The organism is Janthinobacterium sp. LPB2021202312-11-4 (assembly GCF_037049705.1).
Classification (GTDB): domain Bacteria; phylum Pseudomonadota; class Gammaproteobacteria; order Pseudomonadales; family Pseudomonadaceae; genus Aquipseudomonas.
In genome coordinates this window covers 170,275-254,493 of sequence record NZ_JBAGKV010000006.1, presented here as the reverse complement: position 1 = coordinate 254,493, position 84,219 = coordinate 170,275, and the positions used below count along the sequence as shown (strand labels likewise).

Here is an 84,219-nt window from a genome sequence, read left to right as displayed (position 1 = left end):
CAAGGGGCTGGGCTTCCTGCTCGATCTGGGCGATGGCGGCCTGGGTGCTTTGTACCTGGCTGGCGGCGTAGGCCTGATCGAAAGTCGGGCCGTCCTTCACTTCAGGAATCATGCCCTTGGACTTATCGATCACTTCTTCGCGAGGGGCCACCGGCAAGTCGAGCTTCTTGGCGATTTTCGCCAGGTGCTGGTTGGCGGTGGTCAGGTCATTGATCACCACGACGGTGTAATCCTTGACCTCTTTGGACTCGGTTTTCTGATGCGCGAGGCGACTGGCCTCGATGTCGGCCATGCCTTTGGCGGAGGCATCGTTGATGAATTCGGCAGACGACTGGGCATAGGCACTGTTGGCAAACAGGCCCAGTAACGTGGCAAGACTGGCATAACGTAAACGGGTGGCCATCCGGCTCATGGTCGCGCCCTCCTTCTGAAAAAATTCAAACGGGGGCTTTCGCCCCCGTCGCTCAATCAAAACAACCTTCACCACTACCGAGATTTCTGACCACCTTTGCGGCCCATGTCGGTTTTCGCAGGGTCTTTCTCGACAGTCGTGGTGGTGGTTTTGCCACCCTTGCGACCGGCTTCAGACGCCTTCGTTCGATCGTTGGCGAAGTTTCCCGAGTTCGAGTTTCTTGAAGTAGGCATGATTCTCTTCCTCTTGGTGATGATTGCGGCCAGCAGATGCCCGCATAGGATGAGAATTCCAATCAGGCTAAAGGTTTAGAAAAACTACGGGATCTTGCGACGAACGGTGGCGAATTTTCAGACACCTAACGGCCGGTGCCCGAGCCGTTTGACCGCGTACATGGCCTCATCGGCGTGGCGGAATAACTGCTTTTCTTCGGTGCCATGCTCGGGATAGAGCGCCACGCCGATGCTGGTTTGCATGTTCAGGCTGTGACCGTCCAGACGCAGGGGTTGGGCCAGTACCTGACGGATTTTTCCGGCAACACATTCAGCATCTTCCGACGCATGGATGCTGTGCAACAACACCACGAATTCATCCCCGCCGATCCGCGCCACCGTGTCGGTATCGCGGACACAGCCCTTGAGCCGATTGGCCACCGCTTGCAACAGCATGTCGCCGACCGCGTGGCCGTGGGTGTCGTTGACCTGTTTGAAACGGTCGAGATCGACATACAGCAACGCCATGTGTCCGCCCTCCGCACGGGCTTGGGCCAGGGAAGCCTTGAGCCGGTCACGGAGCAACTCGCGGTTGGGCAACTGGGTCAGTTGATCGTATTGGGCCATGCGTTGCAGCCGCGCGTGCAATTGCTTGCGCTCGATGGCCGTCGCCACTTGGGCGCAGACAAATTGCAGCAGTTCTTTGTCCTGCTCGGTATAGCGCTCGCCGCCGGCCACGCTTTTGACGATCAGCGCGCCGATGGTGCCGTTTTGCGAGTTCAGCGGCACGCCGAGCCAACACGGCGATTCCTGCCCCGCCACCAGCCCTTCGAAGCCTTCGGGCAGGTCATCCTGGCCCGGGGTCAGCAGTATCGGCAGACCGCTGCGAATCACCTCGGCGCACAACCGCCCGGTGACCGTGCCGGGGAGTTCTGGCGAGTGCTCATGGTCATTGACGTGATAGGGGAAATTCAGCTGCGCGCAGTGTTCGTCGTACAGCGCGACGGAGAAATTCAGCGCCGGCAGCCATTCGCCGATGATCGTGTGGATGCGTTTGAACAGCGCCAGCAAGTCCTCCGCCGCATGGGCCGCTTCGGAGATCGCATACAACGCCGCTTGTCGCGACTCGGCCTGTTTGCGCTCGGTGATATCCCGGGCCACGGCGATGCGCAGTTGATCGACTTCCGACCAGCGCGCCGACCAGAGGATATGCACCACCCGCCCGTCCTTGCGCAGGTAGCGGTTTTCGAAGTTGAGCTTGGGGTCGCCGCCCATGATTTCCCGCGCCGCATCAAGGGTTCGCTGACGGTCGGCGGGGTGCACCAGATCGATCATCGGCTGACCGATCAATTCATCCGGGGTGTAGCCGAAAATGCGCTCGCAGGCCGCGCTGACAAATACAAAGCGACCTTGTTTATCCACCGCACAAACGGCGTCCAGCAGCAGGTCGATGTAGCTCGCCAAAGGCGCGGAATTTCTGGTGTGCATGGTGCAGGGAGCGTGTCCGACAATGCAGCGATAAGAAAACATCCCTGAGCGATGATGGTGCGACTGCCCCCTCCCTGTGGTCAGCCTCAAGCCTTGTTCGTCACCAGCCCCGGCAGTGCGTGGGCCAGGGCATTAATGGCAAAACCGATAAACATCACCCCGCACAACCGGGTGATCAACAATTCATGGCGTTGATACAAGGTGCGCACCTGCCGCGCACCGACAATGCCAATGAGAATAGCGTATGCCAGTAATCCGCCAATAAAGCTCAGGGCGATCAGCCATGGCAGCATCGACCAATGGAGCAATTCGGCGCGGCTCGACAGCAGCGCGGTGAACGTCGCGACCGCCACCGGGTAGGCTTTCGGATTGGTCAGGCCAAACAGAATGCCGTGCCAGAACGGCTGCCGAGCCGGGCCTTGCGGCACTTCGGCACTGCTGCGGCGAGCACGAACGGCGCGCAAGCCGAGCCAGAACAGGTACAAGCCGCTGAGCACGCCCAACACATCGAACGCCGTGCTGCCGATTTCCCGGGCGCCGACAATCGCGATCAACGCGGTGCTGCACCAGACCACATCGCCGAGCAAATGCCCGCACAGGAACCCCGCCCCCGCCCGTCGCCCCCGCGCCGCGCCAATCCCGAACACCGCCAGCACACCGGGGCCGGGCGTGATGCCGTAGATAAAACCGGACGCGAGCACGGCCATTAGCAGCGATGGGGTCATGGGAAATCCTGTGGAAGCAGTGGGGCGAATGGTCGCCAGTCTATCTCAGGTTTTCGGCCATCGGCCTACTGATCATCGAAGAACTTCATCCCGGCATACGGCCGCTCGCGACAGGCTTTCAAACGCGACGCCAGATCACCGACATGGGCTTCGAGCTGGTGGCCGTCGGGGTCGAGGAAGTAGAACGACGCGCCTTCGCTGCGGTTGTCGCGCCATTCCTGCACATTGGCCGATCGCAGGCGCTCGACGAACAAAGGGAAATCCGCCGCGCTGACGGTGAAGGCGTAATGGGTGTAGTCGGCGGCAGGTTCCGGGTTGCGCAGCGAGTCGAAGGACAGGCACAACCACAGGCCCGGCAGCGAGAGATAGGCGCCGGTGTCCCAGGTCGCGTCGAGGCGCAGTTGCAGCAGGTTTTGGTAGAACGCCACGCTGCGGTTCAGGTCGGTGACGGCGAGGGTCAGGTGGTTGAGGCCGGTGAGCATAGGGTCAGTAACCTTTGAGTGCTTCAGGTATGACGTACTGCGTGCCATCGTAGCTCAGGGTGAGCTGTGTTTTTTTCAGCTCGGTGGTTTTGTCAACGCACTCTTCGCCAAATTTGAAGGACTTCGTCACGGTAACTCGGGAGGTGATGATCAAATCGGCGTACCCGTTATGAGTCGATTTGCCGATATCGACGGTTCTGCGTATCTCCTGGCCCTGACCTGTGCAGTTGCCCCACTCACCTGAGTTCTTTGCGACCACCAACCCCTCCAACACCGGACGCAATCTATCGCCCTCCTTGAGGTACAGCGCCAGATCGGTTTTCGAGTACGGGTTAACACTGGAGCTGTGCCCATACTCCGAACGCAAGCCAAAGGCGCGAAGATCCGGCGCCAGGTTGTAGCGGGCCGTATCAATGACCAATTCATTGAAACTCACAGCATCGGTGTTATACGCCTCTGCCTTACGGTACGTGGCCATCGTCCGGTCATTAGTGGAATCAACGACCGACAACTCCAGATCGAAGGTACCGCCATCGTCACCACCCATCGGGTCCGCCGTAAACGTGGATTTCGCGGAGATGGCCAAGTCTCGAACCGCTGGCCATGCCTTGCAGCGAGCCAGCGAATGATTATCGCGGGGCCGTTCTTCACAGGCTGCCTGCGCCTGCGTTGTCATCGCCAAAACGCTCAATCCGAAGATCGCGCCCAGCAGTCGGTTGTTCGTGGTCATGCTCGTCCCTGATCCTTTCATCTATTGAATACCCTTGAACCCGGCCGGCAAGACATAGCTTTTACCGTCATACCGAAGTGTGGTCAGCACCGGTTTGGCGGTGGTGGAGTTGGACACACAAGCGTCGCCTTCGCCCTCGCCGACTGTACTGACGGTCACCGTTTTGACGATCAAATCCGCGTAACCATTTGAACGGGTCTTGCCGATATCAACGGTCCGGGTGTTTTCATAACGACTGCCTGCGCAATTGCCATCCCACTCGCCGCCATAGGCATAGGTCACCAGGCTATCCAGCACCGGACGCAACGTGTCGCCCTCCTTCAAATAAAGCGACAGCCAGTTTTCATGCATCGGATAGAGCCGTGACGAGTTTTTGAACGTGACGCGCACGCCAAACGCTCGAAGGTCCGGCGTGAGTGTGTAGCGCGCCGTATCGAGTTGCAGGTCTTGAAACTCAATGCCATTCGATTCGAAAGCGAAAGCCTGGTGATACGTCGCCAGCGGTTTCGACTGGCCAGCCGAGACCACCGCAAGATTCAGATCATATTTACCATCAGGACCGGAATCACTCGCCGAATACCCCGACACAAACTCCGACAACGCCGTAATCGTCAGCCCCGGATACGCCGGCCAGTCCTTGCACACCGAATGACCAAAATCGCCATAAAACGTCGGCTTCTCGCAATCGGCAAACGCCTGCGCCGTCATCATCAACCCACACAACGCCGCACTTGCCATCCACCCAGACTTCACTGTCATGCCCTGCTCCCTGTGTGTTGCAAAAAATATCGGACGATTTCAGGCGTGCACTATCCCCTCCTGAATCCGCCCATTCAACCAATTCAACGCCTGATCCCCACCCCGCCGCTTATGCCACGCCAACACGAACGTAAACGACGGAATTTCAAATGGCGGCGGGACCATCCTCAGCGTTTGCTCATCGATGCCGCGCAACGCCCGTGAAGCTACCGTCAGAATCAAATCCGTCCCGCCAATAAACGCCGGCGCCACGCTCCAGTGCGGCAGGCTGATGGCCACGCGGCGGCGTTCGCGCAGCGCCGTCAGCGCCCGCTCGATTTCCGGGGTGCCGCTGCCACGCATTTCCAGCAGCACGTGGGGTCGGGACAGGTAGGTTGGCAAGTCGAGCATGCCGTCAGCCGGCAGGCTGTTGCGGTCGAGCAGGCAGGCGTAGTGCTCGTTGAACAACGGCGTGCTGCGCAACTCGTTTGGCAGTTCTGGAAAGACCCCGGCCGCGACATCGATGTCACCGTTGAGCACGCCATCGAGCATGCCTTCGCGGCTGGCGTGGCTGATTTGCAGGTCGATGCCCGGCGCTTCCCGGCGCAGGGTGCGAATCAGCCCGGGCAGGACGATGGCGGCGCCGTAGTCGGACATCGCCAGGCGAAAGGTGCGCTGGGCGGTAGCGGGATCGAAGGTGTTCGGGGCCAGCAGGGATTGCACCTGGGCCAAGGCTTCGGCCAGTGGCGCGATCAACTCCAGTGCACGCGGGGTAGGCGCAAGGCTGGCGCCCGCGCGCACCAGCAACGGATCACCGAGCAGGTCGCGCAGCCGCGCCAGCGCATGGCTGACCGCCGGTTGACTCAGGTGCAAGCGCTCGGCGGCGCGGGTCACGTGTTGCTCGCTGAGCAAGGCGTCGAGGATCACCAGCAGGTTGAGGTCGATGCGCCGCAGATCATTCATCTGATGCATGTTCCGGATAGCAAAACGGAATTTAAATCTGCGCGACGAATACCCTACAGTCCAGCAAAACCTGTTGGAGACATAAGCATGAGTACATTGCATTGGGCCGGCCTATTGCTGCTGGCGGTGATTGCCGGGGCAGTGGTGCCGTTTCAGAGCGCGATCAACGCCAACCTCGGGCGCGGGTTGGGGCATCCATTGTGGGCGACGTTCGCGTCCTTGCTGGTGAGTATCGCGGTGTTGCTGCCGGTGATGCTGGCACTGCGCTTGCCGCTGCCGTCGCTGGCGTTTATCAGCAAGGCACCGCTGTGGATGTGGGCTGGCGGGGCGTTCGGGGTGTGTTTTATTTCACTGGCGCTGATGCTGCTGCTCAAGCTTGGGGCGTCGGGGTTTATTGCCTTGGCGTTGGCGGGGCAAGTGGTGGCGTCGATGGCGCTGGATCATTTCGGGCTGTTTGGATTGGTCGAACGGCAAATGACGCTACCCAGGGTGTTAGGCGCGGTTTTGTTGATTGGCGCGGTGGTGTTGATTCAGTTCGGTGATGCGCCGGCCAAGGCAATCATTGCGTCCTCTTGAAAATCAACGGATCGCCGCACCACCGGTTTTGCCTACAGCCTCGCGAGCCATCGCCCTACACATATATCTCTTGTAACACTCAACCCTGCCGGAATCGGCCGATTCAATACCCTCTCTGCGTTCGGTAAGGTCTGGATACACAAATGGATCGCGATACCTCACAAGGAGAAACACGCTCACATGGACCAGACCTCGCCCACCAAAAACATCTTCACCAACTACCGAAAACTGATCTCACTGGCCGATCACGACTGGGAAGCCGCCGAAGCCGGGAAAGTCGCGAACCTGAATGTCGACATCAAAAGCCCCAACCATATGGTTGACCAATACGGGCGCGGGTTTTATCACTTCTGCACCACTTCTTACCTGGGCCTGGATCACCACCCCGAAGTGCTCAAAGGTGCCATGACCACGTTGTGGGAAACCGGCAGCCTGCGCATCGCCAACTCAAAAAACCGCTGCAAACTGACGATTCTGGAACAGTACGAAAACGAACTGTCCGACTTGTTCGGTGCCCACTGTCTCAGCACCTTGTCGTGCAGCGCGGCGAGCGCTGGAATCCTGCCGCTGCTGGCCAGTGGCGTGTTTACCGAAAACCGTCCGCCGCTAATGGTGTTCGATCGCATGGCGCATTACTCCATGAATCACCTCAAAGCCGCGTGTTCGGACGAGACGACAGTGGTGACGTGCCCGCACAACGACATGGATTTTCTGGAAAAGCAGTGTCAGCAAAACGCCACGGTCGCGTATGTCGCCGATGGCGCCTACAGCATGGGTGGGGTGGCGGACATGGACAGCCTCCTGTACCTGAAGGACCGTTATGGCCTGTTTCTCTACCTGGACGATTCCCACGCACTTTCCGCCGTCGGCACAGCCGGCGCCGGCATTGTGCGTCCCAGGTTGCAGGCCCTTGAAGATGACTGTCTGATCGTCGCGTCACTGGCCAAGTCGTTTGGTGCCAGCGGCGGCTTGGTGATGCTTGGCAACGAGCGGCAGAAGAAACTCATCCAGCGTTATGGCGGGCCGAGCAACTGGTCGCAAAGCTTGAACAGTGCAGCCATCGGTGCGGGCCGGGCATCGATCAAGTTGCACCGCACGCCGGAATTCGCCGCATTGCAGGAAAACCTTCAGGTTAATATCCAGCTCTTTGACAGCCTGATTCAAACCGGACAGCACGGCAGCAACATGGCGATTCGACTGATCCGTTGCGGTGAAGCCGCGCTGGCCAACCGCATCGCCATTGAATTGGCCGATCTCGGATTTTTCACCTCGGCGGTGTTTTTCCCGGTGGTCGCTCAAGGTCAGGCCGCCGTCAGAATCACTCTGCGTGCCGACATGGAACCAACAGTGATTCGTCAGTTTTGTGCGCTCATCACCGCGCTGTTGCGCCCCCATGGCCGTGACGTCAGCCACTGAAAACCACGGATGATTCCATGAAAAGCCGCACCACCCTCCTCGTCACCTGCAGCACGGTTTTTCTCGCCCAGTTGGGCATGAGCATTTACCTGCCGGCATTGCCGGAGATGGCCCGGCACTTGTCCGCCGAGGCGGCGCAGGTGTCGTGGGGGTTGGCGGTGTACCTGATCGGCATGGCGTTGCCGATGTTGTTCTGGGGCAGCCTGGGCCAGCGCATCGGGCGCAAGCCGGTGTTGCTGGCGGCGCTCGGCATTTATGGCTTGAGCAATCTGGCGCTGCCCTTGGGCCAGACGCTGGAGTCCTTCCTGTTTTTCCGACTGCTTCAGGGCATTGGCGCCAGTGGGATTTCGATGATGGCCCGGGTACTGATTCGCGACAGTTTTCGCGGTGACCTGCTGGCCAAGGCGTTGTCGTGGATTTCGATTTCCTTCGTCGTGGCGCTGGGGATTGGCCAGTACCTGGGGTCGATTATCCAGGTCGCGCTTGGCTGGCCTGCGATCTTTTATGGGCTGGGGGCGGTGAGTTTGGTGATGGCCGGGATTGTGGCGCGGGTTGCGTTCCCGGTGTTGACCGACGAGAGCAGCCCGGCATCGAGTTGGTCGAGCTACGGGCGCATTCTGCGCCATCGCGCCTTTTTGCTGCCGGCCCTCGCCGGCGGCCTCGGTTACGGGGTGATCATCGCGTTCAACACCGCCGCGCCGCTGATTCTGCAAGGTCCGTTCAACTGGTCCGCTGTGGAATACGGATTATTAGGATGGCCGATCAGCGCGGCGTATTTTCTCGGGGCGCTGGGGGTTAATCGCTTTGTACTGCGCACCGGTCAGCATTGGCTGATGACCTTGGGCGTAGGCCTGGTGTTGGCCGGCAGTGCGGTGATGTTGCTGGGGAGTGTGGCGGGGACGTCGGCGGCGCTGCTGTTCTGGCTGCCTTACTGCTTTGCGGTGTTCGGCCAGTCGCTGAATTACCCGATCAGCCTGTCGCTGGCCAACGACGGTTCACCGGTCGGCGGTGCTTACGCGATGGCGCTGAGCGGTTTTATTCATCAGTTGATGGCCGCCGTGATTGGCGGCATCGCCAGCCTGATCGCCAGTCAGCAGGCCTGGCCTTTGTCGTTGTTGTGCACCTTGCTGGCCCTCGGCGCGATGCTCTGCGTGAGGCTCGCGCCGGGCCGCAAAACCGCTTAGAACGCGCTGCGGAAAATCTCCTCGATCTGCCGCTGATCCGCCGCCCGTGGATTGGTCAAACCACACGCATCTTTCAGGGCATTGGTGGCAAGGATCGGAATATCGTTGAGCTTGGCGCCGAGGTCACGCAGGCCGCCGGGAATGTCCACGTCCTTAGCCAGGCTGCGAATGGCGGCGATGGCCGCTTGTGCGCCTTCTTCCGGGCTGAGGCCGCGAACGTCGCCGCCCATGGCGTGGGCCACGTCGCTCAGGCGATCAGCGCAGACGAGTGCATTGAAGCTCTGCACATGGGGCAGCAGTACGGCATTGCACACGCCATGGGGCAAGTCGTAGAAACCGCCCAACTGGTGGGCCATGGCGTGGACGTAACCCAGGGAGGCGTTGTTGAACGCCATGCCCGCGAGGAACTGCGCGTACGCCATGTTTTCCCGGGCCGCCATGTCGCTGCCGTCGCGCACGGCCAGGCGCAGGTTGTTGCTGATCAGGGTGATGGCTTTCAACGCGCAGGCGTCGGTGATCGGGTTGGCGGCCGTGGACACGTAGGCTTCGATGGCGTGGGTCAGTGCGTCCATGCCGGTGGCGGCGGTCAGGCTCTTGGGCATGGCAACCATCAGCGCCGGGTCGTTGACCGACAGCAGCGGCGTGACGTTGCGGTCGACGATGGCCATTTTCACGTGGCGCGATTCGTCGGTGATGATGCAGAAGCGGGTCATTTCGCTGGCGGTGCCGGCGGTGGTGTTGATGGCGATCAGCGGCAGTTGCGGCTTCTCGGATTGATCGACGCCTTCATAGTCGCGGATCTGCCCGCCGTTGGTCGCGCACAGAGCGATGCCTTTGGCGCAGTCGTGGGGCGAACCACCGCCCAACGACACCACGAAATCGCAGCGACTTTCCTTGAGCAAGCCCAAGCCACGCTCGACGTTGGCGATGCTCGGGTTCGGCTTGGCACCGTCGAAAATAACCGAGTCGATATCCTGCAGCGCCAGTTTCTCGGCAATCATCGTCGCCACGCCAGCCTTGGCCAGCCCGGCGTCGGTAACGATCAACGCCTTGCGAAAACCGTACTTGCGAATGGCGTCCATGGCTTCGTCGAGGCAACCGCTGCCCATGATGTTGACGGCGGGGATGAAAAACGTGCTGCTCATGAGCGAATCTCCTGGCGGGGGACCGAATCGACAGCTCCGATTCGGCGGACAGCCACAGGATCGACCGATCGGTCACGGCGCATCTTGATCTGGCTCAAGTCCCGGCCGTGATAAAGTCGCCGCCCATCAGACCTTTCGCTTTTTGAGACGACCAACGCAATGACCGATTTCCTGGATGTCGACGCCCAACTTGAAGACTGGAACGCCTTGCGCACCAGCGCTTCGTTCAGCGGCCTGCTGCTGGGCAACGGCGCCAGCCGCGCGGTGTGGGACGATTTCGGCTATGACTCGCTGTTCGACAATGCGCGCACCGTCGAAGAAAAGCCCCTGAGCCAGTCCGAGTTGAGCGTGTTCGACGCTCTGCAAACCCGCAGCTTCGAGCAGGTCCTGAGCGCGCTGAAAATCACCAGCCGCGTCAACAAAGCCCTGGCCGTCAGCTCCGCCGCGCCGCGCAATCGCTACTACGCGATCAAGGAAGCGCTGATCAACACCGTGCACGCGGTGCACATCCCGTGGCGGCTGGTGGTGCCGGCGACCCTGGCGACGATCAATCAGGAACTGGGCAACTACCGGACGGTGTTCAGCACCAACTATGACTTGCTGAACAACTGGGCGATCCAGCATAAACCTGACGTCCTCACCGACCTGTTCCACGGCACCGAGCCGAGCTTCGACTTGAGCGCCAGCACCACCGACAAACCCCGGTTGTTGTATCTGCACGGCGGCTTGCACCTGGTGCGCAATCAGGACGGCACGGCGCGTAAATTGATGTCGACCGAGGGCACGTTGCTCGGCAGTTTTGCCATCAACAACACGATCAAGACCCTGGACGATGTGCCACTGTTTGTTAACGAAGGCCCGGCCCAGGACAAGCTCAAGACCATTCGCAGTTCGGACTATTTGTCGTTCTGCTATGACCAGTTACTGGGGCATGGTGACGGGTTGTGCATTTTCGGGCATGCGTTGGGCGAGCAGGACAGCCACATCATCCACGCGTTGCGCCAGGCGAAGCCGAAGGTGGTGGCGGTGTCGATTTATCCGCGCAGCAAGGCGTTCATCCAGCATCAGAAGCGGCATTACGCGAAGGTGTTCGAGGGGACGGGCGTTGAGTTGCGGTTTTTTGATTCCAAGACCCATGCGTTGGGTAGCCCGAAGTTGACGGTTCCGGTCGAGGTTTAGATCAACAGCAAGATCAACAGATCGCAGCCTTTGGCAGCTCCTACGCGCCTTTGGGCGCTGCCGAGGGCTGCGATCTTTTGACTGTTAAAGCACCGGCAATGTCTTGTCCTTGATCACTTTCGTCGCACCATTCGCCTTCACACTGGCGATGCCCTTCTCCCGCGCCGCATCGGAGGCGTAAGCCTCGCTGCTGCCAATAATCTCGTGATTACCCGCCTTGAGGTTGAAGTACGGATGGCCATCCTTGGTGGTCTTTTTCTCGTAGCGTTCATCCAGCGCACTGTTGGTCTGCACCGAGGCAATACCGTTTTCGGCGGCGCTGCGGGTGGTGTAGTGCTCGCTGTTCAAAATGGTTTCGGCATTGGCCGCTTTCAACACAAACCGAAACTGCCCGATGCTGGTTTTGCTCAATTCATACCATCCAGACATGGTGCTTCTCCCCTCGATTCATCCAACCAGAGATGCCTGACAGTAAAGACCCTCCCCACGGTTTATCCACTGCTGCGCACTGGACATCACACGGCGAGAGACAAATAGCAATAATTCTCGATATCATTCCCGACTTTTCGGCACCTCGCGTTCCAAGAAGGATATCCATGTCTCGTCTCAAGCCCGACCCACTGTCGGCTGACTCTTTTCGCCGGTTCTACGGGGACATCCTGCATTACCTGCGAAAACGCACGGATAACCCCAGCGACGCGGCGGACATGACCCAGGACGTCTTCACCCAATGGCTGGACTACGGCGACCGGGCCAAAGTCGAACAGCCTCGGGCATTTCTGTTTCAGATGGCACGCAACCTGCTGCGTGATCATTGGCGTCGGCAGAAGGTGCGGCACATCGTGCAGCCCAATCAGGAGGCAGGCCTGGAGCCCGTCACCGACGACCAGCACGACCCGATGGCGGGCGCTCAACGCCTGCAACGCCTGGAACAACTCAAAGGTGTTCTCGCTGAACTCTCGCCGCGCCGTCGAGAAGCCCTTATGCTGCACCGCTTTGAAGGCCTCAGCCAGGCGCAGATTGCCGAGCGCATGGGCATTTCCCTGAGCATGGTGGAGAAACACATCGCCTTCGCCCTCTTGCATTGCAAGCGACGCCTGGACCACGAGAACGGCATGGAGCAGCCAGAATGACCCGCCATCGCGACATTGACACTGACCAGGACGACGGCATCGATGCCGAGGCCGCGAGCTGGTTTGTGCGCAATCGCCAGGATCACAACAGTGGCGAGCGCCGAGCGTTCGAACAGTGGGTGAGCGTGCCCGAGCATGCCAAGGCCTACCACGCGTTCGAACAGTTGTGGGCGGACCTGGCCGAACTCCAGCAACAGAACAAACCGGTGCCGATCACCGTGCGGCGCAAGCCCAATGCCTGGCGCCCGGCGCTGGCCATCGCGGCGGCACTGGTCTGCGCCGTACTGGCGTTTAACCTGGGCACGCCCCACGGCCTCTATCAGCGCCAGATCACCGCCCAGGCCAAAGGCGCGCGCACCTTCACCCTGCCGGACGGCAGCACGTTGACGGTCAACGCCAACACCCGGTTGCGCATCGATTTCGATGGCCAGCAGCGTCAGGTTTACCTCGATCAGGGCCAGCTCTACCTCGAAGTCGCCCCGGACAAAGAACGCCCGTTGTGGGTGCACGCGGGCGCGGGCACGGTGCGGGTGGTGGGCACCGGCTTCGATGTGCGACGCACGGAGAAACAATTGGTGGTGAGCGTCGCCCACGGCCAGGTTGCGTTCGCCCCCAACAACACGCCGCCCACCCTGCTCGGCGCGCAGCAGCAAGCCGCGCTGGACCTGGCCAGCGGCACCCTGCAACAACAAACCCTGGCGGACGGGCAAGTCGCCGAATGGCGCAGCGGGCACTTGTCGTTTCGCAATCGCGAACTGGCCAGCCTGGTGGATGAGTTGAACCTCTATCGCGCCCGACCGGTGCGGCTGGCCGATCCGAAACTGGGTCGCTTCAAAGTTTCGGGCAACCTCGACATCAATGATCCCGACGCCCTGATCAGTGCGCTCCCGGTGTTGATCCCGGTGAAAACCGTGACCCTCCCGGACGGCCAACTGCGGATCGAAGCGCGCTGAAAACCCACATGAGAATATTTTTCATTCGCATGTGAGGTTTTTTTCAGCTGCCGCGTCTTCCTCCGGTCTGCGTTGTGTACGCAGGCCTTTTTGGCCCTTTTCGCCGCCCTGGGGGATTTCATGTTTCGCGCGTCTTCGCCTTATCCGTTCACCGTTCTTCGCCCGTCCCTGCTCGCCGCATGCCTGGCGTTCAGCCTGCAGGCCCATGCCGAGTCGATCACTGTGCACCTGCCGGCGCAGCCATTGGCCACGTCACTGAGCCAGATCGCCCAACAGGCGAAGATCCAACTGTTGTTCGACGAAGCGCAGTTGCGCAACCTCAAGGCGCCGGCCCTCGACGGTGATTACAGCGCCGAAGCCGCGATTCGCCAGTTGCTCGACAAGAGTCCGTTCGGCCTGATCAAGGTCAACCAGACCTACGTGGTGCGTCCCGAAGAGCCAGTCACCCGCAGCGGCGACGGGATTCAACTCGACGCCGTGAGCGTGATCGGCAGCGGCACCGAGGTCGATTCCAGCACCGTCGGCCGCTCGACCCTGACCCAGGCCGACATCGACCGCCACCAACCGAGCAACATCCCCAGCCTGTTGGCGACCCTGCCCGGCGTGAGCATGGGCGGCTCGATGAAACCTGGCGGCCAGACCATCAATATCTGGGGCCTGGGCGACGCCGAGGACGTGCCGCTGACCGTCGACGGCGCGACCAAAAGCGGCTTCGAGCGCTACCAGCAAGGCACGATTTTCATCGAGCCGGAGCTGATCAAACGCATTGAAGTGGAGAAAGGCCCGCACTCGATGCTCACCGGCAACGGCGGTTTCGGCGGCACCGTGCACATGGAAACCAAGGACGCCCCGGACCTGTTGCAAGAGGGCCGCAACAGCGGCGCGATGGTCAAATACGGCTACGCCAGCAACGACCATCAGCAAACCTACAGCGGCGCGGTGTTCGGCCGTACCGACGACGGCCGCGCCGATGCGCTGGTGTACCTGACCAAGCGCGATGGCGACGACATGAAGCTCGCCGGCACCCCGCCCGACCCGGACAACAGCTACCCGATCAATCCCAAGCGCTTGCCCAACAGCGCCCAGGATCTGGACGGCCAACTGCTCAAATTCAACCTGCACCTCAATGATGAACACAGCGTCGGCCTGTCGTACTCGCGCTCCCAAAGCGAGCGCTGGACGCCGTTCTCGTCCGCCAGCTACCCGACACCGCCGAGCAAGGACAACATCAAGCAGTATGGCTACGAAAACGCGTTGAAGCGTTTCCTGGCCAACCGCGAAACCACCGACACCACGTGGTCGACCAAGTACCAATACCAGCCGCTGGACAATCGGCTGATCGATTTCAAACTCAGCTACTCGGAGTCCAACACCGACCAAACCGACGAGCGCGATGCCACGGCGTTTTTCCAGACCTCCACCGGCGGACGCAAGATGGACACCGCTTACAAGGACCGCATCCTTGAGGCGAGCAACATCAGCCTGTTCGACACCGGCCCTTTGGCCCACGCGGTGACCAGTGGCGTGCAAATCCGCAAGCACAGCCGCGACACCGAGATGTGGATGCCGGGCAAGACCTACGACGTACCCAAGTACAACTACGGCTATTTCCAGCCAAGCTTCATGCCCCAGGGCAAAGTCGATACCAACAGCGCTTACCTGCAAGACGCCATCACTCTGGGCGACTTTACCCTCACGCCGTCCGTGCGCTACGACCACGTGCGCAACCGTGGCGAGGCTAACGACGCGCCGTACTACAACAACCCGGACCCAAGCATTGGCCACGATTACAGCGACCGCACTTACACCGGTTGGTCGCCACGACTGTCGGCCTTCTGGCGGGTCACGCCGGATGTCGGGTTCTTTGTCGATTACAGCAAAACCTGGCGTGCGCCGGTGATCGACGAGCAGTACGAAGTCCAGGGCCTGGGCAGCCGCACCGCCACCAGCGTCGACCTCGACCCGGAACGCATCACCGGTTGGCGCGCCGGTAACATCAGCCACTTTGCCAACGTGTTCCAGGACAACGACAACGTGCAAATCCGCACCACGCTGTTCCGCAACAAGATCGACGACGAGATCTTCAAGGCCACCGGCGTCGGCTGCGAAAACCAGGCGATCAAGGGCGGCACCATTGCGTCCGACTGCAAGGGCTCAGGCCCGATGAGCAACTACCGCAACATCGGCGGGCTGACCATCAAGGGCTTCGAAGTGGAAAGTTTCTACGACTCGACGTACCTGTTCGGCTCGCTGTCGTACTCGTGGATGACCGGCAAACACGAAGGCGCCTACACCAACCCGTGGGGCCCGGATGTCTGGGTGCGGGATGTGCCGCCGCCGAAATGGATCGCGGTGCTGGGGGTGAAGATTCCGAGCTGGGACGCCCAAGTCGGCTGGCAGGGTGAGTTCGTGCGCAAGTCCGACCGGTTACCGAGCGACCACTACGGTTCGAGCAAAAATACCGTGGGGGATGTGTTTTACGACCAGTACGCCAACGACCGGTACAACGTGCAGGGGTTGTTCGCGAACTGGAAGCCGCAGCAGGCTTATCTGAAAGGGACAGAGGTGAATCTGACGGTGGATAACCTGTTCAATGAGGATTACCGGCCGGCGCTGAGTGGGGATCGGGCGTATAGCCAGGGGCGCAATGCCAAGGTGAGTGTGACGCGGTTCTTCTGATCCAGCATTTGTGGTGTCTGGCCTGGCGCCTTCGCGGGCAAGCCTCGCTCCTACAAGGTTTTGGGGTGTCCGCGAAATTTTCGAGCACCACCAAAACCTTGTAGGAGCGAGGCTTGCCCGCGAAGAGGCCCGCAAGGTCAACGAGCTATTTGGCAGCCGTGCGCACCACCGACAACTCCGGAACAACCACCCGCCGCTGCGACAAATAGCGCATGCAACTCACCCGCAGGAACGACGCAAAATTCACCACTTCCCCGCGATAGTCCATCACCTCTTCATACAACTTGGCGATCAACTGGTTGGTGGTCATGCCGTCGACTTCGGCGATTTCGCTGAGGATGTCCCAGAACTGGTTCTCCAGCCGCAGGGTGGTGACCACCCCGCAGATGCGCAGCGAGCGGGAGCGCGATTCGTAGAGAATCGGATCGGCTTTGACGTAGAGCTCGCACATGGAAACGTCCTCGTTACAGCGTGATTTTGGTGCCCAGCAAGCCAAGGAAACCGGCGAGCCAGCTCGGGTGCGCCGGCCAGGCCGGGGCAGTGGCCAGATTGCCTTGAACGTGACCTTGCGTCACCGGGATATCGATGAACGTACCACCGGCCAAACGCACTTCCGGGGCACAGGCCGGGTAGGCGCTGCACTCGCGACCTTCAAGAATCCCCGCCGCCGCGAGCAATTGCGCGCCGTGGCACACGGCGGCGATCGGCTTGCCGGCCTTGTCGAAATCCCGTACCAGCTCCAGGACTTTTTCGTTCAGGCGCAGGTACTCCGGCGCACGACCGCCCGGCACCAGCAATGCATCGTAATCGGCAGCATTCACCTTGGCGAAGTCGAAGTTCAGGGCAAACAGGTGACCGGGTTTTTCGCTGTAGGTCTGGTCGCCTTCGAAGTCATGGATCGCGGTGCGCACGGTCTGGCCGGCGGTTTTGTCCGGGCACACGGCGTGCACGGTGTGACCGACCATCAGCAGCGCCTGGAACGGCACCATCACTTCGTAGTCTTCGACGTAATCGCCGACCAGCATCAGAATTTTCTTGGCAGCCATGGGGAGGACTCCTCTGGGAATACGTGGGCGTGCAGGAGTATTCAAGGTAGTCCTTAATCGGCAGGGCAGGTAATAACCGACTACTACGGTGATCCCCGTACACGATGATCCCGGTAGGAGCTGCCGAAGGCTGCGATCTTTTGATCTTGATCTTCAGCGATTTCGGAAAAGATCAGGATCAAGATCAAAAGATCGCAGCCTTCGGCAGCTCCTACCAACTGTACGGATAACTCTGTGCCTAGCTGTAACACCGCAGGCTGTGCGGTTTATGGCTAGATGAGGTCACGTCCAATCCTTCGATTCTGGTTACCCATCATGTCCTCGCGCGAAAACACTGGCATGGCCCTCGGCCTGCTTGGCGTCGTCATTTTCAGCCTCACCCTGCCCTTCACACGGATCGTCGTGCAGGAAATCCATCCACTGCTCAACGGTCTGGGCCGTGCGTTGTTTGCGGCGGTGCCGGCGGCGATGTTGTTGCTGTGGCGTCGGGAAAAGTGGCCGACCTGGAAACAGGTCAAGGGCCTGACCCTGGTGATCGCCGGGGTCATTCTCGGCTTCCCGGTGCTCTCGGCCTGGGCGATGCAAACCTTGCCGGCGTCCCACGGTGCATTGGTCAATGGTCTGCAACCGCTGTGCGTAGCGCTGTACGCCGCGTGGCTGTCCCATGAACGTCCGTCGAAAGCCTTCTGGGCCTGCGCGGCGCTGGGCAGTGCGCTGGTGCTCGGTTATGCGCTGATCAGCGGCGCCGGCAGTATCCAGGCTGGTGATTTGCTGATGCTCGGAGCGATTGCCGTGGGTGGGCTGGGTTACGCCGAGGGTGGCCGGTTGGCCAAGGAGATGGGCGGTTGGCAAGTGATCTGCTGGGCGCTGGTGCTGTCGACGCCGTTGCTGATCGGGCCGGTGGTGTACCTGGCGCTGCAACATCAGGGCGAGATTTCCGCCAAGACCTGGTGGGCGTTTGGCTACGTCTCGCTGTTTTCGCAGTTCATCGGGTTCTTCGCCTGGTACGCCGGGTTGGCGATGGGCGGGATTGCGCGGGTCAGTCAGATCCAGTTGTTGCAGATCTTTTTCACGATTGCGTTTTCGGCGTTGTTCTTTGGTGAACACATCGAGCCGATCACCTGGTTGTTTGCTGGTGGGGTGATCGTGACGGTGATGCTGGGCCGCAAGACGGCAGTCAAACCGGCGCGTGTGGTTACGGTGTAAAGCAAGATCAAAAGATCGCAGCCTTCGGCAGCTCCTACATTGGGAGGTCGTAAACCCTGTAGGAGCTGCCGCATGCTGCGATCTTTTCTGCCTTAACCCAGATAACCGTCAGCCCGCAGCAAGGTTTCCAGGCAATGTTCGGTGATCTGGTAGAAATCCTTCAATTCCTGAATCTTCACCAACAACTGGGCCGGGTCCACCGGCTCGGCGCGTTTGACCGCCAGGATCATCTTGTTCTTGTTGGTGTGGTCCAGTGAGATGAACTCAAACACCTTGGTCTCGTAGCCGCAGGCCTCAAGGAACAACGCGCGCAGACTGTCGGTGACCATTTCCGCTTGCTGGCCCAGGTGCAGACCATATTGCAACATCGGCTTAAGCAACGCCGGGCTCTGGATTTGCAAGCGAATCTGTTTGTGGCAGCACGGCGAACACATGATGATCGACGCGCCGGAGCGGATGCCGGTGTGGATCGCGTAATCGGTGGCGATGTCGCAGGCATGCAGGGCGATCATCACGTCCAGTTCGCTCGGCGCCACGCTGCGCACGTCCCCGCACTTGAACACCAGCCCCGGGTGTTCAAGCTTCGCGGCGGCGCTGTTGCACAGGTTGACCATCTCTTCGCGCAACTCGACGCCGGTGACCTCGCCTTCAGCGTTCAAGGTGTTGCGCAGGTAGTCGTGGATCGCGAATGTCAGGTAGCCCTTGCCCGAACCGAAATCCGCCACCCGCACCGGTTTGTCCAGCGCCAGCGGCGAGGTGGTCAGGGCATGGCTGAACACTTCAATGAACTTGTTGATCTGCTTCCACTTGCGCGACATCGCCGGGATCAGTTCGTGCTTGCTGTTGGTCACGCCCAGGTCCGCGAGGAACGGCCGGCTCAGGTCGAGGAAGCGGTTCTTCTCGCGGTTATGCTCGGCGGACGGCACTTCACGCAATTGCTGAGGTTTGCTCTTGAACAGCGAAGATTTGCCCTTTTTGCTGTATTCGAGCTGGGCTTCATCGGTCAGGGACAGCAAGTGCGCATTTTTGAACGCTTCCGGCAGCAACGCGGCAATCGTCGCCACGCCTTCGTCCAGCGGGAAGTTTTTGGTGATGTCGCGGGTCCTGTAGCGGTAGACGAAGGACAGGCATGGCTGATCCTTGACCGTGAGCTGCTTGATGATCAGCCGCTGCAAATCCACTTCGCTGCCGACGTACTTGGCCAGCACCAGTTTGATGAAGGCGTTGGCGTCGAGGCTGGTTTGCAGCAGGTCGATGAACTGGGCGTGGTGATCCGGCGCGAGGCTGGCGGGAGTGGCGGTAGCGGACATGGGAAAAACGGCCTCGGGCGGGCGAATCGGGGAATGGCGGGTATTTTAGGGGGGATGGGAGTTGAGGGCACGGCTAATTTCCCGAACGGTGCAGAATCAAAAGATCGCAGCCTTCGGCAGTGCCTACGCCGAACGCATTCCCTTGTAGGCGCAGCCGAAGGCTGCGATCTCGTGATCTACCCTAAAACCACCAACCGATTCGGCAATTCGTTCCTCACCTGCGTCACCTGCACATGCACCTTGAGCAACTCGCCGCACGCCTCGATACACGTCACGAACCCTTGCAACGTCTGGCCCTGTTTCACCTGTTGGGTAAACGCCGCGACGATCGCGTCCCAGCTCTTGTTGTCCAGCCGTTTGGAGATGCCTTCGTCCACCAGGATCTCCACATAGCGCTCGGCTTCGCAGACAAAGATCAGCATCCCGGTGCTGCCCACGGTGTGGTGCAGGTTCTGCTCGAGAAACTGCCGGCGCGCCAGGTTTGAGGCACGCCAATGGCGAACCCGGCGCGGGATCAGGTGGGTGGTGACTTTGGGAATGCGCAACACCAGGCACAGCACGATAAAACTGGCCCACTGCACCAGCAACAGACTGTGCATGGTCAGCGCGCCGGTCAGGTAATGCACCAGCCCCGGCACCAACAGCGCCAGCAAACTGGCCCACAGCAACGGGATGTACGCGTAGTCATCGGCGCGGGCTGCGAGCACGGTCACCAGTTCGGCGTCGGTCTCGCGCTCGACCCGGGCAATCGCCTCGGCGACTTTGCGTTGTTCGTGTTCGGTCAGTAATGCCATGGTTACGAATGCCTGTTCGCTATTGTTATTAAACGCAGTGTGATCACCAGCCGCCCGACGAACCGCCGCCCCCGAAACTGCCCCCGCCGCCGCTGAAGCCACCGCCCCCACCACCGCCGCCAAAACCGCCACCACCGAAGCCGCCCCCCGAACCACCGGAGCCGCCGCGACCGGCCGGAAGGATACCGAGCATCTGGCAGATGAAAACAGTCAGGATGAACAGCAGCACCAGAAAGATGAACAGGCCCGGGTGTCGCGAGACGAAATCGCTCTGCTCGTCGCCGCCGGAGTCATACACCGTCGACGGCTCGTCCAGCGGACTGCCGCCCAACACCACCAGCATCGCCGCAACCCCGTCGCTGATGCCCTTGCTGAAGTTGCCGGTCTTGAACGCCGGGGTGATCACCTGGTTGATGATCACCGAACTCTGGGCATCGGTCAGGCGATCTTCCAGGCCATAACCGACTTCGATGCGCAACTTGCGCTCATCCCGCGCGACGATCAGCAGCGCACCGTTGTTCTTGTCCTTCTGGCCAATGCCCCAGGCACGACCGAGTTGGTAACCGAAATCGGCGATGTCGGTGCCCTGCAAGTCCGGCAACGTCACCACCACCAACTGCTCGCCGGTAGCGGCCTCGTGGGCCTGGAGCTGCTGGCTCAACTGCTCGCGCACCGCCGGCTCGATCAACTGCGCGTTGTCCACCACCCGCCCGGTCAGCGGCGGGAACTTCAATTCGGCCTGGGCCGTGACTGCGAACACCCAGAGCAACAGCACCAGGCCCATCTTCAACACGCGCATTGGCAACCTCATCCGTGCATAGCCATCAACACAACCCCGTAGGAGCTGCCGAAGGCTGCGATCTTTTGATCTTGAATTTTGGCGATTTCAAAAAGATCAAGATCAAAAGATCGCAGCCTTCGGCAGCTCCTACGGGGATATTCGTTCGCCGTTAAGTTGCGTCGGTCAAAACTTGACTTGCGGCGCTTTTTCGGCGTCCGGGCTGGTGGCTTCGAAGGTTTCGCGGATCGGCAAATCGCTGTACATCACGCTGTGCCACAGACGGCCGGGAAAGGTGCGGATTTCGGTGTTGTATTTCTGCACCGCGAGGATGAAGTCACGGCGGGCCACGGCTATGCGGTTCTCGGTGCCTTCAAGTTGCGATTGCAGCGCCAGGAAGTTCTGGTTGGCCTTGAGGTCCGGGTAGCGCTCGGACACCACCATCAAACGACTCAGGGCACCGGTCAACTGGTCCTGGGCCTGCTGGAATTGTTTGAGTTTTTCCGGGTTATCCAGGGTTTTTGCATCGACCTGGATCGAGGTTGCCTTGGCCCGGGCTTCGATCACGGCGGTCAGGGTGTCTTCTTCGTGCTTGGCGTAGCCCTTGACGGTTTCCACCAGGTTGGGGATCAGGTCGGCGCGGCGCTGGTACTGGTTCTGCACCTGGCCCCAGGCCGCCTTGGCCTGTTCGTCGAGGGTCGGGATGTTGTTGATGCCGCAGCCGGCCAGCAGCGTGGTCAGCAGCATCAGCGCTGCGACTTGCAGGCTCGAGCGATAGTTGAGTCTTACATTCATGTAGGTGATGCTCCCGTGCACAATCCGTTGAAAATCTGCCTGCGACCCAAGAACCGGGCTCTTGGGGCATAATCTGCCGCCACTACTGGATTGCAGCGTGGCAATGGGCTAAAAGATGCCCCAGTACAAAAACGCTTCAGAAGTGTGCTGCATTTACTTGAACAACAATAGTCGCTCCCTAAATTTTGGCTGACCGGCGCGTATTCACTGCCGTTTAGGCCTTTGAGAAAACCATTCATGAAGAAGCTGTGTTTGCTGGGCCTGTTCGTCAGCCTGGCCAGTCATAACGTACTGGCCGCCACGACCCCCGCACCTCTAGAGAACAAGGACGCCTTCGTCAGCAACTTGCTGAAGCAGATGACCCTCGATGAAAAAATCGGCCAGTTGCGCCTGATCAGCATCGGCCCGGAAATGCCCCGCGAGCTGATCCGCAAGGAAATCGCCGCCGGCAACATCGGCGGCACGTTCAACTCCATCACCCGCCCGGAAAACCGTCCGATGCAGGACGCGGCCATGCGCAGCCGGTTGAAGATCCCGATGTTCTTCGCCTATGACGTGATCCACGGCCACCGGACCATTTTCCCGATCAGCCTGGCCCTGGCGTCGAGCTGGGACATGGACGCCATCGCCCGCTCCGGGCGCATCGCCGCCCAGGAAGCCGCCGCTGACAGCCTCGACATCACCTTCGCGCCGATGGTGGATATCTCCCGCGACCCGCGCTGGGGCCGCACCTCAGAAGGCTTCGGTGAAGACACCTACCTCGTGTCGCGCATTGCCGGCGTGATGGTCAAGGCCTTCCAGGGCCAGGGCGCCAACGCGGCCGACAGCATCATGGCCAGCGTCAAGCACTTCGCCTTGTACGGCGCGGTCGAGGGCGGTCGCGACTACAACGTGGTCGACATGAGCCCGGTCAAGATGTATCAGGACTACCTGCCGCCGTACCGCGCCGCGATTGACGCCGGCGCTGGCGGGGTGATGGTTGCACTGAACTCGATCAACGGCGTGCCGGCCACCGCCAACACCTGGCTGATGAACGACCTGTTGCGCAAGGAATGGGGCTTCAAGGGCCTGGCCGTCAGCGACCACGGGGCGATTTTCGAGCTGATCAAGCACGGTGTTGCAGCGGATGGTCGTGAAGCAGCGAAGCTGGCGATCAAAGCCGGCATCGACATGAGCATGAACGACACCCTGTACGGCAAAGAACTGCCAGGGCTGTTGAAAGCAGGCGAAATCCAGCAGAGCGACATCGACAACGCCGTGCGCGAAGTGCTCGGCGCCAAGTACGACATGGGCCTGTTCAAGGACCCGTACCTGCGCATCGGCAAGGCCGAGGATGATCCGGCCGACACCTACGCCGAAAGCCGTTTGCACCGCCCGGAAGCCCGGGACGTTGCCCGTCGCAGCATGGTATTGCTGAAAAACCAGAACGAAACCCTGCCACTGAAGAAAACCGCGAAAATCGCCCTGGTCGGCCCATTGGCTAAAGCGCCGATCGACATGATGGGCAGCTGGGCCGCTGCCGGTAAGCCGGCGCAATCGGTGACCCTGTTCGACGGCATGAACGCCGCCGTGGCCGACAAAGCGACGCTGATCTACGCCCGTGGCGCCAACATCACCAGTGACAAGAAAGTCCTCGATTACCTCAACTTCCTGAACTTCGATGCCCCGGAAGTGGTGGACGACCCGCGTTCGGCCCAGGTGCTGATCGACGAAGCGGTGAAAGCCGCCAAGGACGCTGACGTGGTGGTTGCCGCCGTTGGCGAATCCCGTGGCATGTCCCACGAATCGTCGAGCCGCACCGACCTGAACATCCCGGCCAACCAGCGTGAGCTGATCAAGGCGCTGAAAGCCACCGGCAAGCCGCTGGTGCTGGTATTGATGAACGGCCGTCCGCTGTCGATTCTCGACGAGAAAGAACAGGCTGACGCGATTCTGGAAACCTGGTTCAGCGGCACCGAAGGCGGCAACGCCATCGCTGACGTGCTGTTCGGCGACTACAACCCGTCGGGCAAACTGCCGATCACCTTCCCGCGTTCGGTGGGCCAGATTCCGACCTACTACAACCACCTGAGCATTGGCCGACCGTTCACGCCGGGCAAACCGGGCAACTACACCTCGCAGTATTTCGATGACACCACGGGCCCGCTGTTCCCGTTCGGTTTCGGCTTGAGCTATACCGATTTCAGCCTGAGCGACATGGCCCTGTCATCGACCACGCTGAACAAGACCGGCACGCTCGACGCCAGTGTCACGGTGAAGAACACCGGCAAGCGTGACGGCGAAACCGTGGTGCAGTTGTACATCCAGGACGTGACCGGTTCGATGATCCGCCCGGTCAAGGAACTGAAGAACTTCCAGAAAATCATGCTCAAGGCCGGTGAACAGAAAGTCGTGCACTTCACCATTACCGAGGACGACCTGAAGTTCTACAACGCCCAGCTCAAGTACGCGGCGGAACCGGGCAAGTTCAACGTGCAGATCGGCCTGGACTCCCAGGACGTGACGCAGCAGAGCTTCGAACTGCTGTAATCCCCGAACCTCGCTTCTCCTGTAGGAGCGAGGCTTGCCCGCGAAGAGGCCTTCACATTCAACCTCTTCGTTGACTGTCACGCCGCCTTCGCGGGCAAGCCTCGCTCCTACAGGGGTGTTGGGCGTTAGTGGCTACCCCCGTCGATCCAGCAGATTCACCACCAGCCGATCCACATATCCCCAAATCCTTTGCTTGACCCGCCGCCACAGCGGTCGGCGTTGCCAGGCCTCGAGGCTGACTTCCTGGCTCAGAGAGAAGTCCTTTTCAAAACTTTCCACCACCGCCGCCGTCAATCCGGGGTCCAGCGCTTCAAGGTTGGCTTCCAGATTGAAGCGCAGGTTCCAGTGATCAAAGTTGCATGAGCCGATGCTCACCCAATCGTCCACCAGCACCATTTTCAGGTGCAGGAAACACGGCTGGTACTCGAAGATTTTCACCCCGGCCTTGAGCAATCGCGGGTAGTAGCGGTGCCCGGCGTAGCGCACGGACGGGTGATCGGTGCGCGGCCCGGTCAGCAGCAGGCGTACATCGATACCGTGGGCGGCGGCCCGGCGCAGCGAACGACGAACCTTCCAGGTTGGCAGGAAGTACGGCGTGGCCAACCAGATCCGCCGCTGCCCGCTGTTGAGCGCGCGCACCAGCGATTGCAGGATATCCCGGTGCTGGCGAGCGTCGGCATAGGCGACCCGGCCCATGCCTTCGCCCTTTGAAGGCAGGCGCGGCAAACGTGGCAGGCCAAAGTGCGAGGCAGGTTTCCAGGCACGGCGATGGCGGTTGGCGATCCATTGGCGGTCGAACAGCAATTGCCAGTCGAGCACCAGCGGGCCAGTGATTTCAACCATCACTTCGTGCCATTCGCTGGTGTCTTCGCCCGGGGTCCAGAATTCATCAGTCACGCCCGTGCCGCCGACCACTGCGAGGTGCTGGTCCACCAACAATAACTTGCGGTGATCGCGGTAGAAGTTGCCGACCCAGCGCCGCCAGCTCAGGCGATTGTAGAAACGCAGTTCCACCCCCGCCGCCGTCAGCCGTTGACGCAGGTTCAGGGTAAACGCGAGGCTGCCGTAATCATCGAACAGGCAACGCACCCGCACACCGCGTTCGGCGGCTTGCACCAACGCCTGGACCATGGCCTCGGCGCAGGCGCCCGCCTCCACCAGGTACAACTCCAGCTCGACTTGTTCTTCGGCGCGGGCAATCGCCACCAGCATGCGCGGAAAGAACTGCGGACCGTCGATCAGCAATTCGAAGCGGTTGCCTTCACGCCACGGAAATACGGCACCGGCCATGTCAGCGCGCCGTGAAAATCAGTACCGCACCCACCGGCACCGACAGACTGATCGCCGACAAACCGGCAACCTTACGCAAACTTTCCAGCCCGGGGGCCAGGTCGAAATCTTCAGCGTTGATCACCAGCGGCTCCAGGGTCACCACTTGAAAGCGCCGGTCATCGAGCCGGGTCGCCAACAGTTCGGCGTTATATTCGTGTTGTTTGCCATGCAGATTGACGGTCAGCGGCAAACGCAATTCCAGCTGTGCGCCGGGGGCTAGGTCGTTGATCGGGCGCAGGTCGATTTGCGCGGTGATCAGCGCATCGGGAAACGTCTGGATCTCGAACAGGTCCTTACGCATCCGCTCGTCACGCAGCGGGATGCCGCTGTTGACCGAATCCATCTCGACTTCCACTTGCGCCAGCCCCGAGGGATCGACCTTGCCGTGCAACACCAAAAAGCGCTGCACTTCGGAGATGTTGGCGTTTTTAGTGCTGATGAACGACAGCCGCGACGACTCGCCGTCCAGGTACCAATCGGCGCGGGCCGACAGCGCAGCACCGGCCAGCAGCAGGAAGGCGAGGGTTTGAGCGAGGGAGCGGTTGAACATAGAAACTCGAGGGGCAGATAAACCTGCACGAACCTTAACCGGGCGTGGGCGTGTTGCAAACCTTGAAGATCAAAGATCGCTTTTCGTAGGAGCAAGGCTTGCCCGCGATGACGTCCTTGAGATCGCCATCGCGGGCAAGCCTTGCTCCTACCGCTATACGCCCCGTAGGAACTGCCGAAGGCTGCGATCTTTTAAGGCACCAACCGACATCCCTGCCGTTCACCGACCCACGACGCGCTATTGCTGCGCCCCATGCCACTGACCGTCACGTGCTTGCTGGCTTCGTCATCGCTAAACCCGCTAAACGGCAACCATTGCTTCACATAACCCCGGCAATACGCCGCGTCGTTGTTCATCACATAACGGCACGAGCAATATTCCTTGGCCGTGTAGGCGCTGATGATGTCCGGGAACGCCCACAACGCCACCCGCTCCTGCCAGATCCAGCCGAGCATGGCGATCAACAGCAGCAATAACAGCGTGCTGAACGGCCGACGGCGAACAAAACGACTCATGGCTGCACCTTCCCGGCGAATGCCTTGAGCGCCCGTTTGAGCAACTCATCGTGCTGGTAGCTGCCATCGCGATCATCGGCGTAACGGACGATCACCAGATTTTCGCTGGGGATCACATACAGCGCCTGGCCCCAATGGCCCAACGCCGCGAACGTATCGGCCGGCGCCGCAGGCCACGGTTGTGCCGCGCCGTCCACCGCGCGATTGAGCCACCACTGGCCGCCGGGCACGGCGGTGTCCTGATGGGCGCGATAACCGGCGAAGGGTTCGCGGTTGAACGCGACCCAGTCCTTGGGCAGCAATTGCCGATCGCCCCAACGCCCGTCGCGGGCCATCAACAGCCCGATTCGCGCCAGATCCCGGGCGGTGAGGTAGGCATAGGACGAGGCGACGAACGTTCCGGTGGCGTCGGTTTCCCAAACCGCATGGCCAATCCCCAAGGGTTCAAACAATGCGGTCCACGGGTAGTCCGGATAACGACTCGGGCCGACGATATTTTTCAGCGCCGCCGAGAGCAAATTGCTGTCACCGCTGGAATAGCGGAACGCTTGACCCGGTGCGGCGTATTCATCGTGCCCGGCAGTGAACGCCGCCATATTCCCGTGACCCAGGGTGTAGAGCATCGCCACCACCGAGGACTTGAGCGGCGCGTACTCGTAGTCTTCCTGCCAATCCAGGCCAGACGCCCAGTGCAACAGGTCGGCCAGGGTGATCGCCGGGTGATTTTCCAGCGCCGGGTAAAACTTCACGGCGGGGTCCTGCAGTGAGAACAAGCCTTCGCCATAAGCGACGCCAAGCACCGTGGCCATCAGGCTTTTGCTGATGGACCACGTCAGGTGCGGGGTGTCGGCGCTGGTTGGGCCGGCGTAGCGTTCGTAGATGAGTTGACCGTCGCGGATCACCAGCAAGGCGTCGGTGCGGATGCCTTTTCGAGTACTGTCGTCGCGGGTCGGGAAGGCGTAGGTTTCCAAGGCTTCGAGGGCCGGGCCGGTGATTTTCGGACCTTGCGGCCACTGCTCGGCGGGCCAGGTTTCGGCGTGGGCCGAGAGGCTGAGCAGCAGTATGAAAAGCAGGGACAAGCCTTTGAACATGGGGTGGGCTCGCAAGGATCAGCACCTGCTGAGCCTAGTCGAAAATCATGACAATCTTTCGGCACACACATCCCCCGTAGGAGCTGCCGAAGGCTGCGATCTTTTGATCTTCGTTTTTTAAAATCAAGATCAAAAGATCGCAGCCTTCGGCAGCTCCTACGCTGGGCGATTTATAACTCGGCCAATGCCTTGGCCAAGCGCTTGCCGCGCGCGCCCGCTGCCAGATCCATCACCGCTTGATCGCGCTGCCACATCGTCGCCCACAATGGCGGTCCATCAGCCAAGGCCTGGTCCACCTCAGCCTTGAGCCCGTCAAACTGCGCAAACAACCCGCCCAACAACACATGCCCGGCCGGACTGCCCGGCGCCTGGCGACTGACTTCCGCACACCCGGCCAACAGCGCCAGCAAGCGCAGTTGCAGGGCTTGCGGCCAATCGCTGTCCTGTCCGACGCCATACAGCCACGCGGTCATGGCGCTGAGCACGTAGATGTCCTCCAGGGTGCGGAAGGGTTTGACGTAAGCGTCCCAGCCATCGCCGGCCAGCAATTCGCAAAAGGCATTGTCGAGAAACACCCGGCCATGGCTGATGTCCGGCATCAACGCGATGGCCGGGAGTTTTTCCAGGCGCACGCCCGGCTCGCCGGGATAGACCACCGCCAGGCTCAGGCGCGGGTCTTCGCCCAGTGCTTCGCTGCGGGCGGCGATCAGCAGCCAGTCAGCGGCGTCGCCGGCGGTGACGAAATCCTTGCGTCCGTTCAGGCGCAGGTCCTGGAGCCGGGTCTGCATGTCCGCCGGGCGCAGGCTGCGCTGCTCGGTCGCGCAGAGGGCGCCGAGGCTCGGCGGTGCACTCGGCCACAGCACGCGCAACGCCGCTTGATAACCCACCAGAAACGCCAGTCCCGGCGTCGCCATCAAACGTGCGCCGGCCACCGCCAGTTCGAACGGTGTCACCGGGCCCAACTGATGCAACAAGGTCGCGAAACCTTCAGCGAGGTCCGGATTGGCCGGCAGGCGTTCGCGGCGATTCAACAGGGTTTGCCAGGGCATAAGAGGCTCCTTGTGGGCTGTCATATAAGCATCACCAAAGCTTAACGGCGATGACACCGGGGCTACATAGCCTGACTTTGCACAACACGGCTGCATAAAGAAAGTCGATCGGCTGCAACCCACGACGGGTGCACGGCCCGTACGGAGATTCGCAATGACTCAGATCGCCCGCATCAGCGACACCGGCAATGAACGCCGCCTGCAAGCCGAACGCCTGATCGGCACCGAGGCTTTGCAAGAAGCCCAGGCCTTGCGCTTCAACGTTTTCAGTGGCGAGTTCAACGCCAAGCTGAAAGGCGCGGAGCTGGGCCTGGACATGGATGACTATGATGTTCACTGCGCCCACATCGGCGTGCGTGACTTGAACACCGGGCGTCTGGTGGCGACCACCCGTCTGCTCGACCACACGGCGGCCAGCAGCCTCGGCAAGTTCTACAGCGAAGAAGAATTCAGCCTGCACGGCCTGGTGTCGCTCAAAGGCCCGATCCTGGAAATCGGCCGCACCTGCGTCGACCCGGCCTACCGCAACGGCGGTACCATCGCCGTGCTTTGGGGTGAACTGGCCGAAGTCCTCAATCAGGGCGGCTACAGCTACTTGATGGGTTGCGCGAGCATTCCGATGCAGGATGGCGGGATTCAGGCCCACGCCATCATGCAGCGCCTGCGCGAACGCTACCTGTGCACGGAGAACCTGCGGGCCGAGCCGAAAAAGCCACTGCCTGTTTTGGATATCCCGTCCAACGTCATCGCCGAAATGCCACCGCTGCTCAAGGCCTACATGCGCCTGGGCGCGAAGATCTGCGGCGAGCCATGCTGGGACGAAGACTTCCAGGTCGCCGACGTGTTCATCCTGCTCAAGCGCGACGAACTCTGCCCGCGTTACGCCAAGCACTTCAAGGCGGCCATGTAATGAGCCGTCTTCGGGTGTACGCGCGAATTGCGCGAGTGCTGGTGGTGGTGGCGCTGGGGTTGACCATGGCCAGTGTGTTTGGCGTATTCGAGCGCGCCGGGATTGCGCATTCGATGGTTCGGCGTCAGCGCTGGTCGCGGTTTTTCATGGCGCGCCTGGGCAACGCCCTGCCCTTTAACGTCACCGTTCACGGTGAACTGCCGAAACAGCCGATGCTGTGGGTCAGCAACCACGTGTCCTGGACCGACATCCCGCTGCTGGGGATGATCACGCCGCTGTCCTTCCTGTCCAAAGCCGAAGTGCGCACCTGGCCGGTGGCCGGCTGGTTGGCGGCCAAGGCCGGCAGCCTGTTTATTCGTCGGGGTTCGGGCGACAGCCAGTTGATCCGCAAACAGATGACCCGTCACTTGGAACAGAAACATCCGCTGCTGATGTTCCCGGAAGGCACCACCACCGATGGCCGCTCATTGCGTACCTTTCATGGGCGCCTGCTGTCAGCGGCGATTGATTCCGATGTGAAGTTGCAGCCGGTGGCGATTCGTTACCTGCGCGACGGTGAAGTGGATTCGCTGGCACCGTTTATCGGCGACGATGATTTGCTGTCGCACTTGATGCGCCTGTTCGCCAATGACCGTGGGGACGTGGAGATTCATCTGCTCAAGCCGATTGCCTGCGAAGGCCGCGAGCGGGCAGCGCTGGCGTTCGAAGCGCAGCAGGCGGTGCAGAAAGCATTGTTTGGCGAAGTGGCCAAGCCTGCCGAACCACGGCGTGCCGGCGAACTCATCGCCGCGTAGTGCTTTTTGTAGGAGCGAGGCTTGCCCGCGAAGCTTTTGTCGCTCTCAGAGGCCCCTTCGCGGGCAAGCCTCGCTCCTACAGGTAATGTGTGTCAGCGACTGTTGGCGAAAGCCTGGAGCTGTGGGTAGAACAACCGGAAATCCTCGCTCAACGGCTCATACAACACCCGCAATTCCTGCATCGCCCCGGCCAGTTCCTCAGGCTTGGTCAAGCGCCGGGAAATCCCCCGCAGCACCTGCGCCAACACCTCAAAATCCTCGTAAGAACCCAACCAGTCATTGGCCACCATGTGCGGCGCGATCTTCGCCAGGCGTTCCGGTAACTGCGGCTCGCTGGACAACACCCGGTACACGTCCGAGGTGAACAGCGCCAGCGGCTGATCCGAGTAGAGCGTCCAGTCCCGGGCCAGGCAATGGTCGAAAAACACGTCGAGCACAATCCCGGCATAACGCCGACGAGTGACAGAAAACCGCGACAGCGCGATGTCGACCAAGGGATGGCGATCAGTGAATACGTCGATGCTGCGATGCAACTGGATGGCCGCTTCGATCTCCGGATCGAACTGCCCTTGCAGCCGTCCCTTGACGAAATCGCCATACAGGCTGCCGAGCCATTGACCGGGGCGCTGGCCACCGAGGTGCAGATGTGCGAGATAATTCATGCCCCGCAGCTTAGCACTGCGGCACACATATCGTTATAACTCGATATACCGATTTAGTCGGACATCAGACCGAAATCATATTGGTATATCGCGATTCAACGATTTAAAGTTCGCCCCATCGCGATATAGCGTTTTACTCATCACGAGCCCACACCATGCCTCTCGACCTCGACGAAATAATAAAAGCCCTGGCACACCCAGTACGCCGAGACATCCTGCACTGGCTTAAAGACCCGACCGTCGAATTCCCCGACCAGTCCCACAGCAACGAGCACGGCGTTTGCGCCGGGCAGATCGATCAACGTTGCGGTTTGTCGCAGTCCACGGTGTCTGCGCACCTGGCGACCCTGCAACGCGCCGGCCTGATCAGCAGCCGCAAAGTCGGCCAGTGGCATTTTTTCAAACGTAATGAGGAAACCATTCAGGAATTCCTCCGCACTTTCAGCAATACGCTCTGACCCTTTACGTCAGCCAGCCGACAAGGAATCAACAATGCCCCTCTCGCTCCTCATTCTGGCCCTGAGCGCCTTCGCCATCGGTACCACCGAGTTCGTCATCATGGGCCTGCTGCCCGATGTGGCGGCGGACCTCGGTGTGTCGATTCCCGGTGCTGGGTGGCTGGTGACCGGTTACGCCCTGGGCGTGGCCATCGGTGCGCCGTTCATGGCACTGGCCACCGCACGGCTGCCACGCAAGGCCGCCCTGGTCGCGTTGATGGGGATTTTCATCGTCGGCAACCTGCTTTGCGCCCTGGCCAGCGACTACAACGTGCTGATGTTTGCCCGGGTGGTCACTGCCCTGTGCCACGGTGCGTTCTTTGGTATCGGTTCGGTGGTGGCGGCCGGCCTGGTGCCGGCCAATAAACGCGCTTCTGCCGTAGCGTTGATGTTCACCGGTCTGACCCTGGCCAACGTTCTCGGCGTTCCGCTGGGCACCGCGCTCGGTCAGCAATACGGCTGGCGCTCGACGTTTTGGGCGGTGACGGTGATTGGCGTGATTGCGCTGATCGGTCTGATCCGTTTCCTGCCGGCCAAGCGCGATGAAGAAAAACTCGACATGCGCGCCGAACTGCGCGCCCTCAACGGCGCCGGGATCTGGCTGTCGCTGAGCATGACGGCGCTGTTCGCCGCGTCGGTCTTCACCTTGTTCACCTATGTCGCGCCGCTGCTGGGCGAAATCACCGGCATCTCGCCGCGCGGCGTGACCTGGACCTTGATGCTCATCGGCCTGGGCCTGACCGTCGGCAACATCATCGGCGGCAAGTTGGCCGACAAAGGCATGGCGGCGACGCTGATCGGCGTGTTCATCACCATGGCCGTGGTCTCCACCGTGCTGACCTGGACCAGCGTGGCCGTGATCCCGACCGAAATCACCTTGTTCCTCTGGGCCACTGCGTGCTTCGCCGCCGTTCCGGCCCTGCAAGTGAACGTCGTGACCTTCGGCAAAGCGGCACCCAACCTGGTCTCGACCCTGAACATCGGCGCCTTCAACGTTGGCAACGCCCTCGGTGCCTGGGTCGGCGGCAGCGTCATCGCCCACGGTTTCGGCCTGACCAGCGTGCCCCTCGCGGCGGCCGCACTGGCGGTACTCGCCCTGCTGGTGACCCTGATTACTTTCCGTCAGAGCGGCAATCCCGATCTGGCCCCCGCCACTACTAATTGATCTTCAAAAGAGAGCTATTTCAATGACGACTATTTTCGATCCGATCAAACTGGGCGACCTCGAGTTGGCCAACCGCATCATCATGGCGCCGCTGACCCGCTGCCGCGCCGACGAGGGCCGTGTGCCCAACGCGCTGATGGCCGAATACTACGTACAACGCGCCTCCGCCGGCCTGATCCTCAGCGAGGCCACTTCGGTCACGCCGATGGGCGTCGGCTATCCGGACACCCCGGGCATCTGGTCCAACGACCAGGTTCGCGGCTGGGCCAACGTGACCAAGGCGATCCACGGCGCGGGCGGCAAGATCTTCCTGCAACTGTGGCACGTTGGCCGGGTTTCCCACCCGTCGTACCTGAACGGCGAAGCGCCGGTCGCCCCGAGCGCCATCCAGCCTAAAGGCCACGTCAGCCTGGTTCGCCCATTGGCCGACTACCCAACACCGCGCGCCCTGGAAACCGCTGAAATCGCCGACATCATCGACGCTTACCGCACCGGCGCCGAAAACGCCAAGGCAGCCGGTTTTGACGGCGTGGAAATCCACGGCGCCAACGGTTACCTGCTCGACCAGTTCCTGCAAAGCAGCACCAACCAGCGCACCGACAACTACGGCGGCTCCCTGGAAAACCGCGCTCGCCTGCTGTTGGAAGTGACCGACGCCGCCATCGAAGTCTGGGGCGCTGGCCGTGTCGGTGTGCACCTGGCACCGCGCGCCGACTCCCATGACATGGGCGACGACAACCTGGCCGAGACCTTCACTTACGTGGCGCGCGAACTGGGCAAACGAGGCATCGCCTTCATTTGCTCCCGCGAGAAAGAAGCCGGCGACAGCCTCGGCCCACAATTGAAAGCAGCCTTCGGCGGCCCGTACATCGCCAACGAACGCTTCACCAAGGACAGCGCCAACGAATGGCTGGCCAGCGGCAAGGCGGATGCGGTCGCTTTCGGCGTGCCGTTTATTGCCAACCCGGATTTGCCAGCGCGCCTGAAAGCTGATGCTCCGCTGAATGAAGCACGTCCGGAGTTGTTCTACGGTAAAGGGCCGGTCGGTTACATCGACTACCCAACACTGTAAATAACGATTGAAATAAAAAGCCCCGACTCTCAAGAGCCGGGGCTTTTTTATTCAAAGAGAATTCCAACTCAACGCAAAACGGCAAAATATATTTTTGATAAGTTCATGATCTTGGCGATGAAGACGTCAGCATCAACTTTCAATTCAGCTTGGAAAGCAGCGTGACTTTTGGCGTTATTGGGTCGACCGAAACGGCCCGGCCCCACAACTTCTATCTACTCTCTGGGGGAGGAGACCATTCGATATATCGCCAAGTCGTACAGAAGGAGACTGACCTCCTTGGCATTTCGAATGGGAAATGACGCTGGAATAAAACCGGTTCAAGTGATTTGAACCGAGCGGCACAGTCAAGCAGGCTCAGCGCGGTTGCCTCGGGTTGCCGCGCCGAATGCCCTCATGCAGCCTCGTCAATTGTGCTCCGTCACGCCATCAACACAATTTCCCTACAAAATACGTAGCTCACTACCTATCAACCTGCTACTAGTGCGTATATAAAAGCACCCATGGCACAAGGCGAGTGGCACCGGCCAATTACGCATTTTGTTTCATTTGCGCAGGCTGGGGCTCAGGCGCAGCATGTCCAGCCCGGTATCGACCCACCGTTCGGCTTCGGTGTGCAGTTCGAAGCTGTCGGGCGCCAGCAACCACTGGTACAGGATGCCGTCGATGTAGGCATGCAGGCTGATGGCCGCGCGAGCCGTGTCGAGGTCTTCCGGCAACTGCCCCCGATTCACCGCATTACTCAGGGCCAGGGCGATACGGACGTTGCAGTCGAGGCTGGCCGTCTGGCGCTGTTGGCGCAGGTCACACATTTCATCGGTGAATTCGCACTTATGAAACAGAATCTCGTTGATGCGCCGGGTTTTCGGGTCCAGCGCAACTTGATGAAACAAATGAGTCAGCAGTTTGCGCATGCAGCCCAGCGGATCGAGTTCGTCCTCGCTCTCGCTGGCTTTGGCCATCTCGTCCAGTGGCTCATGCAAGCTATCGAGCATGGCCTGCACCAGATCCGCCTTGTTACTGAAATGCCAGTAAATGGCCCCGCGAGTGACGCCAGCCAGGGTGGCGATGTCCGCCAGCGTCGTGCGCGCAACGCCCCTTTCGTAAAAGGCTTTCTCTGCCGCTTCGAGTATTTGGCTACGGGTTTCTTGAGCTTCCTCTTTGGTGCGACGGACCATGGCAGTAAAACCTCAATCAGGATGCCTCAGCAATGTCTGAACATGTGCTGAATAAAAGTGGGGCGAACGCTCTTGGGTCTCGTCCCCGGCCTACAATTCAAACCTTTGAACGGCTTTTGTAACGATGTGGGTACGCAGCCAAGGTATTTACAAACAACCATGAACGTAAGTATATTCCTTAGCAAGCTACTTATCCACTCAGCGCACATTTTTTACCCTTCCACCTTTCGAGTGCGCAGTTTGCGCGCCTGACCCGAGGATCTTCATGCAATTCAAGCCAGCTGTTACCGCTCTGGTCACTGCCGTCGCCTTGGCATCACTGCTCAGCGGATGCAAAAAGGAAGAGGCCCCTCCTGCCCCTCCCGCCCCTCAGGTCGGCGTCGTCACCCTGCAACCTCAAGCCTTTACCCTGACGTCCGAGCTTCCGGGCCGCACGAGTGCGTACCGCATCGCGGAAGTTCGCCCACAGGTCAACGGCATCATTCTCAAGCGCCTGTTCAAGGAAGGCAGCGATGTCAAAGCCGGCCAGCAGCTCTATCAGATTGATCCGTCGGTCTACGAAGCGACGCTGAAAAGCGCCGAGGCCAGCCTGCAACAGACCAAATCGATTTCTGATCGTTACAAGCAACTGGTCAACGAGCAAGCCGTCAGCCGTCAGGAATACGACACCGCTGTGGCCAACCGCTTGCAGTCCGAAGCGACCCTGCAGACCGCCCAGATCAACGTGCGCTACACCAAGGTTTACGCACCGCTGACCGGCCGTATCGGCCGTTCCAACGTCACCGAAGGCGCGCTGGTCAGCAATGGTCAGGCCGACGCCATGGCCGTGATCCAGCAACTGGACCCGATCTACGTCGACGTCACCCAATCCTCGGTGGAGCTGCTTGAGCTGCGCCGCGAACTGGAAAGCGGTCGCCTGCAAAAGGCCGGTGACAACTCTGCGGCCGTCAAACTGACCCTGGAAGACGGCAGCGAGTACAAGCAGGACGGCAAGCTGGAGTTCTCCGAAGTGTCAGTCGACCAGACCACCGGCTCCGTCACCCTGCGAGCCGTGTTCCCGAACCCTGATCACACCTTGCTGCCCGGCATGTTCGTTCACGCCAAATTGCAGTCCGGGGTGAACGCCGCCGCCATTCTGGCACCGCAACAAGGCGTGACCCGTGACCTCAAAGGTACCCCGACCGCGCTGGTCGTCGGCCCGGACAACAAGGTCGAACTGCGTCAGCTCAAGGCCAGCCGCACCGTCGGCAGCCAGTGGCTTATCGAAGACGGCCTGAAGGCCGGTGATCGCCTGATCACCGAAGGGCTGCAATTCGTCAAACCGGGTATTGAAGTGAAACCGACCGAAGCGACCAACGTGTCTGCAAAAAACCCGGCCCCTGCGCCTGCACCATATAAAGCTGCAGGCGGCAAAGGGGAGTAAACCATGTCGAAATTTTTTATCGACCGTCCGATTTTCGCTTGGGTAATTGCCCTGGTGATCATGCTGGTCGGGGCTCTATCGATCCTCAAGCTGCCAATTAACCAATACCCGAGCATTGCGCCACCGGCCATCGCCATCTCCGTGACCTACCCGGGCGCCTCTGCACAAACCGTGCAGGACACCGTGGTGCAGGTCATCGAGCAACAGCTCAACGGTATCGACAACCTGCGTTATGTCTCGTCGGAAAGTAACTCCGACGGCAGCATGACCATTACCGCGACCTTCGAGCAGGGCACCAACTCCGATACCGCGCAGGTTCAGGTCCAGAACAAACTGAACCTGGCCACCCCGCTGCTGCCGCAAGAAGTACAGCAACAGGGTATCCGCGTGACCAAGGCAGTGAAAAACTTCCTGCTGGTAATCGGCGTGGTGTCGCAAGACGGCAGCATGTCCAAGGACGACCTGTCCAACTACATCGTGTCGAACATGCAGGACCCGATCTCGCGGACCGCCGGTGTCGGTGACTTCCAGGTCTTCGGTGCCCAGTACGCGATGCGCATCTGGCTCGACCCGGCCAAGCTGAACAACTACAACCTGACCCCGGCCGATGTCAGCGCCGCGATCTCGGCGCAGAACGTTCAAGTGTCTTCCGGCCAACTCGGTGGCTTGCCGGCGCTGCCTGGCCAGCAACTGAACGCCACGATCATCGGCAAGACCCGTCTGCAGACTGCCGAGCAGTTCAAGGCGATCCTGCTGAAGGTCAACAAGGACGGTTCGCAAGTGCGCATCGGTGATGTCGCCGATGTCGGTCTGGGCGGCGAGAACTCCAGCATCGCGGCGCAGTTCAACGGCAAACCGGCTTCCGGTCTGGCGGTGAAACTGGCCAACGGCGCCAACGCACTCGACACCGCCAAGGCCCTGCGCAAAACCATCGACGACCTCAAGCCGTTCTTCCCGCAAGGGATGGAAGTGGTGTTCCCGTACGACACCACGCCGGTGGTGACCGAATCGATCAAGGGTGTGGTTGAAACCCTGGTCGAAGCGATCGTGCTGGTGTTCCTGGTGATGTTCCTGTTCCTGCAAAACTTCCGCGCCACCGTGATCACCACGATGACCGTGCCGGTGGTACTGCTGGGTACGTTCGGGATTCTTGCGGCGTTCGGTTTCAGCATCAACACCCTGACCATGTTCGGCATGGTGCTGGCCATCGGCTTGCTGGTGGACGATGCCATCGTCGTGGTGGAAAACGTCGAACGGGTGATGAGCGAAGAAGGTCTGTCACCCAAGGAGGCCACCAAGAAATCCATGGGGCAGATCCAGGGTGCACTGGTCGGTATCGCCCTGGTGCTGTCGGCGGTATTGCTGCCGATGGCGTTCTTCAGCGGTTCCACCGGTGTGATCTACAAACAGTTCTCGATCACTATCGTCTCGGCCATGGCCCTGTCGGTACTGGTTGCCCTGATCTTCACCCCGGCCCTTTGCGCCACCATGCTCAAGGCGATTCCGAAAGGCGAGCACGGCACACCGAAACGCGGCTTCTTCGGCTGGTTCAACCGTAACTTCGACCGTGGCGTCAAAAGCTACGAGCGCGGTGTCGGCAACATGCTCACGCACAAGGCGCCGTACCTGCTGGCCTACCTGATCATCATTGTTGGCATGATCTGGCTGTTCACCCGTATCCCGACCGCGTTCCTGCCGGAAGAAGACCAGGGCGTACTGTTCGCCCAGGTGCAGACCCCGGCCGGTTCCAGCGCCGAACGTACGCAAGTGGTGATCGACGAGATGCGCTCCTACCTGCTGGAGAAAGAATCCGGCGCGGTGGCGTCGGTGTTTACCGTGAACGGCTTCAACTTCGCCGGTCGCGGGCAGAGTTCCGGTCTGGCGTTCATCATGCTCAAACCGTGGGGCGAGCGTGACGCCAGCAACAGCGTGTTTGCCCTGGCAGGCCGCGCCCAGCAGCACTTCTTCAGCTTCCGCGATGCGATGGTGTTCGCCTTCGCCCCGCCGGCCGTACTGGAATTGGGTAACGCCACCGGTTTCGACGTGTTCCTGCAGGACCGCGCCGGTATCGGTCACGACAAGCTGATGGCCGCTCGCAACCAGTTCCTCGGCATGGCCGCGCAAAGCAAAGTGCTGTATCAGGTGCGTCCGAACGGCTTGAACGATGAGCCGCAATACCAACTGGAAATCGACGACGAGAAAGCCAGCGCCCTGGGCCTGACCCTCGCCAACATCAACAGCACGCTGTCGATCTCCTTCGGTAGTAGCTACGTCAACGACTTCATCGACCGTGGTCGAGTGAAGAAGGTGTACGTGCAAGGTCAACCGGGCGCCCGCATGAGCCCTGAAGACTTGAAGAAGTGGTATGTGCGCAACAGCGCCGGGACCATGGTGCCGTTCTCCGCTTTCGCCAAGGGTGAGTGGGTGTACGGTTCGCCGAAACTGGCCCGTTACAACGGCGTGGAAGCGATGGAAATTCTCGGGGCTCCGGCGCCGGGCTACTCCACCGGTGAAGCCATGGCCGAAGTCGAAGCCATTGCCAAGAAACTGCCGGCGGGTGTCGGTATTTCCTGGACCGGTCTGTCGTATGAAGAACGTCTGTCCGGCTCGCAAGCACCCGCGTTGTACGCCCTGTCGCTGCTGATGGTGTTCCTGTGTCTGGCGGCGCTGTATGAGAGCTGGTCGATTCCGATCGCGGTCATGCTCGTGGTGCCGCTGGGGATCATTGGTGCGCTGATGGCCACCAGCCTGCGCGGCTTGTCGAACGACGTGTACTTCCAGGTGGGCTTGTTGACGACCATCGGTCTGGCCTCGAAAAACGCCATTCTGATCGTCGAATTCGCCAAGGACTTGCATGAGCAAGGACGCAGCCTGCGCGACGCGGCCATCGAGGCCTGCCGGATGCGTCTGCGGCCGATCATCATGACCTCGCTGGCCTTCGTTCTGGGTGTGGTTCCGCTGGCAATCTCCACCGGCGCCGGTTCGGGTAGCCAGCATGCGATCGGTACCGGGGTAATTGGCGGTATGATCACGGCCACGATCCTGGCGATCTTCTGGGTCCCACTGTTCTTCGTCACCGTGTCGTCCATCGGCCAGCGCAAAATCGCTGATCCGGATGACGCAACTGAAACTCCTAAAGAGGCTGGCCAATGAGCAAGTCGCTACTCTCCCTAGCTGTTGCCGCTTTCGTGCTCGGTGGCTGCTCGCTGATTCCTGATTATCAGCAGCCCGCCGCACCAGTGGCGAATCAGTTCCCGCAAGGTCCGGCGTATTCGCCGGCCCAGGCGCCGAACCAGGCCGCCGCCGAACAAGGCTGGAAGCAGTTTTTCCATGATCAGGCGCTGCAACAGATGATTCAGGTGGCCCTGGAAAACAACCGCGACCTGCGTGTCGCGGCCTTGAACATCGACGCTTACGCCGCTCAGTACCGTATCCAGCGTGCCGATCTGTACCCCGCCGTTTCGGCCAATGGCAGCGGCAGCCGCCAGCGCGTCCCGGCACGGGCCTCGCAAACCGGTGAATCGAGCATCTCCAGTTCGTACTCGGCCACGGTCGGTATCAGTGCCTATGAACTCGACCTGTTCGGTCGGGTTCGCAGCCTGAGCGAAGAAGCCCTGCAGAAGTACTTCGCCACCGAAGAAGCCCGGCGCAGTACCCAGATCAGCCTGGTGGCCAGTGTGGCCAACGCCTACCTGACCTGGCAGGCCGACAAGGAACTGCTGAAGCTGACTCAGGACACCCTCGGTGCATTCGAGGAGAGCTACAAGCTCACCTCGCGCAGCAACGAAGTCGGTGTAGCCTCGGCGCTGGACCTGGCGCAGTCGCGTACCTCGGTGGAAAACGCCCGGGCGCAACTGGCCAAGTACACCCGTCAGGTCGCCCAGGACGAAAACAGCCTGGTGCTGCTGCTCGGCACCGGCGTCCCGACCAATCTGCAAGCGGCCAAGCCGCTGTCGGATGACCTGCTGAGCGATGTTCCGCCAGGCTTGCCGTCGGACTTGTTGCAACGTCGTCCGGACATCCTTCAGGCCGAATACAACCTGAAGGCCGCCAACGCCAACATCGGCGCGGCGCGCGCGGCGTTCTTCCCGAGCATCAGCCTGACCGCCAATGCCGGGACCTTGAGCCCGGACCTGTCCGGTCTGTTCAAGGGTGGTTCGGGGACCTGGCTGTTCCAGCCGCAGATCAACCTGCCGATCTTCAACGCCGGCAGCCTGCGTGCCAGCCTGGATTACTCGAAAATCCAGAAAGACATCGGCGTGGCGAACTACGAGAAGTCCATTCAAACGGCCTTCCAGGAAGTCGCCGACGGCCTGGCCGCACGCCAGACCTACACCGAGCAGTTGCAGGCGCAGCGTGATTTCGTCACCGCGAACCAGGACTACTACCGTTTGGCCGAGCGTCGCTACCGCATTGGTGTCGACAGCAACCTGACCTTCCTCGATGCCCAGCGTCAGTTGTTCAGTGCCCAACAGGCGCTGATCACTGACCGTTTGGCGCAACTGGTCAGTGCGGTCAATCTGTACAAAGCGTTGGGCGGTGGCTGGAACGAGCAGACCGCGAAGAACGAACTGCTGAAAGAAGAAGCGCCGAAGTTGAAGTTGTTCTGATAGCGCTGTGAAGACAAGAAGCCCACCTTTTGGTGGGCTTTTTGTTGGAGCAAAAGAAAGTAAAAAACTCACAACGCCCGCAAACGCGTAGGAGCTGCCGAAGGCTGCGATCTTTTGATTTTTTGCCGTTCGATAATCGCCCAAAACCCGCGTTCCCCAATTGAATCCCCCCGCCCATCCCCCGCACCATTCGCTCCACAAAACCAATAACAACAGGTTCGACACCATGCCCCCGCGCCCCGCCCTGTCCGGCTGATCTCGCCCGATCCCCCCTCGATTTCAACTCTTGTGTCTGCACCCTCAGGTTGCGGCAACGCCCTGCTTCACCCCTAACAATTAGAGAGCCCCGAGCCCATGAAGCCTTCCTCCGCGCAGTACCTGTTTCCCAGCCTCATCGCCGCCGCCATCGCCGGCAGCGCCCTGCCTGCTGTGGCCGAAGAATCAGGGTTTGTCGAAGGGGCCAAGGTCAACTTGAACCTGCGCAACTTCTACATCAACCGCAACTTCACCAACCCGACCAAGGCCCAGGGCAAGGCCGAAGAATGGACGCAAAACTTCATCCTCGACGCCAAGTCCGGTTTCACCCAAGGCACGGTCGGCTTCGGTATGGATGTACTGGGGCTGTACTCGGTAAAACTCGATGGCGGCAAAGGCACCGGTGGAACCCAGTTGCTGCCGCTGGACCACGACGGCCGCCCGGCGGACACCTTTGGCCGCACCAACGTCGCGTTCAAGGCCAAACTGTCCCAGACCGAAGTGAAGGTCGGCGAATGGATGCCGGTGCTGCCGATCCTGCGTTCGGACGATGGCCGCTCCCTGCCGCAAACCTTCCGTGGCGGGCAGATCACCTCGAAGGAAATCGACGGCTTGACCCTGTACGGCGGGCAGTTCCGCGCCAACAGCCCACGGGACGACAGCAGCATGAGTGACATGTCGATGGTCGGCAAAGCGGCGTTCACCTCCGACCGCTTCAACTTCCAGGGCGGCGAATACACCTTCAACGACAAGCACACCCAGATCGGCCTGTGGAACGCTGAACTCAAGGACATCTACAGCCAGCAATTCGTCAACCTGATCCACACCCAGCCGCTGGGCGACTGGACCCTCGGCGCCAACCTCGGTTACTTCTACGGCAAGGACGACGGCAGCGCCCGGGCCGGCGAACTGGACAACAAGACCTGGTCCGGGCTGTTCTCGGCCAAGTACGGCGGCAGCACCTTCTACGTCGGCCTGCAAAAACTCACTGGCGACAGCGCCTGGATGCGCGTCAACGGCACCAGCGGCGGGACCCTGGCCAACGACAGTTACAACAACAGTTACGACAACGCCCAGGAACGCAGTTGGCAAGTGCGCCACGACTACAACTTCGTCGCCCTCGGCATTCCCGGCCTGACCCTGATGAACCGCTACATCAGCGGCGACAACGTGCACACCGCAACCACCCGCGACGGCAAGGAATGGGGCCGCGAATCGGAACTGGGCTACACGGTGCAGAGCGGCACGCTCAAGGATTTGAACGTCAAATGGCGTAACTCGACCATGCGTCGGGACTTCAGCAACAACGAGTTTGATGAGAATCGCTTGATCGTTAGCTATCCGATCAGTTTGTTGTAAACCCAAAGCAAAAGATCGCAGCCTTCGGCAGCTCCTACAGGTGTTTCACATTCCCCTGTAGGAGCTGCCGAAGGCTGCGATCTTTTTAAGGCCGTTACGCTATTCCCGCGACTCAACCCCCAACTCATCCCACACCGACTCCGCCAAATGGAACGTCGCGTTCGCCGCCGGAATCCCGCAATAGATCGCGCTCTGCATGATCACTTCCTTGATCTCGCCACGGGTCACGCCGTTGTTGGCGGCGGCGCGCAGGTGCAGCTTGAGTTCTTCGCTGCGGTTCATGCCGATCAGCATGGCGATGGTGATCAGGCTGCGGGTGTGGCGCTCCAGGCCCGGACGGGTCCAGATGTCGCCCCAGGCGTGGCGGGTGATCATTTCCTGGAACTCCGAGTTGAACTCGGTCAGGGCATTCAAACTGCGATCGACGTGAGCATCACCCAGTACTGCGCGGCGGACGGTCAGGCCCTCGTCGTAACGTTGTTTCTCATCCACAAACTTTTCCTCAAGGCTTCGATAAAAATGCCAGCACCCGCTCGCTGAACGCGGCGCCGGCCTGGACGTTGGACAGGTGCGCCGCGTAGAACTCGGCGTACTCGGCGCCCTGCACATGGTCCTGAATAAAGTGCCCACCGGACGGCGGCGTAACCGCGTCTTCGGTGCCGGCGATGACCAGCAGCGGCACCTTGATCGCGGCCAACTGATCACGGAAATCAGCATCGCGCACGGCAGCGCAATTGGCCGCGTAACCTTGCGGCGAGGTCGCGGCGAGCATGTCGGTGATCTGCTTCGCCGTCGCTGGATTGGCCTCGGCAAAGTCCACCGTAAACCAGCGGGCAATCGAGGCATCACGCAACGCGACCATGGCCATCGGGCCGTCACGCAGCACGGTTTCGATGCGCGGGTTCCACACCGACGGATCGCCGATTTTCGCGGCGGTGTTGCACACGATCAGTTTGTTCAACCGCTGCCCGGCATTGATCCCCAGCCACTGCCCGATCAAACCGCCCATGGACAAACCACAGAAATGCGCACGCTCAATGTTCAAAGCGTCCAGCAGCGCCAATACATCATGGCCCAATTGCTCGATGGTATAAGGCCCCGGCGTCACCAGCGACTGGCCGTGACCACGGGTATCGAAACGCAGCACCCGGAAGTGTTCAGTGAACGCCGCCATTTGTGCGTCCCACATGTGCAGGTTGGTGCCCAGCGAGTTGGACAACACCAGCACCGGCGCCTCCTCCGGGCCATAGAGTTGCGGTCCTTGAATTTGGTAGTGCAGTTCGCCCTCGGCGAGTTGTACGAATGCCACGGCAGCCTCCTTCAGGCAGTCAGCGCAAAATGTTCAGCCACGGCGCGTTCGACCCAGGTATGGGCCTGGCCGAGGTAATGGGCAGGGTCCAGCAGTCGATCCAGTTCGGCAGGTGAAAGCTCGGCAGTCACTTGCGGCTCGTCACCGAGTACCTCGCGCAGGTGACGCTGTTCGGTCACTGCGCGTTTGCAGCATTGCTCTAATAAATGATGCGCGGTATCGCGACCGACCCGTTGCGCGAGGACGATGCTGACCGCTTCGGCCAGCACCAACCCCTGGGTCAGGTCGAGGTTGCGCGCCATGCGTGTTGCGTCCACTTCCAGGCCATCGGCCAGCAGCAGCGCTTGTTGCAGGCTGCCGGACACCAGGCAGCAAATCTCCGGCAGGGTTTCCCACTCGGCATGCCACAGGCCCAAGCTACGTTCGTGTTCTTGCGGCATCGCGCTAAACAGCGTCGAGAGCAAACCCGGCACCCGCGTGGCCGCGCCGATCAACACCGCCGCGCCCACAGGGTTGCGCTTGTGCGGCATGGTCGAGGAACCGCCCTTGCCCGGCGCCGATGGTTCGAACACTTCTGCCGCTTCGGTCTGCATCAACAGGCTGATATCACGCCCGAACTTGCCAAGGCTGCCGGCGATCAAGCCAAGCACGGCGCCGAACTCCACCAGGCGATCCCGCTGGGTGTGCCAGGGTTGTTCCGGCAAGGTCAGTTGCAGCTCTTCGGCCAACGCAGTGGCAATCGGCATCGCCTGTTCGCCGAGGGCCGCGAGGGTTCCGGAAGCACCACCGAATTGCAGCACCAGCAAACGCGGCTTGAGCTCGCGCAAACGCTGGCGACTGCGGGTCACGGCCCCCAGCCAACCGGCGATCTTCATCCCGAGCGTCACCGGCGTCGCGTGCTGCAACCAGGTGCGCCCGGCCAGCGGCGTGGCCACGTAACGCCAAGCCTGGGTCGCGAGGATTTCCCCGAGTTGCGCCAAATCGCGCTCGATCAGCTCCAGTGCCTGGCGCAGTTGCAGCACGAGGCCGGAATCCATCACGTCCTGACTGGTCGCGCCCAAATGCACATAACGCTCGGCCTCGGCATCGTTGGCGGCGATCTGCTTGCCCAAGGCTTTGACCAGTGGAATCGCCGAATTGCCCGCCGTGGCAATCGCCTCACCGAGCGCGGCGAAATCGTAATGCCCGGCCTGACACGCCGCTTCAATAGCGGCGACAGCGGTCTGAGGAATCAACCCGACCCGCGCCTCGGCCCGGGCCAGCGCCGCTTCGAAGTCGAGCATGGCCTGAACCCGGCCCTGATCGCAGAACACTTCGCGCATATCGCGGGCAGTGAAATAGGCATCGAACAATTGATTGTTCGGTCGCTGGTTCATAAACAATCCTTGAGGACGTGGGCCGCTGAGGCCCACGGGTAGAGATCAAAGGTCGTGGTGCAAATACTTGGCTTGTCTGGGCAGGCGCAGGCTGAACAGGAACGCCACCGCCATCATCACCGTGACGTACCAGTAGAAGGTGTTTTCCATGCCCACGGCTTTGAGGCTCAGGGCCACGTATTCCGCCGAACCACCGAAGATCGCATTCGCCACCGCGTAAGCCAGGCCAACGCCCAAGGCGCGCACTTCCGGCGGGAACATTTCGGCTTTCACCAAGCCGCTGATCGAGGTGTAGAAACTGACGATCGCCAGCGCCACGGTAATCAGCGCAAAGGCCAGGAACGGGCTGCTGATGCTTTTCAGACTCAGCAAAATCGGCACGGTGAACAACGTCCCCAACGCACCGAACCACAGCATCGAGTTACGTCGGCCGATCTTGTCCGCGAGCATCCCGAACAGCGGCTGCATGCACATATAAAGAAACAGCGCGCCGGTCATGATGTAGCTGGCGGTCTTGGCGTTCATACCGGCGGTGTTCACCAGGTATTTCTGCATATAGGTGGTGAAGGTGTAGAAAATCAGCGAGCCACCGGCGGTGTAACCGAGCACGGTGATGAACGCGGCTTTGTGGTCGCGAAACAGCGCCATGATGCTGCCGGCGTCCTTGTTTTCGCGCATTTCCTTGCTGGTGGTTTCCTTGAGCGAACGACGCAGGAACAGCGAGATCACCGCCGCCACCGCACCAACCACAAACGGAATCCGCCAGCCGTAGGCGCGCAGATCATCTTCGGTGAGGAACTGTTGCAGGATCACCACCAGCGACACCGCCAGCAGTTGCCCGCCAATCAGCGTCACGTACTGGAACGAGGCGAAGAAACCACGCTGGCCCTTGAGCGCGACTTCGCTCATATAGGTCGCGGTGGTGCCGTACTCCCCGCCTACCGACAAACCTTGCAGCAGTCGCGCAAACAGCAGCAGAAGCGGCGCCCACACGCCGATGCTGGCGTAAGTCGGCAAACAGGCGATGAGCAATGAGCCGAAGCACATCATCAGCACCGAAATCATCATCGATGTCTTGCGGCCCTTTTTGTCCGCCAGCCGGCCGAAAATCCAGCCGCCAATCGGCCGCATCAGGAACCCGGCGGCGAACACACCGGCGGTGTTGACCAGTTGTACCGTGGGGTTATCGGAGGGGAAAAAGGCTGGTGCGAAATAGATGGCACAGAAGGCATACACGTAAAAGTCGAACCATTCGACCAGGTTGCCGGACGAGGCGCCGACAATCGCAAAAATCCGTTTGCTGCGCTCCTCACCCGTGTAGTGCTCTGTTGAAGCCGTAGTTGTTGTCATTGTTTTTCACTCAATGGGGACAGTGAGAGTCTAGACACACTTCGCAACAGTCCTGTTCCACAGTACCGAAACATCAAAAGATCGCAGCCTTCGGCAGCTCCTACATTGGTACGGCGTACACCCTGTAGGAACTGCCGAAGGCTGCGATCTTTTGATCTTGATCTCAATAATCGAAAAACACCGTCTCCGCATCGGTGCCCTGCAAAATCACATTCCACTGATAAACACCGGACGCATCAGCCTTCGCCAGCAACGTACTGCGGCGCTCAGCCGGCACGCACTCCAAGAGCGAGTCCGAAACATTCGCCGGCTCGCCATCAAAGTAAATCCTCGTCAGCAAGTGCTTCACCAATCCACGGGCAAACACCAGCACCACCAGATGCGGCGCCTGGGTCGAACCGTTCAGGCCTTCAACCGTGCCTGGCTTGATCGTGGTGAAGCGAAACCGTCCTTCGGCATCCACCGGCACCCGGCCAAAGCCTTCGAAGTGCGGGTCCAGGGGTTTGTCCTGTTCGTCTTCGGGGTGGTCGTACTTGCCGGCGGCGTTGGCCTGCCAGACTTCCAGCATCGCGTCGTTGACGAAATCACCGTTGCCATCGACGACTTGCCCGGTGATCGCCACGCGTTGGCCGAGGGTCTGTTCGACAGTCAGGTCTTCGCGGTTCAGCCAGGTCAGGCCGATGTGGTAATACGGCCCGACGGTGTGGGACGTGGTCGCGTTCAGCGTCATCTTATTTCTCCATCGGCGTGGCTTCGCGGCCGCGCAAGATGATGTCCCAACGGTAACCGAGGGCGTAGGAAGGGATGGTTTTTTCCAGGTCGAAACGGGCGATCAAGCGTTCTTTGGCGCTCGTATCCGGTACGCAGTTGTAGATCGGGTCGTAGGCCAGCAACGGGTCGCCCGGGAAATACATCTGGGTCACCAGCCGCGTCAGGATGCTCGGCCCGAACAACGAGAAATGGATGTGCGCCGGGCGCCAGGCGTTGTGATGATTGCCCCACGGGTAGGCGCCGGGCTTGATGGTCTGGAACTGATACCAGCCGTCGGCGTCGGTCACGGTGCGGCCAGTGCCGGTGAAGTTCGGGTCCAGCGGCGCGTCGTGCAAGTCGCGGGCATGGTTGTAGCGACCGGCGGCGTTGGCCTGCCAGATCTCCACCAGAATCCCCGGCACCGGCAAGCCGTCTTCATCGAGCACGCGGCCATGGATGATGATGCGCTCGCCCAATGGCTCGCCCCTGTGCTGGGCGGTCAGGTCGTTGTCCTGCGGGTTGATGCGCTCGGCGCCGATGGTCGGACCGGTGATTTCCGACAACGAATGGGGCAGAAACACCAACGGTTTGGACGGCGAGCGCTTGTTGGTGGATTGATAGGTCGGGTGCAGGTATTGCGGCTGGGTGCCTTCTTGCGGACGACGGTAACCAGGCTTGTCAGTCATTTCGCTTTCCTCTGTTCTTATTAGTCGGCGGCTGTCAGACGCGTTCGATGGCGAGTGCCAGACCCTGGCCAACGCCGACGCACATGGTCGCCAGACCTTTCTTGCCACCGGTTTTTTCCAGTTGATGCAGTGCGGTCAGCACCAGGCGTGCACCGCTCATGCCCAACGGATGGCCCAAGGCAATGGCGCCGCCGTTTGGGTTGACCTGGGCTGCATCGTCGGCGATCCCCAGTTCACGCAACACCGCCAAACCCTGGCTGGCGAACGCTTCATTGAGTTCGATCACATCGAAATCGCTGACGGCCAGGCCCAGACGCTCGGTGAGTTTGCGCACCGCCGGTACCGGGCCGATGCCCATCACTCGCGGGGCAACCCCGGCGCTCGCCATGCCCAGCACTTTGGCGCGGGCGGTCAAACCGTGTTGCTTCACCGCGTCGGCGGACGCCAGAATCAACGCCGCCGCGCCGTCGTTCACACCGGAGGCATTGCCGGCGGTCACGGTTTTGTCGGGGCCGTTGACCGGTTTGAGTTTGGCCAGGGTGTCCAGGGTGGTGTCGGCGCGCGGATGTTCGTCCTGGGTGACGACGGTCTCGCCTTTTTTGTGGGCAATTCGCACTTCCACAATTTCTTCGGCGAAAAATCCTGCAGCTTGCGCGGCGGCGGTGCGCTGCTGACTGCGCAGGGCGAAAGCGTCCTGATCCTCGCGAGAAATGTCGTAATCGTCGGCCACGTTGTCAGCGGTTTGCGGCATCGCATCGACGCCGTACCGGGCTTTCATCAACGGGTTGATAAAACGCCAGCCGATGGTGGTGTCTTCCAGCTTCATGTTGCGCGAGAACGCCGCATCAGCCTTGCCCATCACGAACGGCGCGCGGGACATCGATTCGACACCACCAGCAATCGCCAGCTCCATCTCGCCGCTGGCAATCGCCCGGAACGCGGTGCCAATGGCGTCCATGCCCGACGCGCAGAGACGATTGAGTGTGACGCCTGGAATGCTTTCCGGCAGCCCCGCCAGCAGCAGCGCCATGCGCGCCACGTTGCGGTTATCTTCGCCGGCCTGGTTGGCGCAGCCGAGAAATACCTCGTCCACCGCACTCCAGTCCACCGACGGGTTGCGTTCCATCAGTGCCTTGATCGGCACGGCGGCCAGGTCGTCGGCGCGAACGGCCGACAAGCCACCGCCGAAACGGCCGATGGGCGTGCGAATCGCATCGCAGATATAAACGTCACGCATCACGCTTCTCCGGGGGCTTGGCCATGGGCCGCAGCGGTGCGGGCTTCCAGATCCCGCAGCGCCTTGAGTTCAACCTCGGTGGGTTCGGCGGTGGTTTCAACGTGTTCGGCAAAACGAATCGCCCAACCGGTGGCCGCCGTGACTTGCTCGCGGGTCACGCCCGGATGCAGCGCGGTGACCACGAATTCATGGGTCTCGGCTTCCGGTTCCATGATGCACAGGTCGGTAATGATGCCGACCGGCCCGGCACCCGGCAGGCCCAGACGCTTGCGCGAATCGCCGCCCTCGCCATGGCCGACCGAGGTGATGAAGTCGAGTTTGTCGACAAACGAACGCGCCGACTGTTTAAGGATGATCAACACGCTCTTGGCCGAACCGGCAATCTCCGGCGCGCCCCCGGCACCCGGCAGGCGCACTTTGGGCTGGTGATAATCGCCCACGACCGTGGTGTTGATATTGCCGAAGCGGTCAACCTGCGCGGCGCCGAGAAAACCGACGTCGATGCGCCCGCCCTGCAACCAATAGCGAAAAATCTCACCGGTCGGCACGACAGTGTCAGCGGTTTCCGCCAGTTCACCGTCACCAATCGACAGCGGCAACACACTCGGCTTGGCGCCGATCGGACCCGACTCGTAGATAAGGACGACATCCGGCGAGGAAGTGAGCCGCGCCAGGTTGGCCGCTTTCGACGGTAGGCCAATGCCGACGAAGCATACCGAACCATTTTTCAAACGGCGGGCGGCGGCGACGGTCATCATTTCATTGGTGGTGTACGTCATTACTTGGCCTCCGAAGCAGCGGCCAGTTTGGCCTGGAACTCGCTAAAGTCAGCGCAGCCGTGGATGTACTCGTTGATCCACGCAGTGAAGGTGTCGCGGTCCCGGGCAATCGGGTCCCAGGCCTGGTAGAAGCGGTTATCGCGTTCGTTGTAGCCGTGGGCGTAGGACGGATGCGCGCCGCCAGGGACGTGGCAAACCGCGCTCAAGGCCCAGGTCGGCAGCACACAGGCGTTCATCGGTGCATTGAGGTCGTCGACGATTTCTTCGACGGTGACGATGCAGCGCTTGGCAGCCAGCGCAGCTTCTTTCTGCACGCCGAGGATGCCCCACAGCAGCACGTTGCCCTTGCGGTCAGCCTTTTGCGCGTGGATCACGGTGATGTCCGGGCGCACCGAAGGCACGGCGGCCAGTACTTCACCAGTGAACGGGCAGGTCACGGTTTTGATCAGCGGGTTGACCTTCGGCAGGTCGGAACCGGCGTAGGCCCGCAGCACGGCGAACGGTAGGCCGGAGGCGCCAGCGACGTAGGCATTGGCCAGGTCGGCGTGGCTGTGTTCTTCGATTTCCAGTGGGTGCGGCCACTGTTTCTCGACGGCGTCGCGCAGACGATGCAGCGAGCCAACGCCAGGGTTGCCGCCCCAGGAGAAAATCAGCTTGCGAGCACAACCGGCACCGATCAACTGGTCGTAGATCAAGTCAGGCGTCATCCGCACCAGCGTCAGATCTTTCTTGCCCTGGCGAATGATTTCATGACCCGCCGCCGTCGGAATCAGGTGAGTGAAGCCTTCGAGCGCGACGGTATCGCCGTCGTTGACGAATTGCTTCACCGCGTCGTGCAGCGAAAGGATTTCAGCCATGGGGCAGGCTCCCGTTTTGTTGTGAACCGACAGTGGAAGAAAAAGGCGCGAGGTTCAGCGCCGAAGTCACTGAAGGTTAAGCCGCTGAAAATCGCCGAACAATCCGATAATCGACTGAGTGTTCGTTTATCGAACAGATTGTTGTAGGGCTATCGATCTGTGTTGTTCCAAAAAGATCGCAGCCTTCGGCAGCTCCTACGGGCGTGCACATCCCACTGCAGGAGCTGCCGAAGGCTGCGATCTTTTCCCACAACACCGCTATCTCAACCTGGAATCAGGTCGCATCCGCATGACTGACCATGCCCTTGATCACCACCGCCGTGGTCGCCAATGCCGCCGGAATCACCAACGCTGTCAGCACCTGTTCGAAATTCCAGCCCAGGCCCAGCAACGTCGCGCCCATCCACGCACCGAGGATCGCGCCGAAACGGCCGATCCCGAGCATCCACGACACCCCGGTCGCCCGGCCCTGGGTCGGATAAAACCGCGCCGCCAGTGAAGGCATCGCCGATTGCGCACCGTTGACGCACATCCCGGCCACCAGCACCAACGTCGCCAGCAGCGTGATGTGGCCCAGGCTCTGCCCGACCGCGTAGGCAAACACCCCGGCCAGCAGGTAGAAAGTGCCGATGACCTTGTGCGGATTGAACCGGTCCATCGCCCAGCCCACACCGACCGCGCTCAATACCCCGCCGAACTGGAACAGCGCGCCGATGAAAGCGGCTTGCTCCATGCTCGCGCCGCTGTCACGCATCAGGGTCGGCAGCCAACTGGTCAGCAGGTACACGATCACCAGGCCCATGAAATAGGTCAGCCACAACAGCAAGGTGCCGGTGCTGTAGGTGCCGGAGAAGATCACCGCGAACACGTTGCGCGCCTTCACGGTTTTTTGTTCCGGGACGCTGAAGCTGGACGCCTGAGCCACCACCACCGGGTCGATCGGCGCCAGGGTTTTGCGTACTTTGTCAGTGCCGCGATTACGGACTACAAGGTAACGCGCCGATTCCGGCAGCCAGAACAGCAAAACCACGGCAAGGATCAGCGGCAGAATCCCACCGATCAGCAGCAGGCTATGCCAGCCGAACGCCGGGATCAGCTTGGCCGAGATAAACCCGCCACCGGCCATGCCAAGGTTGAAGCCGCAGAACATGCTGGTCACCAGCAAGGATTTCTTGCGCTCCGGGGTGTATTCCGACAACAGCGTGGTAGCGTTCGGCATGCCGGCGCCCAGGCCCAGGCCGGTGAGGAAACGCAGCACCAGCAATTGATCAACGTTGCTGCTGTAGGCCGAAGCCAGGCTGAAGATGCCGAACAGAAACACCGCCCCCACCAGTACGACTTTTCGCCCGAAGCGGTCAGCCAACGGGCCGGAACCCAGTGCGCCGAATACCATGCCGATCAGCGCCGCACTCATCACCGGGCCGAGGCTGGCGCGGTCGATGCCCCAGTCCTGGGACAGTGCTGGCGCGATGAAGCCCATGGCTGCGGTGTCGAGGCCATCGAGGAAAACGATCAGGAAACACAGGATCACCACTCGCCACTGATAGCGCGAAATGGGTTGGGCATTGATGAAGGACTGCACGTCGAGGCAGTTGCCAACAGCAGACTGAGGCTGATTCATTATTTTTATTCCACGCAACGAACGCGTGGCCTCTTCTCATTATTATGGGGGGTCGTCGTCCAGCGATTGACCGAGGGCCAACAGTGCCGGATGACGCTGCCGCGACATTAATGATCCGAGGGAAACAGCGTCAATTCGATAAACGCGACTCTGTGCGTTTATCGAACAGCTTAGGCGAAGACCGCTTATGCAAAGACCGCTTATGCAAAGAGTTGTGCACTGAGGTCGCGACTGGCACTCAGCAAACCGGGCAGGAAGCGTTGCTCCAGCTCGGTGCGGCTGACCCGCCCGGCGTGGGTACTGACATTGAGCGCCGCCACCACCTGGCCGGAAGCGTCGTACACCGGAACCGCAATCGAGCGCAGGCCTTGTTCCAGTTCCTGATCGACGATGCACCAGCCTTGCTGCCGCACCTCATGCAGGCATTCGAGCAAGGCCTCGGGGGTGTGCAGTGTGCGGCTGGTCTTCGCCTGGAATTCCGCATGGTCGAGGTATTCGCCGAGCGTCGTGTCATCCAGCGCCGCCAGCAGAATGCGGCCCATGGAAGTGCAATAGGCCGGCAGACGCCCGCCCACCGACAGGTCCACGGAAATAAGGCGTTGGGTGGTTGCTGAGCGGGCGATGTAGAGAATGTCGTCGCCTTCCAGGGTGGCCATGTTGCAGGCCTCATGGAGTTGCTCGCTCATGCGATCCAGGTACGGTTGCGCGGACACCGCCAGCGGCGTCGAGGACACATAGGCATGGCCCAGGGTCAGCACTTTGGGGAGCAGCGAATAGGTTCGACCGTCCGTGGTGGCGTAGCCGAGTTTGATCAGGGTATGTAGGCAACGTCGCACGGCGGCGCGGGGGATTTCCGTGCGGTGGCTGATTTGCGCGATGGTCAAGTGACGCTTGCGCTCCTGAAAGGCTTGCACCACCGCCAAGCCACGGGCCAGGGAGGTCATGAAGTCAGGGTCGCCAGTCAGCGCCTGGATTCGCTTGGCCGGCGAGGCGACGATCGGCGGCGCCACTGAGGTGAAGGAGTTGCGCAGTTGATCGTTCATATCAGGTCCTTTTCCTACACGGATCAGTGGCTATTACAAGCGGCTACCGGCCGGTGCACAAGCCACTGGCGTCAAGATTGGGCGATTATCGAACCGTCGACCGATAATCGCAATTGTCTGGCCGTTGACGGTCACGCACGTGCCGAGCCATTAAATGTTCTTACTCTTACGCGCTTGCAGACTTAAGCCGGCAATGTAATGAGTCGAACTTGTCCGACTTGTTGACGTCAGAAAGAGGGCGCTGAAATGTGAAATTCAGACACTCTAATTAGCGGTAAAAGTTGTGAGTAACAAAAACATCACACACTCCGAACCACTTTTAACTCTCTGGAGATAGTGTTCTTCGATTCGACCGCTATAATGCACCCCAGTGACCAGCCGGCTTATTACTTGCCGACTACGCCACCCGGAGCGCGATGTTCCATCGCCGCTACCCGCAGCAAGCGCCTGACGCTCATTCATATGCACCGCCAACGCGCTCGCTGAAACAGGACACTGAAGCTACGTCAGCTGTTTTTATCTGGTGCCGTGGCCGCCTGCAACATGGACCTGTTGATCACTCTGTCGTTAAAACCGATGCCTTTTTCCAGGCGTTGTCCTTTCGACGAACGTGGTCAATAAACTCGGTGCAGCGCGTTTCACCAGAATTTATCTCAACTCAATCAGGTAGCACTGTGACGAAAGACGAACTGCGCGCGGAACTTGAGCGCCAGGAACAACGTTACAAGGAAGTTTACGGCGGGGAAGTCACCACCTACGCCGCCCAGCCCGAACCGGAACGCAAACCCTGGCGTAAACGCGCTACCGTTCAGGATCAGGCCTTCACCCAGGAACTGCAGAAGATGGAAAAGGAACTCAAAGCCGAAGAGCCTTGACCGCCCCGGCCTGAATCCTTCAAGGGTCTGCGTCTGCTCCCGCTAAAAGCGCGGTGTATGGACCATGCCTTTCGCGCCCGCTACAAGCGGGCAGCGGCCGCCTCACCCACCGGATGAGGCAAATGGCGCATGTCCGACCCTCTTCTCAGATATTTCACACAAGCGTTTCAGCGCCTCATTCCCTCGAGAGAAACCCTTGTGGCCGCAGGCTTTTCAAATGAAATCAACAACTTGCAAAACCCAGTAAAAACCTGGGGCTTAGGGCTTTGCTACAAACTAATTCATTGAAGAATGTTACCGATGAGCAGCTAGTGCATCGATTTCCAGTCTTTTCTGGCATAATCGCGCCCCCTTACGACCGGGTCAGAAAACCTTCATGATCGATTTATTCAGCGGACTAGATGCTTGGGTGCTAGTGAGCCTCTTGCTCGCCCTGGCCTTTGTCCTCGCCTTCGAGTTCATCAACGGCTTTCATGACACCGCCAACGCGGTGGCCACTGTTATCTACACCAAAGCCATGCCGCCTCATCTGGCGGTGTTCTTTTCCGGTGTGTTCAACTTCCTCGGCGTGCTGCTGGGCGGTGTGGGCGTGGCCTATGCCATCGTCCATTTGCTGCCGGTAGAGCTGCTGATCAATGTGAACACCGGACACGGACTGGCCATGGTGTTCTCGTTGCTTGCCGCCGCCATCACCTGGAACCTGGGTACCTGGTACTTCGGTATCCCTGCCTCCAGTTCCCACACGCTGATCGGCTCGATCCTCGGTGTCGGCCTGGCCAACGCCCTGATCAACGACATTCCGTTGGCCGATGGCGTGAACTGGCAGAAGGCGATCGATATCGGCGCGTCCCTGGTGTTCTCGCCAATGGCCGGCTTCATCGTGGCCGCCCTGGTGCTGATCGGCCTTAAATGGTGGCGCCCGCTGTCGAAGATGCACAAGACGCCGGACCAGCGCCGCAAGCTCGACGACAAGAAGCACCCGCCGTTCTGGAATCGCCTGGTACTGGTGATTTCGGCGATGGCCGTGAGCTTCGTGCACGGTTCCAACGATGGCCAGAAAGGCATCGGCCTGATCATGCTGGTATTGATCGGTATCGTGCCGGCGCAGTTCGTACTCGACCTGAGCAGCACCACTTACCAGATCGAACGCACCCGCGATGCGACCCTGCACTTGAGCCAGTTCTACAAGCGCAACGCCGACACCCTGGGTGAATTCCTGGCGCTGGGCAAAAGCGTGGAAGGCGATCTGCCGGAGAAATTCCGTTGCAACCCGCAACAGACCGAACCGACCATCAGCGCCCTGCTCGACACCCTTAAAGGTGTCGCCGACTATCACTCGCTGTCGTCGGAAAGCCGCATTGAAGTGCGTCGTTACCTGCTCTGCCTGGACGACACTGCACGTAAAGTCGCCAAGCTGCCAGGCCTGCAAGCCCGCGAAAAGGCTGACCTGGACAAACTGCGCAAAGACCTGACCACCACCACCGAATACGCCCCGTTCTGGGTGATTCTGGCGGTCGCACTGGCCCTGGGCCTGGGCACCATGGTTGGCTGGAAACGCGTGGTCCTGACCATTGGCGAGAAGATCGGCAAGCAAGGCATGACTTACGCACAAGGCATGTCCGCGCAAATCACCACCGCGTGCATGATCGGCCTGGCCAACATCTTCAGCCTACCGGTGTCCACCACCCACGTCCTGTCTTCGGGTGTGGCCGGGACCATGGTCGCCAACAAAAGCGGCCTGCAAGGTGGCACGGTCAAAACCATCCTGCTGGCCTGGGTCCTGACCCTGCCCGCCACCGTGGCTTTGTCGGCCGGCCTGTTCTGGCTGGCATCGAAAGCACTGGGTAGCTGATACCTCGCGGCAACGAAAAAGGCGCGTTCCGTAAGGTTCGCGCCTTTTTCATGCCTGCCACTTTTCGCGGATGCTCCCGCCCCACCTGTAGGAGCGAGGCTTGCCCGCGAAGGCGGCGGAACTTCCAACATTGATGTTGCCTGGCACACCGCTTTCGCGGGCAAGCCTCGCTCCTACAGGGGATTGGTGCAGGCGGACAGATTTTTACAGGCAAAAAAAAGGGCAACCGAAGTTGCCCAAAATGCCTTGCGTGCTCATTGCTCTGGAAAGAACTACGGTTTGCGCTTATGCGAATCCTTCCAGATGAAATATCCAAACCCTGCGAAAAACAGAACCATGAGGCCGACTGTCAGCACTCCGGCGATCACCACGTTGTCGAAAAACATGACTGGCCTCCTGCACTTGCCCTGTTGCGATGGAGCTAAGTTAACCAATCAGGCAGGGGAGAAAATTGACCGGGATCAATGTCGCCCAAGACTGGGCGTAAAGGAGGGAAATAACTGACCTGCATCAATCGATGCAGGGGGTTTCAACGCTTTTTCGGTTTGTTTTTCGGCTTTTTCTTCGCTTTGCCCAACGGCATGGCTTGCTCGAACGCCTGGCGCACTTCGTTCAGGCGCTTGTCGTTGAGGTCATGAACCCGCTTGGCGCGTTCGGCATTGAGGTCGATCAGTTTGTCGTCTTGGCTCATGGTGTGCTGTGCATCGCGTGAACGGGATTGCGCCAATAATGCGGTCTGGCGCCCGTGCTGACCAGTCACTCGCGCGGCAAGGACTTAACAAAATATGTGCTCACGCCGATTTTTCACCGCACAATCGGCGCTTTGCGATGGACCCCAAGGACCCGACCGTGGAATTGCACCAGGACCTGCCGCCCCTGATGAGCCTGCGCGCCTTCGAGGCCGTGGCCCGCCATTTGAGTTTCATCAAGGCTGCCGATGAGCTGTCGGTGACCCAAAGTGCGATCAGCCATCAAGTGCAAAAACTTGAGCAATTCCTCAATCAGCGGCTGTTTATCCGCCGTACCCGGGCCATCGACCTGACAACCGCCGGCGAACGCTACTACCGCAAGATTCAACCGGCGCTGGCAGCCATTGCGGCGGCCACCCGCGAACTGCGCGGTGATGAGCAACAGCAAACCACCCTGCGCATCGGCCTCCTCGCCTCGTTCGCCACCCTGTGGCTGGCGCCGCGCCTGGCCGGTTTCAACGCGCGTTACCCGCAGATTCACGTGGAACTGCTACCGTCGGTGCAACTGGCCGATGTCAGTGGCGGCGAGGTGGATCTGGCGATCCGCTATGGCAAGGGCGGCTGGCCGAAGGTCCAGGCCCGACGCTTTATGCTGGAACAGCTGACGCCCGTGTGCAGCCCGGCGTTCAAGGCTCAGGGCGCCGATAACGGCCCGTTGCTGATGGCCAAATCCCTTCAGCCGTTCGAGTGGATCGACTGGAGTACATGCAACGGCGTTGATCTCACCCACTATCCCAACGTGATGCTCCACGACTACAACATCGTCGTCGAGGCCGCCGTGGCCGGCCAGGGCATCGCCATGGGCCGGCATCATTTGATCGAGCGCCGGCTCAAGGAAGGCGCGCTGGTCGAGGCCTTCGACACCCCGCCGTTCACTGGCGAAATCGGCTATTGGCTGGTCACCCCGGACCGCCCGCCCAATCATGCGGTGCAGTGCTTCGCGCAATGGTTGAGTGAAATCGTCGACGCATGAGTTATTTGGATACGTCGAATTAAATCTATCCGTTTGTCGCCCTCTCTCGACGCCAACATGCTGAGCCCTCCATTCAGGAGGATTCACCATGACCGATTCACTCGCCCAACGCGTCCAGCAACTTGGCCTGACCTTGCCGAGCCCGAGCCAGCCGATCGCCAACTACGTCAACCATGTGCTCAGTCAGAATCAGTTGTTTATTTCCGGGCAGATTCCGCTGCTTGACGGCAAACCGGCGTTCGTCGGCCGACTCGGTGAAGCAATCAGCGACGAAGAAGGGGCCAACGCCGCCGAACTGGCGGCGCTCGGTTTGCTCTCGCAACTCAGCCATGCGCTGGGTGATGACTTGGGCAAACTGGTGCGCATCATCCGCCTCGGCGTGTTCATTGCCAGCGCCGGGGATTTCAAAAACCAGGGCGCCGTGGCCAACGGTGCGTCCAACCTGCTGGTCAACGCCCTCGGCGAGAAAGGTCGGCACGTGCGCACAGCGGTCGGTGTTTCAAGCCTGCCGGGGGGCGTGGCAGTGGAAATCGACGCCATTTTCGAGTTGCGTCCATGAACCGCGCCGAAGTGGCGCGTTTGCGGGCGGCCACACCCGGTTGCGCCAGCGTGATCCACTTCAACCATGCCGGCGCCTCGCTGCCGAGCCAGGCGACCCTCGACGCCCTCCTCGGGCAACTGCAACGCGAAGCCCTCGGCGGCCCGATGGAGGCGGCCGATCAAAGCGTGCAGGCCCGCGCCCGAACAGCGGCGGCTACTTTGCTCAACAGCGAGCCGCAAGCCATTGCCTTCGCGAGCAGCGGCTCGGCGGCCTGGGGCATGGCGTTCAACGCCCTCGGGCCTTGGCAAAGCGGCGAACGGATTCTGGTTGGCCGCCACGAATGGGGCGGCAATCTGGCCTGCATCGCACGGGCCGTCGCCGCTGGCGCGCAGTTGGAAGTGATCCCTTGCGATGAAACCGGCGCGGTGTCCGTCGCCGCCCTCCAGCAAATGATCGACCCGAAGGTGAAGCTGATCGCCCTGACCTGGCTCCCCGCCAATGGTGGCCTGATCAACCCCGCCGAGGCGATTGGCGCGCTGGCGCGACAGCATGGCATTGCCTACTTCATCGACGCCGGCCAGGCGCTGGGGCAATTGCCTTGCGATGTACAAGCGCTGAACTGCGACGTGCTCAAGGGTGCCGGGCGCAAATTCCTTCGCGGGCCACGGGGAACCGCGCTGCTTTATATAAGGCCAGGGTTTATGGAGCGGCTCGAACCGACCCAACTGGATGTGCTTTCAGCCCCGTGGGATGGCGAAAGTTTCGCCCTGCGCGGCGATGCCCGGCGTTTTGAAACCAGCGAGGTGTCTGTGGCGCTGCTGGCCGGGTTGGCGAATGCACTGGAGGAATGCAACGCGTTGGGCCCGGCCACTATTCGTCAGCGGATCGATTCGTTGAGCCAGGATTTGCGCGAACGCCTTGCCACCCTCCCCGGCCTGACGCTGCACAACCTCGGCCCCACGGCTCATCAATCCGGCCTGATCGCGTTTACGCTCAAGGGTTGGGACAGTGTTGAGTTGAAGCAACGGTTGGCGCAGCGCGGGATCAACATCGGCGCCAACGGCGTGGCGTATACGCCCCTGGATATGCAGGCCAGAGGGTTGGAGAGCATTGCGCGGATTGCCGTGAGTTATTTGAACACCGAGGAGGAGATTGAGGTGTTGCTGGGGCGTTTGCGGGAATTGGCCGAGGGTGGCGGCGTCTGAAAAAGATCGCAGCCTTCGGCAGCTCCTACGGGGGCGGGATTTAGATCTGGATATCGACCCAAAGGCCCTGGCGTGGCTGGTCGTCGATCAGCGGCGCGACCGGCACGGTGTTGTCGGCGTTGAGCTCGTCACCGGGGATCGCCAGGTGTTCTTCCGGGTCTTCATCGGCTTCCTGGCGACGGCGATCCTGTTCCTGACGACGGCGCTGTTCCTCGCGCAGTTGCAGGGCGGCCTCTTCGGGGTCGCGTTTTTGCATGTCGATCGTGCTTTCGCTGGACCCTTCCTGCACCGGCACGACCGGCGGAATGTCCGGGCGCTGGCGAATCGGGTCGTGTTGCGAGGTGATCGGCACGGCACTCAAGGGCAGCATCGGTTGCAGCATAATTATTAGTCTCCTGTCTTCAGGCTGTCGGCTGAGCGGGTGGCGACTTGAGCCATCGGTCGCAAAGATGTGAACCGGTTGGCACTGTAAGAGCTGCCGAAGGCTGCGATCTTTTAATCGGACAACGTAGAACAGAGGTGTTCCCTAAGATCAAAAGATCGCAGGCTTCGCCAGCGCCTACATGCGTTCACACGCGTAATCCTTTGGCCTCAGGGCCTCATTCCGTTAAGATAGCCCGCTTTTTCAAGGTGGGAGTCAGGCAGCATGGCGCAGCAGTATCAACCGGGGCAACGCTGGATTAGTGACAGCGAAGCCGAGCTGGGTTTGGGCACCGTTCTGGCACAGGACGGCCGCTTGTTGACCGTGCTCTATCCGGCCACTGGCGACACTCGTCAGTACGCGCTACGGAATGCGCCCCTCACACGTGTGCGGTTTTCGCCGGGCGACTCGATCACTCACTTCGAAGGCTGGAAACTGACCGTACAGGAAGTCGACGACGTCGATGGCCTGCTGGTCTACCACGGCCTCAACGCGCAAAACGAAGCGGTCACCCTGCCGGAAACCCAGCTGTCGAACTTCATTCAGTTCCGTCTGGCCAGCGACCGCTTGTTCGCCGGGCAGATCGACCCGCTGGCCTGGTTCTCCCTGCGTTATCACACCCTGGAACACACCAGCCGTCAGTTGCAGTCCGCCCTTTGGGGCCTGGGCGGCGTGCGTGCACAACCCATCGCGCACCAATTGCACATTGCCCGTGAAGTCGCCGACCGTATCGCGCCACGGGTTTTGCTGGCGGACGAAGTGGGCCTGGGTAAAACCATCGAAGCCGGTCTGGTGATCCATCGCCAACTGCTGTCGGGCCGCGCCAACCGCGTACTGATCCTGGTGCCCGAGAACCTGCAGCACCAGTGGCTGGTGGAGATGCGCCGCCGCTTCAACCTGCAAGTCGCGCTGTTCGATGAAGAACGCTTTATTGAAAGCGATGCCGCCAACCCGTTCGAAGACACCCAGCTCGCTCTGGTTGCACTGGAATGGCTGGTGGACGACGAGAAGGCCCAGGACGCGCTGTTCGCCGCCGGTTGGGACTTGCTGGTGGTCGACGAAGCCCACCACCTTGTGTGGCACGAAGACAAGGCCAGCCCGGAATACTCGTTGGTCGAACAACTGGCCGAAGTCATTCCCGGCGTGCTGCTGCTGACCGCGACCCCGGAACAACTGGGCCAGGACAGCCACTTCGCCCGTCTGCGTCTGCTCGACCCGAACCGTTTCCACGACCTGCACGCCTTCCGCGCCGAGAGCGAAAACTATCGCCCGGTGGCCGAAGCCGTTCAGGAGTTGCTGGACAAGGGGCGCCTGTCGCCCGAAGCGCACAAAACCATTCACGGTTTCCTCGGCAACGAAGGCGAAGCCCTGCTCACCGCCGTCAACGATGGCGACGCCGAAGCCAGCGCCCGTCTGGTGCGCGAGCTGCTCGACCGCCACGGCACCGGCCGCGTTTTGTTCCGTAATACCCGCGCCGCCGTGCAAGGGTTTCCGGAACGCAAACTGCACCCGTACCCGCTACCGTGCCCCGACGAATACCTCGAACTGCCGCTGGGCGATCACGCCGAGCTGTACCCGGAAGTCAGCTTCCAGGCCCAGCCGGAGGCGAACGAAGAAGAACGCTGGTGGAAATTCGACCCACGCGTCGAGTGGCTGATCGATCAACTGAAGATGCTCAAGCGCACCAAAGTGCTGGTGATCTGCGCCCACGCCGAAACCGCTATGGACCTGGAAGACGCCCTGCGCGTGCGCTCCGGCATTCCGGCCACGGTGTTCCACGAGGGCATGAACATCCTCGAACGTGACCGCGCCGCCGCTTACTTCGCGGATGAAGAGTTTGGCGCGCAAGTGCTGATCTGCTCGGAAATCGGCAGTGAAGGTCGCAACTTCCAGTTCTCGCACCACCTGGTGCTGTTCGATCTGCCGGCGCACCCGGACTTGCTGGAGCAGCGGATCGGTCGTCTCGACCGGATCGGCCAGAAGCACATCATCGAACTGCACGTGCCCTACCTGGAAACCAGCCCGCAAGAGCGTCTGTTCCAGTGGTACCACGAAGCGCTGAACGCCTTCCTCAACACCTGCCCGACCGGCAACGCCTTGCAGCATCAGTTCGGCCCGCGCCTGCTGCCGCTGCTGGAAAACGCCGACGACGGCGAGTGGCAAGCGCTGATCGACGAAGCCCGCAGCGAGCGTGAACGTCTGGAAGCCGAGCTGCACACCGGTCGCGACCGTTTGCTGGAACTCAACTCCGGCGGTTCGGGCGAAGGCGATCAGTTGGTCGAGGACATCCTTGAGCAAGATGATCAGTTTGCCCTGCCGATCTACATGGAAACCCTGTTCGATGCCTTCGGTATCGACAGCGAAGACCACTCGGAAAACGCGCTGATCCTCAAGCCGAGCGAAAAAATGCTCGACGCCAGTTTCCCGCTGGGCGACGACGAAGGCGTGACCATCACCTACGACCGCAACCAGGCGCTGTCTCGCGAAGACATGCAGTTCATCACCTGGGAACACCCGATGGTGCAGGGCGGCATGGACCTGGTGCTGTCCGGTTCGATGGGCAACACCGCCGTCGCGCTGATCAAGAACAAGGCGCTGAAACCCGGCACCGTGTTGCTGGAGCTGCTCTACGTCAGCGAAGTGGTTGCCCCGCGTTCGCTGCAACTGGGCCGTTACCTGCCGCCGGCCGCCCTGCGCTGCCTGCTGGACGCCAATGGCAACGACTTGTCGGGCCGGGTGTCGTTCGAGACCCTGAACGATCAACTGGAAAGCGTGCCCCGCGCCAGCGCCAACAAGTTCGTCCAGGCCCAGCGCGATCAGTTGACGCCACGGATCAATGCCGGCGAAGAGAAGATTGCTCCGCGTCACGCCGAGCGTGTGGCTGAGGCGCAACGTCGCCTGGCCGCCGACACCGACGAAGAACTGGCGCGCCTGACCGCGTTGCAAGCGGTCAACCCGACCGTGCGCGACAGCGAGTTGGTGGCCCTGCGCAATCAACGCGAGCAAGGCCTGGCCATGCTCGACAAGGCTGCGCTGCGACTGGAAGCGATTCGGGTGTTGGTGGCGGGTTAATCGCTCCCTGCTCCACCGATAAAACAAAGAGGCCCGCAGCGATGCGGGCCTTTTTTATTCTCTGCATTTCTGTGGTGCTCCGGACGGCCTGCATTCCCTTGTAGGAGCGAGGCTTGCCCGCGAAGAACGATAACGCGGTATTACTGTTGAACCGCAGCGCTCCCTTCGCGGGCAAGCCTCGCTCCTACGGGGGGTGCTGCCTCACTTACCGCCACCAACCCATCCTTCATCCGCTGGGCATCACGCACAAAACACCGCGACGCCATAAACAGAAACACCATGGTGAAAAACAGCGCCACCGGAATCAGGTACATCGCGTCATGCAGCCCGACAGCCTTGTACGCCTCGGTCATCTGCTCGACACCGTCCGCCAGCATCGCCGTGTGGGCAAAGTGATCGGACAAACCACCCACCACCACCGGACCCAAACCACCGCCCAGCAAATACAACCCGGCAAAGAACAACGCCATGGCCGTGGCCCGCAGGCGCGGTTCGACCACGTCCTGAATCGCCGTGTAGACGCAGGTGTAGAAGTTGTACGCAAACAGCCAACCCAGGCTGAACACCGCGACAAACACACCAATCTCGATCCGCCCGGCATGCAGTGCCCACGCCGTGCACACCGTCGAGATGATCAGACTGAACGCCGCAAACAACAGCCGCCCATTGGCCACGCGCTGGTGAATCTTGTCGGCAATCAAGCCGCCCAGGGTCAGACCGAACAGCCCGGTCACGCCGACGATCACCCCGGTCGCCACCGCCGCTTCCTGCAACGGCATCAGGAAATAACGTTGCAGCATCGGCACCAGGAACGAGTTGCAAGCGTAAGTCGCGAAGTTGAAGCACAGCCCCGCCAGCACCAGCCAGAGGAAGGTCGGCACCGCCAGCACTCGGCGAATCGGCCGGTCCACGCGTTCCTGGGACACTTGCACGCTTTCTGCCGCACCGCGTTTCGGCTCTTTAATGAAGAACATGAAAATCGCCAGGATCAGCCCCGGCACTGCTGCGATAAAGAAAGGTGCGCGCCAACTGTCGAAAGTCTTGACCATCCAGCCGATGGTGAAGAACGCCAGCAGCAGCCCCAGCGGCAAGCCGAGCATGAAAATGCCCATGGCCCGTGCCCGACGGTGCGCCGGGAACAGATCGCCGATCAGCGAGTTGGCCGCCGGTGCGTAACTCGCCTCGCCAATGCCGATGCCCATGCGCACCAGCAGGAACCCCCAGAAACTGCCGACCAGGCCATTGACCGCCGTCAGCCCGCTCCAGACCGCCAGGCCCCAGCCCATCAATTTGCTGCGCGAACCGGTATCGGCCATCCGCCCCAATGGCAGGCCGGCGATGGCGTAAACGATGGTGAACGCGGTGCCGATGATCCCCAGTTGAAAGTCGCTGAGGTGCCATTCCTTGCGGATGGGTTCAATGATGATGGCGGGGATGGTGCGGTCGAAGAAGTTGAACAGGTTGGCCAGGAACAGCAGGAACAGAATGCGCCAGGCATTCGCCGCTTGGGTCGAGTTCTGCATGGGGTCCGTCTCTTTTATTGTTATGAAGGCGTCGCTGCCCCCGGAGTCTGCAATCTAGTCAGGCGCGCGCGGCGTGTCTGTGATCATTCGCCAGCCTGATATCAGGTAATGCCACACGCACAACCTGTAGGAGCAAAGCTTGCTCGCGATAGCGGTCGTTCAGTCAACATCTTCGCCGGCTGACAGACCGCTATCGCGAGCAAGCTTTGCTCCTACAGGACCGTGTGGCCAGCGAATACGGGTGAAAAATATACCTGTGCGCCCCCCTTCCCAAGTCCATGGCGAAGCCTAGAATAGCGACCTTGTCTGCCCCACCGTTGCCCCCATCCCTCTTTGACTATCGCCCATGTCCGAAGCCAGTCCGTGTCTGAATTGCGGTGCCTGCTGTTCTCATTTTCGCGTGTCTTTTTTCTGGGGTGAATGCACCTCGGCCGGGGGGACGGTGCCGGATGATCTGGTCGCGCCGATCAGCCCCAGCCGAGTCGCCATGCTCGGTACCGACTGCAAACCCACCCGTTGCGTCGGGCTGGTCGGCGAGGTGGGGAGCACCGTGCAATGCTCGATTTACGATCAGCGCTCCAGCACCTGCCGGGAGTTCGACGCCTCGTGGGCCAATGGCGAAGCGAACGTCGATTGCGATGCTGCGCGGGCCGCGTTCGGTTTGCCGGCGCTGCAACCCGAGTTCGAAATAGCGGTATGAACAAAACGATTAATACTTAGCGCCGATCGCTATCGTATTAATACCAAAATCATTAGCGTCAACGTGCCATCACGGCTTGCGCTCCGTACATGAGCTCTATACTCCAAGGCATTCGCCAGCGTTCATGGCGCTGGCCAGGATGACTCAGAGACGGGGCATGCTATGGAGTGGCTGGGTTTGCAGTTCATTACCGAGCTGCCAGAAAGCGGGCAGGTCATCCTCAACTGCACCTACAACCCTTTTCTGGTGCTGCTGGCCTATGTGGTGGCGAGTGCGGCCGGTTTTGCCACGCTGGACATGACCGAGCGGGTCGGCCATGTGGAAAAGTCCGGTTCACAGCGGCTCTGGCGCTGGGTCGGCGCCGGGTGCCTGGCGGTCGGCATCTGGGCCATGCACTTCATCAGCATGCTGGCGTTCCAGGCGCCGATCGAAATTCACTACCAACTGCCCATCACCTTGCTCTCGCTGGGGTTTGCCCTGACCGCTGCGTGGCTGGCCATGCACACCCTGAGCCATCCGCACCTGAGTTTCTGGCAGTACCTGCGCGCCGCGATCTGGATCGGCCTGGGCATCGCGACCATGCATTACGTGGGCATGGCCGCCATGCATTCGGGTGCTACGGCCTACTACAACCCCTTCCTGTTCGGCCTCTCCATTGTCATCGCCATCGGCGCCAGCCTCGCCGCACTGTTGATTTCCAGTTACCTGCGCGACGGCAACGGGATGTTCCATCAATTGCTCAAGTACAGCGCCAGCCTGGTGCTCGGGGCGGGCATTGTCGGCATGCATTTCACCGGCATGGCGGCGCTCAATCTGGTGATGCCGGCCGGCAGCCTGCAGGCGCTGCCCGCTGAAGACAACCATCTGCAACTGGGGCTGACGGTGGCGGTCATCAGCCTGCTGATTATCGGCAGTTGCATCAGCGCGGCCCTGGCCGACAAGAAGCTGCAACACAAAGAACACGACCTGCGCCGGGTCAACGCCCTGCTCAGCCAATTGGACCAGGCGCGCATGTCACTGCAACAAGTGGCGCACTACGACGCCCTGACCAACCTGATCAACCGCCGTGGCTTCAACCAGATCTTTGCCGAGAAACTGATCGAGAAAACCAACGAGGGCGGGATGCTCGCGGTGATGTTCCTCGACATCGACCACTTCAAACGCATCAACGACAGCCTGGGCCATGACGCCGGCGACGAATTGCTCAAGGTGTTGGCCGGGCACATCAAAGGCTCGGTGCGCAGCCACGACGACGTGGTGGCGCGCTTCGGCGGCGACGAGTTCTGCATCCTCATCGGCCTGCACGACCGCGAAGAGGCGCGGCACATGGCCCAGCGCATCATGCTGAAAATGAAAGAGCCCATCGAGTTGTCCGGCCGGCGCATGGTCATGACCACCAGCATCGGCATCAGCCTGTTCCCCGAAGACGGCAAGACCTGCGAAGAACTGCTGAAAAACGCCGACCTGGCGCTGTACCAATCCAAGGGCAGCGGCCGCAACAGCCTGCATTTCTTCAGTTCCAACCTCAGAACCCGAGCCACGCTGGAACTGCAACTGGAGGAAGAACTGCGCCATGCCCTGCGCGAAAACACCGGGCTGATGCTGCACTACCAACCGATCTACGACCTAAAAAGCGGCCAGGTCACCAAGCTTGAAGCGCTGATTCGCTGGCAACATCCGGTTCACGGTTTACTCGCGCCGGAGCGCTTTATCGCGATTGCCGAGGCCAACGGGCTGATCGGCGAACTGGACAACTGGGTGCTGCGCAAGGCCTGCGAAGACTTGGGCGAACTGTCGCGCAATGGCTGTGAGCAACTGAAAATCACGGTGAACTGCTCGCCGCTCAACCTGGCGCGCGAGGATCTGGCCGATGAAATCGAACACGTCCTGCGCGCGACCGGCGTCGAGCCGCAACGCCTGGAACTGGAAGTCACGGAAAACGCGCTGATGGGCAACATCGCCAACACCCTGGTGTTGCTGCGGCAGATCCGCGCGCTCGGAGTGTCACTGTCGATCGACGACTTCGGCACCGGCTATTCGTCCCTGGCCTACCTCAAGCGCCTGCCGCTGAACACGTTGAAGATTGATCGCTCGTTTATCCAGGACATCCCCAAGGCCACCCAAGACATGGAGATCGTCCAGGCAATCATTGTCATGGCCCACACCCTGCATTTGCAGGTGGTCACCGAAGGCGTCGAGACCTTCGAGCAATACGAGTTTCTTGAACGCCACGGCTGTGATTTCGTCCAGGGCTACCTGCTCAGCCGCCCGGTGCCCCTGGAGGAACTGCGCCCGGTGCTGAACGAAATCAACCAGCGCAAACACCCGCACACGGTCAGTCCGTTGAGCCTGGCTCGCGGTATAGCTGCACTAACGTTGACGGGTCCTTTTCCAAAAAGCCCTGGCCCCCATGCAGGCGCATCAATTGTGCGGCCAATCCGCTGATCGGCGTGGCCGAGCCTTGTTCACGGGAGAATTTCACCGCCGTGTCCAGGTCCTTGAGCAACGTGCGCACGTGCCATTTCACCGGTTCGAAACGGCTCTCGGCCATTTGCGGGGCGAGGATCTGCAAGGGTTTGGAATCGGCGAAACCACCGGCCAGCGCTTCGGCGATCAGGCGCGCATCGACGCCTGAGCGCTCGGCCAACGCCACCACTTCGGCGATCACCAGGGCATTGCAGGCGACGATCATCTGATTGCAGGCCTTGGTCACCTGGCCAGCACCGACGCCGCCCATGTGGGTCACGCGTTGACCGAGGGTCAGCAGCACCGGCCGGACCCGTTCAAGGTCCGCCGCGTCCCCGCCGACCATGATCGCCAGGCTGCCCGCCTCGGCACCAACCACCCCGCCCGACACCGGCGCATCCAGCCAGGCCATGCCGGTTTTACTGACGAGCGCTGTCGCCATTTCCCGCGTGGCGGTGGGCTCCAGGCTGGAAAAATCCACCAGCAACTGGCCACTTTTCCCACCCTCGGCGATGCCTGCCGGGCCAAACACCACCTCGCGCACCACCGATGTGTCCGCCAGGCACAGCATCACCACATCGGCGTGCTCACAGAGTTCGGCAGGCGTGACGACTTGTCGCGCGCCCGCCTCCACCAACGGTGCGCACTTGTCCGGATTGCGGTTCCACACTGCCAGCGAATAGCCCGCCGCCAGCAATCGCCGGCACATCGGCAAGCCCATCAAGCCGATCCCGGCGAATCCGAGTGAAGGTAAAGCGGCCATCATTTTGCCTCCTTTTGATTAAAGATCGCCGAATATTGGCCGATCCATCATGACTAAGGAAAGGATTCCCCCGAGTGATGCACAGGCCCAGCCCCTGTCGCTTGGGCAATATACGCGCGCAAAAAGACGCGAGATCCCATTCCGTGAAGTTCGATAACACCTTGTTGTCGAGCCAACCAGTCCAGGTACATGGCGCACAATGACTTCTAAAAACAATCCGGCCACAGCGGTATCCGATTTGACTCTGAGCCCAGCGGCGAACAGCCCATCGCCGTCGCCATCGAAGCCATTGATCCCCTCGCGCCCGCTGGCCACCCAGCAATACCTGTACTTCACCGAAACCAACACCGACCGCATCCTCGACAACCTCGACGGCCTGCGCGACATGGTGTTCCCGCGCCCGCCGCACCTGGAAGGCGACAGCGAACAGCACAACGAGCAGGAATTCCCGTCGGTGTGCCTGATCGGCCTCGGTCGCTGCGGTTCGAACATCGCGCTGGACGTGGCGGAACTGGTGTACAACGCACGCAAGTTCTACCTCAACGAATTCAACAACGAAGATCGCCTGTCGCCGGACAAACGCTACGCCGAAAAAGGCTACAGCCCGGCGCAATGGATTCGTAACAACCTGCGCCTGGGGCCGAACAAGGCCACCAAACCGGTGTTCCTGGTCGAACCGCTGGTCATGCTCGGCGACCTGGACAAAGACATCGCCGGGCGCATCCGTTTCTCGCGCAAGGGCGAAAAAAGCGGCTTCCTGCGCGACTACAGCAAAATGAAGATCATGGACTTGTCCGAAGTCCACGCCGGTGGCGCCGGTAACGCGCCGATCCTCGGCCAGTACCTGGCGAAGATCATCCTGAACAAGGACACCCAGCGTTTCTCCAGCCCTGACTGGAAGATGATCCACTCGTACCTGATCGACAGCTGCGGGATCAAGGCCAACCAGTCGCGCCTGTATTTCTCGATTTTCAGCGCCGGCGGCGGTACCGGTTCGGGCATGGCCTCGGAATTCGGCCTGGCCCAGCAGCACTCGTACATGAACAAGACGTTCGACACCAAGCCGATGGACGAGCACGACAGCAAAAGCGGCCACGCTTTCGTCTTCGAGCCGATCTTCACCAGCGGCATCTGCGTGCTGCCGAACATTTCCGACCACCGCAGCGAAATGTCCGAGGCGCTGCACATCAACGCCGGTCGGCTGCTGTGCAAATACCTGTCGGAAGAGTGGGACTTCTCCTACAACTTCGACAATGAAGACAGCAGCGAAGCCAGCGTCATGGGGCGTATCCGCCCATGGAACGCGATGATGCTGATCTCCAACGACATCATGCGTTACGCCGAAGAAAGCGATGACGGCAACATCCAGAACATTGATGTCAATGCGATGGAAAAACACGCCAACCAATACATCTCGCAGCAGATCTTCAACATTCTGACGGCGCAAGCGGTCACGACTGACTACGACCAGAACTATTTCCGTCGTGCCGGCATCGACATCGGCGAAACCATTCGCCTGGACGCCAACGACTTGTTCATGAGCCTGGCCGGTCCAGTGGCGATTGCCTACGCCGAATCCGTGGTGCCGGAAACCCCGGCGCCGAGCAGCGACAAGTTCAAGGTGTTCGATAAAGAGCCGCAGCGCCTGAACATCGATGACCTGTTCTTCCGCTCCATCGACCTGCCGCACTTCAACAAGGTCACTCAGGCCATCGAAGGCATCAGCCTGTTGCCGATCGAGTCCAAGCGCTATCGCGCGTCTCTGGAGCAGTACAAGAATTCCGGCTACGACGCGGCCGCGTTGCACGACCTGCACTTCTTCAAGAATTGCTCGTCGGTGGTGTCGATCGTTTCGTTGCCCAAGGACTACAAGCTGTCCTACATGGACCTGAACCGCTTGAAGACCCACCTCAACAGCCTGTTCCCGAACACCACGCTCAAGCGTTACGCGCTGGTGATCGGCGCCTCGGCCAACTTGTCGCTGACCACCCTGATCGCCAAGAGCCCGTGCCTGTCGGACGACTTCCTGACCCTGATCGTGGCCTTCATCAAGCGCTGCTTCGCGAAGAACCCGTACCGCTTCGACGAGACCCTGGACAACTCGATCCTCGACTTCATCATCCATGAAGACTTCGACGAAGACCGCATCGACGAACTGCTCAACGAATTCGAAAACCCGGCGAAGATCCTCGACACCAACTGGTACGCGATCAAGCCGATGTACGAGAAGAAGTACCGCGAGCTGATCAGCGACAAGGACAAGTTTGTGTCGATCAACGACATTCGCTTGTCCCGGGATTGCGTGAAGAAAGCCATCAAGTACCTGCGCGAGATCTACCGTCACCGGATTGGCAAGACCAAGGTTATTTCGCTGAATAACCACACCGGTAAAACTGCTTAATCAGGGACGGCCCCTTCGCGAGCAAGCCCGTTCCCACATTCGATCGCATTCCTTCAACAGGAACGCCATCCCCTGTGGGAACGGGCTTGCTCGCGAAGGCGTCCTCAAATCCCCCACGAATCAAAAGATCGCAGCCTTCGGCAGCTCCTACAGGTTCAGCACTCCCCCTGTAGGAGCTGCCGAAGGCTGCGATCTTTTGATCTTGATCTTTTGCGCTCATCCACAACATCCAGAAACAATTAAGCAGCCCTCAGGCTGCTCATAAAACTGTTCCCGTTACGTGCACGTCACCCTCTTCAAGACCCTTCTGTGGCCTTTCTCTACGGCAACATGCCATCACGCTACTCGCCTACACACTTTTAGCCAGACGAGCGACGCACTTATTTAGTGCAAGGCTTCAGCTCGTCGCCCTTTCCTGGATCAGAATCCACGGCGAAACCACCACCGCCCACAGCTCGGGATCGCGCTCGAAAAGATCCAGCGCCCGCGTTTCAGAGAGCTTGGCGAGGGTATCGGCGGCCAGCCAGGCAGCCACTTTCTGGCCTTCGTCCGTGGCCACGGCCTCGGCGGCGGCGATCAAATCCAGGCTTGGGTCGACCCACAATAGGGCACCCTTGGCAAAGAACGGTTCCAGTTCCTTCCAGGTAATAGATGCGGTCTCACCAAGCAGCTTGGCATAGAGGGTGCTAGGTTCTTCAGTCATGGGTCCTGTCCGGAAAAGAAATCGGCGTGAATGATAACGTCGGTGGTCTGGCAGAAAAACCCGGATGCAATTGAGTCAACGAACGAAAAGTGCAGGAAAGCCAAGGAATGCTGCTGAATCAAGCGATTAGCCAGCTAACAACCCGCCGCATTTCTGTAATTTCCTTTCAAAAAAGCGACACCCTCAGGGTTTGCCCCCCGGCGCTGCCTTCCCAGGCTAACAATCGGCGCTCTACACTGTACCGGTACAGTTGCCGGGGGCATTTTCCGGAGGATATCCCAGATATCTGACCCGGTTCTGCTGCTACGGCGCCAGGACTATAAAAACTACAACAGTAAGAGTGGAGCACTATGACTAAGGCTACTAAGCAGATTTCCAAACTGTTTGCCGCTATGGTTCTGGCCGGGGTTGCCAGCCATTCGTTCGCAGCTGACACCATCAAGATCGGTATCGCCGGCCCTAAAACCGGCCCTGTAGCCCAGTACGGCGACATGCAGTTCAGTGGCGCCAAAATGGCCATCGAGCAAATCAACGCCAAGGGCGGCGTCGACGGCAAGAAACTCGAAGCCGTTGAATACGACGATGCCTGTGATCCGAAACAAGCGGTAGCGGTCGCGAACAAAGTCGTCAACGACGGCGTCAAGTTCGTGGTCGGCCACCTGTGCTCCAGCTCCACCCAACCTGCTTCGGACATCTACGAAGACGAAGGCGTGGTCATGATCACCCCGGCTGCCACCAGCCCGGACATCACCGCCCGTGGTTACAAAATGATCTTCCGTACTATCGGTCTGGACAGCGCCCAGGGCCCTGCCGCCGGTAACTACATCGCTGATCACGTCAAACCGAAAATCGTTGCCGTGCTGCACGACAAACAGCAATACGGTGAAGGCATCGCCACCGCCGTGAAGAAAACCCTCGAAGGCAAAGGCGTGAAAGTTGCCGTGTTCGAAGGTATCAACGCCGGCGACAAGGACTTCTCCTCGATCATCTCCAAGCTCAAGCAAGCCAACGTCGACTTCGTCTACTACGGCGGCTACCACCCGGAGCTGGGTCTGATCCTGCGTCAATCCCAGGAAAAAGGCCTGAAAGCCAAGTTCATGGGTCCGGAAGGCGTGGGTAACGACTCCATTTCGCAGATCGCCAAGGACGCTTCCGAAGGCCTGCTGGTGACCCTGCCGAAATCCTTCGACCAGGACCCGGCCAACGTCGCCCTGGCTGACGCGTTCAAAGCCAAGAAAGAAGATCCGAGCGGTCCGTTCGTGTTCCCTTCGTACTCGGCTGTTGAAGTCATCGCCGGTGGTATCACTGCCGCCAAGAGCGAAGACCCTGCAAAAGTGGCCGCGGCCATCCACGCAGGTTCCTTCAAGACCCCGACTGGCGACCTGAGCTTCGACGCCAAGGGCGACCTGAAAGACTTCAAATTCGTGGTTTACGAGTGGCACTTCGGCAAACCTAAAACCGAAGCTTCGCCTCAGTAAGGCTTTGCCTGACTGACTGCCAATAAAGCCCACGGCGTGCCGTGGGCTTTGTTTTACGAACGTATTGGGCCGCGCTGGCGTGATCCGCCAGTCTCCCCACCTGAAAATCTCAAAACCGTCATCAGCGGTTCGCTGGCAAACCTCGAATTCGAAGTGGATGCAGATCCACGGGGCTCGAGCGGGAAAATGACTCCACCAGTGAAATGCGTATCAGGTTTTTAGGAGCGCAGTAATGCCTGACATCTATCACTTCTTCCAGCAGCTGGTTAACGGTCTGACCGTTGGCAGCACGTATGCCCTGATCGCCATCGGCTATACGATGGTTTACGGCATCATTGGAATGATCAACTTCGCCCACGGCGAGGTGTATATGATCGGTTCCTACGTGGCGTTCATCGCCATCGCGGGCCTGGCCATGATGGGACTCGACAGTGTCCCGCTGTTGATGACCGCCGGTTTTATCGCGAGCATCGTCGTTTGCAGTGCCTACGGCTACAGCATCGAACGGATTGCCTATCGCCCCTTGCGTGGCAGCAACCGTCTGATTCCGCTGATTTCGGCCATCGGCATGTCGATTTTCCTGCAGAACACCGTTCTGCTGGCGCAAGACTCCAAGGACAAATCCATCCCCAACCTGATCCCCGGGAATCTTTCCTTCGGGCCAGGTGGCGCACACGAAGTGCTGATCTCCTACATGCAAATCGTCGTGTTCGTGGTGACCCTGATCGCCATGCTCGGCCTGACGCTATTCATCTCTCGCTCCCGCCTGGGTCGCGCCTGCCGCGCCTGTGCCGAAGACATCAAGATGGCCAACCTGCTGGGGATCAATACCAACAACATCATCGCCCTGACCTTCGTCATTGGTGCTGCGCTGGCGGCCATCGCGGCCGTGCTGCTGAGCATGCAATACGGCGTGATCAACCCGAACGCCGGTTTCCTCGTCGGCCTCAAGGCCTTCACCGCCGCAGTACTGGGCGGTATCGGCAGCATCCCCGGCGCCATGCTCGGCGGGTTGGTGCTTGGGGTGGCGGAAGCCTTTGGTGCCGACATCTTCGGCGACCAGTACAAGGACGTCGTGGCTTTCGGCTTGTTGGTTCTGGTGCTGTTGTTCCGGCCGACCGGCATTCTGGGCCGTCCGGAGGTTGAGAAAGTATGACTAGGAATCTCAAACAGGCGCTCTTCAGCGCCCTGCTGGTCTGGGCTGTGGCCTACCCGGTACTCGGTCTGAAACTGACCATCGTCGGCATCAACCTGGAAGTTCACGGCACCAGCAACATGACCCTGTCGATCATCGCGATCTGCTCGGTCCTGATGTTCCTGCGCGTGATGTTCAACGACCCGATCAGCAAGGCCTGGAAATCCTCGCCAAGCATGCCGTTGATTCCGGCCAAGGCCAGCAACTTCCTGACCCTGCCGACCACTCAGCGCTGGATCATCGTTGCGTTGATCATCGGTGCCCTGGTGTGGCCGTTCTTCGGCTCACGCGGCGCGGTGGACATCGCGACCCTGATCCTGATCTACGTGATGCTGGGCCTGGGCCTGAACATCGTGGTCGGTCTGGCCGGTCTGCTCGACCTGGGTTACGTCGGTTTCTACGCCGTCGGCGCCTACAGCTATGCGCTGTTGTCGCACTACCTGGGCTGGAGTTTCTGGGTCTGCCTGCCGATTGCCGGCCTGATGTCGGCAACGTTCGGCTTCCTGCTCGGCTTCCCGGTCCTGCGCTTGCGCGGTGACTACCTGGCGATCGTGACCCTGGGCTTCGGTGAAATCATCCGTCTGTTCCTGCGTAACCTGACCGACATCACCGGCGGCCCGAACGGCATCAGCAACATCGAGAAGCCAACGTTCTTCGGCCTGACTTTCGAGCGTAAAGCGGCCGAAGGCATGCAGACGTTCCACGAGTACTTCGGCCTGGAATACAACTCGATCAACAAGGTGATTTTCCTCTACCTGGTTGCCCTGTTGCTGGCCCTCGGTGCGCTGTTCGTCATCAACCGCCTGCTGCGCATGCCGATCGGTCGCGCATGGGAAGCACTGCGTGAAGACGAAATTGCCTGCCGTGCGCTGGGTCTCAACCCTACGGTGATCAAGCTGTCAGCCTTCACCCTCGGTGCGAGCTTCGCCGGTTTCGCCGGCAGCTTCTTCGCCGCCCGTCAGGGGCTGGTGACGCCGGAGTCCTTCACCTTCATCGAGTCGGCGATCATTCTCGCCATCGTCGTGTTGGGTGGCATGGGCTCGCAACTGGGCGTCATCCTCGCGGCCGTGGTGATGATCCTGCTGCCGGAAATGATGCGTGAGTTCAGTGAATACCGCATGTTGATGTTCGGCGCCTTGATGGTGCTGATGATGATCTGGCGTCCTCAAGGTCTGCTGCCCATGCAACGTCCTCACATGGAGCTGCGCAAATGAGCCGCGAGATCCTTAAAGTCGAAAATCTGAGCATGCGCTTCGGCGGCTTGCTGGCGGTCAACGGCGTCGCCCTGACCGTGCACGAAAAACAGGTTGTGGCACTGATCGGCCCCAACGGCGCCGGCAAGACCACCGTGTTCAACTGCCTGACCGGTTTCTACAAACCGAGCGGCGGCAGCATCATCCTCGACGGCCAGCCGATCCAGGGCCTGCCCGGCCATGAGATCGCCCGCAAAGGCGTGGTGCGGACCTTCCAGAACGTGCGGCTGTTCAAGGACATGACGGCGGTCGAGAACCTCTTGATCGCCCAGCACCGTCACTTGAACACCAATTTCCTGGCCGGTCTGTTCAAGACCCCGTCGTTCCGCAAGAGCGAACGCGAAGCCATGGAGTTCGCCGAGTACTGGCTGGACAAGGTCAACCTCAAGGCCTTCGCCAACCGTCCGGCCGGCACCCTGGCCTACGGTCAGCAACGTCGCCTGGAAATCGCCCGCTGCATGATGACCCGCCCGCGGATTCTCATGCTCGACGAACCGGCGGCCGGCCTGAACCCGAAGGAAACCGAAGACCTCAAGGCGCTGATCAGCGTGCTGCGCGAAGAGCACGATGTGACCGTGCTGCTGATCGAACACGACATGAAACTGGTCATGAGCATTTCCGACCACATCGTCGTGATCAACCAGGGCACGCCCCTGGCCGACGGCACGCCGGAACAGATCCGCGACAATCCTGAAGTGATCAAAGCCTACCTGGGGGAAGCGTAAATGCTGCAATTCGAAAACGTTTCCACCTTCTACGGCAAGATCCAGGCCTTGCACGGCGTCAACGTGGAAATCCGCCAGGGCGAAATCGTCACCCTGATCGGTGCCAACGGCGCGGGCAAGTCCACCCTGCTGATGACGCTGTGCGGTTCGCCGCAAGCCCACAGCGGCAGCATCAAGTACATGGGTGAAGAACTCGTGGGGCAGAGCTCGGCGCAGATCATGCGCAAGAGCATCGCGGTGGTGCCGGAAGGTCGTCGGGTGTTTGCCCGTCTGACCGTGGAAGAAAACCTGGCCATGGGCGGCTTCTTCACCGACAAGGGCGATTATCAGGAACAGATGGACAAGGTTCTCGGACTTTTCCCACGCCTGAAAGAGCGTTTCGCCCAACGCGGCGGCACCATGTCCGGCGGCGAACAGCAAATGCTCGCCATTGGCCGTGCGCTGATGAGCAAGCCCAAGCTGTTGCTGCTCGACGAGCCGTCGCTCGGTCTGGCGCCGATCATCATCCAGCAGATCTTCGACATCATCGAACAGCTGCGTAAGGACGGTGTGACGGTGTTCCTGGTGGAACAAAACGCCAACCAGGCGCTGAAAATCGCTGACCGCGCCTACGTTCTGGAGAACGGCCGGGTGGTGATGCAAGGCACCGGTGAAGCCCTGCTGACCGATCCGAAAGTGCGCGAAGCGTATCTGGGTGGTTGAAGTTTTCCGGGAAACAAAAAACGGCCTTCGGGCCGTTTTTTTATGCCTGCCCCTCCGTAGGAGCTGCCGAAGGCTGCGATCTTTTGATCTTGGTTTTTCTTCATGATCGTTGAAGATCAAGGTCAACAGATCGCAGCCTTCGGCAGCTCCTACGGGGGGATTTTGGGGGGATTGAGGGTGTGTTTAATGCTTGTCAGTTGTTACTTCCTGCAAGCTACGACGCCTTGCGTCATTGCCTACAGCTACGCCAGAATCCGCCGGCTTGTGCGCCTGGGGACGGGTCTTTATCGTTTGCTTGCCACTGCTCATCAGTGGTCGGGTTTAGTCGCTCGGTTGTTTTTCACAGAAACGCATAAGTGCCAAAAGTCAGGTTTCCCATCCCTGCACTTGATGGCGGCTGTGTGCAGGGCGCCTTCGGGCGCGCCGAGTTTCTGTGCTCATCGGTCGACTAACCTGCACACCGCTGCCACCCTAATTCGTTTAGTCGCGAGCCGGGCGCAGCCCTTAAGCGAGCACAAACGAATGATCAAAGACTCACCCAATCCCCCACACACCCCAAGCACGATGTTCCTCGTCGCGCCCGGTTTCGATGTGCAAACCCTGCTCGGCCATGCCTGTGAGTCACTGGCCTCGGCGAGCGTGATGGCCAGCAATTTCGCCGCGTTCCTGGAAGGCTCGGACCGCCACATGCTGCTCGGCATCCAGCAAAGCATCATGCTCGGCGAACTGGCGGTGAATCAGGCCCTGGACCAGATCGACCCACAATAACCAGCCTCCCCGTAGGAGCTGCCGCAGGCTGCGATCTTTTGATCTTGGTTTTTCTTCATGATCGTTGAAGATCAAGGTCAAAAGATCGCAGCCTGCGGCAGCTCCTACGGGGGATGGGTGTTAGCGCTGGAGTCTGTCGAGGGCCTCGCCGCTGCGTTTGAACCAGCCAATCAGATAATCCGCCAGCACTTGGGTGCGCTTTGGCAGGCCACCCTGATACGGATGCACCAGGTACATCGGCATGCGACGGGTCTGATAATCGCGCAGGAGCCAGCGCAATCGGCCGTCGGCCAATTCCGCTTGCAGCAAGTAAGACGGCAACCGCGCAATCCCGGCGCCGGCCAATGCCGCTTTTTTCAGCAGGCTGTAATGGTTGCTGGCGAACGGTCCCGACACCCGCACCCGTAACAATTCGTGTTGCTGGTGATACAGCCACTCTTCACGGCCGCTGTAGTGGCTGTTGAGCAGGCAACGATGCTCAACCAAAGCCTGGGGCGTCAGCGGTTCGCCGTATTGCTCAAGGTAGGCCGGGCTGGCGCAGGTCATTTCGTGCCAGGCCAGCAGCGGCCGGGCGACCAGGCGTTCGTCGTTGCCCACTTCGGAGCGAACCGCCAGGTCAAAACCGTCGCGGGATAAATCGTGAAAACTGTTGTTGAGGTCCAGCTCAATCTGCACCTCGGGGTACTTGCTGGAAAACTCCAGCAACAAACCATCGAAGAAGGTTTCCCCCAGCGACACCGGCACCGTCATACGCACCGGCCCGGCCATGTCGTCCTTCAGTCGTGCCAATGCCTGACGCGCCCTTTCCACTTGGACTACAAGCGCCTGGGCTTGCGGCAACAGCGCCGCACCGGCGGCCGTCAAACTCAAACGGCGCGTGGTGCGTTGCAGCAGGACCACGGAAAACCGCGTTTCCAACAGGCTGATGCGCTTGGAGAGCTGTCCCTTGCTGCAACCCAGTTGCTGGGCCGCCAGGGTAAAACTTCCGGCTTCGATCAACACGGCGAACGCCGCCAAGTCATCCATTTCGCTCATGGATTGTTTCCAATTGAAAACCAAAGGTTGCCTATTAGCACGCTTATCAACAGGAAAATCCACCCTAGACTTAAGCCTCGTTCAACTACTTCGAGGAACAGCACGATGAAGATTCTTTTGATTGGCGCAGGCGGCACCATCGGTTCGGCCGTCGACAAAGAGTTGTCCCAGCGTCATGAGGTCATTCGCATTGGCCGTAACAGCGGCGACTTCAATGTGGATATCAGCGACAGCGCCTCGATCCGCAAACTGTTCGAACAAACCGGCAAATTCGATGCGCTGGTCTGCGCCGCTGGCAACGTCACCTTCGCACCGCTGGGCGAAATGACCTCGGATAGCTTTGCCCTGGGCCTGAAAGACAAGCTGATGGGCCAGGTCAATCTGCTGCTGATCGGCCGTGAATTCGCCAATGACGGCGCCTCGTTCACTTTCACCACCGGCGTGCTCAGCCACGACCCGATTCGCAGCGGCGCCTCGGCAGCCCTGGTCAACGGTGCGCTGGACAGCTTCGTCCGCGCCGCCGCGATCGAACTGCCGCGCGGCCTGCGCGTCAACTCGATCAGCCCGACGGTGTTGCTCGAAGCCATGGGCAGCTACGCGCCGTACTTCCGTGGCTACAAACCGGTTCCCGCAGCCGATGTGGCATTGGCCTACGCCAAAAGCGTAGAAGGCCTGCAAACAGGTCAAACCTTTCACGTAGGTTAAGAACCACACAACCTGTAGGAGCTGCCGAAGGCTGCGATCTTTTGACCTTGATCTTAAAAATCAAGATCAAAAGATCGCAGCCTTCGGCAGCTCCTACGGGGTGATCGACATCCATCGGTGGGGTTGTGATGAACGGTCAGGCTGCGTAACGTGGCGGCACTTGTCTGGAGAACCAAAGATGCGTGTTGCCCGTTCCCTCGTCCTCGTTGCCCTGCTTCCGTTGTTCGCCGCCTGCCAGTTGCTTGATGGCCCTCGGCAGAGCGCCTCCCATGTAGGCCAGACCCGCATGCAGGGCCAGTTGACGGCGGCGGACGGCAAACTGGTGTTCCAGCCATGCAATGAATCGCGCAGTTTTGTGGTCAACGACACCGGCGGCACCAGCGTGCTGCAAGAGGCCGCGACCCTGGCCGATGATCAGGGCAAGCTGTTTGCCGACGTGCGTGGCCGGATCGATGGCAGCCGCCTCGACCTTGCGCAGTTGTACCGCGTCGAACGCTCGGGCACGGCGTGCGACGATCCGAATTTCAAACTGCTGATCCTGCGGGCCGCCGGTCATGGGCCGGAGTGGAACGTCAAAGTCAGCGGCAAAGGCCTGGTCATCGACCGCGCCGGCGCCCCCCCCTTGGCCGTGCCTTACGTCGAAGAACAACTGGGCGACGGGCGTTTCAACCTCAGCAGCGAAGCCAACGGCAAGCACATCGAACTGTGGGTCGCACCGAACCGTTGCGTCGACAGCAGCAGCGGCAGCGTCCAGCACATGAGCGCCGAACTGCGGATCGACGGCCAGGTGCAGCGCGGCTGCGGGTATTTCGGCGGTTCGCGTAACGACTGATCGTTTTTGCCTCACGGGACCGGCGTTTGGGGCTTATAATCGCCGCCTTCAAACGCCTTGGCGCAGTTGTGCGCCCCGCGAACCGGACCCTGTCATGTTACGAATCACCGAACTCAAGCTGCCCATCGACCATCCCGAAGAAGACCTGCGCCCTGCCATCGTGCAGCGCCTGGGCATCGCCAGTGATGACCTGCTCGATTTCACCTTGTTCAAGCGCAGCTACGATGCGCGCAAAAAATCCTCCGAACTGTGCTTCATCTACACCATCGACCTCACCGCCAAGGATGAGGCCACGCTGCTGCACACGTTCGCCGATGACCGTAACGTCAACGTCGCCCCGGATGTCAGCTACAAAGTGGTCGGCCAGGCGCCGGCCGATCTGCAACAACGCCCGATTGTGGTCGGTTTCGGCCCGTGCGGGATCTTCGCCGGGCTGCTGCTGGCGCAGATGGGCTTCAAGCCGATCATCCTCGAACGCGGTACCGAAGTGCGCCAGCGCACCAAGGACACCTGGGGTCTGTGGCGTAAAAGCGTGCTCAACCCGGAATCCAACGTGCAATTTGGTGAAGGTGGCGCGGGGACCTTCTCCGACGGCAAGCTCTACAGCCAGATCAAGGACCCGAAATTCATCGGCCGCAAAGTCCTGCATGAATTCGTGAAGGCCGGCGCGCCGGAAGAAATCCTCTACGTCAGCAAACCGCACATCGGCACGTTCCGTCTGACTGGCGTAGTGGAAAACATGCGCGAGCAGATTCGTGCGTTGGGCGGCGAAGTGCGCTTCCAGCAACGGGTCACCGACGTGTTGATCGAGGACGGTCAACTGGTCGGCGTCGAGTTGAACGGCGGCGAGCAGATCCATTCGAAACACGTGATCCTGGCCCTCGGCCACAGCGCCCGTGACACCTTCCGCATGCTCCACGGCCGTGGCGTGTTCATGGAAGCCAAGCCGTTTTCGGTGGGTTTCCGCATCGAACACCCGCAGTCGCTGATCGACCGCGCGCGCCTGGGCAAGTACGCCGGCCACCCGAAACTGGGGGCGGCGGATTACAAACTGGTGCACCACGCCAAGAACGGTCGCTCGGTCTACAGCTTCTGCATGTGCCCGGGCGGCACCGTGGTGGCGGCGACGTCCGAGCCGGGCCGCGTGGTCACCAACGGCATGAGCCAGTACTCGCGCAACGAGCGCAACGCCAACTCCGGGATCGTCGTCGGCATCACCCCGGAAGTCGATTACCCGGGCGGCCCGCTGGCCGGCATCGAGTTGCAGGAACGCCTGGAATCCCACGCCTTTGTGCTCGGCGGCAGCAATTACGAGGCCCCGGCGCAACTGGTCGGCGACTTTATCGCCGGCAAGCCGTCCACCGAGGTGGGCAGCGTCGAACCGTCCTACAAACCCGGTGTTTCCTTTGGTGATTTGGCGTTGGCGTTGCCGGCGTTTGCCATCGAAGCGATTCGTGAAGCGTTACCGGCGTTCGAGAAGCAGATTCGCGGTTATTCGCTGCACGATGCGGTGTTGACCGGGATCGAGACGCGCACTTCGTCGCCGCTGCGCATTACCCGGAACGAGTCGATGCAGAGCCTGAACGTGAAAGGCTTGTTCCCGGCCGGTGAAGGTGCGGGATATGCGGGCGGGATCTTGTCGGCGGGTGTTGACGGGATTCGGATTGCCGAAGCGGTGGCTCGCGACATTCTCGGCCTTGAGGCTTAGGCCTTAAGAGCAAAAGATCGCAGCCTTCGGCAGCTCCTACAGAGGAATGCACTCTCATGTAGGAGCTGCCGAAGGCTGCGATCTTTTCGCTTCTATCAGATATTGGCGCGTAGCACGGTCGCCGGCAGCGGTTCGCCGCGTTCGACGCTGGCCGCCACAGCCTCGATCAAACCACTCAATTCATAGCCCTGGCCCTTGAGCCAATCCTGATCGTAATAGGTGGTGGCATAACGTTCGCCGCCGTCACACAGGATCGCCACGATCGACCCCGACTCCCCCGCCGCAACCATTTGCCCGGCCGCGATCAAAGCGCCGATCAGGTTGGTGCCGCTCGAACCGCCCACACGCCGGCCCAAACGCTGCGCCAGGTAATGCATGGCGGCCAGGGACAACGCATCCGGCACTTTGACCATCGCATCGATCACCTTGGGCAGAAACGACGCCTCCACCCGTGGCCGACCAATCCCCTCAATCCGCGACCCACAATCCAGGCGCAAACTGGCGTCACCGGTCTGGTAGTAATCGAAGAACACCGAACGCTCGGCATCGGCGCACAGTACGCGGGTGCAATGCTGGCGATAGCGCACGTAGCGACCCAGGGTTGCGGTGGTGCCGCCAGTGCCGGGGCTGGAAATCAGCCAGCTCGGCTCCGGATGCTGCTCGAAGCGCATCTGCTGGAAAATCGATTCGGCGATGTTGTTGTTCGCCCGCCAGTCCGTGGCGCGCTCGGCGTAGGTGAACTGATCGATGAAATGGCCGTCGTGCTCACGGGCCAGACGTTCGGATTCGGCGTAGATCTGGGTCGGATCGTCCACCAAATGGCTGTTACCACCATAGAAAGCGATCTGCGCGATCTTCTCTTTGGAGGTGGTCGCCGGCATCACCGCGATGAACGGCAGGCCGAGCAAACGCGCGAAATACGCTTCGGAAATCGCCGTCGAACCGCTGGATGCTTCGATCACCGGCGCGCCGGGCTTGAGCCAGCCGTTACACAGCGCATAAAGGAACAGCGAACGGGCCAACCGGTGCTTGAGGCTGCCGGTGGGATGGCTCGACTCATCCTTGAAATACAACTCGATACCCGGCAAACCCGGCAGCGGCAAGGGGATCAAGTGGGTGTCGGCGCTGCGCTGGAAGTCGGCTTCAATGATCCGGATGGCTTCGCGGGCCCACTGTCGGTTGTCGCTCATGGTGGTGATCTCGTTGAATCAGGCAAGAGTCGGCCTTGTTGCAAGGCTCAGCCCACAAGCTTAGGAAAATTCCTGCAACACGCACAGATACAGCTGAGGTCCAAAACGCCGGGCAACTGCTAGGCTCAGGTTCGCGACCACACCTTGCGTTGTAACGGCATATAACAAAAAAGAATATAAATTTTGTTTTAACAACTAACGGTACGGGTTAGGGTGTGCCACCTTTTGAATTCATCGATGGAGAGCGACCTTGCCTCTGCGTAGCACATTCACGCGTTTCTTTCAGTTGGAAGCGGCCAGCGGTCTGTTACTGATCGCTGCGGCAGCTCTGGCTCTAATCATCAATAACTCGTCACTGTCGTGGCTCTACAACGGGCTGCTGGATACCCCCGTGGTGGCCCAGATCGGCGCGCTGAAAATCGCCAAGCCGTTACTGCTGTG

At 60.5% G+C, this 84,219-nt stretch carries 79 protein-coding genes (1 of these 79 only partly in view); 37 read left to right on the top strand and 42 right to left on the bottom strand.

All coding sequences use genetic code 11. The annotated features are described in order from the left end of the window. The 8 genes from V5E99_RS09535 to V5E99_RS09500 form a co-directional block, all read right to left on the bottom strand. Nucleotides 1–412 (bottom strand): DUF4142 domain-containing protein (locus V5E99_RS09535; protein WP_499802230.1); only part of this gene is annotated, 412 nt, incomplete at its 3' end. A gap of 74 nt (nucleotides 413–486) precedes the next feature. Continuing rightward, nucleotides 487–645, bottom strand: a complete 159-nt coding sequence (locus V5E99_RS09530; RefSeq protein ID WP_082356627.1) for a KGG domain-containing protein — start codon at nucleotides 643–645, stop codon at nucleotides 487–489. Between the two features lie 117 nt (nucleotides 646–762). Next, the gene (locus tag V5E99_RS09525; protein WP_499802229.1) at nucleotides 763–2,112 is read right to left on the bottom strand and encodes a sensor domain-containing protein; all 1,350 of its coding nucleotides are present in this window, start codon (nucleotides 2,110–2,112) and stop codon (nucleotides 763–765) included. An 86-nt stretch (nucleotides 2,113–2,198) separates the two neighbouring features. Beyond that, a complete protein-coding gene (locus tag V5E99_RS09520; protein ID WP_499802228.1) occupies nucleotides 2,199–2,837 on the bottom strand; it encodes a LysE family translocator in 639 nt (212 codons plus the stop codon). Between the two features lie 65 nt (nucleotides 2,838–2,902). Continuing rightward, complete coding sequence (gene fos, locus V5E99_RS09515; RefSeq protein WP_499802227.1) at nucleotides 2,903–3,319, bottom strand: fosfomycin resistance glutathione transferase; 417 nt, start codon at nucleotides 3,317–3,319, stop codon at nucleotides 2,903–2,905. Between the two features lie 4 nt (nucleotides 3,320–3,323). Then, nucleotides 3,324–4,049, bottom strand: a complete 726-nt coding sequence (locus V5E99_RS09510; protein ID WP_499802226.1) for a PA3715 family protein — start codon at nucleotides 4,047–4,049, stop codon at nucleotides 3,324–3,326. Nucleotides 4,050–4,070: 21 nt separating this feature from the next. Then, nucleotides 4,071–4,808, bottom strand: a complete 738-nt coding sequence (locus V5E99_RS09505) for a PA3715 family protein (protein ID WP_499802225.1) — start codon at nucleotides 4,806–4,808, stop codon at nucleotides 4,071–4,073. A gap of 39 nt (nucleotides 4,809–4,847) precedes the next feature. Continuing rightward, nucleotides 4,848–5,750 carry a LysR family transcriptional regulator gene (locus V5E99_RS09500; protein WP_499802224.1) on the bottom strand — a complete coding sequence of 301 codons (903 nt, stop codon included), beginning with the start codon at nucleotides 5,748–5,750 and terminating at the stop codon, nucleotides 4,848–4,850. An 87-nt stretch (nucleotides 5,751–5,837) separates the two neighbouring features. Between V5E99_RS09500 and V5E99_RS09495 the strand changes: the two genes are divergently transcribed. From V5E99_RS09495 to V5E99_RS09485, 3 genes are all read left to right on the top strand, one after another. Next, complete coding sequence (locus tag V5E99_RS09495) at nucleotides 5,838–6,326, top strand: DMT family transporter (RefSeq protein ID WP_499802223.1); 489 nt, start codon at nucleotides 5,838–5,840, stop codon at nucleotides 6,324–6,326. Between the two features lie 180 nt (nucleotides 6,327–6,506). Next, a complete protein-coding gene (locus V5E99_RS09490; RefSeq protein ID WP_499802222.1) occupies nucleotides 6,507–7,742 on the top strand; it encodes an aminotransferase class I/II-fold pyridoxal phosphate-dependent enzyme in 1,236 nt (411 codons plus the stop codon). 17 nt (nucleotides 7,743–7,759) lie between these two features. Continuing rightward, nucleotides 7,760–8,926 carry an MFS transporter gene (locus tag V5E99_RS09485; protein ID WP_499802221.1) on the top strand — a complete coding sequence of 389 codons (1,167 nt, stop codon included), beginning with the start codon at nucleotides 7,760–7,762 and terminating at the stop codon, nucleotides 8,924–8,926. Here the strand turns inward: V5E99_RS09485 and yiaY are convergent. Then, nucleotides 8,923–10,071 carry an L-threonine dehydrogenase gene (gene yiaY, locus V5E99_RS09480; protein WP_499802220.1) on the bottom strand — a complete coding sequence of 383 codons (1,149 nt, stop codon included), beginning with the start codon at nucleotides 10,069–10,071 and terminating at the stop codon, nucleotides 8,923–8,925. The two genes, V5E99_RS09485 and yiaY, sit on opposite strands and share 4 nt — an antisense overlap. Before the next feature lie 159 nt (nucleotides 10,072–10,230). On the opposite strand from yiaY, the gene V5E99_RS09475 reads away from it, so the two are divergent. After that, entirely contained in the window at nucleotides 10,231–11,250 is a 1,020-nt protein-coding gene (locus V5E99_RS09475) for a DUF4917 family protein (RefSeq protein WP_499802219.1), read from the top strand. A gap of 84 nt (nucleotides 11,251–11,334) precedes the next feature. Here the strand turns inward: V5E99_RS09475 and V5E99_RS09470 are convergent, their stop codons facing one another. Then, complete coding sequence (locus V5E99_RS09470; protein WP_499802218.1) at nucleotides 11,335–11,679, bottom strand: YegP family protein; 345 nt, start codon at nucleotides 11,677–11,679, stop codon at nucleotides 11,335–11,337. Between the two features lie 167 nt (nucleotides 11,680–11,846). On the opposite strand from V5E99_RS09470, the gene V5E99_RS09465 reads away from it, so the two are divergent. The 3 genes from V5E99_RS09465 to V5E99_RS09455 all read left to right on the top strand — a co-directional run bounded on the left by V5E99_RS09465 (nucleotide 11,847) and on the right by V5E99_RS09455 (nucleotide 16,015). Next, nucleotides 11,847–12,383 carry an RNA polymerase sigma factor gene (locus V5E99_RS09465; protein ID WP_499802217.1) on the top strand — a complete coding sequence of 179 codons (537 nt, stop codon included), beginning with the start codon at nucleotides 11,847–11,849 and terminating at the stop codon, nucleotides 12,381–12,383. After that, nucleotides 12,380–13,336, top strand: a complete 957-nt coding sequence (locus V5E99_RS09460; RefSeq protein WP_499802216.1) for a FecR family protein — start codon at nucleotides 12,380–12,382, stop codon at nucleotides 13,334–13,336. Before V5E99_RS09465 ends, V5E99_RS09460 begins: the two co-directional genes overlap by 4 nt. A gap of 120 nt (nucleotides 13,337–13,456) precedes the next feature. After that, on the top strand, nucleotides 13,457–16,015 hold the full coding sequence (locus V5E99_RS09455; protein ID WP_499802215.1) for a TonB-dependent receptor: 2,559 nt from the start codon (nucleotides 13,457–13,459) through the stop codon (nucleotides 16,013–16,015). 145 nt (nucleotides 16,016–16,160) lie between these two features. On the opposite strand, the gene V5E99_RS09450 is transcribed toward V5E99_RS09455, so the two are convergent. Together V5E99_RS09450 and V5E99_RS09445 are read right to left on the bottom strand one after the other, a co-directional pair. Continuing rightward, on the bottom strand, nucleotides 16,161–16,466 hold the full coding sequence (locus tag V5E99_RS09450) for a ribbon-helix-helix domain-containing protein (RefSeq protein ID WP_499802214.1): 306 nt from the start codon (nucleotides 16,464–16,466) through the stop codon (nucleotides 16,161–16,163). A gap of 13 nt (nucleotides 16,467–16,479) precedes the next feature. After that, nucleotides 16,480–17,061, bottom strand: a complete 582-nt coding sequence (locus V5E99_RS09445) for a DJ-1/PfpI family protein (protein WP_499802213.1) — start codon at nucleotides 17,059–17,061, stop codon at nucleotides 16,480–16,482. A gap of 315 nt (nucleotides 17,062–17,376) precedes the next feature. Here V5E99_RS09445 and V5E99_RS09440 point away from each other — a divergent pair, with 315 nt between their 5' ends. Then, a complete protein-coding gene (locus V5E99_RS09440) occupies nucleotides 17,377–18,267 on the top strand; it encodes a DMT family transporter (protein WP_499802212.1) in 891 nt (296 codons plus the stop codon). Between the two features lie 92 nt (nucleotides 18,268–18,359). On the opposite strand, the gene V5E99_RS09435 is transcribed toward V5E99_RS09440, so the two are convergent. From V5E99_RS09435 to V5E99_RS09420, 4 genes are all read right to left on the bottom strand, one after another. Further along, complete coding sequence (locus V5E99_RS09435; RefSeq protein WP_499802211.1) at nucleotides 18,360–19,577, bottom strand: class I SAM-dependent methyltransferase; 1,218 nt, start codon at nucleotides 19,575–19,577, stop codon at nucleotides 18,360–18,362. Between the two features lie 176 nt (nucleotides 19,578–19,753). Continuing rightward, on the bottom strand, nucleotides 19,754–20,371 hold the full coding sequence (locus V5E99_RS09430; RefSeq protein ID WP_499802210.1) for a TPM domain-containing protein: 618 nt from the start codon (nucleotides 20,369–20,371) through the stop codon (nucleotides 19,754–19,756). Between the two features lie 43 nt (nucleotides 20,372–20,414). Then, nucleotides 20,415–21,170 carry a TPM domain-containing protein gene (locus V5E99_RS09425; protein WP_499802209.1) on the bottom strand — a complete coding sequence of 252 codons (756 nt, stop codon included), beginning with the start codon at nucleotides 21,168–21,170 and terminating at the stop codon, nucleotides 20,415–20,417. Nucleotides 21,171–21,335: 165 nt separating this feature from the next. Further along, complete coding sequence (locus V5E99_RS09420; protein WP_499802208.1) at nucleotides 21,336–21,944, bottom strand: LemA family protein; 609 nt, start codon at nucleotides 21,942–21,944, stop codon at nucleotides 21,336–21,338. Nucleotides 21,945–22,181: 237 nt separating this feature from the next. Between V5E99_RS09420 and bglX the strand changes: the two genes are divergently transcribed. Further along, nucleotides 22,182–24,473 (top strand): beta-glucosidase BglX, encoded by a 2,292-nt coding sequence (gene bglX, locus V5E99_RS09415; RefSeq protein WP_499802207.1) that lies wholly within the window; start codon nucleotides 22,182–22,184, stop codon nucleotides 24,471–24,473. A 132-nt stretch (nucleotides 24,474–24,605) separates the two neighbouring features. Here bglX and V5E99_RS09410 read toward each other — a convergent pair whose 3' ends face one another. From V5E99_RS09410 to V5E99_RS09390, 5 genes are all read right to left on the bottom strand, one after another. Then, complete coding sequence (locus V5E99_RS09410; RefSeq protein ID WP_499802206.1) at nucleotides 24,606–25,763, bottom strand: phospholipase D-like domain-containing protein; 1,158 nt, start codon at nucleotides 25,761–25,763, stop codon at nucleotides 24,606–24,608. Between the two features lies 1 nt (nucleotide 25,764). Then, nucleotides 25,765–26,355: a YceI family protein gene (locus tag V5E99_RS09405; protein ID WP_499802205.1), complete on the bottom strand. Its 591-nt coding sequence runs from the start codon at nucleotides 26,353–26,355 to the stop codon at nucleotides 25,765–25,767. A gap of 191 nt (nucleotides 26,356–26,546) precedes the next feature. Then, nucleotides 26,547–26,870 carry a hypothetical protein gene (locus V5E99_RS09400; RefSeq protein WP_499802204.1) on the bottom strand — a complete coding sequence of 108 codons (324 nt, stop codon included), beginning with the start codon at nucleotides 26,868–26,870 and terminating at the stop codon, nucleotides 26,547–26,549. Next, nucleotides 26,867–27,976, bottom strand: coding sequence for a serine hydrolase domain-containing protein (locus V5E99_RS09395; protein WP_499802203.1), 1,110 nt, complete (start codon nucleotides 27,974–27,976; stop codon nucleotides 26,867–26,869). Before V5E99_RS09395 ends, V5E99_RS09400 begins: the two co-directional genes overlap by 4 nt. Nucleotides 27,977–28,131: 155 nt before the next feature. Further along, nucleotides 28,132–29,010, bottom strand: a complete 879-nt coding sequence (locus tag V5E99_RS09390) for an acyl-CoA dehydrogenase middle domain-containing protein (RefSeq protein WP_499802202.1) — start codon at nucleotides 29,008–29,010, stop codon at nucleotides 28,132–28,134. A gap of 154 nt (nucleotides 29,011–29,164) precedes the next feature. Here V5E99_RS09390 and olsB point away from each other — a divergent pair, with 154 nt between their 5' ends. Both olsB and V5E99_RS09380 read left to right on the top strand, forming a co-directional pair. Beyond that, entirely contained in the window at nucleotides 29,165–29,920 is a 756-nt protein-coding gene (olsB, locus tag V5E99_RS09385; protein WP_499802201.1) for an L-ornithine N(alpha)-acyltransferase, read from the top strand. Then, nucleotides 29,920–30,714 carry a lysophospholipid acyltransferase family protein gene (locus V5E99_RS09380; RefSeq protein ID WP_499802200.1) on the top strand — a complete coding sequence of 265 codons (795 nt, stop codon included), beginning with the start codon at nucleotides 29,920–29,922 and terminating at the stop codon, nucleotides 30,712–30,714. The genes olsB and V5E99_RS09380 overlap by 1 nt, the downstream gene beginning before the upstream one ends. A 92-nt stretch (nucleotides 30,715–30,806) precedes the next feature. Here the strand turns inward: V5E99_RS09380 and V5E99_RS09375 are convergent, their stop codons facing one another. Then, nucleotides 30,807–31,376 carry an acyl carrier protein phosphodiesterase gene (locus V5E99_RS09375; RefSeq protein ID WP_499802199.1) on the bottom strand — a complete coding sequence of 190 codons (570 nt, stop codon included), beginning with the start codon at nucleotides 31,374–31,376 and terminating at the stop codon, nucleotides 30,807–30,809. A 155-nt stretch (nucleotides 31,377–31,531) separates the two neighbouring features. Here V5E99_RS09375 and V5E99_RS09370 point away from each other — a divergent pair, with 155 nt between their 5' ends. From V5E99_RS09370 to V5E99_RS09360, 3 genes are read left to right on the top strand one after another with little or no spacing between them, the layout of a single operon-like run. After that, nucleotides 31,532–31,834 carry an ArsR/SmtB family transcription factor gene (locus V5E99_RS09370; RefSeq protein ID WP_499802198.1) on the top strand — a complete coding sequence of 101 codons (303 nt, stop codon included), beginning with the start codon at nucleotides 31,532–31,534 and terminating at the stop codon, nucleotides 31,832–31,834. A gap of 34 nt (nucleotides 31,835–31,868) precedes the next feature. Then, nucleotides 31,869–33,038 carry an MFS transporter gene (locus V5E99_RS09365; RefSeq protein ID WP_499802197.1) on the top strand — a complete coding sequence of 390 codons (1,170 nt, stop codon included), beginning with the start codon at nucleotides 31,869–31,871 and terminating at the stop codon, nucleotides 33,036–33,038. Nucleotides 33,039–33,060: 22 nt separating this feature from the next. Beyond that, nucleotides 33,061–34,110, top strand: a complete 1,050-nt coding sequence (locus tag V5E99_RS09360) for an alkene reductase (RefSeq protein WP_499802196.1) — start codon at nucleotides 33,061–33,063, stop codon at nucleotides 34,108–34,110. A 545-nt stretch (nucleotides 34,111–34,655) separates the two neighbouring features. Here the strand turns inward: V5E99_RS09360 and emhR are convergent. Continuing rightward, entirely contained in the window at nucleotides 34,656–35,288 is a 633-nt protein-coding gene (gene emhR, locus V5E99_RS09355) for an efflux system transcriptional repressor EmhR (RefSeq protein ID WP_499802195.1), read from the bottom strand. A 265-nt stretch (nucleotides 35,289–35,553) separates the two neighbouring features. Here emhR and emhA point away from each other — a divergent pair, with 265 nt between their 5' ends. The 4 genes from emhA to V5E99_RS09335 all read left to right on the top strand — a co-directional run bounded on the left by emhA (nucleotide 35,554) and on the right by V5E99_RS09335 (nucleotide 42,935). Continuing rightward, entirely contained in the window at nucleotides 35,554–36,711 is a 1,158-nt protein-coding gene (gene emhA / locus V5E99_RS09350; protein ID WP_499802194.1) for an efflux RND transporter periplasmic adaptor subunit EmhA, read from the top strand. A 3-nt stretch (nucleotides 36,712–36,714) separates the two neighbouring features. Continuing rightward, entirely contained in the window at nucleotides 36,715–39,864 is a 3,150-nt protein-coding gene (gene emhB, locus V5E99_RS09345; protein ID WP_499802193.1) for an efflux RND transporter permease subunit EmhB, read from the top strand. Continuing rightward, nucleotides 39,861–41,321 (top strand): efflux RND transporter outer membrane subunit EmhC, encoded by a 1,461-nt coding sequence (emhC, locus tag V5E99_RS09340; protein ID WP_499802192.1) that lies wholly within the window; start codon nucleotides 39,861–39,863, stop codon nucleotides 41,319–41,321. Before emhB ends, emhC begins: the two co-directional genes overlap by 4 nt. A gap of 354 nt (nucleotides 41,322–41,675) precedes the next feature. Beyond that, the gene (locus V5E99_RS09335) at nucleotides 41,676–42,935 is read left to right on the top strand and encodes an OprD family porin (RefSeq protein ID WP_499802191.1); all 1,260 of its coding nucleotides are present in this window, start codon (nucleotides 41,676–41,678) and stop codon (nucleotides 42,933–42,935) included. 99 nt (nucleotides 42,936–43,034) lie between these two features. Here the strand turns inward: V5E99_RS09335 and pcaC are convergent, their stop codons facing one another. The 11 genes from pcaC to pcaR form a co-directional block, all read right to left on the bottom strand. Continuing rightward, the gene (gene pcaC, locus V5E99_RS09330; RefSeq protein ID WP_499802190.1) at nucleotides 43,035–43,427 is read right to left on the bottom strand and encodes a 4-carboxymuconolactone decarboxylase; all 393 of its coding nucleotides are present in this window, start codon (nucleotides 43,425–43,427) and stop codon (nucleotides 43,035–43,037) included. A gap of 10 nt (nucleotides 43,428–43,437) precedes the next feature. Continuing rightward, on the bottom strand, nucleotides 43,438–44,244 hold the full coding sequence (pcaD, locus tag V5E99_RS09325) for a 3-oxoadipate enol-lactonase (protein ID WP_499802189.1): 807 nt from the start codon (nucleotides 44,242–44,244) through the stop codon (nucleotides 43,438–43,440). 11 nt (nucleotides 44,245–44,255) lie between these two features. Then, the gene (locus tag V5E99_RS09320; protein WP_499802188.1) at nucleotides 44,256–45,620 is read right to left on the bottom strand and encodes a 3-carboxy-cis,cis-muconate cycloisomerase; all 1,365 of its coding nucleotides are present in this window, start codon (nucleotides 45,618–45,620) and stop codon (nucleotides 44,256–44,258) included. 45 nt (nucleotides 45,621–45,665) lie between these two features. Next, nucleotides 45,666–46,970, bottom strand: a complete 1,305-nt coding sequence (locus tag V5E99_RS09315) for an MFS family transporter (protein ID WP_499802187.1) — start codon at nucleotides 46,968–46,970, stop codon at nucleotides 45,666–45,668. Between the two features lie 163 nt (nucleotides 46,971–47,133). Further along, nucleotides 47,134–47,700: a protocatechuate 3,4-dioxygenase subunit alpha gene (gene pcaG, locus V5E99_RS09310; RefSeq protein WP_499802186.1), complete on the bottom strand. Its 567-nt coding sequence runs from the start codon at nucleotides 47,698–47,700 to the stop codon at nucleotides 47,134–47,136. A 1-nt stretch (nucleotide 47,701) separates the two neighbouring features. Continuing rightward, nucleotides 47,702–48,406: a protocatechuate 3,4-dioxygenase subunit beta gene (pcaH, locus tag V5E99_RS09305; protein WP_499802185.1), complete on the bottom strand. Its 705-nt coding sequence runs from the start codon at nucleotides 48,404–48,406 to the stop codon at nucleotides 47,702–47,704. Between the two features lie 34 nt (nucleotides 48,407–48,440). Further along, nucleotides 48,441–49,643, bottom strand: a complete 1,203-nt coding sequence (pcaF, locus tag V5E99_RS09300; protein WP_499802184.1) for a 3-oxoadipyl-CoA thiolase — start codon at nucleotides 49,641–49,643, stop codon at nucleotides 48,441–48,443. Continuing rightward, entirely contained in the window at nucleotides 49,643–50,422 is a 780-nt protein-coding gene (locus V5E99_RS09295) for a CoA-transferase subunit beta (RefSeq protein ID WP_499802183.1), read from the bottom strand. The genes pcaF and V5E99_RS09295 overlap by 1 nt, the downstream gene beginning before the upstream one ends. Continuing rightward, nucleotides 50,422–51,279, bottom strand: a complete 858-nt coding sequence (locus V5E99_RS09290) for a CoA transferase subunit A (protein WP_201195364.1) — start codon at nucleotides 51,277–51,279, stop codon at nucleotides 50,422–50,424. The genes V5E99_RS09295 and V5E99_RS09290 overlap by 1 nt, the downstream gene beginning before the upstream one ends. A gap of 274 nt (nucleotides 51,280–51,553) precedes the next feature. Further along, nucleotides 51,554–52,900, bottom strand: a complete 1,347-nt coding sequence (gene pcaK / locus V5E99_RS09285; RefSeq protein ID WP_499802182.1) for a 4-hydroxybenzoate transporter PcaK — start codon at nucleotides 52,898–52,900, stop codon at nucleotides 51,554–51,556. A gap of 200 nt (nucleotides 52,901–53,100) precedes the next feature. Further along, nucleotides 53,101–53,943: a pca regulon transcriptional regulator PcaR gene (pcaR, locus tag V5E99_RS09280; RefSeq protein ID WP_499802181.1), complete on the bottom strand. Its 843-nt coding sequence runs from the start codon at nucleotides 53,941–53,943 to the stop codon at nucleotides 53,101–53,103. Nucleotides 53,944–54,359: 416 nt separating this feature from the next. On the opposite strand from pcaR, the gene V5E99_RS09275 reads away from it, so the two are divergent. Next, nucleotides 54,360–54,818 (top strand): hypothetical protein, encoded by a 459-nt coding sequence (locus V5E99_RS09275; protein ID WP_499802180.1) that lies wholly within the window; start codon nucleotides 54,360–54,362, stop codon nucleotides 54,816–54,818. Between the two features lie 376 nt (nucleotides 54,819–55,194). Further along, entirely contained in the window at nucleotides 55,195–56,670 is a 1,476-nt protein-coding gene (locus V5E99_RS09270) for an inorganic phosphate transporter (protein WP_499802179.1), read from the top strand. A 272-nt stretch (nucleotides 56,671–56,942) separates the two neighbouring features. Here the strand turns inward: V5E99_RS09270 and ccoM are convergent, their stop codons facing one another. Together ccoM and V5E99_RS09260 are read right to left on the bottom strand one after the other, a co-directional pair. Further along, complete coding sequence (gene ccoM / locus V5E99_RS09265; protein ID WP_054046898.1) at nucleotides 56,943–57,056, bottom strand: cytochrome c oxidase subunit CcoM; 114 nt, start codon at nucleotides 57,054–57,056, stop codon at nucleotides 56,943–56,945. A 143-nt stretch (nucleotides 57,057–57,199) separates the two neighbouring features. Next, nucleotides 57,200–57,361, bottom strand: a complete 162-nt coding sequence (locus V5E99_RS09260) for a hypothetical protein (protein WP_008016476.1) — start codon at nucleotides 57,359–57,361, stop codon at nucleotides 57,200–57,202. A gap of 137 nt (nucleotides 57,362–57,498) precedes the next feature. Between V5E99_RS09260 and V5E99_RS09255 the strand changes: the two genes are divergently transcribed. The 3 genes from V5E99_RS09255 (at nucleotide 57,499) to V5E99_RS09245 (ending at nucleotide 60,138) form a co-directional block, all read left to right on the top strand. Then, nucleotides 57,499–58,392, top strand: coding sequence for a LysR substrate-binding domain-containing protein (locus V5E99_RS09255; RefSeq protein ID WP_499802177.1), 894 nt, complete (start codon nucleotides 57,499–57,501; stop codon nucleotides 58,390–58,392). Between the two features lie 88 nt (nucleotides 58,393–58,480). Beyond that, on the top strand, nucleotides 58,481–58,951 hold the full coding sequence (locus V5E99_RS09250; RefSeq protein WP_499802176.1) for a RidA family protein: 471 nt from the start codon (nucleotides 58,481–58,483) through the stop codon (nucleotides 58,949–58,951). Continuing rightward, nucleotides 58,948–60,138, top strand: coding sequence for an aminotransferase class V-fold PLP-dependent enzyme (locus V5E99_RS09245; protein WP_499802175.1), 1,191 nt, complete (start codon nucleotides 58,948–58,950; stop codon nucleotides 60,136–60,138). The genes V5E99_RS09250 and V5E99_RS09245 overlap by 4 nt, the downstream gene beginning before the upstream one ends. Before the next feature lie 40 nt (nucleotides 60,139–60,178). Here the strand turns inward: V5E99_RS09245 and V5E99_RS09240 are convergent, their stop codons facing one another. Next, a complete protein-coding gene (locus V5E99_RS09240) occupies nucleotides 60,179–60,520 on the bottom strand; it encodes a hypothetical protein (RefSeq protein ID WP_499802174.1) in 342 nt (113 codons plus the stop codon). 264 nt (nucleotides 60,521–60,784) lie between these two features. Here V5E99_RS09240 and rapA point away from each other — a divergent pair, with 264 nt between their 5' ends. Continuing rightward, nucleotides 60,785–63,631: an RNA polymerase-associated protein RapA gene (gene rapA / locus V5E99_RS09235; protein ID WP_499802173.1), complete on the top strand. Its 2,847-nt coding sequence runs from the start codon at nucleotides 60,785–60,787 to the stop codon at nucleotides 63,629–63,631. A 140-nt stretch (nucleotides 63,632–63,771) separates the two neighbouring features. On the opposite strand, the gene V5E99_RS09230 is transcribed toward rapA, so the two are convergent. Next, nucleotides 63,772–65,154 carry a spinster family MFS transporter gene (locus V5E99_RS09230; protein WP_499802172.1) on the bottom strand — a complete coding sequence of 461 codons (1,383 nt, stop codon included), beginning with the start codon at nucleotides 65,152–65,154 and terminating at the stop codon, nucleotides 63,772–63,774. A 346-nt stretch (nucleotides 65,155–65,500) separates the two neighbouring features. Here V5E99_RS09230 and V5E99_RS09225 point away from each other — a divergent pair, with 346 nt between their 5' ends. Together V5E99_RS09225 and V5E99_RS09220 are read left to right on the top strand one after the other, a co-directional pair. Continuing rightward, nucleotides 65,501–65,854 (top strand): YkgJ family cysteine cluster protein, encoded by a 354-nt coding sequence (locus tag V5E99_RS09225; RefSeq protein ID WP_201255534.1) that lies wholly within the window; start codon nucleotides 65,501–65,503, stop codon nucleotides 65,852–65,854. Nucleotides 65,855–66,031: 177 nt separating this feature from the next. Then, nucleotides 66,032–68,299 (top strand): putative bifunctional diguanylate cyclase/phosphodiesterase, encoded by a 2,268-nt coding sequence (locus tag V5E99_RS09220; RefSeq protein ID WP_499802171.1) that lies wholly within the window; start codon nucleotides 66,032–66,034, stop codon nucleotides 68,297–68,299. Here the strand turns inward: V5E99_RS09220 and V5E99_RS09215 are convergent. Next, nucleotides 68,190–69,083 (bottom strand): NAD(P)-dependent oxidoreductase, encoded by an 894-nt coding sequence (locus tag V5E99_RS09215; RefSeq protein WP_499802170.1) that lies wholly within the window; start codon nucleotides 69,081–69,083, stop codon nucleotides 68,190–68,192. The genes V5E99_RS09220 and V5E99_RS09215 overlap by 110 nt on opposite strands. 238 nt (nucleotides 69,084–69,321) lie before the next feature. Between V5E99_RS09215 and V5E99_RS09210 the strand changes: the two genes are divergently transcribed. Beyond that, the gene (locus tag V5E99_RS09210; RefSeq protein ID WP_499802169.1) at nucleotides 69,322–71,484 is read left to right on the top strand and encodes a hypothetical protein; all 2,163 of its coding nucleotides are present in this window, start codon (nucleotides 69,322–69,324) and stop codon (nucleotides 71,482–71,484) included. A 397-nt stretch (nucleotides 71,485–71,881) separates the two neighbouring features. Here V5E99_RS09210 and V5E99_RS09205 read toward each other — a convergent pair whose 3' ends face one another. Next, on the bottom strand, nucleotides 71,882–72,187 hold the full coding sequence (locus tag V5E99_RS09205) for a DUF2288 domain-containing protein (RefSeq protein ID WP_499802168.1): 306 nt from the start codon (nucleotides 72,185–72,187) through the stop codon (nucleotides 71,882–71,884). Nucleotides 72,188–72,537: 350 nt separating this feature from the next. Between V5E99_RS09205 and V5E99_RS09200 the strand changes: the two genes are divergently transcribed. The 6 genes from V5E99_RS09200 (at nucleotide 72,538) to V5E99_RS09175 (ending at nucleotide 78,308) form a co-directional block, all read left to right on the top strand. Further along, the gene (locus V5E99_RS09200; RefSeq protein WP_499802167.1) at nucleotides 72,538–73,665 is read left to right on the top strand and encodes a branched-chain amino acid ABC transporter substrate-binding protein; all 1,128 of its coding nucleotides are present in this window, start codon (nucleotides 72,538–72,540) and stop codon (nucleotides 73,663–73,665) included. Between the two features lie 232 nt (nucleotides 73,666–73,897). After that, the gene (gene livH / locus V5E99_RS09195) at nucleotides 73,898–74,821 is read left to right on the top strand and encodes a high-affinity branched-chain amino acid ABC transporter permease LivH (RefSeq protein ID WP_054046925.1); all 924 of its coding nucleotides are present in this window, start codon (nucleotides 73,898–73,900) and stop codon (nucleotides 74,819–74,821) included. Next, the gene (locus V5E99_RS09190) at nucleotides 74,818–76,074 is read left to right on the top strand and encodes a high-affinity branched-chain amino acid ABC transporter permease LivM (protein WP_499802166.1); all 1,257 of its coding nucleotides are present in this window, start codon (nucleotides 74,818–74,820) and stop codon (nucleotides 76,072–76,074) included. The genes livH and V5E99_RS09190 overlap by 4 nt, the downstream gene beginning before the upstream one ends. Continuing rightward, entirely contained in the window at nucleotides 76,071–76,838 is a 768-nt protein-coding gene (gene livG / locus V5E99_RS09185; RefSeq protein WP_499802165.1) for a high-affinity branched-chain amino acid ABC transporter ATP-binding protein LivG, read from the top strand. Before V5E99_RS09190 ends, livG begins: the two co-directional genes overlap by 4 nt. Further along, nucleotides 76,839–77,540 (top strand): ABC transporter ATP-binding protein, encoded by a 702-nt coding sequence (locus V5E99_RS09180; protein ID WP_499802164.1) that lies wholly within the window; start codon nucleotides 76,839–76,841, stop codon nucleotides 77,538–77,540. It begins immediately after the preceding gene. A gap of 522 nt (nucleotides 77,541–78,062) precedes the next feature. Next, nucleotides 78,063–78,308, top strand: a complete 246-nt coding sequence (locus tag V5E99_RS09175) for a DUF6124 family protein (RefSeq protein ID WP_499802163.1) — start codon at nucleotides 78,063–78,065, stop codon at nucleotides 78,306–78,308. A gap of 120 nt (nucleotides 78,309–78,428) precedes the next feature. Here the strand turns inward: V5E99_RS09175 and V5E99_RS09170 are convergent, their stop codons facing one another. Further along, the gene (locus V5E99_RS09170) at nucleotides 78,429–79,343 is read right to left on the bottom strand and encodes a LysR family transcriptional regulator (RefSeq protein WP_499802162.1); all 915 of its coding nucleotides are present in this window, start codon (nucleotides 79,341–79,343) and stop codon (nucleotides 78,429–78,431) included. 105 nt (nucleotides 79,344–79,448) lie between these two features. On the opposite strand from V5E99_RS09170, the gene V5E99_RS09165 reads away from it, so the two are divergent. From V5E99_RS09165 to V5E99_RS09155, 3 genes are all read left to right on the top strand, one after another. Next, on the top strand, nucleotides 79,449–80,048 hold the full coding sequence (locus V5E99_RS09165; protein WP_499802161.1) for a short chain dehydrogenase: 600 nt from the start codon (nucleotides 79,449–79,451) through the stop codon (nucleotides 80,046–80,048). 178 nt (nucleotides 80,049–80,226) lie between these two features. Then, nucleotides 80,227–80,880: a COG3650 family protein gene (locus V5E99_RS09160; protein WP_499802160.1), complete on the top strand. Its 654-nt coding sequence runs from the start codon at nucleotides 80,227–80,229 to the stop codon at nucleotides 80,878–80,880. A gap of 94 nt (nucleotides 80,881–80,974) precedes the next feature. After that, on the top strand, nucleotides 80,975–82,588 hold the full coding sequence (locus tag V5E99_RS09155; protein WP_499802159.1) for an NAD(P)/FAD-dependent oxidoreductase: 1,614 nt from the start codon (nucleotides 80,975–80,977) through the stop codon (nucleotides 82,586–82,588). A gap of 95 nt (nucleotides 82,589–82,683) precedes the next feature. Here the strand turns inward: V5E99_RS09155 and V5E99_RS09150 are convergent, their stop codons facing one another. After that, a complete protein-coding gene (locus tag V5E99_RS09150) occupies nucleotides 82,684–83,778 on the bottom strand; it encodes a PLP-dependent cysteine synthase family protein (RefSeq protein WP_499802158.1) in 1,095 nt (364 codons plus the stop codon). Between the two features lie 250 nt (nucleotides 83,779–84,028). Between V5E99_RS09150 and nhaA the strand changes: the two genes are divergently transcribed. Next, nucleotides 84,029–84,219 carry the 5' portion of a Na+/H+ antiporter NhaA gene (gene nhaA, locus V5E99_RS09145; RefSeq protein WP_499802157.1) on the top strand. It continues 997 nt past the right edge of the window, so 191 of the gene's 1,188 nt are visible here — the first part of the coding sequence; its start codon is at nucleotides 84,029–84,031; its stop codon lies beyond the right edge, outside the window.

Excerpts from the sequence above, each read along its gene's own strand:
- V5E99_RS09445 (WP_499802213.1), bottom strand. The coding sequence starts at position 17,061 with ATGGCTGCCAAGAAAATTCTGATGCTGGTCGGCGATTACGTCGAAGAC.
- V5E99_RS09320 (WP_499802188.1), bottom strand. The coding sequence starts at position 45,620 with ATGAACCAGCGACCGAACAATCAATTGTTCGATGCCTATTTCACTGCC.
- livH (WP_054046925.1), top strand. The coding sequence starts at position 73,898 with ATGCCTGACATCTATCACTTCTTCCAGCAGCTGGTTAACGGTCTGACC.
- V5E99_RS09160 (WP_499802160.1), top strand. The coding sequence starts at position 80,227 with ATGCGTGTTGCCCGTTCCCTCGTCCTCGTTGCCCTGCTTCCGTTGTTC.
- V5E99_RS09460 (WP_499802216.1), top strand. The coding sequence starts at position 12,380 with ATGACCCGCCATCGCGACATTGACACTGACCAGGACGACGGCATCGAT.
- V5E99_RS09295 (WP_499802183.1), bottom strand. The coding sequence starts at position 50,422 with ATGACGTACACCACCAATGAAATGATGACCGTCGCCGCCGCCCGCCGT.
- V5E99_RS09510 (WP_499802226.1), bottom strand. The coding sequence starts at position 4,049 with ATGACCACGAACAACCGACTGCTGGGCGCGATCTTCGGATTGAGCGTT.
- V5E99_RS09245 (WP_499802175.1), top strand. The coding sequence starts at position 58,948 with ATGAACCGCGCCGAAGTGGCGCGTTTGCGGGCGGCCACACCCGGTTGC.
- V5E99_RS09200 (WP_499802167.1), top strand. The coding sequence starts at position 72,538 with ATGACTAAGGCTACTAAGCAGATTTCCAAACTGTTTGCCGCTATGGTT.
- V5E99_RS09290 (WP_201195364.1), bottom strand. The coding sequence starts at position 51,279 with ATGGCTGAAATCCTTTCGCTGCACGACGCGGTGAAGCAATTCGTCAAC.
- V5E99_RS09165 (WP_499802161.1), top strand. The coding sequence starts at position 79,449 with ATGAAGATTCTTTTGATTGGCGCAGGCGGCACCATCGGTTCGGCCGTC.
- emhA (WP_499802194.1), top strand. The coding sequence starts at position 35,554 with ATGCAATTCAAGCCAGCTGTTACCGCTCTGGTCACTGCCGTCGCCTTG.
- V5E99_RS09250 (WP_499802176.1), top strand. The coding sequence starts at position 58,481 with ATGACCGATTCACTCGCCCAACGCGTCCAGCAACTTGGCCTGACCTTG.
- V5E99_RS09225 (WP_201255534.1), top strand. The coding sequence starts at position 65,501 with ATGTCCGAAGCCAGTCCGTGTCTGAATTGCGGTGCCTGCTGTTCTCAT.
- V5E99_RS09205 (WP_499802168.1), bottom strand. The coding sequence starts at position 72,187 with ATGACTGAAGAACCTAGCACCCTCTATGCCAAGCTGCTTGGTGAGACC.
- V5E99_RS09505 (WP_499802225.1), bottom strand. The coding sequence starts at position 4,808 with ATGACAGTGAAGTCTGGGTGGATGGCAAGTGCGGCGTTGTGTGGGTTG.
- V5E99_RS09155 (WP_499802159.1), top strand. The coding sequence starts at position 80,975 with ATGTTACGAATCACCGAACTCAAGCTGCCCATCGACCATCCCGAAGAA.
- rapA (WP_499802173.1), top strand. The coding sequence starts at position 60,785 with ATGGCGCAGCAGTATCAACCGGGGCAACGCTGGATTAGTGACAGCGAA.
- V5E99_RS09240 (WP_499802174.1), bottom strand. The coding sequence starts at position 60,520 with ATGCTGCAACCGATGCTGCCCTTGAGTGCCGTGCCGATCACCTCGCAA.
- emhR (WP_499802195.1), bottom strand. The coding sequence starts at position 35,288 with ATGGTCCGTCGCACCAAAGAGGAAGCTCAAGAAACCCGTAGCCAAATA.
- V5E99_RS09230 (WP_499802172.1), bottom strand. The coding sequence starts at position 65,154 with ATGCAGAACTCGACCCAAGCGGCGAATGCCTGGCGCATTCTGTTCCTG.
- V5E99_RS09215 (WP_499802170.1), bottom strand. The coding sequence starts at position 69,083 with ATGGCCGCTTTACCTTCACTCGGATTCGCCGGGATCGGCTTGATGGGC.
- V5E99_RS09365 (WP_499802197.1), top strand. The coding sequence starts at position 31,869 with ATGCCCCTCTCGCTCCTCATTCTGGCCCTGAGCGCCTTCGCCATCGGT.
- V5E99_RS09410 (WP_499802206.1), bottom strand. The coding sequence starts at position 25,763 with ATGGCCGGTGCCGTATTTCCGTGGCGTGAAGGCAACCGCTTCGAATTG.
- V5E99_RS09335 (WP_499802191.1), top strand. The coding sequence starts at position 41,676 with ATGAAGCCTTCCTCCGCGCAGTACCTGTTTCCCAGCCTCATCGCCGCC.
- V5E99_RS09425 (WP_499802209.1), bottom strand. The coding sequence starts at position 21,170 with ATGCGCGTGTTGAAGATGGGCCTGGTGCTGTTGCTCTGGGTGTTCGCA.
- V5E99_RS09360 (WP_499802196.1), top strand. The coding sequence starts at position 33,061 with ATGACGACTATTTTCGATCCGATCAAACTGGGCGACCTCGAGTTGGCC.
- V5E99_RS09455 (WP_499802215.1), top strand. The coding sequence starts at position 13,457 with ATGTTTCGCGCGTCTTCGCCTTATCCGTTCACCGTTCTTCGCCCGTCC.
- V5E99_RS09440 (WP_499802212.1), top strand. The coding sequence starts at position 17,377 with ATGTCCTCGCGCGAAAACACTGGCATGGCCCTCGGCCTGCTTGGCGTC.
- V5E99_RS09170 (WP_499802162.1), bottom strand. The coding sequence starts at position 79,343 with ATGAGCGAAATGGATGACTTGGCGGCGTTCGCCGTGTTGATCGAAGCC.
- V5E99_RS09450 (WP_499802214.1), bottom strand. The coding sequence starts at position 16,466 with ATGTGCGAGCTCTACGTCAAAGCCGATCCGATTCTCTACGAATCGCGC.
- bglX (WP_499802207.1), top strand. The coding sequence starts at position 22,182 with ATGAAGAAGCTGTGTTTGCTGGGCCTGTTCGTCAGCCTGGCCAGTCAT.
- olsB (WP_499802201.1), top strand. The coding sequence starts at position 29,165 with ATGACTCAGATCGCCCGCATCAGCGACACCGGCAATGAACGCCGCCTG.
- V5E99_RS09525 (WP_499802229.1), bottom strand. The coding sequence starts at position 2,112 with ATGCACACCAGAAATTCCGCGCCTTTGGCGAGCTACATCGACCTGCTG.
- emhC (WP_499802192.1), top strand. The coding sequence starts at position 39,861 with ATGAGCAAGTCGCTACTCTCCCTAGCTGTTGCCGCTTTCGTGCTCGGT.
- V5E99_RS09260 (WP_008016476.1), bottom strand. The coding sequence starts at position 57,361 with ATGAGCCAAGACGACAAACTGATCGACCTCAATGCCGAACGCGCCAAG.
- pcaF (WP_499802184.1), bottom strand. The coding sequence starts at position 49,643 with ATGCGTGACGTTTATATCTGCGATGCGATTCGCACGCCCATCGGCCGT.
- V5E99_RS09420 (WP_499802208.1), bottom strand. The coding sequence starts at position 21,944 with ATGAATGTAAGACTCAACTATCGCTCGAGCCTGCAAGTCGCAGCGCTG.
- V5E99_RS09255 (WP_499802177.1), top strand. The coding sequence starts at position 57,499 with ATGGACCCCAAGGACCCGACCGTGGAATTGCACCAGGACCTGCCGCCC.
- pcaH (WP_499802185.1), bottom strand. The coding sequence starts at position 48,406 with ATGACTGACAAGCCTGGTTACCGTCGTCCGCAAGAAGGCACCCAGCCG.
- pcaG (WP_499802186.1), bottom strand. The coding sequence starts at position 47,700 with ATGACGCTGAACGCGACCACGTCCCACACCGTCGGGCCGTATTACCAC.
- V5E99_RS09400 (WP_499802204.1), bottom strand. The coding sequence starts at position 26,870 with ATGAGTCGTTTTGTTCGCCGTCGGCCGTTCAGCACGCTGTTATTGCTG.
- pcaK (WP_499802182.1), bottom strand. The coding sequence starts at position 52,900 with ATGAATCAGCCTCAGTCTGCTGTTGGCAACTGCCTCGACGTGCAGTCC.
- V5E99_RS09475 (WP_499802219.1), top strand. The coding sequence starts at position 10,231 with ATGACCGATTTCCTGGATGTCGACGCCCAACTTGAAGACTGGAACGCC.
- V5E99_RS09380 (WP_499802200.1), top strand. The coding sequence starts at position 29,920 with ATGAGCCGTCTTCGGGTGTACGCGCGAATTGCGCGAGTGCTGGTGGTG.
- V5E99_RS09180 (WP_499802164.1), top strand. The coding sequence starts at position 76,839 with ATGCTGCAATTCGAAAACGTTTCCACCTTCTACGGCAAGATCCAGGCC.
- V5E99_RS09470 (WP_499802218.1), bottom strand. The coding sequence starts at position 11,679 with ATGTCTGGATGGTATGAATTGAGCAAAACCAGCATCGGGCAGTTTCGG.
- yiaY (WP_499802220.1), bottom strand. The coding sequence starts at position 10,071 with ATGAGCAGCACGTTTTTCATCCCCGCCGTCAACATCATGGGCAGCGGT.
- V5E99_RS09150 (WP_499802158.1), bottom strand. The coding sequence starts at position 83,778 with ATGAGCGACAACCGACAGTGGGCCCGCGAAGCCATCCGGATCATTGAA.
- V5E99_RS09495 (WP_499802223.1), top strand. The coding sequence starts at position 5,838 with ATGAGTACATTGCATTGGGCCGGCCTATTGCTGCTGGCGGTGATTGCC.
- V5E99_RS09270 (WP_499802179.1), top strand. The coding sequence starts at position 55,195 with ATGATCGATTTATTCAGCGGACTAGATGCTTGGGTGCTAGTGAGCCTC.
- V5E99_RS09485 (WP_499802221.1), top strand. The coding sequence starts at position 7,760 with ATGAAAAGCCGCACCACCCTCCTCGTCACCTGCAGCACGGTTTTTCTC.
- ccoM (WP_054046898.1), bottom strand. The coding sequence starts at position 57,056 with ATGTTTTTCGACAACGTGGTGATCGCCGGAGTGCTGACAGTCGGCCTC.
- V5E99_RS09315 (WP_499802187.1), bottom strand. The coding sequence starts at position 46,970 with ATGACAACAACTACGGCTTCAACAGAGCACTACACGGGTGAGGAGCGC.
- V5E99_RS09375 (WP_499802199.1), bottom strand. The coding sequence starts at position 31,376 with ATGAATTATCTCGCACATCTGCACCTCGGTGGCCAGCGCCCCGGTCAA.
- V5E99_RS09520 (WP_499802228.1), bottom strand. The coding sequence starts at position 2,837 with ATGACCCCATCGCTGCTAATGGCCGTGCTCGCGTCCGGTTTTATCTAC.
- pcaR (WP_499802181.1), bottom strand. The coding sequence starts at position 53,943 with ATGAACGATCAACTGCGCAACTCCTTCACCTCAGTGGCGCCGCCGATC.
- V5E99_RS09390 (WP_499802202.1), bottom strand. The coding sequence starts at position 29,010 with ATGCCCTGGCAAACCCTGTTGAATCGCCGCGAACGCCTGCCGGCCAAT.
- V5E99_RS09490 (WP_499802222.1), top strand. The coding sequence starts at position 6,507 with ATGGACCAGACCTCGCCCACCAAAAACATCTTCACCAACTACCGAAAA.
- V5E99_RS09465 (WP_499802217.1), top strand. The coding sequence starts at position 11,847 with ATGTCTCGTCTCAAGCCCGACCCACTGTCGGCTGACTCTTTTCGCCGG.
- V5E99_RS09370 (WP_499802198.1), top strand. The coding sequence starts at position 31,532 with ATGCCTCTCGACCTCGACGAAATAATAAAAGCCCTGGCACACCCAGTA.
- V5E99_RS09500 (WP_499802224.1), bottom strand. The coding sequence starts at position 5,750 with ATGAATGATCTGCGGCGCATCGACCTCAACCTGCTGGTGATCCTCGAC.
- V5E99_RS09190 (WP_499802166.1), top strand. The coding sequence starts at position 74,818 with ATGACTAGGAATCTCAAACAGGCGCTCTTCAGCGCCCTGCTGGTCTGG.
- V5E99_RS09405 (WP_499802205.1), bottom strand. The coding sequence starts at position 26,355 with ATGTTCAACCGCTCCCTCGCTCAAACCCTCGCCTTCCTGCTGCTGGCC.
- livG (WP_499802165.1), top strand. The coding sequence starts at position 76,071 with ATGAGCCGCGAGATCCTTAAAGTCGAAAATCTGAGCATGCGCTTCGGC.
- V5E99_RS09275 (WP_499802180.1), top strand. The coding sequence starts at position 54,360 with ATGTTCCATCGCCGCTACCCGCAGCAAGCGCCTGACGCTCATTCATAT.
- V5E99_RS09430 (WP_499802210.1), bottom strand. The coding sequence starts at position 20,371 with ATGGCATTACTGACCGAACACGAACAACGCAAAGTCGCCGAGGCGATT.
- emhB (WP_499802193.1), top strand. The coding sequence starts at position 36,715 with ATGTCGAAATTTTTTATCGACCGTCCGATTTTCGCTTGGGTAATTGCC.
- V5E99_RS09530 (WP_082356627.1), bottom strand. The coding sequence starts at position 645 with ATGCCTACTTCAAGAAACTCGAACTCGGGAAACTTCGCCAACGATCGA.
- V5E99_RS09435 (WP_499802211.1), bottom strand. The coding sequence starts at position 19,577 with ATGTCCGCTACCGCCACTCCCGCCAGCCTCGCGCCGGATCACCACGCC.
- V5E99_RS09175 (WP_499802163.1), top strand. The coding sequence starts at position 78,063 with ATGATCAAAGACTCACCCAATCCCCCACACACCCCAAGCACGATGTTC.
- fos (WP_499802227.1), bottom strand. The coding sequence starts at position 3,319 with ATGCTCACCGGCCTCAACCACCTGACCCTCGCCGTCACCGACCTGAAC.